Consider the following 92382-nt stretch of genomic DNA (forward strand, 5'->3'; position numbering starts at 1 on the left):
TTGTTCTGTCCCCTGGTGGGGGGTTTCTCCCCTTGTGTGGGGGGGGGGGGGGTTTTCCCTTCTCTGGCAGGAGAGGGGGCCCCCCCCCCCCCCCCACAACACCACCGGGTCAGAGCCAGCCGTTGTCCTGCGCGATGCGTACGGCCTCGGCGCGCGTGCGGGCCCCGGTCTTGCCGATGGCCGCGGACAGGTAGTTGCGCACCGTGCCCTCGGACAGGAACGCCTCCGCGGCCACCTGCGCGACGGTGCCCCCGTCGGCCGCGAGCGCCAGCACGTGCCGCTCGCGCTCGGTGAGCGGGCTCGCGCCGACGGTCAGGGACGCGACGGCGAGCTCCGGGTCGACGGCGCGCAGGCCGGCGTGCACGCGCCGCACGGCGTCGGCGAGCTGCTCGGCGGGGGTGTCCTTGACGACGAACCCGCTCGCGCCGGCGTCCAGCGCGCGACGCAGGTAGCCGGGGCGGCCGAACGTCGTCACGACCAGCGAGCGGCACGCCGGCAGCTCCCGGTGCAGCGCCGCGGCGGCGGCGATGCCGTCGAGGCCGGGCATCTCGACGTCGAGCAGGGCGACGTCGGCGGCCTGCGCGCGGGCGGCGTCGAGCACCTCGTCGCCGCGCCCCACCTGCGCGACGACCTCGAGGTCGGGCTCGAGGTCGAGGAGAGCGGCGAGCGCGCCGCGCACGAGCGCCTGGTCGTCGGCGAGCAGCAGTCGGATCACGGGTCGATCCTGGCACCCGCCGGCGCGACGTCCTCGCGCGCGGTCACGGCGAGGCGGAAGCCGCCGAGCGGGCTCGGACCCGTCTCGAGGACGGCGCCGGCGTGCCGGGCGCGCGCGGCGAGGCCGGTGAGCCCGTGCCCGCCGCCCTCCTTGGCCCGCGTCCCGGGGTGACCACGCCCGTCGTCCTCCACGACGAGGGTGCCGGCGGTGACGGTCACGACCACCCGGGTGGCGCCGGAGTGCCGCAGCACGTTGGTGGTGCCCTCGCGCAGCACCCACGCGAAGAGCTCGCGCCGCTCGGCGGGGACGGCGTCGACCGCGCCGGGGAGCTCGGCGGCGACCCCTGCGGCGTCGAGGGCCGAGCGGGCGGCGGCGAGCTCGCCCGCGAGGGTGACGCGGCGGGCGCCCGCGACGGTGCCGCGCACGTCGGCGAGCGCCCCGCGCGCGAGGTCCTGGATGTCGGCGACCTCGGCGGCGGCCCGCGCCGTCGGCGAGGACGCGGCGTCGTCGGACCCGGCCGCGGCGAGGAGCTTGGCCGCCAGCTCGGCCTTGACGGAGATGACGGTGAGCGAGTGGCCGAGGACGTCGTGCATGTCGCGGGCGATGCGCTCGCGCTCGCGGGCGACGGCGAGGTCCGCCACCTGCTGCTGCGCCTCGCGCAGCCGCCGGTTGCGGTCGATGACCTGCGTGAACCCGTACACCGCGGCGCTGGCCAGCACCGCGCCCACGACGTTGCCGTCCTCGGTCGTCCAGCCCGGCAGGACACGCGGGAGCACGACCATCACGACGATGCTCCCCGCGACCACCGCGAGCGCGGCCGGCCCGCGCAGGATGTAGATCGCCGTCACGCACACGAAGACCAGCCCCACCAGCCCGTGCTGCTGCGCGGCCAGGCAGGACAGGCCGACGCACACGGCCTGGGCGACCAGCAGGACGGACGCCGTGCGAGGGCTCAGCCCGGCCCTGACGGCCCCGCCGTCGGTCCTCGAGAGGAGCACCGTGCGACGGAAGCGGAGAAAGGTGGCGACGAAGACGGCCGCCACGCCCAGCACCCCGACGACGCCGACGACGCGGAGCAGCGGCGTGGGCGCGTCGAGGGACGCCTGCAGCGGCTCGAGCAGGAAGACGATCCAGATGACGGCCAGGAGCGGACCGAGCCGCGGGATCCCGCCGAACGGGCCGCGGAGGTCGGGGTCGACGGGCACCCCGCCGGAGGGCTCGCCCTGCGGGGCGGCGGGGGACGTCGAGGTCACGTCCCCCACCGTGCCACGGCCGGTCGGCGCCGGCGGGGAGCCGATGCTCACACCCGCGCCGTGTCCTTGCGGAACCGCCAGGCCGCGCCGACGAAGAAGATCGCGGCCCAGGCCACGACGTTGAGGACGGCGGCGACGCCCAGGTCGCCGCCGAGCGGCGCGTGCACGAGCTCGGCGAGGCCGTAGGTCGGGAAGAACTGCGCGACGTCCGCCCACCAGCCGTCGCCCAGCGGTACGAACAGGCCGCCGCCGAAGGACAGGAGCGCGAGCACCGGGCCGAGGATCTGCATGACGTTCTCGGCCGGCAGCAGGTACCCCATGAACAGGCCGAACGCCGCGAAGACGAGCGAGCCCACCCAGGCGAGCAGGGCGCACAGGATCCAGGCGCCCACGGGCATCTGCGCCCCGGCGACGCCGGCCACCACGAGGGTGATGAGGACGGACCCGGCCCCGAGCGCCATCGCGGCGGCGAGCTTGACCGCCACGTAGGCCGCGGGCCGCAGCGGAGTCAGGCGCAGCTGCCGGGTCCAGCCCTGCGCGCGCTCGACGGACACGCTCGCGCCGCCGCCGGTGGCGGTGACCATCGCCCCGTAGAGCGCCATCGAGACGGCGATCCACGCGGTGACGTTGCCGTTGCCGGCGCTCTGGCTTTGGTAGTCGCCCTGCAGCCCGAAGATGAGGAAGAAGACGGGCGGAATCACGACGGAGAAGATGAGGGTGCGCCGGTTGCGCAGCGCGCGGCGCAGCTCGACGACGAGGTAGGTGCGCACCGCGGTGGTGGTGCGGATGCGCGGCCGCGCGACGAGGGCCGTGGTGCCGGGTGCGGTGCCCGGTGTCGAGATGGTGGCGCTCATCGGGTGGCTCCGTCCGTGCTGGGTGCGCTGCTGGTGGCTGCGGTGGCGGTGAGGGCGACGAACGCGTCCTCGAGGTTCTCGGAGGCGACCTCCAGGTCGCGCGCGGCGGTCTGCGTGAGCAGGAACCGGGCGACGACGTCGGAGTCGGGCGTGCGCACGACGAGCCGCGCGCCGCGGTGGTCGATGGCGTCCACGGCGGGCATCCCCCGCAGCCGGGCGGCCACGGCGGCGCGGTCGCCGTCGTCGTCGATCCGCGCGCTCACGGTGCGGCCGGACGCGAGGCTCTTCACCTCGGCGGTGGAGCCGTCGGCGACGACCCGCCCCTGGCTGACCAGCACGACGCGGTCGGCGTACGTGTCGGCCTCCTCCAGGTAGTGGGTGGCGAACACGACGGTGCGTCCGGCGGCGGCGTCGGCGCGGATGGCGGCCCAGAACTCGCGGCGGCCCTCCACGTCCATGCCGGTGGTGGGCTCGTCAAGCAGGAGCAGGTCGGGCTCGCTGACCAGCGCCATCGCGAACCGGAGGCGCTGCTGCTGGCCGCCGGAGCACTTGCCCACCATGCGGTCGGCGAGGTCGGCGATGCCGGCGCGCTCCAGGTACGGCACGGGCGATCCGGTCTGGCCGAACAGCGCGGCGGTGAGGGCGACGGTCTCCCCCACCGTGATGTCGCGCAGCAGGCCGCCGGTCTGCATGACGGCGGCGACGCGACCGGCGGAGATCGCGGCGGCCGGGTCGGCGCCGAACACCTGCACGCTGCCGGAGGTGGGTGAGCTCAGCCCGAGCACCATGTCGATCGTGCTGGTCTTGCCGGCGCCGTTGGGGCCGAGGAAGGCCACCACCTCGCCGGGGGCGATCTCCAGGTCGATGCCGTCGACCGCGCGGACGGGGCCGGCGGGCGACGGGAACTCCTTGCGCAGCCCGCGCAGGCTCAGGGCCGGCGGTGCGGGCGATGTCGTGGTGCTCGTCGAGGTCATGCCTCGATCCTCGCCGCGCGGCGCCCTGACCTGCAGGGCCGCCTGTCACGACGTGGCCATGACATCTGTCATGCCGGATGTTGTGAGCGGGCGTCTGGTCCTGTTCGGCGCCGAACCAGGGCAAAACGCCCGCTCACAACATCAACCGAAGTTCACGCCCTGCGCCAGCGGCAGCTCGGTGGAGTAGTTCACGGTGTTGGTGACGCGCCGCATGTACTGCTTCCACGAGTCGGACCCGGACTCCCGCCCGCCGCCGGTGGACTTCTCGCCGCCGAACGCGCCGCCGATCTCCGCGCCGGAGGTGCCGATGTTGACGTTGACGATGCCGCAGTCGGAGCCGACCTCGGACAGGAAGGTCTCCGCCTCGCGCACGTCGAGCGTGAAGATCGCGCTGCTCAGCCCCTGCGGGACGTCGTTGTGCAGCGCGATGGCCTCCTCGAGCGTCTCGTAGGTGAGCACGTAGAGGATCGGCGCGAACGTCTCGCGCCGCACCACGTCCGCCTGCTCCGGCATCCGCACCAGCGCCGGCGAGACGTACGCCGCGCCGGGGGCACCGTCCACGTCCACGGCCTCGCCGCCGACGACGACCGTGCCGCCGTCCGCCCGCGCCTCCTCCAGCGCGGCGAGCATCCGATCGCGGGCGCCGGCGTCGGTGAGCGGCCCGACCAGCGTGCCGTCGGCGCGCGGGTCGCCGACCGGGAGCCCGGCGTAGACGGACTCGAGGCGGCCGACGAGGTCGTCGACCACGGACGAGTGCACGATGAGGCGGCGCAGCGAGGTGCAGCGCTGCCCGGCGGTGCCCGCCGCGGCGAACACGATGCCGCGCACCGCGAGGTCGAGGTCGGCCGACGGGGCGACGACGGCCGCGTTGTTGCCGCCCAGCTCCAGCAGGTACCGGCCGCCGCGCCCGGCGACGACGGGCGCCACCTGCTGGCCCATGCGCTCCGAGCCGGTGGCGGACAGGAGCGCGACGCGCCGGTCGGCGACCAGCGCCTCCCCCGCCTCGCGGGCGCCGAGCACCACCTGGCTCACGGCCTCCGGGAACCCGGCCTCGGCGAGGGCCCGCCGCAGGAGGGCGTTCGAGGCGAGCGCGCTGAGCGGCGTCTTCTCGCTCGGCTTCCACACCACGGTGTCGCCGCAGACCAGCGCGACCGCCGTGTTCCACGACCACACCGCGACGGGGAAGTTGAAGGCGCTCACGACGCCGACGACGCCGAGCGGGTGCCACTGCTCCATGAGGCGGTGACCGGGACGCTCGGAAGGCATCGTGCGCCCACCGAGGGACCGCGACAGACCGACGGCGTAGTCGCAGACGTCGATCATCTCCTGCACCTCGCCGAGCGCCTCGGAGGTGATCTTGCCCGCCTCGATCGTCACGAGCTCGGCCAGGTCGGCCTTGTGCTCGGTGAGCAGCTCGCCGAGGCGGCGCACGACGGCGCCGCGCACCGGGCCGGGCACCGAGCGCCAGGTGCGGAACGCCTCCGCGGCGGCGGTGACGGCCGCGTCGACCTCGGCGGCGCCCCCCTCCGGGAGGGTCAGCAACGCCTCGCCGGTCAGCGGGGAGACGACGGGCAGCCCGCCGTCCGAGGTCGCCGGGACGTCGGCCCCGATCCGGCCGAGCGCGGCGAGCGCGGCGTCGCGCAGCTCGGCGGTCAGCGTGCCGGTGGTCGGGGTTCCGTCGGTCTGGGTGGTCATGCCTGGGCTCCCTGTGGGGTGGAGGGGTTCTCGAGGTGGTGGGGGTCGACGCCGAGGCGAGACGCCGCGCGGTCGCGCGACGCCGCCACCTGCGCGGCGTACAGGTCGAAGGGGTCGAACAGCTCGCGCCCGACGGCGCCGGCCATCCAGTCGGCGTCCCGGTCCTCGCCGGCCTGGCCCGCGTCCTTGGAGCCCTCCTCCGTGAGGTTGGACTGGAAGATGCCGGCGGCCGAGCGGGGCAGGAAGTCCTCGTACACGATCGGCTCGCGGGTGACCGCGCCCGGCCCCGCGGCGGCGTCGGACAGCTCGTAGGTGAAGTACCCCAGCCCCTGGGCGATCAGCCCGGCCTCGGTGTCCGGGAACGTCTCGCGCCACACCTCGGGCGTCGCGCCCTGCACGATGGCGGCGTCGTAGCGCGCGCGACCGTGGGGCGTCAGCGCGATGCCGCGCGCCTCGACCTCGCCGAACCGCACCCGCAGCGAGTCCTGCACGACGCTGCCGTCCGGCGTGCGGAACGTGCGCGGCTCCGCGAGGGCCCGGAACGACGTCTGCCGCAGCAGCACGTCGGGACCCTCCCACAGCGGCGGGCCCTGGATGGCGTCGATCATCGTGATGCCGCGCGCCTCCATGCGGGCGTACAGGTCGTCGATGTCGAGCACGCGGGGCGTGAGGTGGTTGATGTGCGTGGACGCGACGCCGCCGATGTCGGCGGCCACCGCGGAGACGGCCTCCAGCTCGCGGTACCAGGCCTGGTCGACGGGCTCGCGGGACAGCTCGAACGCCTCCGTGGCCAACCGCAGGAACTGCGCGGCGTCGTCGGCGGCCAGGCCGCCGTCGGCCTCGGCGAGGTCCGCGAGCGCCAGTAGCTCGGGCCCGAACAGCGTGCGACGCCCGAGGAAGCGCTCGAGCCGCTGCTGCAGGTCCGCGCCGAAGAACCGCCGGTCGCCGGGCACCAGCATCGACGTGAAGACGCGGAACGGGTTGCGCGCCAGCTCCTCGCGGTCCACCGGCCGGAACGCCGTGGAGATCACGGGCACGGACGACGACGAGGCGTCGCGCAGGTCGTAGAAACCCACCGGGTGCATGCCCATCGCGCCGAAGATCCGCGCGACCTGCTGGATCTCCGCGGGCGTGCCCACCCGGATGGCGCCGTGCCGCTCGGCCGTGACGCGGTCGATGGACCCCAGCCGCTCGGCATCGGCGCCGCGGGCGGCCGCGACGTCGGCGTTGACGTCGTGGGACACCTCGAGCAGCGTCGTGTAGGCGGGCACCTCGCGGCCGTACATGTCCGACAGCGAGCGCGCGAACGCCGCCCGCAGCTGCCACGGTTCCTGGAAACCCTCGAGCGTCACGGTCAGAACCCTCCTCAGATGATGTTCGCCTCGGAGCGCGACCGCCGCGCTCCGAACCGTCCGGCGTCGAACGCGGACACGTCGACGCCCCGCGCCGCGGGCGTCCCCGCGCGCCCCAGGTACAGGTCGGTGACGGCCTCGCCCACGGCGGGCGCCTGCAGGAAGCCGTGGCCGGAGAACCCGCACGCGTACAGCACCCGGGCTCCCCCGCCCCCGGGCGCCTCGCCGATGAGGGCGTCGTGGTCGGGCGTCAGCTCGTACAGGCCGGCCCAGCCGCCGGTCAGCGGCGCGTCCGCGAGCGCCGGCGTGGACCGGGCGACCAGCTCCCGCAGCCACGGCTCCCACGCCGGGTCGTAGGAGGTGTCGAAGCCGACGGGCGTGCCGGGCTCCGAGGCGCCGAGCAGCAGGGTGCCGCGCGCGTCGGCGTTGTGCAGGTAGTAGGTGGTGCCGAAGTCGATGGTGAACGGGAGCGCCGGCGGCGCCGGCTCGAGCGGCGCGGTGAACGCGATCTGGCGGCGCACCGGCTCCACGGGCAGGTCGACGTCCACGAGGGCGCCCACCGCCCGCGACCAGGCACCCGCGCACACGACGACGGCGGACGCGACCACGGAGCCGCGCGGCGTGACGACGCGGGCGCGGCCCCCGGGCACGGGCTCGACGGCGGTCACCGGAGCGCCGGTGACCACGCTCGCGCCGTGCCGTCGCGCCCCGTCCGCGTAGCCGGCGACGACGGCCGCCGGGTGCGCCCACCCGTCGCGGGGCGCGTAGGCCGCGCCGGCGTACGCGGTCGCGGAGAGGTACGGGTTGAGGCGGCGGGCCTCGGCGACGGTGAGCAGGCGGCTGTCGACGCCGTGCTCGCGCTGCATCGCGACCGACCGGTCGAAGAGCGCGACGTCGTCGTCGGTGGGCAGCGCGAAGAGGTACCCGGTCTGCCGCAGCCCGATGTCACCGCCGGGCCGACGCCGGAAGTCCTCGAACAGCTCGAGGCTGCGCCGCCCGAGCTCCACGTTGGCGGGGTCGGAGAACTGGGCCCGCACCCCGCCCTTCGGCTTGCCGGAGCTGCCGCCGCCGAGCTCGCCGGACTCCAGCAGCACGACGTCGACTCCGGCCTCGGCCAGGTGGAACGCCACGGACGCCCCCATGACCCCGCCGCCGACCACGACGACGTCCGCCGACCCGGGCGGTCCGGGCGGCCCGTCCGCCCCCGGCATGCTGTGCGCCACCCGACCTCCCTCGCTCGGCGACCCGGTCTCATCGTGCCGACCGGGAGCGGTCAGCACCATCGAAGGTTCATGACACCGACCGTTCAGGCGCGCTATACGGTGTGCGGGCCCGAGAGGGCGCACGATGGAGACGGAGGTGACGACGTGGACACGTCGACCCACGACCTGCCCTGGCCCGCGCTGCGGGCCCTGCGGGCGCTGGCCGAGCACGGCACGATGACGGCCGCCGCGGCGGCCCTCGGGTACACGACGGGCGCCGTCTCCCAGCAGCTCGCCGTCCTCGCGCGGCACCTGGGCACGGAGGTGGTGCGCCCGCACGGCCGCGGGGTCGTCCTCACCGACGCGGGCGCCGTGCTGGCCGCGCGCGCCGAGGACCTGCTGGTGGCGCAGCGCGACGCCGCCGACGCCGCCCGCGCCGCGACCCGCGACACCGTGGGCACCGTCCGCGTGGGGGCGTTCGCCACCGTGGCCGCCAGCATGCTGCCCCGCCTGGTCGCGGGGCTCGCCGCCACGCACCCGCGGGTCACCCTCGAGGGGTTCGAGCTCACGGTGGACGACGTGGCCGCCGCGGTGCGGCGCGGCGACGTGGACCTCGGCCTCGGTCTGGACTACCCGGTCGCCCCGATCCCCCGCGTGCCCGGCACGACGCTGCGCCCGCTGCGCACCGAGCGGTTCGCCCTCGTCTCCGCGCCGACGTCGGACCTGCCGGACCGGCTCGCGCTCGCCGAGCTGGCGGACGTCCCGTGGATCCTGCCGCCGCGGGCCACGCACTACGGCGCCGCGGTGCGGCACGCATGCCGGGCCGCGGGGTTCGAGCCGCGCGCGGCGCACGAGGTGAACGACACCTCCACGACGCTCGCGCTCGTCGCGCAGGGCCTGGGCGTGGCGCTCGCGACGCCGATGATGCGCACCCTGCGCACCTGGGGCGACCTGCACACCAGCACGCTGCGCGACCTCGTCGAGCGCGAGGTGGTGCTGCTGGAGCCCGGCGGCGCGCCCCGCCGGCCCGCGGTCGACGCCCTCACGCGGGTGATCGAGGCGGTGGTGCACGGCAGCCTCACGGGCGACGACGCCGAGCCGCACGCCGGGTGGTGACGACGGCGCCGCCGACCGACCGGTGGCCGGGGCATCAGGGACGTTCGAGACAACGTGCGTGTATCGGGAGGTCGTGGCACGTTCGGTCCGCGCGTCGTCGCACGGACGGCGCGCGGAGACTGGAGGTGCCTATGCCCGCGTGGCTCGTCCTCATCATCATCGGTGTCGTCCTGGTGATCCTCGGCGTCGCGACGAACATCGGCCAGTTCCTCATCTGGATCGGCGTCATCGTGCTGGTCGTGAGCCTGGTTCTCGGTCTGCTGCGCAGGAACCGCACCTGACCGCACCACAGGGGGCAGACGACGGTGCCCGGGTCCGCAGCCGCGGACCCGGGCACCGTCGTGCGGGGCGGGTCAGAACGCCGCGAGGTGCTCCGCGAGGTAGGCGGTGACCTTGGCGAGCGCGACGCGCTCCTGCGCCATCGTGTCGCGGTGCCGGATGGTGACCGCGTCGTCGTCCAGGGTGTCGAAGTCGACCGTGACGCAGAACGGCGTGCCGATCTCGTCCTGGCGGCGGTAGCGGCGGCCGATGGCGCCGGCGTCGTCGAAGTCGACGTTCCAGTTCTGCCGGAGCTCGGCGGCGAGGTCGCGCGCCTTGGGCGACAGGGCCTCGTTGCGGGACAGCGGCAGGACGGCGGCCTTGACCGGCGCGAGGCGCGGGTCCAGGCGCAGCACGGTGCGCTTGTCGACGCCGCCCTTGGTGTTGGGCGCCTCGTCCTCGGCGTACGCCTCGACGAGGAACGCCATGAGCGAGCGCGTCAGGCCCGCGGCCGGCTCGATGACGTACGGCAGCCAGCGCTCGTTGGTGGACTGGTCGAAGAACGACAGGTCCTTGCCGGAGTGCTCCGAGTGCGTCTTGAGGTCGAAGTCGGTGCGGTTCGCGATGCCCTCGAGCTCGCCCCACTCGCCGCCCGTGAAGCCGAAGCGGTACTCGATGTCCACCGTGCGGGTGGAGTAGTGCGAGAGCTTTTCCGCCGGGTGCTCGTACAGGCGCAGGTTCTCCGGGTCGATGCCGAGGTCCGTGTACCAGGCCATGCGGGTGTCGATCCAGTACTGGTGCCACTCGGCGTCCGTGCCCGGCGCGACGAAGAACTCCATCTCCATCTGCTCGAACTCGCGGGTGCGGAAGATGAAGTTGCCCGGCGTGATTTCGTTGCGGAACGACTTGCCGATCTGCGCGATGCCGAACGGCGGCTTCTTGCGCGACGCCGCGGCCACGTTCGAGAAGTTCACGAAGATGCCCTGCGCCGTCTCCGGGCGCAGGTAGTGCACGCCGGACTCGTCCTCGACCGGGCCGAGGTACGTCTTGAGCATCATGTTGAAGTCGCGGGGCTCGGTCCACTGACCGCGGGTGCCGCAGTTCGGGCAGGCGATCTCGGCGAGGCCACCCTCGGGCGCGCGGCCCTTCTTCTCCTCGAACTCCTCGATCATGTGGTCCTCGCGGAACCGCTTGTGGCACGAGAGGCACTCGGTCAGCGGGTCGTTGAACGCGCCGAGGTGGCCCGACGCCTTCCAGACGGGGGTGGGCAGGATGACCGCGGAGTCGAGGCCCACGACGTCGTCGCGGCGCGTCATCGCGCGCCACCACTGCTGCTTGATGTTCTCCTTCAGCTCCACGCCGAGGGGCCCGTAGTCCCACGCGGAGCGCGTACCGCCGTAGATCTCGCCGGACTGGAACACGAAACCTCGCCGCTTGGCGAGGGAGACGACGGCGTCGAGCTTGGCGGACGGGGAGGCTGCTGCCACGGGTCACTCCTGGGTGTCGGGCCGCCACGTGGCTCGTGGGGCCGGTGCGGGGAACACCGCAGCCTCGGCACGTCGGGGCCCGACGTCGACCGGCTGCGGTGGCCCCCAGCCTACCGGGGCGCGCAGCACGGCAGGGGACCACGCCGCACGAGTTGACAACGGTTCTCAACTTCCTGAGAATCGTTCTCATGCTTCGCCGACGCGCGGCCCTCGCCGCCCTGCCCGCCCTCGCGCTGCCCGCCGTCCTGGCCGCGTGCGCCCCGACCGACGGCGGCGGGTCCGACGGCACGCTCGAGGTCCTCGCGTCCTACTACCCGCTGCAGTACGTGGCCGAGCAGGTGGGCGGCGACCTCGTGTCGGTCTCCAACCTCACGCCGCCCGCCGCCGAGCCGCACGACCTGGAGCTCTCGCCGGCGCAGGTGCGCGAGATCGGCACCGCGGACCTCGTCGTCTACTCCTCGGGCTTCCAGACCGCCGTCGACGAGGCCGTCGACACGCAGAGCCCGGAGCACGTCGTGGACACCAGCGACGTCGTGACGCTCGAGGCGCACCCGGGCACGCCGGAGGACGTCGTGGCGGCCGAGGACGAGGCCGACGGCGACGGGCACGACCACGGCGACGAGGCCGCCGTCGACCCGCACTTCTGGCTCGACCCGACGCGCCTGGTCGACGTGGGCCACGCCGTCGCGGCCCAGCTGGGCGACGTCGACCCGGAGCACGCCGCCGTGTACGCCGAGAACGCCGACACGCTGGCGAAGTCCCTCACGGACCTCGACGGCCAGTTCTCCGCGGGGCTGAAGGAGTGCGCCACGCGCACGCTCGTCACCTCGCACGCCGCGTTCGGCTACCTCGCCGAGCGCTACGACCTGGAGCAGATCGGCATCGTCGGCCTCGACCCGGAGGCCGAGCCGTCCCCCGCGCGCCTGCGCGAGGTCGGTGACATCGTCGAGGAGAACGACGTCGACACGATCTTCACCGAGACGCTGACCAGCCCCAAGGTCGCCGACACGCTCGCCAAGGACATCGGCGTCCAGACGGCCGTGCTCGACCCGCTGGAGGGCCTGTCCAAGGACGCGGCCGCGTCCGGGGCGGACTACGTCTCGGTCATGCAGGACAACCTGGCCGCGCTCACCGAAGGGCTCCAGTGCTCATGACGACGCCCGCCACCGACACCCCGCCCACGGCCGCCACGCCGCCCGACGGCGCCGCGCCCCCCGTCGAAGCCCGCGACGTGCACGTGCGCCTCGGCGCCAGCCCGGTGCTGCGCGGGGTGGACCTCACGGTCCGGCGCGGCGAGGTCGTCGCCCTGCTCGGCGCCAACGGCTCCGGCAAGTCCACCCTGGTCCGCACGCTGGTGGGCGTCCTGCCCGCCACCGCGGGCACCGTGCGGCTGTTCGGCCACGAGCTCGGCGACGACGTGCCCTGGTCGCGGGTGGGCTACGTGCCCCAGCGGGTCAGCGCCGCCGCGGGCGTCCCGTCCACGGCGGCGGAGGTGGTCGCCTCCGGCCTGCTGCACGGCCGCCGCCTGCGCCTGCCCCGCGGCTGGCGCGCCCAGGTCCGCGAGGCCCTCGACCTGGTCGGCCTCGCCGACCGCGCCCGGTACGCCACGCACCAGCTCTCCGGCGGGCAGCAGCAGCGCGTGCTCATCGCCCGCGCCCTGGTGCGCAGGCCCGAGCTGCTGGTGCTGGACGAGCCCGTCGCCGGCGTCGACCGCCCCAGCCAGGAGGCGTTCGCCGCGACGATGACGCGGCTCGTCGACGACGGCATGACCGTGCTGGTCGTGCTGCACGAGCTCGGCGAGCTCGCGCCGCTGGTGCAGCGCGCCGTCGTGCTGCGGCACGGGCGTGTGGTGCACGACGGCGCCCCGCCGACGCCCCGCGCGGGGCACGGCGGCGAGGCGCACGAGCACGTGCACCCGCACGCCCACCCGACCGCGCTGCCGCGCACCGACGAGGTGCGGCTGGCCGAGGGGCCCTTCGAGGCCCGACCCGAGAGCACCGAGGACGAGGTGGCACCGTGAGCGGCCTGTGGGAGATGGTCACCGACCCGTTCATGCAGCGTGCGCTCGTCGCGGCGCTGCTCGTGGGCCTCAGCGCGCCCGTCGTCGGCACCTACCTGGTGCAGCGCCGCCTCGCCCTGCTGGGCGACGGCATCGGGCACGTCGCCCTCACCGGCGTCGCGCTCGGCTGGCTGGTCGGCGCGGCCATGGGCCTCGTGCCCGACGACGTGCTCGCCGTGCCGGGCGCGGTGGTCGCCGCCGTCGCCGGCTCCGTGCTCATCGAGGTGGTGCGCCGCCGCGGCCGCACGTCCGGGGACCTGGCGCTCGCCATCCTCTTCTACGGCGGCATCGCCGGCGGCGTGCTGCTCATCGGCCTGGCGGGCGGCTCGTCCGGCAGCCTCATGGCGTACCTGTTCGGCTCGATCTCGTCGGTCACGCTGTCCGACGTGTGGGTCACGGTGGTGCTGTGCGGGCTGATCCTGCTGGTCGGCCTCGGGCTGCGGGCCGCGCTGTTCTCCGTGAGCCACGACGAGGAGTTCGCCATCTCCTCCGGCCTGCCCGTGTGGGCGCTGAACATGGCCGTGGCCGTACTCGCCGCGCTCACGGTGACCGTCGCGATGCGGGTGGTCGGGCTCCTACTGGTCTCCGCGCTCATGATCGTGCCGGTCGCGATCGGGCAGATCGTCACGCGGTCGTTCCGGCGCACCATGCTGGTCGCGTCGATCATCGGCGTGGCCGTCTGCGTCACCGGCCTGTCCGTCACCTACTGGTACAACGTGTCGCCCGGCGCCCTCATCGTGGTGCTCGCGATCGCCGTCTACGCCGTCGTCGCGCTGCTGCACCCCGTGCTGGCCCGCCGCCTCCCGCCCGTCGACCCGCACCCCGACATCCCCGACGACGTCACGGTCGTCCCGTCCGCGGCCTCGGCCGCCGGCCGGACGGCCACCCAGGAGGAGTGCACCCCGTGAACGCCACCACCTCCCGCCCCGCCGCGAGCACGGCGCCCCGGATGACGCGGCAGCGCGCCGCCGTCGCCGACGCGCTCGGCGAGACCGACGAGTTCCGCAGCGCGCAGCAGCTCCACGAGCTGCTGCACGCCCGAGGCGACGCCGTCGGCCTCGCCACCGTGTACCGCACGCTGCAGGCCATGGTCGACGGCGGCGACGTCGACGTGCTGCGCGCCGAGGACGGCGAGAGCCTGTACCGCCGCTGCGAGCGCCGCGAGCACCACCACCACCTGGTCTGCCGGGCGTGCGGACGGGCGGTCGAGATCGACGGACCCACCGTCGAGGCCTGGGCGGCGTCGGTCGGCGCCGCCCACGGGTTCGCGGACATCGACCACACCGTGGAGCTGTGGGGCACCTGCGCCGAGTGCCGCGCGGGACAGGACCCCGCGACCGCCGGGACCGGCCGGGAGAATTAGGGCAGGCATACCTCAGTCGGGCACAATGAGGCCGTGCACCTGACCACTCCTACGCTCACCACCCTGGCGCCAGACGACGCCGCCGCCACGGGCGTCTTCACGATCGCCGGGGTGCCGTTCTGGGTGGTGTACGTCGCGGCGTTCGCGATCGTCCTCGTGCGCGCGCAGGCCACGTACTGGGCCGGCCGCGGCGTGGCCCGCGGCACCTCCCGCGGCCGTTTCGCCGAGATGCTCGCCCGGCCGGGCGCGGTCGCGGTCGTGGACCGGGTGCACCGGTGGGGCCCGCCCGCGGTCACGCTCTCGTTCTTCACGGTGGGGGTGCAGACCCTGGTCAACCTCGCCGCGGGCTACCTGCGCATGCCGTTCGGCCGCTACCTCGTGGCGCTGCTCGCCGGCTGCGCCGTCTGGGCCGGCATCTGGACGACGGTCGGCACCGCCGCCGTGAACGGCGCGATCGCCGTCGGGCTGCACCACCCCGTGACCCTCGCCCTCATCGGGGCGGCCGCGGTGGCGCTCGTCGCCTGGGTCGCCAGCCGCGTGGCCCGCCGCGTGCGCGCTATGCCGGACGCCGTGCCGGACACCGTGCCCGGCACCCTGTCCGACGCCCTGTCCGACACCCTGCCCGACGCCGACCGGGAGGCCCGGTGAGCGCGCCCGCCGCCGTCGCGACCCCCGCGAGCCCGGCCGCCGCCCTCGTCGCGCGACGCACGCGCGGGCGCCTGCTCGTCGTCGCGCTCTCCCTGCTGGTGCTGCTCGCCATCGTCGCGGCGAGCCTGGCGCTCGGCGTCCGCGACATCGACCTCGCCACCGTGTGGCAGGCGCTCACCCACCCGGTCGCGGGCAACGTCGACCATGACGTCGTGCGCGACCAGCGCGTGCCCCGCACCCTCATCGGCCTCGCGGCAGGCGCCGCGCTGGGCGTGGCCGGCACGCTCATCCAGGGCGTCACGCGCAACCCGATCGCCGACCCGGGCCTGCTGGGCCTCAACGCGGGCGCCTCGCTCGCCGTCGTCGTCGCGGTCTCGCTGCTCGGCGTGACGGCGCCGCTCGGCTTCGTGTGGTTCGCGTTCGCCGGCGCCGCGCTCGCCGCGCTCCTGGTCTTCTCGATCGGCGCCGGGCAGCCCGTGAAGCTGGCGCTGGTCGGCGCCACCGTGACGGCGCTCATCACGCCGATGATCACCCTGGTCCTGCTGCGCGACCCCGCCGCGTTCAACACCTACCGGTTCTGGGCGGTCGGCTCGCTCACCGGGCGCGGCATGGAGACCCTCGACAAGCTCTGGCCGTTCGTCGCGATCGGCGTCGTCCTCGCGGGCGCGCTCGCGCACCGCCTCACCATGCTGGTGCTGGGCGACGACGTCGCCCGGGCGCTCGGGCAGCGCGTCGGCCTCACGCGCGGCCTCACCGCCGCCGCGGTCGTGCTGCTCGCCGGCAGCGCGACCGCGCTCGCCGGACCCATCGCGCTGGTCGGCCTCGCCGTGGCGCACGCCGCGCGCCGCCTCGTGGGCACCGACTACCGCTGGATCGTGCCGCTCACCGCGCTTCTCGGCGCCGTGATGCTGCTGGGCGCCGACGTCATCGGACGGCTTGTGCTGCCCCACTCCGAGCTCGAGGCCGGCGTGGTCGCCGCCGCGCTCGGCGCCCCCGTGCTCATCGCCGTCGCGCGCGGCAAGTCCGTGGCGGGGGTCTGACGTGGCCGGCACCGTCCTGGACCCCTCGCCCACCCCGGTCGTCGCGCTGCGCGCCCGCCGCCGGCGCCGCCTCGTGGTCGTGCTCGCCACCCTGGCGGCGCTGCTCGTCGCCGTCGCCACGCTGGCGCTCACGCTCGGCGAGGCGTCCCTGTCCCCCGGTCGCGCCCTCGCGGCGCTGTTCGGCGCCGGCACCGACGCGGACGTGTTCGTCGTGCACCGGCTGCGGCTGCCCCGCCTCGAGACCGCGGTCCTCGCGGGCGCGGCGTTCGGCCTCGCGGGCGCGCTCTTCCAGACCACCCTGCGCAACCCGCTGGCCAGCCCCGACATCCTCGGCATCGCCAGCGGGGCGAGCCTCGGCGCCGTGTGGGCGCTGCTCGTCGCGGGGCTCACGGGCCTGGCGGTCTCCGGGGCCGCCTTCGCGGGGGCACTGCTCGTCGCGCTGGCGATCTGGCTGTTCGCGTGGCGCCGGGGGCTGCACTCCATCCGCTTCGTGCTGGTGGGCGTCGGGTTCGCCTACCTGTGCTCCTCCCTGCTCGCGTGGCTGCTGGCGAGCGCCGACGTCCGCGAGGCGCAGTCCGCGCTGCTGTGGACCGTGGGCAGCGTCGCCGACGTCCGCGGCGCCGAGCTGCTCACCCTCGCGGTGGCCGTCGTGGTGCTCGGCGCGGGGGTGGCGCTCGCGTCGCGCTGGCAGGCGCCGCTCGCCCTCGGCGACGACCACGCCCGCGCCCTCGGCGTCCGGGTCGACACCGCCCGGGTCCTCACGCTGCTGCTGGCCGTGGGCCTCGTCGCCACCGCCACGTCCTTCGTCGGGCCGCTCGCGTTCGTCGCGCTCGTCGCCCCCGCCATCGCGCGCCGGCTGGTGGACGACGGCGGCGCCGCGCTCACGGCGTCCGTCCTCACCGGCGCTCTGCTCGTGCTCGCGGCGGACGTTGTGGGCCAGCACCTGCTCTTCGGCATCCAGGCGCCCACCGGCATCGTCACCGGCCTCATCGGCGCCCCGTACCTGCTGTGGCTGCTGGCCACCGACGGAAGGAAGTCCCTCGCATGACCGACGTCACCCTGCGCGCGCACGGCGTCAGCCTGGGCTACGACGGGCGGCGCGTGATCGAGGGGCTCGACCTCGAGCTCCCCGCCGGCAGCGTCACGGCGATCGTCGGGCCCAACGCCTGCGGCAAGTCGACGCTGCTGCGCGGCCTGGCGCGCCTGCACCCGCTCGACGCCGGGCACGTCACGCTCGGCGACGAGGACGTGGCCGCGCTGTCCCGCAAGGAGCTCGCGCGGCGGGTGGGTGTGCTCCCCCAGGCCTCGATCGCCCCCGACGGCGTGCGGGTGGCAGAGCTGGTGGCGCGCGGCCGCTACCCGCACCAGGGCTGGTTCGGGCGGCACAGCTCGACGGACGACGCGGCGGTGCTCCGCGCGCTGGACGCCACCGGCGTCGCCGACCTCGCCGACCGCCCCGTGGCGGAGCTCTCCGGCGGGCAGCGCCAGCGCGTGTGGATCGCGATGGTGCTGGCGCAGGAGACCGACATCGTGCTGCTCGACGAGCCCACCACGTACCTCGACGTCGCCCACCAGGTGGACCTGCTCGACCTGCTGTCCGAGCTGAACCGCACCCGCGGCACCACCGTCGTCATGGTGCTGCACGAGCTGAACCTCGCCGCCCGGTACGCCGACCACCTCGTGGTGATGAGCGCCGGGCAGGTCGTCGCGGAGGGCCGGCCCGGGGACGTCCTCACCGAGGAGTCGGTCCTCGCCGCGTTCGGGCTGCGCTCCCGCGTGGTGCCCGACCCGGTGTCGGGCACGCCACTCGTCGTACCCCTCGGCCGCACGCACAGCGGAGCGAGTATGTAGGTTAGGCTTTCCTCACCTACCGTCCCTCTCGCGCCGCACCGGCGCGAGCACACCGAGGAGAACCCGTGCGTCTTCGCCGTCCTCTCGTCGCCACCGCCGCGCTCGCGGCGACCGTCGCCCTGACCCTCGCCGGCTGCGCCTCCGGCGACTCCCCCGAGGGCGACGGCTCCGCCGCCCCGAGCGGGTCGGCGTCCGGCGCCACCGACGAGTTCCCGATCACCGTCGAGCACGCCTTCGGCAAGACCGTGATCGACGAGGCGCCCGAGCGCGTCGCCACCTGGGGCTGGGGCTCCACCGAGGCCGCGATCTCCGTCGGCGTGTACCCCGTGGCCGTGGCCGAGCAGGTCTGGACCGTCGGTGAGGACGCGCTGCTCCCCTGGGTCGAGGACGCCTACGACGAGGCCGGCGTCGCCAAGCCCACCATCCTCGACGACCCCGAGGCCGGCGCCTCCGTGCCCTACGAGGAGTTCGTCGAGGCGAAGCCCGACCTCATCGTGGCGCCGTACTCCGGCCTCACCAAGGAGCAGTACGACGTCCTGTCGGACATCGCCCCCGTCGTGGCCTTCCCGGACACGGCCTGGACCACGCCGTGGGACGACACGATCCGCATCACCGCGCAGTCGCTGGGCCGCTCCGCCGCCGGCGACAAGGTGCTCGCCGACATCGACGACTTCGTCGCCGACAAGGCCGCCGAGCACCCCGAGTTCGCCGGCAAGACCTTCGCGGCCGTCGTCGACTCGCCCACCGAGGGCAAGGTGTACGTGTACCCGCAGGCCGACCCGCGCGCCGGCTTCCTCGAGGGCCTCGGTGTGAAGGTCGCCCCGTCGGTGGCCGAGCTCGACACGTCGAACGGCGGGTTCTTCTACGCCCTGTCGTACGAGGAGCTCGACAAGCTGACGTCCGACTTCGTCGTCGACTACGCCTACACGCCCGAGGACGCGAAGGCGTTCCTCACCAAGAAGGAGCTGCAGGCGATCCCGGCCGTCAAGGCGGGCAAGGTCGCGCAGATCGTCGGCACCGCGCCCGTGTCGTCGGTCTCTCCGCCCACCGCGCTGTCCGTGTACTGGGAGGAGGGCTTCCCTGCCCTCGTCGACTCCATGGCGAAGGTGCTCGGCGACTGACGCCGCCGCCCGGACGTACCGAGACCCCCGTCCGCTCCTCGGAGCGGACGGGGGTCTCGGCGTTCCCGACCGACGGGCTCAGTCGGCGTCGGGAGTGTCCACCGCGCCGCCGTAGCGCCGGTCGCGGCGGGCGAACTCCTCGACCGCGCGCCACAGGTGCCGGCGGTCGACGTCGGGCCAGGGCTCGGGCAGGAAGACCATCTCCGCGTACGCGGCCTGCCAGATCATGAAGTTGGACGTGCGCTGCTCCCCCGACGAGCGCAGGAACAGGTCGACGTCGGGCAGGTCTGGCTCGTCGAGGTACCTCTGGATCGTCTTCTCCGAGACGCGCGCGGGGTTGAGCTTCCCGGCGGCGGCGTCGCGCGCGATGGCGGCCGCGGCGTCGGCGATCTCCGCCCGGCCGCCGTAGTTGACGCACATGGTCAGGGTGCAGCGGTCGTTCTCCTTGGTCATCTCCTCGGCGACCTGCAGCTCCTTGATCACCGACCCCCACAGCTTCGGCCGGCGGCCCGCCCAACGGATGCGCACGCCCCACGACGACATCTCGTCGCGGCGCCGGCGGATGACGTCGCGGTTGAAGTTCATGAGGAACTTCACCTCGTCCGGCGACCGCTTCCAGTTCTCCGTGCTGAACGCGTACGCCGACACGTGCTTGACGCCGATCTGCACGGCGCCCGCCACGACGTCGAGCAGCGACTTCTCGCCCTGCTTGTGCCCCTCCACCCGCGGCAGCCCGCGCGCGTTGGCCCAGCGGCCGTTGCCGTCCATGACGATCGCCACGTGGTTCGGCACGAACTGCGCCGGGATGCTCGGCGGCGTCGCCCCCGAGGGGTGCGGGTAGGGCTCGGCGTACCGAGCGTCGGGGGTGCGGGGCATCAGGCCTCTCTCTCGATCATGCGCAGGGAACGCAGCGTGCGCTCCAGGTAGTACTGGGAGTAGGCCGCGACCAGCCCGGACGCCTCGGTGCGGTGGCGCGCGTCGGAGGCGTCCGCCGTCTCCCAGTCGCCGCCGAGCAGCGCGCCCAGCAGCGCGAACGTCTCCGGGGCGGGCGCCGTCGAGCCGGGCGGGCGGCAGCGCGAGCAGACCGCCCCGCCCTGCCCCACGGAGAACGCGTGGTGCGGGCCGGGTTCGCCGCAGCGGGCGCAGTCGGTGAACGACGGCGCCCAGCCGGCGACGGCGAGCCCGCGCAGCAGGTACGAGTCGAGCACCAGGCCCGGGGCGTGCGCGCGCTCCGACAGGGCCCGCAGCGCCCCGGCGAGGAGCCAGTACTGCTGCACCGCGGGCTCGTGCTCGGCGGCAACCAGGCGGTCGGCCGCCTCGAGCATCGCCGCGCCGGACGTGTACAGGGCGTAGTCCTCGCAGATGGCGCGGGCGTACGGGCCCACGGTCTCCACCTGCGTCACGGTGTCGAGGTTCCGGCCGGTGTGCAGCTGCACGTCCACGACCATGAACGGCTCCAGCCGGGCTCCGAAGCGCGACGACGTGCGCCGCACCCCCCGCCCCACCCCGCGCACCTTGCCGTGCTCGCGGGTCAGGAACGTCACGATGCGGTCCGCCTCGCCCAGCTTGTGGGTGCGCAGCACGATCGCGTCGTCTCGGTACAGGGGCACGGCCCTATTGTCCCAGCCCCCACCCACGAAAGCTGTCAGGGCCAGGGGGAGGTATACCCCGCCCTGGCCCTGACAACTCGCAGGACCGGTCAGCCGCGGGCGGCGCGGTTCACGGCGGAGACGACCGCCTTGAGCGACGCGGTGGTGATCGACGGATCGATGCCGACGCCCCACAGCACGTCGTCGCCCACCTGGCACTCGACGTAGGCCGCGGCAGTGGCGTCGCCGCCCTCGGACAGCGCGTGCTCGGCGTAGTCCAGCACGCGCACGTCCACGCCGACCTTCGAGATCGCGTCGACGAACGCCGCGAGCGGGCCGTTGCCGGTGCCCTCGAGGGTCACGGCCTGCCCGTGGTCGACAACGTCGACGGCCAGCGCGGTGGCGCCACCCTCGGCCGACGTGGTCCGCGTCTCGCGCAGGCGCAGGCGGCCCCACGGCTCCAGGCCCCGCGCGTCGTGCTCCTCGACGGGCAGGTACTCGTCGCTGAACATGCGCCAGATGTCGGAGCCCGTGACCTCGCTGCCCTCGGCGTCGGTGTAGTGCTGCACGACGCCGGAGAACTCGATCTGCAGGCGACGGGGCAGGTCCAGCGAGTGCTCGGTGGACAGCAGGTAGGCGATGCCGCCCTTGCCGGACTGCGAGTTCACCCGGATCACGGCCTCGTACGACCGGCCCACGTCCTTCGGGTCGATCGGCAGGTACGGGACGCCCCACGTGAGGTCGTCCACGGCCTTGCCCTCGTCCACGGCGCGGGCCGCCATGTGCTCGAAGCCCTTCTTGATCGCGTCCTGGTGCGAGCCGGAGAACGCGGTGAAGACCAGGTCGCCCACGTACGGGTGCCGCTCGTGCACCGGGATCTGGTTGCAGTGCTCCACGGTGCGGCGAATGCCGTCCATGTCGGAGAAGTCGATCTGCGGGTCGATGCCCTGGCCGAACAGGTTCATGCCCAGGGTCACCAGGTCGACGTTGCCGGTGCGCTCGCCGTTGCCGAACAGGCAGCCCTCGATGCGGTCGGCGCCGGCCTGGTAACCCAGCTCGGCGGCCGCGACGGCGGTGCCGCGGTCGTTGTGCGGGTGCAGCGACAGCACGACGTGCTCGCGGAATGCCAGGTTCCGGTTCATCCACTCGATCGAGTCGGCGTAGACGTTCGGGGTGGCCATCTCCACCGTGGCCGGCAGGTTGATGATCACGGGCCGCTCGGCGGTGGGCTCCAGCACCTCCAGCACCTCGTTGCAGATGCGGGCGGCGAACTCGAGCTCCGTGCCGGTGTACGACTCGGGCGAGTACTCGTAGTAGACCGTCGTCTCGGGGATGGTCTCCTCGAGCTTGCGACACAGGCGCGCGCCCTGCAGGGCGATGTCGACGATGCCGTCCATGTCGCTGCGGAAGACGACCTCGCGCTGCAGGATCGACGTCGAGTTGTAGATGTGCACGATCGCCTGCTTGGCACCGCGGATCGCGTCGTAGGTGCGCTCGATGAGGTGGTCGCGGCACTGGGTGAGCACCTGGATGACCACGTCGTCCGGGATGCGGCCCGTGTCGATGAGCTGGCGGACGAAGTCGAAGTCCGTCTGCGATGCGGACGGGAAGCCGACCTCGATCTCCTTGTAGCCCATCTGCACGAGCAGGTCGAACATGCGCAGCTTGCGCTCGGCGTCCATCGGCTCGATGAGGGCCTGGTTGCCGTCGCGCAGGTCGACGGCGCACCAGCGCGGGGCCTTGGTGATGCGCTGGTCGGGCCACGTGCGGTCCGGCAGGTCGACGCGGATCTGCTCGTGGAAGGGGACGTAGCGCGTGTACGGCATCCCGGAGGGGCGCTGCGGGTTGGCGCCGGCGATGCCGTCGGGGTGGTGGGTCATGGTGTCGCGTCCTTCGGTGGGGGCTCGGTGACCGTGGTCCCGGGTTCGGGACCGGCGGTCGTGACCAGTCGGCCGGCACGCCACAACCTCCGCGACGGGGGGTCCGGCCTTAGAGGGCCCCGCCGCGGCACCGAAGGAGGAGGCTCACCGTGCGATGCACGCTGCCACGGTACACCTTCGACACGGCCCGTCAGCGCCGTGACCGCAGAGCGGCGTCGACGGCCGGGTCGCCCAGCGCGCCGAGCCAGTCGAGCAGCGCCGGGTACGTCGACGGGTTCGCCGCGACGTACGACCGCAGGTACGGCGCCTCCGCCGCGATCCGCGCCAGGTCGGCGAGCGGCGTGGCCGGGTCCATCGCCTGGGCGGCGCTCCAGCCGGGCGCCGCCGGCGCCTTGGCCGCGGGCGCCTGCACGGGCGGCAGCACCTGGGTGGAGTCCGGCGCCTGCTGGGCGCGCACCGGCTCCATCTGCTGGGTCGCGTCGATCGGGCGGCCGGCAGGCGCGGGCCGGGTCGCGGCGGTCGGGGCCGAGGCCGGGCGCGCCGTCGGCGCCACGGAGGAGTTTGCGGAGGAGGGTGCGGAGGAGGGCGCGGAGGAGGGCGCTGACGCCGGCCTGGCCGCGTCCGGGGCGGCGGTCGACGGCGCGACGACCGCGACCGGCACGGCCTCGTCGAGGGTGCGCTCCGGGGCGGCGGGCTCACCGACCGCGCCCGAGGCTCCAGGGGCCTCCGAGGCCCGGGGTGCCTCCGGCGCCGAGGCGACCAGCTCGCGGACCGACGGCGGCACCAGCAGGACGGCCAGGGCCACGCCGGGCAGCCCGAACGCGACCAGCAGCTCCTCCACGTTGGACTGCGTGCCCAGCCCGGCGCGCGCGACGACGATGACCAGGCCCAGCACGACGAGGACGCAGGCGGCGCCGACGGCGGTGACGTGGCCGGAGCGCGGGTCGCGGGCCAGGGAGCGCCGCGCGGCGAACGCCACGGCGACCATGAGCACCCCGACGACGAGGCGCAGCACGAGAGCCACGGCGACGCCGTCGTCGATGATCCGGACCAGCGCCACCAGCGCCACGAACGCCGCGACGAGCGCCACCAGGCCGAGGGCCCGCTCGGCCACGGCGACCCAGCGCCGCGCGCGCACGTCGTCGGGCTCGTCGGCGGTGCGCGCGCCGTCGTCGACGATGCGTCGCGCGGTGACGGCGGCGACCACGGGCAGCAGGAGCAGGCCGAGGCGCTGCTCGTGCACGCTCTCGAACCACGGGCGCAGGTTGCCGCCGGAGAACAGGACGAGCTCGAGGGCCACCGCGCCGCCCAGGGCGAGCAGCACGTAGCCGGCGGACAGGTCGCCCGAGCGCAGGTAGGTGCCGACCGTGAACCACAGGACGCCGAGCACCACGAGGGCGTTGAGGGTGCCGACGACGGTCGTGGTCCAGGCGGCTCCCTGCAGGAGCGAGGCGACCGGCGTGGCGAGGGTGCCGAGCGCGACCACCCCGGCGACCACGGCCGGCAGGTGCACCCAGCGGCTCGCCGCCGCGAGCGCGGCGCCGGCCAGGCCGACGGCGAGGCCGGCCCCGACCCCGCCCGCGGCGTCGGCGGGCGCCGTCGCGTCCAGCACGAGGTACACGAGGGCGACGACCGCGTACGGGACGCAGGCGATCGCGACGGTGCGGCGCGCGGTCAGGACGTCCCAGCCGGCGGGCCCGATGCCGCCGCGGCGCAGGTACGGGGCGGCGACCGCGAGGAGCGCCAGCACCGTGACGAGCACGATCTCGAGGCGGTCGCTGCCGCGGTGCGCGTGGTCCCACGGGAGCGGCAGCGCGACGAGCAGCGCGAACGCCGCCACGACGTCGCGCACGAGCTCACGGACCGGCACCCCGCCGAACGGCGAGCGCTCCTGCTCGGGTGCGGCGTCGGTGGTTCCGGGATCGGTCATGCGGGCGTCTCCATGGTGCTCCGGGGGCGGGCGGCGGCGGGGGCACGCCTCAGTCCCGTTTCTACCCGACTCAGCGCCCCGGCGTCGTGTCCCGCGCGGGCGGGTTGGTCACACCGCCCGCGCCGCGACCCGTGCCGGCTCAGATGCCGAGCTGGTAGACACCCCAGTACGCCAGGGTGCACAGCAGGACGAGCGAACCGGCCAGGGTGCACCAGAAGGTCACGACCGCGGGCCAGCCCTGCGCGACGGCCACGTCCGCGCCGCCTCGGCGGGCGGCGCGGGCGTCGGACACCCGCCGGATCACGAGCGCCCCGGCCACCGCCGTCGCGACGCCGAGCAGGCGCACGACGATCCACCCGCCCTGCACGACGAGGCCGTCGCGCTCGTAGTCCAGGGCCAGCCGTGCGACGGAGACGAGATAGAACACGAGCGCCGCCATCGTCGCGACGGCGCCCAGACCGAGCCCCAGCAGGGACGAGCGCAGCCCGCGGGCGAGCCGCGGCGCCGTCGTCGTCGAGCGTCGCAGCACGACGCGCCGCACGAGCGCGTGCACCGCCCAGACCAGCGGCCCGAGGACCAGCAGCCCGATGCCCGCGATCACGGTGCCCACGACGATGTCGCCGTTGCCCCACCAGAACGGCTGCGGCACCGCGGAGGCGAGGTAGAGCTGGTTCGGGGTGTCGCCGGCGACGCGCGGCGGGGCGCTGGCCGTGCCCGGCATCCCCTGGATCCACGTGGCCACGTCCCGCGCGAAGTCGGGGTGCAGGTGGAACTCGCCGTCCACGGGCACGTTGATGCCGTGGTTCGCGCCCTGGTAGTACCGGACGGTCACCGGGGCGTCGTCGCCGTTCACGGAGGTGTCGGCGATGACCTGCCGGGCGCCCTGCTCGATCGGCATCGACGGGTCCGCCGTGCCGTAGACCACGAGCACGGGCGCGGTCTGCTTCTCGAGCCACGGGCGCACGTCGAAGTCGGCGTACTCGAACCCGCCGCCGGGCAGCTGCATGCCCACCGCCCGCGGGATGGCGCGGAACACCTGCTGGGGCACGCCGGTGTTGCGCAGGTAGCTGTCGACGGCGAAGGCGGCCTGCTGGCGCGGCGGCACGACGGGGGCGGACACCAGGACGGTGAACGCGATCTCCGGGTCCTTCGCCTGCATGACCGGCACGATCCACGTGCCCTCGGACTCGCCGTAGACCCCCACCTGGTCCGGGTCCACCCCGTCGACCGTGCGCAGGAGCTGGACCGAGCGCTCGTAGTCGCCCGCCATCGCGACGTAGTCCCGGTCGCGGGTGGTGTAGGTGTCGAGGCGCTTGTCGGGCACCAGGGTGACGACGCCCGCGCTCGCGAGGGCCGTGGCCGACTCGATGAAGGCGACCGTGGACTTGCCCGTGCCGGCGCCGTGCACGTAGACGACGCCGGGCCGGTCGTCCAGGGGCGCGCCGTCCTCGCCGAGGGGCTGGCGGAGCAGGCCCTGCACGACGACGCCGTCGAGCGGGATCGTGACGGTGGTCTCGCGGACCTCGAACTCCCCCACCTCGCCGATGTCGGCGGCCGGGTCCACGCCGCCGATCGACGTGTCGGACGTCGCGGGGACGAGATGGTCGGTCACGGGCACCGGGTCCCACTGCGGGCCGGCCACCGCCCCGGTCAGTGCCAGGCCCACCAGGATCGCCGCCGTCGTCGCAATAGTCCGGAACACCACGTGGCGATGCTACTCGGCGCCCACGGCGCGGACGGCCCGGAAATCCCCCGCGGCCTCGGAGGACGTCCCCCGTACCCCGGTCAGAACCCCAGGCGCTGGAGCTGCTTGGGGTCGCGCTGCCAGTCCTTGGCGACCTTGACGTGCAGATCGAGGTACACCCGCGTGCCGAGCAGCTTCTCGATCCCCTTGCGGGCGGTGGTGCCCACCTCGCGCAGGCGAGACCCGCCCTTCCCGATGACGATCGCCTTCTGGCTCTCCCGCTCCACGAACAGGTTCACCCGCACGTCGAGCAGCGGCGGGCGACCCTTCGCGGGGTCGCCGGTGCCCTCCCGCTCGAGGATCTCCTCGACCACCACGGCCAGGGAGTGCGGCAGCTCGTCGCGGACGCCCTCCAGGGCGGCCTCGCGCACCAGCTCGGCGACCATGACCTGCTCGGGCTCGTCGGTCAGCTCGCCGCCGGGGTACAGCTCCGGCCCCTCGGGCAGGTGCGCGACCAGGACGTCGGTGAGCTCGTCCACCTGGTAGCCGTCGCGCGCCGAGACGGGCACGATGGCGGACCAGTCGCGGTCGATCGAGCGCGCGAGCTCGTCGACGGCCAGGAGGTGCTCCATCAACCGGCCGCGGTCGACCAGGTCGGACTTGGTCACGACGGCGACGACGGGCACCGCGCGCCGGCCCTCCATGAGCGGCGCGAGCTGGGTCGCGATGTACCGGTCGCCGGGGCCGATCTTCTGGTCGGCGGGCAGGCAGAACGCGATGACGTCGACCTCGCCGAGCGTGTCCTGCACCAGCGTGTTGAGCCGCTCGCCGAGCAGCGTGCGCGGGCGGTGCAGCCCGGGGGTGTCCACCAGGACGAGCTGGGCGTCGTCGCGGTGCACGATGCCGCGGATGGTGTGCCGCGTGGTCTGCGGCCGCGCCGACATGATCGCGACCTTCTCCCCCACCAGGGCGTTGGTGAGCGTCGACTTGCCGACGTTCGGCCGCCCCACGAGGCAGGCGAAGCCGGAGCGGTGCGGGGCGTCGCCGGGGCGCGCGGGTTCGGTGGTCATGCGTGGGCTTCCTTCTGGTCTGGCGGTGCGAACCTGTCGCCCGCTGCTGTGTCGTCGTCCGTGGGTGCCGCGCGCTCCACGCGCAGCGTGGCGAGCTGCTTGCGCCGGCCCTCGACGCGGTCGGCCACGAGGTGCAGGCCGCCGACGTCGGCCGTCGCGCCGGTGAGCGGCACCTTGCCGAGCGCCTTGGCGAGCAGGCCGCCGGCGGTGTCCACGTCGTCGTCGTCGAGCCGCAGGTCGAACAGCTCCCCGAGCTCGTCGACGGGCATCCGGGCGGAGACGAGGAACGTGCCGTCCCCCAGGTCCTCCGGCTCGACGACGGGCGCGGTGTCGTGCTCGTCGGTCAGCTCGCCGACCAGCTCCTCGATGACGTCCTCGACGGTGACGAGGCCGGCGATGCCACCGTACTCGTCCACGACGAGGGCGATGTGGGAGCGGGAGGCCTGCATCTCGCGCAGCAGCTCGTCCGCGGGCTTCGACTCGGGCACGAACACGGCGTCGCGAGCGACGTCGACCACGGGCCGGGAGCCCGCGCCGGGCTCGTTCTCCAGCACCCGCGCGACGTCCTTGAGGTAGGCGACGCCGACGAGGTCGTCGACCTCCTCGCCGACGACGGGCACGCGCGAGTACCCGGAGCGCAGGAAGAGCCGCATGGCCTTGCGCAGCGGCGTCGCCGCCGTCACCGTCACCATGTCGGTGCGGGGCACCATCACCTCGCGGGTCAGGGTGCCGCCGAGCTCGACGACCGAGCGGATGAGCTCGCGCTCGGCGTCCTCGATCGCGTCGTTGTCGCGCACGCGCTCGGCCACCTCGCGCAGCGCGTCCTCGCCCGGGTCGTGCTCGCCGTCGCGCTCCGCGGCGCGGCCCGCGGCCCGCTCGCTGGTGCGGTCGGTGAGCCAGGCCGCGCCGCGGTGCACCGCGGACAGCGGGCCCGCCAGGGCCAGGAGCACCGGGAGCGGGCGGCGCAGGCCGAGGGCGCGCGGGCTCAGGCGCACGAAGACGACGCCCGCCGCGAGGCCCACGACCGCGGCGACCAGCAGCACCTGCCACCAGGTGTCGAACCAGTCCGCGATCATCAGGGTGGCCGCGGCGAGGGCGACGGTCTCGGCGAAGACGCGCACGAGCGCGAACGCCGCCACGGACGCCGGCGGGTCCACGACCAGCCCCTGCACGGCCCGCAGCCGCGCGAGCCGGGTGCGGCGCGCGGTCGTCGTGAGCTCCTCGGACGTCTCCGCGTCGATCACGGCGTCCGCCACCGAGGTGCGCGTGATCCGCAGCACGGCGGCCTCGCCCGCGGACAGCATCCCCGCGAGGGCGAGCGCGACCAGCGCCACCAGGGCCAGCAGCAGCTCGGGTCCGTCCATCAGCGGGTCCCCCGGTCCATCACCCGGTCCGTCACCGACCGGCGAGGAACGTGAGCAGGAGGCGTCGCTGCAGCGCGAACATCTCCTTCTCCTCCTCCGGCTCGGCGTGGTCGTAGCCGAGCAGGTGCAGGATGCCGTGCGTGGTCAGGAGCAGCAGCTCCTCCGCCGTCGAGTGGCCCGCGACCTTCGCCTGCTGGGCCGCCACCTCCGGGCAGAGCACGACGTCGCCGAGCGTGCCGGGCGGCGTCTCCTCGTCCTCGCGGCCGGGGCGCAGCTCGTCCATCGGGAACGACAGCACGTCCGTGGGCCCTGGCTCGTCCATCCACTGCACGTGCAGCTCCGTCATGACCGTCGTGTCGACGAACATGATCGACAGCTCGCTGCGCGGGTGCACGTGCAGCGCGTCCAGCACGAACCGTCCCAGCGCCGCGAACTCGGCCTCGTCGACCTCGACGCCCGACTCGTTGGCTACCTCGATGCTCATGGGCGCTCGCCCCGTCCACTCGCTGCGACCTCGATGCTCATGACCTGCGTGCCCCTCGTTCGTGCGGGCCGCGGCCCTGTCGTGCTTGTCGTCCCTGGTCCGGTCGCGCCGTCGCGACGTCCCACCGCGCGTACGCGTCGATGATGTCGCTGACCAGCTTGTGCCGCACCACGTCCGCCGAGGTCAGCCGGCAGAACTCGACGTCGTCGACGCCGGTGAGGATGTCCTCGACGACCCGCAGGCCCGACGTCGTGCCGCCGGGCAGGTCGACCTGCGTGGCGTCGCCGGTGATGACCATCGTCGAGCCGAAGCCGAGGCGGGTGAGGAACATCTTCATCTGCTCGGCGGAGGTGTTCTGCGCCTCGTCAAGAATGATAAAAGAATCGTTCAAGCTTCTTCCGCGCATATAGGCGAGGGGCGCCACCTCGATCGTGCCGGCCTCGATGAGCCGCGGGATCGCGTCGGGATCCATCATGTCGTGCAGCGCGTCGTACAGGGGCCGCAGGTACGGGTCGATCTTGTCGCTCAGGGAGCCGGGCAGGAAGCCGAGCTTCTCCCCCGCCTCGACCGCCGGTCGGGTGAGGACGATGCGGTTCACGCGCTTGGCCTGCAGCGCCTGCACGGCCTTGGCCATCGCGAGGTAGGTCTTGCCGGTGCCCGCCGGGCCGATGCCGAACGTGATCGTGTTCGCGTCGATCGCCTCGACGTAGTGCTTCTGGCCCACCGTCTTGGGGCGGATGGTGCGGCCGCGGCTCGACAGGATGTTGAACGTGAGCACCTCGGCCGGTCGCTGCGCGGAGGCCGCCGTGAGCATCTGGACCGAGCGCGCCACGACCTCGGGGGTCAGCGGGGTGCCCGACTCGACCACCTCGACGAGCTCGTCCAGCAGGCGGGAGACGAGGGCGACCTCGCCGGCGGGGCCGCTCACCACGATCTCGTTGCCGCGCGCGTGCACGTCGACGCCGGGGAACCCGTCCTCGACGGCCCGCAGCACGGAGTCCCTGCTGCCGAGCAGGGCCACCATCGGTACGTGCGTGGGCACCACGATGCGGTGCTCGGTGGACCGTTCGGCGTGCGCGGCCGACGCGCCGGGGGTGCCGGAGGCGGCGTGGGGTGTCGATGTCATGGGGCCGGCTGCGCCGGGGCCCTCCTTCGCGAGACGAGTTCGTGGGCGACACGAGTCTATCGAGCGGGCGCCCGCCCCGGCACGCGGTTTACCTCAGGCGGGGGTCCAGCCGAGCTTCGCGCCGGCCAGCACGTGGCCGTGCACGTGGAAGACGCTCTGCCCGGCGCGGGGGCCGGAGTTGAAGATGAAGCGGTACTGGCCGTCGGCGAGGTCGCCGGCCACGCGGTCGGCCAGCCCGACCACCTCGGCCAGCAGGGCCGGGTCCGCGGCGGCGAGCGTCGCGACGTCGCCGTGGTGCTCCTTCGGCACCACCAGCACGTGCACCGGGGCCTTCGGGTCGATGTCGCGGAACGCGATCACGCAGTCCGAGGTGGCGACCACGTCCGCGGGCAGGTCGCCGGCGACGATCTTGCAGAACAGGCAGTCGGTGGTGGCGCTCGTCATGCCCCGGACGTTACCGCGCCGGGCCGCCTCCCCGCCCGGTCAGGCCCAGCGCCCGAGCCGCTCGCTGAGCAGCGCGACGGCGACCGGACCGGCCGTGGACGTGCGCAGCACGTGCGGGCCGAGCCGCGCGGTCACGGCACCCGCCTCCTCGAGCGCGGCCACCTCCGCGTCGGAGATACCACCCTCCGGCCCGACGACGACGAGCAGGGCCGGCGGGGCCGACGGGTCCGACGACGGCACGGGCAGCGCAACCCCCGCGAGCGGCGTCGTCGCGTCCTCGTGCAGCACGACGGCGCCGCCGCCGGCCGCGACGACCTCGCGGACGCGGGCGGCGAGCTGGCGCGTGGTGACCGGCTCCGCCACGGGCGGCAGGCACGCGCGGCGCGCCTGCTTCACGGCCGAGCGCACGGTGGCGACCCACTTGGCGTGCGACTTCGCGGCCCGCTGCCCGCGCCACACGACGACGGACCGGTCGGCCTGCCACGGCACCACGGCGTCGACCCCGACCTCGACGGCGGCCTCCACGGCCAGCTCGTCCCGGTCGCCCTTGGCGAGCGCCTGCACCAGCGTGAGCATGACGGCGGGCGCGGGCTCCGCGACCACCTCGTCGACGCGCAGTCGCACCTCGCCGCCCTCGACGGCGTCGACCACGCAGCGCAGCCGCGTGCCCGCGCCGTCGACGACGTCCATCCGCTCCCCCGGACCCCGGCGCTGCACGACGCCCGCGTGCCGCCCCTCCGCGCCGTCGAGCACGTAGACGTCGCCCGCGGACAGCGCGCCGAGCGCGCCGCCGTCGGCGAGGAAGACGGGGGCGCTCACGTCAGCGGCCGCTCAGCTTGTCCCGCAGCCGCGAGAAGACGCCCGGGTGCGCCGCGGTCAGCCGCGGCTCGGGGCGCTCCTCGCCGCGCAGCGCGGCCAGCGAGCGCAGCAGCTCCGTCTGCTCCTCGTCCAGGCCGGAGGGCACCTGGACCTCGACGTGCACGTTGAGGTCGCCGCGCCCGCCCGCGTGCAGGTGGCCGACGCCGAGGCCCTTGAGCGTCACGACCTGCCCCGGCTGGGTGCCCGGGCGCAGGTCGATCTCCTGCTGGCCGTCGAGGGTCTCCAGGTCGAGGACGGTGCCGAGCGCGGCCGCCGTCATCGGCACCTGCAGGGTGCAGTGCAGGTCGTCGCCGCGGCGCACGAACGTGTCGTGCGGCTTCTCGCGGATCTCGACGTACAGGTCGCCGGCGGGGCCGCCGCCGGGGCCGACCTCGCCCTGCGAGGTCAGCTTGATGCGCGTGCCCGTGTCGACGCCGGCCGGCACGTTGACCGTGAGGGTGCGGCGCGAGCGCACGCGCCCCTCGCCGGAGCAGTCGGCGCACGGCTCGGGGATCACGGTGCCGAAGCCCTGGCAGGCGGCGCAGGGCGCGGTCGTCATGACCTGGCCGAGGAAGGAGCGCGCCACGCGCTGCACGTTGCCGCGGCCCTGGCAGACGTCGCAGGTCTTGAGGTCGGTGCCGGGGCGGCAGCCGTTGCCGCCGCAGGTGCCGCACACGACCGCGGTGTCCACCTGCAGCTCGCGCTTGGCGCCGAACGCGGCCTCGGCGAGGTCGATGTCCATGCGCACGAGGGCGTCCTGGCCGCGGCGGGCGCGGGGCACGGGCCCGGCGGGCTGGCCGCCGCCGCCGAAGAACGTCTCGAAGATGTCCTGGAAGCCGAACCCGTTGCCGAAGCCGGCGCCCGCGCCACCCGACGGCGAGCTCGGGTCCACGCCCATGTCGTACTGCTGGCGCTTGTCCGGGTTGGACAGCACCTCGTAGGCGCGGGCGACGTCCTTGAAGCGATCCTCGCCGGCCTCGCCGGCGACGTCGGGGTGCAGCTCGCGGGCGAGCTTGCGGTACGCCTTCTTGATCTGCTCGGCCGAGGCGTCGCGGGGGACGCCCAGGATCTCGTAGTAGTCGGTCACAGGTCTCTCTTCGGTGACGTGTCGGTGACGTGCACGGTCAGGTCGTGTGGGTCAGGGTTCGCCGGGGGCCGTCAGCTGGGCAGCACCCGGGACAGGTAGCGGGCGACGGCGCGCACCGAGGCGATCGTGCCCGGGTAGTCCATCCGGGTGGGGCCGATGGACCCCAGGATGGCCACCGTGTCGCCGTCGCTGCCGTAGCCGGAGGCGACGACGGAGGTCTCGGTGAGGCCGTCGAGGCGGTTCTCGTGGCCGATGCGGATGCCGACCCCGGGGCCGGACCCCGGGGCGGGCTCGGTGGCCAGCTCGGTGAGGAGCCCGAGCAGCACCACCTGCTCCTCGAGGGCCTCGAGCACCGGGCTGAGGCCCTGCTCGAAGCGCATCTCGGCGCGGGCGAGGTTGGCGGTGCCGGCGAGGACGATGCGGTCCTCGCGCTGCGCGCCGAGCGTGTCGACCACCAGGTCCGCGATCCCGCGGGCCAGCGGGGCCAGCTCGGCGTCCAGCCCTGCCACCACGCGCGCGAACGCCTCCGGCAGGTCCGTGAGGCGCCGCCCCGCGGCGGCCGCGTTGAGGCGGCCGCGCAGCTCGCCGAGCGTGCCCTCGTCGAGGGCCCCCGGGTCGGGAGCCGGCCCGGCGGGCGAGTCCACCGCGACGACGGCGGGCTCGGCCCCCGGCCCCGCGCCGACGTCGAGGAAGCGCTGCTCCACGCGGCCGGTGTCCGTGATCACGACGACCAGCAGGCGCGCGCCCCCGACGGGGACGAGCTCCAGGTGCCGCAGCCCGGACACGCGCAGGGACGGGTACTGGACCACGGCGACCTGCCCCGTGAGCTGGGCGATGAGGCGCCCGGCGCGGCCGAGCACGTCGTCCATGTCGATCGCCTCGGACAGGAACGTCTCGATGGCCCGCCGCTGGGGGCTGGTCAGGGGGCGCACCTCCGCGAGGCGGTCGACGAAGAGCCGGTACCCCTTGTCGGTGGGGATGCGGCCGGCCGAGGTGTGCGGCTGGGCGATGTACCCGGCCTCCTCGAGCGCGGCCATGTCGTTGCGGATGGTGGCGGGCGAGACGCCGAGGCCGTGCCGCTCCGTGAGCACGCGCGACCCCACCGGCTCGCGCGTGTGGACGTAGTCCTCCACGATCGCGCGCAGCACGGCCAGCCGACGTTCCTCGCTCACGGTCCTCCCTCGCCTCGCGCACGCTTAGCACTCTCGTATCCCGAGTGCCATCCTACGCGGGGTCACGACAGGTCCGCGGGCGACCCGCCCGGCACGCCCCGGCCGCCGTCTGAGGTACCTACGGCGGCGTCTGAGGTACCCCCCGCCGCGAAGATGCGGCACCTGACCGATCCGCCGCCGTACCTCAGGAGCCGAGGGTGGAACCACCGGCAGCCACCGGGGCTTCGGGCGAAGGAGATCCGTGATGAACGAGTTCCTGTACTACGACGAGTTCCGTCTCCGCGAGGCGGAGGCCGAGCAGACGCTCCTGCGGGACGTCGAGCGTCGGGAGGCCCTGACGGGCGGCGACCGCCGCGGCCGCGGCCGTGTGGCCGCCCGCCGCCGGGCCGACCGCCGCGTGTGGGGCCTCCTGACGGCGGGCACGAGCCGGTCCTGGACGCTGTGACCGCGGCCGTGGCACCCGGCGAGGAGCACGTCTCGCCGGTCGGTGCGACCCCGGCGGACAGCGCGCCGGCCTGGCACGATGACGAGGTGCCCGCCACCTCGACCGGGTCGGCCCTCGGGCCGCACCCCACCACTGGATCCCGACCGCCCATGATCGGTCGCGAGGCCGAGCTCGCCGCCCTCCGCGACGCGTTCGCCGCAGCCCTCGACGGTTCCGGCGGCACGGTCGTGGTGGGCGGCGAGGCGGGTATCGGCAAGACCCGGCTCGTGGCCGAGTTCCTGACCGGGCTCGCCGGGCTCCCCGACGCCGCGGGCGGCGCCCTCGTGCTGCGCGGGCAGTGCGCCGACTCCGGCTCCGGCCCCCTCCCCTACGCTGCGCTCACCGGCGTCCTCGCCGACGTGGTCGACGCGCTCGGGCCCGAGGCCACCCTGGACGCGGCGGGCCCCGCCGCCGACGCCCTCGGCACGCTCGCCCCCGCGCTCGTCGAGGTGCGGCGCGACGTCGACCACGGCCGCCTGCCCGAGGTGCTCGCCGACCTCGTCTCGACCGTGTCCGCGACGCGGCCGGTCGTCCTCGTGCTCGAGGACCTGCACTGGTCCGACGACGTGACCCGGACCGTCGTCGCCCGGCTGGCCCGGACCGCCCCGCGCTCGACCCTTCTCGTCGTCGCCACCTACCGCAGCGACGACGTCGGACGACGCCACCCGCTGCGCACCACGCTCGCCGAGCTGGAACGCTCCCGCCTGGCCGCCCGCGTCGAGCTGGCCCGCCTGGACGCCGCCGACGCCGCGCGCCTGGTCACGACCCTCGTCACGACGCGCGGCCCCGGCCGCGAGCTGCCCGGCCCGGTGCTCGGCGAGCTCGCGGAGCGCTCCGAGGGCGTCCCGTTCTACGCGGAGGAGCTCGCGGCGTTCGCGGGCGAGGCGATGCCGACGTCCCTGCGCGACCTGCTGCTGCTGCGCTACTCCGCCCTGAGCGACGGCGCCCGGACCTTCTGCCGCACGGTGGCGGCGGCCGGCCAGCACGCCCCCCACGCCCTGCTCACCGCGATGCTCGGCGAGGACGGGCTCGACGCCGCCGAGCCCGCCGCGCGCGAGGCCGTCGAGGCGCACGTGCTCGTGCCCGACGGCGACGGCTACCGGTTCCGCCACGCCCTCATGCAGGAGGCGGTCGACCACGAGCTGCTCCCCGGGGAGGCGCGCCGCCTGCACGCCGCGTGCGCCCGCGCGCTCGAGGAGGGCGGCCGCACGCTCGCGGACGCCGCGGCCGCCGCCGACCACTGGTGGCGGGCCCGCGTGCCCGACCGCGCGCTGGCCGCCGCGGTCCAGGTCGTCGCGACGGCGGAGCCGGACGGCGCCACGTCGACGGCCGTCGCGGCGGGCGAGCGCGCCCTGGAGCTGTGGGACCTGGTCCCGGACGCGGACGGCGTGGCGGGGCAGCACCGCGCGTCGCTGCTGCGCCACGTCGCCGCCGCGCTCCAGGACGCCGCGCAGGTGGACCGGGCGGCCGGCCTCGCGCGGGAGTCCGTCGCGGAGTGGCCGGCCGACGACCCGGCCGGGCGGGCGCAGGCCCTCTCCACGCTCGCGCACGTCCTCGGCAAGACGGCCGACCCCGCCTCCGACAGCCTGCTCGACGAGGCGCTGGCCCTGCTGCCCGCGGACGACCACGCGGGCCGGGCCCCCCTGCTCCGGCTCAAGGCCCGCAACGCGATGATGGACGCGCGCGACGCCGCGGCGGTCGCGGCCGCCGACGAGGCGCTCGCCGCCGCACGTGCGGTCGGGGACACGCGGAACGCCTCCCTCGCGCTCAACATGCGGGCCATGGGCCGGATCAACGGCGGGGACCTGGGCGGGCTCGAGGACCTCGACCTGTCGGGCGTGGTCGCGGGCGACGACTGGCGGGCCCAGTGCCACTACTACACGAACGCCGCGGACATCCGCCTCAAGCTGGGCCGGTACGCCGAGGCGGAGGCCCTGGCCGACGCCGGCGCGCGGCTGGCGCGCACACTCGGCGCGGGGTGGGCCACCCGCGCCATGCTCGAGGGGAACGTGGCCGAGGCGTGGATCGAGCTGGGCCGGTGGTCGGACGCCGCGGACTGGTACGAGCGGTCGGTACCGCTCATCGACGTCAGCGACTACTCCGTCTACCTGGGCGAGCGGTGGACGTGGCTGACGATGTGGCGAGGCGACGTCGAGGCGGCGCAGGCCCGCGCCCGCGCGCACCGCGCGACCTGGCTGCGCTTCGGCCGGATGGAGGAGCAGATCCGGGCACGGGTCGCCGGGACGCTGGCGGAGCTCGCCCTCCTGCGCGACGACCTCGACGACGCGCTCGACCTCGTCTCCGTCGCGCTCGACGAGGGCTCGCTGTCCGCCTACTACCGCCTGTCCGTCCTGGCGGTGGCCGCCCGCGTGCTCGAGCGTGCGCGCGCCGCCGGCCGCCCGGTGGACGCCGCCCCGTACCGGGCCGCGCTCGCGACCTGCGCGTCGTGGCCGACGTACCCCGCGTGGGCGGCCGTGTTCGCCGCCGAGCTGGGCGACGGGTCCTGGGAGGCCGTCCTGGCCGCCGACGGGTCCGCCGTCCTGCGGCCCTACGCCCTGTTCCGCGACGGCGAGTCCCTGCTCGCCACGGGCGACCGCCAGGCCGCCCGGGCGCGCCTCGAGGCCGCGGTCGAGGCGGCCGAGGGCATCGGGTGCGGGCTCGTCGCCGACCAGGCGCGGGCGCTCCTCGACGAGGCAGGCCTGGCCCGCGGGGCCCGGCGTGACGGAGCCCGCGACGGGGCGGGCGCAGGGCGGTCGCTCACCGACCGCGAGCGACAGGTGCTGGAGCTCGTCGCCGACGGGCTGACGAACGGGCAGATCGCCGAGCGCCTGTTCATCAGCCGCAAGACGGCGTCGGTCCACGTGTCCGCCATCCTGCGCAAGCTCGGGGTGGCCAGCCGTACCGAGGCGGCCGTCGTCGCGCGCTCGGAGACCGCCTGAGCCCTCCGGACGACCGCTCCGACGTCGCCCGACGCACCTGTACACATGCCCAGAGCAGTCGTGTACGGACCGCCGAGGTGCCCCCTCTCTAGCCGTGTCACCGCACCCGGCTGGGAGGCCATCATGGATCCGCACGTGTACGACATGCTCTTCGAGCGCCGGCAGGAGGAGCTGGAGCGCGAGGTCGCGCTGCGCCGTCTGGCGCACGAGCTCCGCGCGTCGCGGCGGGCGCTCCGGGACGATGCCGTCGCACCCGCCCCGCGGAGGTCCCGGCGTCGCGCCGCGGCTGCCGTGCTGCACCTGCCCCGACACGCCTGAACCGCACCCGCACGTCCTCGCACCACCCCGCGCGCGCCGCCCGTCCCGACCGGGCGGCGCGTGCCGCGTGTCGGGACCGCCCGCGGCGTGGCCCCGACCGTAGGCTCGCCGCCGTGCACGACCGCTACGGCTCCGACGTCCTGTCCTCCGCCGGCTCCCGCGCCCCGGGCGCGCCGGACGGCTCCGCCCACCACCGCCGACGGCCCGTCTCGCGGCCCCGGGCGGCGGAGCACGGCCTCGTCGTCGAGGAGGTCACCTCGGGCTGGGTGGGCGCCGTCGTGCGCGTCGAGAAGTCGGGCGGGATGCACCTCGTGGTGCTCGAGGACCGGCGCGGCCGCACCCGGTCGTTCCCCCTCGGGCCCGGGTTCTGGGTGGACGGGCAGCCCGTCGAGCTCACCGCGCCCGTGACCCGGCGCGCCCCGGAACGACCGACGCGCACGGCGTCGGGCTCAGTGGCCGTGCACGACCAGCGGGCGCGCGTCGCACGCGGCAGCCGCATCTGGGTGGAGGGCAAGCACGACGCCGAGCTGGTCGAGAAGGTGTGGGGCGACGACCTGCGTGTCGAGGGCGTGGTGGTCGAGATGCTCGACGGCGTCGACAACCTCGCCGACGCCCTCGACGAGTTCGCCCCGACCGCCGAGCGCCGCGTCGGGGTGCTGGTGGACCACCTGGTGCCCGGCTCGAAGGAGCGCCGTCTGGCCGACGACGCGTTGCGCCGGGTGCCGCGCGGGACCGTGCTGGTGCTCGGCCACCCGTACGTCGACGTGTGGCAGGCGGTGAAGGCCGAGCGCCTGGGCCTGGCGTCGTGGCCGAGGATCGAGCGCGGCACGGAGTGGAAGCGCGGGATCCTGCGCGAGCTGGGCTGGCCGGCGGCGTCGACCGAGGACGTGGGCCGCGCCTGGCAGCGGATCCTCGGGACCGTGCGCGACTACCGCGACCTCGACCCGGCCCTGCTGGGCCGGGTCGAGGAGCTGATCGACTTCGTCACGGCGTGAGGCGCGACGTCAGGAGACGCCGTCCCGCTTCGCGTACGCGTTGACCTTCTCCGAGACCGAGATCACGGCGACGAAGAACTCGAGCGTGATGCGCGCGAGCGCCAGGTACACCAGCGCGATGATCCACGCGAAGACGAGGTAGAGGATCCCCGCCCAGATGGACTGCGAGAACGTCGCGACGAGGCCCGAGAGCCAGCCGAGCGCGACGAGCACCGTGACGACGATGTAGATCACCCTCACCACGCTGGGCGTGATGTAGCGGCTGAACGAGTAGTCGAACAGGGCGCCGAAGAACCCGCCGCCGTCCCCGCCCGGCAGGTGCGGGCCCGCGGCCACGGACCGGTCCGGCGGGTACTCCGTGCCGGGGTACAGGCCCGGGTCCGGCATCTGCCCCTCGTACGGCTGCTGCGCCGGCGTGTACGGCCGGTCCCCGTAGGGCGGCTGCCCGCCGTACGGCCCGCCGCCCGGTCACCCGCCGCACGGGTACGGGCCGCTGCCGTTGTCGCCGTCGGACGAGCGCACGTGGGCGTTGGTCGCCCACCTCGGACCGCCGGTGCTGTCCCTGCTGAGCTTCGGGTTCCTCGGGTTCCTCACGCCGCTGCTGGTCTGGCTGTTCCTGCGCGACCGCAGCCGGTACGTGGGCGACCAGGCGAAGGAGTCGCTGAACTTCCAGATCACGCTGCTGATCGGCTACGCGATCTCCGTGATCCTCTTCGTCATCATCGTCGGGTTCCTGCTCTGGGCCGCGGTGTGGGTGCTGTCCATCGTCTTCGGGATCCTCGCGGCCGTCGCCGTCAACCGGCACGAGGCGTACCGCTACCCCCTGAACATCCGCATCATCTCCTGACCCACCCGGGAGCGCTGTGAGCGGGCGTTGGGCCCTGTCTCGGTCCCGAGACAGGGCCCAACGCCCGCTCACAGCACGTCAGGGGGTGAGCTCGCGGACCACGGAGTCGGCGAGCAGGCGGCCCTGGCGCGTGAGCACGACGCGGCCGCGCACCGCGGCGACGCCGTCGAGCAGGCCGCGCGCCACGAGCCCCGCCACCGCCGCGCGGCGCGAGGGGTCCAGGGCGTCGACGTCGAGGCCCTCGCGCACCCGCACGCCGAGCAGCACGCGCTCGAGCTGCGCCTCGGCGGGCGTGAGCAGCTCCCGGCCGGCGCCCGGCGAGGAGCCCTCCTCGAGCAGCGCCGCGTAGCGCCGGGGGTGCTTGACGTTCCACCAGCGCACGCCGGCGTGCGCGCCGTCGCCCGCGCCGGGACCGCCCGCCCCCGCGACGTAGGAGTGCGCGCCGGGCCCGACGCCCCACCAGTCGTCGCCGCGCCAGTACGCCCGGTTGTGCCGGCAGGCGTGCTCGGGCCCGCGAGCCCAGTTGCTCACCTCGTACCAGCCGAGGCCGGCGGCGGTGAGGAGGTCGTCGGCGAGCTCGTACTTCGCTGCCTGGTCGTCCTCGTCGGGCAGAGCCAGCGCGCCGCGACGCACCTGGGCGTGCATCTTGGTGCCCGGCTCGACGACGAGGGCGTACGCCGACACGTGGTCGACGCCGGTGTCCAGCACGGCCTCCAGGGACGCCCGCCAGTCGTCGAGGGACTCCCCCGGCGTCCCGTAGATGAGGTCGAGGGAGACGTCGAGGCCGGCGTCGCGCGCCCAGGCCACGGCGTCGGGCACACGCCGCGGGTCGTGGGTGCGCTCCAGCGTGGCCAGCACGTGCGGCACCGCGGACTGCATCCCGAACGAGACCCGGGTGAACCCGGCGTCGGCGAGCACGCGCAGCGACTCGGGCGTCACCGAGTCCGGGTTGGCCTCGGTGGTCACCTCCGCGTCGTCGGCCAGCCCCCACGCGTCGTCGACGCCGCGCAGCACCCGCGCCAGGTCGGCGGCGGGCAGCATCGTGGGCGTGCCGCCGCCGAAGAACACGGTGGCCACGGGGCGGCCGCCCAGGCCCGCGTCGTCGAGCACCCGGGCGGCCAGCTCGACCTCGCGCAGCGCCGTCGTCGCGTACGCCGCCTGGTTCGCGCCGCCCCCCAGCTCCGACGCCGTGTAGGTGTTGAAGTCGCAGTACCCGCAGCGCACCGAGCAGAACGGCACGTGCACGTACACGCCGAACGGTCGGGCCGCCGCGCTCCCCTCGGCCGGCCGCACCCAGCCCGGCAGCGCGCCGTCCGCCGGGACGGGGACCCCGTCAGGCAGCGCGGGCACTACTTCTTCTTGTCCTTGGCGTCCTTGCCGCCACCGCCGTCGGAGGAGAGCGCGGCGATGAAGGCGTCCTTCGGGACCTCGACGGACCCGATGTTCTTCATGCGCTTCTTGCCCTCCTTCTGCTTCTCCAGCAGCTTGCGCTTGCGGCTGATGTCGCCGCCGTAGCACTTGGCGAGGACGTCCTTGCGCATCGCGCGCACCGTCTCGCGGGCGATCACGCGCGCGCCGACGGCGGCCTGGATCGGCACCTCGAACTGCTGGCGCGGGATGATCTCCTTGAGCTTCGCCGTCATCATGACGCCGTAGTCGTACGCCTTGTCCTTGTGCACGATGGCGCTGAACGCGTCCACCTGCTCGCCCTGCAGCAGGATGTCGACCTTGACGAGGTCGGCCGACTGGTCGCCCGAGGGCTCGTAGTCCAGCGACGCGTAGCCGCGGGTGCGGGACTTGAGGTGGTCGAAGAAGTCGAACACGATCTCCGCGAGCGGCAGCGTGAAGCGCAGCTCGACGCGGTCCTCCGACAGGTAGTCCATGCCGAGCATCTGGCCGCGGCGGTCGTTGCACAGCCCCATGACGGTGCCCACGAACTCGCTCGGCGCGAGGATGGTCGCGCGCACGACGGGCTCGCGGACCTCCTTGATCTTGCCGCCGGGGAACTCCGACGGGTTCGTGACCTTCACCTCGGTGCCGTCGTCGAGCGTGACGTCGTAGACCACGTTCGGCGCCGTGGAGATGAGGTCGAGGTCGAACTCGCGCTCGAGCCGCTCGCGCACGATCTCCAGGTGCAGCAGCCCCAGGAAGCCCACGCGGAAGCCGAAGCCCAGCGCCACCGACGTCTCCGGCTCGTAGTTGAGCGCGGCGTCGTTGAGCTTGAGCTTGTCGAGGGCGTCGCGCAGCGCCGGGTAGTCCGTGCCGTCCACCGGGTACAGGCCGGAGAACACCATCGGCTTCGGGTCGCTGTAGCCACCGAGCGCCTCGTCGGCCGGCTTGGCCATGTTGGTGACCGTGTCGCCGACCTTCGACTGGCGCACGTCCTTCACGCCCGTGATGAGGTAGCCGACCTCGCCGACACCGAGCCCCTTGGTGGGGATGGCCTCGGGCGAGATGACGCCGATCTCGAGCAGCTCGTGCGTGGCGCGCGTCGACATCATCGCGATGCGCTCGCGCGGGTTGAGGTTGCCGTCCACGACCCGCACGTAGGTGACGACGCCGCGGTAGGTGTCGTAGACCGAGTCGAAGATCATGGCGCGGGCCGGGGCGTCGGGGTCGCCGACCGGGGCCGGGATCCGCTCGACGATGCGGTCGAGCAGCGCCTCGACGCCGGCGCCGGTCTTGCCGGAGACCTTGAGCACGTCCTCGGGGTCCCCGCCGACGAGGTTCGCGAGTTCCTCGGCGTACTTCTCCGGCTGCGCGGCGGGCAGGTCGATCTTGTTGAGGACCGGGATGATCTCGAGGTCGTTCTCCATCGCCAGGTACAGGTTGGCGAGCGTCTGCGCCTCGATGCCCTGCGCCGCGTCGACCAGCAGGACGGCGCCCTCGCAGGCCGCGAGCGAGCGGGAGACCTCGTACGTGAAGTCGACGTGCCCGGGGGTGTCGATCATGTTGAGCGCGTGGGCCTGCTCGCCCAGCTGCCACGGCATGCGCACGGCCTGCGACTTGATGGTGATGCCGCGCTCGCGCTCGATGTCCATCCGGTCGAGGTACTGCGCCCGCATGGCCCGCGGCTCGACCACGCCGGTGAGCTGCAGCATGCGGTCGGCGAGCGTCGACTTGCCGTGGTCGATGTGCGCGATGATGCAGAAGTTGCGGATGAGCTCCGGCGCAGTGGCGTTCGGCTCGATGCGCGCGCTGAGCGCGGGTCCGGGGATGGGCAACGCGATCTCGCTCCGTCAGGGTCGCTGGGTGGGTGCCGTCGGTGGTGGCGAGGCCCGGCCATTGTCCCATGCCCGCCGCCGCCCGGACCTCCCGCGACGCTCGCCGCCCCGCTAGCCTCGGCGCCATGCGTGAGACCGCCGCTCCGACCCCCCGCCCCGAGGTCGACCCACGCACCGGACGGCGCACGGACGGCGGGCCCGAGCCCGACCGCCTCGCGCTCCTCGGCGGGCTGCAGAGCGAGTTCGCCGCGGCCGTGGTCGCCGTCGATCCGGACGCCCTCGTCCCGGCGTGCGGCGACTGGCGGGCGCGCGAGCTCGTCGTGCACCTTGCCGGCGTCCACCACTGGGCGGCCGGGATGGCCGTGGGCGACCCGTCCCGCTCGGAGGACCTGACCGCGCCGGACCTCGCGGGACCCGACGGAGGCGCCGCCGCGCTCGCCGCCCTGTACCGCCACCACGCGGCCGCGCTGCTCGCCGCGCTCGAGGACGCCGGGCCGGACGGCGCGGCGCTGACGCTCGTCGGGGACGGCCCGGCGTCGTTCTGGTGGCGACGGCAGGGCCACGAGACCCTCGTGCACCTGCACGACCTGCACGCCGCGCGCGCCGGCTCCGGGCCGGCCGCCCTGGGCGCGGTCGACGTCGAGCCCGGCGTGTGGGGCGACGCCGTGGACGAGGTCGTGACGATGGTCCAGCCCCGGCAGGTACGCCTGGGGCGGATGACCCCGCTCGCCGACGCCCTGCGCCTGGAGGCGAGCGACCTCGGCTGGTCGTGGACGGTGGGTGCGGGTTCTGCGGGTGCAGCACCCGACGCCGTCGTCCGCGCGCCGGCGCGCGGGCTCGCCCTGCTGCTGTGGGGGCGCCTGACCCTCGCGGAGGCGGGCGCCGTCGTCGAGGGCGATGCGGCCGCCGCGCGTCGCGTGCTGGACGCGCCGCTCGTCCCCTGACCTCGCGCCCGTCCAGGGGCGCGCGACCGATGAGTCCGCTGGGACCGCCCGGTCCACCCGCCATGACCCACGACACGACCGGCGACACGACCGCCGCGCCCACGTCCACACCCACGCCCGTGTCCACGACCACCGCCACGACGGCGGTCGGCGACGTCATCACCGGCGACGTGCGCGGCACCGGCCCCGCGGTGGTGTTCGTCGCCGGCGTCGGGCCGTTCCGCGCCGTCGACCCCGTCACCACCCGGACGGCGGAGCTCCTCGCCGACGCCGGCGTCGCGACCGTCGTCTTCGACCGCCTCGGCCGCGGCGACTCCCCCGCCTCCGGCCGCCTCGACCTGGACCGCGAGCTGGCCGCCGTCGCCGCGGCGATCGACCTCGCGGGCGGGCCGGCGGTGCTGTGCGGGCACTCGTCGGGCTGCGCGATCTCGCTGCGCGCGGTGGACCGGGGCCTGCCCGTGACCGGGCTGGCGCTGTGGGAAGCGCCCCTGGAGCTCGGCGCCGAGGAGACCCGCGCCTGGGCGGCGGAGATCGAGCGCCGCATGGACGCCGGCGACCTCGAGGGCGCCACCGAGCACTTCATGAGGGACATGCCTCCGGAGTGGCTGGCCGGGGCGAAGGCGTCGGCGGGCTGGCCCGCGATCGCAGCGTCCGTCGTTTCGCAGCGCGCCGACGCGCAGGCCCTCACCTGGGCCGCCCGTGCCCTCGCCGACGGCGGGCTGGCCCGGGTCGAGGTGCCGCTGCTCGCCCTCACGGGCGTCGACACGTTCCCCGGGATGCCCGAGGCGGCCGCCCGGCTGGCGGACGCCGTCCCGGACGGCACGGCCGAGACCCTGGCAGGCGCCGAGCACTCGTGGGACCCGGAGGCGATGGCGGCCCGCCTGGCGCGGTTCGTGCTCCGCTGAGGCGCCCGTAGGCTGTCGGCCGTGGCGAACCGATGGCTGACCCTGCTGGTGGACGTGCTGCGGTCGGCGACGCGACCGTCGTCGCGCGGCACCTCCCGCCCGACCACCACGACCCGGCCCCGCGGGCGGTCGTCGTCGCCCGGACGGACCCCGGCGGGGACCGGCGCCGGCTACCCCGGCGACTACACGGGCACCGTGAAGCCCGTGTACTCGCCGCGGCTCGACGGTGCACCGGACCCGGGCGAGGTCGTGTGGACCTGGGTGCCGTTCGAGGAGGACTCGGACAAGAGGGACCCGCGTGGCAAGGACCGCCCCGTCCTCCTGATCGGTCGGGACGGTCCCTGGCTCCTGGCGCTCCAGCTCACGAGCAAGGACCACGACCGGGATGCGGCGCAGGAGGCCCACTGGGGCCGCCTCTGGATGGACATCGGCACGGGAGCGTGGGACTCGCAGGGTCGGCCGAGCGAGGTCCGGCTCAACCGGATCATCCGCGTCGACCCCGCGAAGGTCCGCCGCGAGGGCGCGGTGCTCGACCGGAGGACGTTCGACGCCGTGGTCGCCGCGATGCACCAGGCGCGGCGCTGACCTGCGCACCAGCCCCGGACCGGTGCCCGGACCGGGCGCTGTTGCGGTGCGGTACGCCACAGCCGGCGGCGGTTCTGTGGGCGAGGGCGCCTCTGCTATCGTTGATGTTTGCGTGTCCGCCCAGGTCGGCGGGCACCGCCGCAGTTCCTCTCCACGGGTTCCCCACCCCAGTCCCGGAGCTGTGGCCGCCCTCTACGACCTATCCGCTCGCCGGCAGGCGAACACACCAGGAAGTCCACACGTGGCAAACATCAAGTCCCAGATCAAGCGCATCAAGACGAACGAGAAGGCGCGCCTGCGCAACAAGGCCGTCAAGTCTGAGCTGAAGACGTACGTGCGCAAGGTGCGCGAGGCCGTCGCCGCCGGCGACAAGGAGGCCGCGACCACCGCGCTGACCGCTGCGTCGCGCAAGCTCGACAAGGCTGTCTCGAAGGGCGTCATCCACGCCAACCAGGCCGCGAACCGCAAGTCGGCCATCGCGAAGTCGGTCGAGGCTCTCTGAGTCGTCGCGCTCCGTCCGCCTGACGGCGGGCAGGCAAGACTTCGAAGGGCGTCGCACCTCAGGGTGCGGCGCCCTTCGCGCGTCCCCGGGGCCACACCGCACCTCGTTCAAGCTCGGCGACGTCGTCCGAGATCTGCCGAGGTAGTCCGAACCTTGCCGAGGTAGTCCGAACCTTGTCGAGGTAGTCCGAACCTTGTCGAGGTAGTCGACTACCTCGGCGGGATCCGGACTACCTCGCGGGCTCGGCCACGACGACCGACGTCAACCACGGCGGGACCGGGCGATGGTCAGCACGGCCTTCTCGACGGCGTAGACGGGGTCGCGCCCGCCGCCCTTGACGTCGGCGTCCGCCTGCGCGACGGCGCCGATGGCGATGGCGAGCCCCTCGGGCGTCCAGCGCGACAGGTCGCGCTGCGCGTTGCGCACCTGCCAGTCCTGCAGACCGAGCTCGCGCGCGGTGACGGCGCCGCCGCGGATCGCCGCAACGCGGGCCAGCGTGCGCAGCCGCAGGGCGAGGGCGGCGACGATCGGGACCGGGTCCGCGCCGGTGGCCAGGGCGTGCCGCAGGAGCGCGACGGCCCCCCCGGCGTCGCCCGCGACCGCGGCGTCCGCCACCTTGAAGCCCGTGGCCTCGACGCGCCCGCCGTAGTACCGGTCCACGACGGCCTCGCTGATCGTGCCCGCCGTGTCCGCCACGAGCTGGGAGCAGGCGGACGCGAGCTCCCGCAGGTCCGTGCTGAGGGCGTCGACGAGCGCGCGGACGGCCGCGGCGTCGGCCCGGCGGCGCGCCGCCCGGAACTCGGCCGTGACGAACTGGACCTTGTCGGCGTCCTTCGTGATCGGGTCGCACTCGAGCACCGGGGCCCCGCTGGCGACGATCGCGTCGAGCATCTTCTTGCCGCGCTGCCCGCCGCCGTGCACGACCACGACCACCGTCTCCGGGTCGGGGGCCGCGACGTACGCGACGACGTCCGCCACCAGGTCCTCGGTGGCCGCCTCCGCGCCCCGCACGACGACCACGCTGGGCTCGCCGAAGAGCGACGGGCTGGCCGCGACCGCGAGCTGGCCGGCCGCGTACGCGCCGCCCTCGAGCTCGGCCTTCTCGGTGGCCGCGTCGCGCTCGCGTGCCAGGCCGACGATGCCGTCCACCGCGCGCTCGGCGAGCAGACCCTCCGGGCCGCGCACCAGCAGCACGGGCGCCAGCGTCGGGTCGTCCCAGGGGCGGCTGTTCGCCGCCGCGGACCGGCTGCCTCGGCGGGGGGAACGGGACTGGCGGGAGGCGGGGGCGGCGGGCACGCCCCCAGCCTGCCACGAACGACCGACGCGCCCGGCCTCCCGCACAGCCCCGCACTCCCCGCCCGCACGCCTCCCCGTACAGACCGCCCGCGCTCCCTACCCGCAGGCCAGGCCGATCTCCTCGCCCTGCGGCACCAGGGCGGCGGTGCCGCACTCGTCGGTGCGGACGAGGGCGGACCCGACCGACGCGTACAGCTCCAGCGCGTCGTCGGTGGGGTGCCCGTAGGTGTTGCCCGCGCCCACGCTGACCAGCGTCACCCGCGGAGACAGGTGCCGGGCCAGGGCCGCCGACTGGGACCGTGAGCCGTGGTGGGCCATCTTGACGACGTCCACGTCCGCCGCCCGCCCGAACGCCACGAGGTCGGCGGCCAGGGCGTCCTGTCCGGGCCCCTCCAGGTCACCGAGGGCGACCAGGTCCAGCCCGCCCGACGTCCACAGCTCGAGCGCGACGCTCCCCTCGTTCGCTCCGCCGGCCTCGTCGCCCGACCCACCAGAGCCGCCGTCCGACCCGCCACCAGCCCCGTCCCCACCGCCCGCGTCGCCCGCGGCGGCGAGCACCTGCCACGCGACCGAGCCCGCCGTCCCGGAGTCGCCCCGCGCGGCGTCGCGCACGGGCACGCCCGCCTCTGCGAGCTGCGCCCGCACCGCCGCGGCCTGCGCGGCGGGGTCGTCGAGCGGCGAGACCAGCGCGGACGTCACCGTCCGGCCCCGCAGGACGGGGGCCAGCCCGCCCACGTGGTCGGCGTGGAAGTGGGTCAGCACGAGCAGGTCGATCCGCGTGACGCCGAGCCGGTCCAGGCAGGTCCCCGCGTCGCTCGAGTCCGGACCCACGTCGACGACCACCGCCGATGCCGGCCCGGTGCGCACCACGAGCGAGTCCCCCTGCCCGACGTCGCACGCGGTGACCTGCCAGTCCGGCGGCGCCCGGTGCCCCGCCGCCACGAGCCGCGGGACCGCGAGCACCAACGCGGCGACGAGGGCGGCCCCCGCCAGGCCGGCGAGGCCGGCGACGGCCGCGGTCCGTCGGCGGCCGTGCCGCGCGGCCGCCCGCCGGACTCGCCGTCGCACCTGCCGGACCGCGCGGGGCCCGGCATCGCGCCACTCCCGTCGCCAGCCCTCCCCCGGCGGGCGGCGGAGCACGAGGAGCAGCCCGGCGGCCGTCAGGAGCGCGAGGGCAGCGGCGCCCAGGAGCCCGCCGGACCACGGCAGCCGGGCGCCGGGCACCGCCGCGAACGCCTGGGCGACAGCCGCGATCCACGCCGTCGCGCCGCCCGCGAGCCATGCCACGGGGAACGCCAGCCCCGGAGCCCGCGGCGCGAGCAGCGTGGCCACGAGCCCGAGCACGGTGGCGGGCACCAGCGCGGGCGTCGCCAGCAGGTTGGCCGGCACCGACATGAGGGGCACGTGCGGGTCGAGGAGGAGCAGGACGGGCCCGCATGCCGCCTGCGCCGCCCAGGGCACCGCGAGCGCGAACGCCAGGGGGCGGCCCGTCCACGGCGCGAGCCGCCGCGCCAGCGGCGCGGCCAGCAGCACGAGCCCGGCGGTGGCCGCGCACGACAGGACGAACCCGTAGGACCGGGACAGCCACGGGTCCACGACGAGCAGCGCCGTCGCCGCGGCCGCCAGCGCAGGTGCGCCCGACGACGGTCGTCCGAGCGCGAGCCCGAGCAACGCCGCCGCGCACGTCCACGCCGCCCGCAGCACGCTGGGCTCCGGCCGCACGAGCAGCACGAACGCGGTGGCCGCGAGCACCACCAGGGCCACCCGCACGCCACGCGGCGCCCGCACCAGCGCGCACAGTGCGGTCAACGTCGCGACGACGACCGCGAAGTGCCCGCCCGAGACGGCCGTGATGTGGGTGAGGCTCGTGGCGCGCATCGCCTGGTCGACGTCGTCCGGCAGGCGGCTCGTGTCGCCGACCGCGACGCCGGGCACCAGGCCGCGCGCCTGGGGGGACAGTGGCGCTGTGACGTCGAGCAGCGATGCCCGCAGCGTGTGGGTCGCGCGGAGCACGGCGGACGGCGGCGCGCGCTCGGCGACAGGCCTGGCGGCGGTGAGCCGAGCCAACGGCCCGTCGCCGCCGGCCACCGGGCGCAGCACCCCCGTCACCACCACAGTGGACCCGAATCGCGGGGCAGGGCCGTCCGCGGTGACCTCCACGAGCCCCGCGGCGCTGGACGCCGTGCCCCGGCCGGCCGCCTCGTGGACGGAGACCACCCACCGATACCCGGTGCCGAACACCGCGGGCCGGGCCTCGGACGCGACCCGGCCGACCAGCTCGGTGCGAGCGCCCTGCGCGGCCAGCTCGCGCAACGGGGCCTGGCGGGCCGTCTGCGCGTGGGTGCCGAGCCCCACGGCGGCGATGCACACCAGCACCAGGACGGCCTGCGCTCCGCCCCACCGGCCGACACCCGTCCTGGCCCGCCCCGCTGTCCTCCATCCGGCCTCCCTCCGTTCGGCCCCGGCCCCCGCGCCGGGCGGGGCGGGCACGCCGGCCGGCGCTGCAGCGGCCACAGCGGCACGCACCATGGCAAGCACCGCGACGAGGCTCGCCGCGAGTACGGCAGCGAGCACGACCCCGCGCGCCCACCCCGTGGCGGGGCCCGTGAGCGCCCAGGCCGCCGCCCAGGTGGCCAGGGCGGCGGGAACCAGGCGCAGGTCCACCCGCCGGGCCGGCGCACCCGCACGGGGGACCTCGGCCCCGCCGGCCGGCACGACGTCCCCCTCCCGCATCTCGCCCCCCACCTGAGCGCCGTCCCCGCCCGCGGCGACCTCCCCCGCGCCGGCCGCGACGACGCCGCCCGCGCGGATCACACCGCCCGGCGCGGGGCCGCCGACGGGCACCACCGGTCGGACCACGGTCACAGCCGGACCAGGTCGCGGACCTGCCCCAGCACCGACGGGCCGATGCCCGACACCTCGTCCAGCTCGTCGACGCTCGTGAACGGTCCGTGCTGGTCGCGCCACTGGATGATCCGCCCGGCGAGCGCGGGCCCGATGCCGGGAAGCTCCTCGAGCTCCGCGGCACCGGTGGAGTTGAGCGGCACGAGCCCGCCGGCGGCCGCACCCGTGCCGGCGCCGGTGTCCGCCCCCGTGCCGTCGTCGGCGCCACCCACCGCGGGCCCCTCGCCCGGGCGAGGCACCCGGATCTGCTCGCCGTCGACGACCGCGCGGGCGAGGTTGAGCGCGGCGGTGTCCGCACGCTTCGTGGTCCCTCCGGCGGCGGCCACCGCGTCCGCCACGCGGGCCCCGACCGGCACGGTCACGAGGCCGGGCTCGCGCACCTCGCCCACGACGTGCACGACGACCGTCCCCGGGGCCGCCCCGTCGCCCGCGACGCCGTCGGCTCCCGGCGCCGGCGCACTCGACCCTGCGGGGCCTGCGGACGACGGCGGGCTCGAGGCCGGGGCAGAACCCGCCGGTCCCTCTGCTGCCACCCCGGAGGCCGTCGGGTCGTCGGCCCCCACGAGGGTGATCACGTCGTCCGGGCGCAGCGTCGCCACCACCGCGACGACGACGGCGACGAGGAGCACCGCCACCGACGCCACCACGGCGGCACGCAGGCCCAGGGACCAACGTCTCCGGCTGCGGCCAGGCCCGGCGCGGTCGGAGTCGTCGGCATGGTCGGCACGGTCGGCAAGGTCGGCATCGTCGAGCTGCACGTGTCCGTGCGCGGCGGCGTACGCGGCGGCCACGTGCCGCGCCGACCGGCGGGCGCGCAGCCGCGTGGCAAGCTCGTCGTCCTCGTCGGGCCCGGACGGTGGCGGGACGTCCCGACCCGGCACGGGGTCCCCGTCGACGGCGTCCCGCCCCTCACCGGCGCCGGCCGCGGCCGCCCCTCGGACCGCGTGCCAGGCGGCCAGCCGCGCCGCCGCCTCGTCCAGGGCCGACGGCTCCCCGCCGAGAGCTTCGCGGCGCAGGCCCTCGTCGGGCACGTCGCCGCCGGAGAGGTCGCCGTCGGGCAGATCACCATCGCTGTCGTGCGGGCCGAGGGGCGCGGCGCCGGTGCCCGCGGGGTGGTACGGAAGAGTCGAGGTCACGCGGTGACGCTAGGTCCGCGCCGCTTCCCGTCGACCGGTCGGCAGCACACCTGTGGACGACGCCGAGCTGGGGGCAGGCTCCTCAGCCCGCGAGGCCGCCGCCGTGACCTGAAAGCTCGGTGACGACGACGGCGAGCGCCCCGGGTCCGGCGTGCGCGCCGAGCACCGCGCTCACGGGTGTGACGACCGGCTCCGCGCCGCAGCCGTCCCGGAGCCGCGCGGCGAGCTCGGCGGCCCGGTCCGGCACGCCCAGGTGGTGCACGGCGACGCCGGGCTCCTCGCACGTCTCCGCGCGGCGCAGCGCCAGCTCGACCAGCCGGTCCGTCGCGGCCCGGCGCGTCCGCACCCGCTGGGCCATCTCCAGGCGCCCGTCGCGGACGGCGAGGATGGGCCGCACCCCGAGCGCCGTGCCGAGCGCCGCCGCGGGCGCGGACAGGCGGCCTCCGCGGCGCAGGTGGTCGAGGGAGTCGACGAGGAAGATCGTGGTGCTCGACGCCGCCACCTGGCGCGCCCGGGCAGCGACGGTCGCGGCGTCGTGGCCGGCGGCGGCGCACCGCGCGGCCTCCCGGGCGGCGAACCCGAGCGCCATCGCCACCGTGCGGGAGTCGATCGCCTGCACCGGGATCATGCTGCGCTGCCCGGCGCTCGCCGCCACCCGGACCGTGCCGGACAGGTCCCCCGACAGGTGCACCCCCACCACGGCCCGCGCGCCGTCGGCGGCCAGGTCCCGGTACACGGCGGCGAACTCCGCCGGCGCCGGCTGCGACGTGCTCAGGCGCTCGCCCGCGGCGATCCGTGCGGCGACCTCCTCGGGCGTGATGTCGACGCCCTCGCGCCACGACTCCTCCCCCGCCACCACCCGGAGCGGGACGACGACGGGAGTGTCGGCGCCGACCACGCCCGCGGGCAGGCAGGCGGTCGAGTCGGTGACGACGCGGACGGCGGGCGGGTCGGTGAGCATCGGCGGGGAGTCTACCGACGCCGCCCGGGCGCGCCGGGGAGCACCCGGACGCCCGGGGGCGACGGAGGGTCAGTCCCGGTCGTGCGCGTCGTGCGCGTCGTGCGCGTCGTGCGCGTCGTCGTCGTGGCCCGGCTCCTCTGCCGCGCCCGGCACGCCGGAGATCTCGTTCGGCACGACGTCCAGCGTGGTGGACTTCCACACCGAGCGGGTCTCGACGTCGACGGCGTGCACGGACCGCGTGGCGGGGTCGGTCACGTAGACCGAGCCGTCGAGGGCGAGCACGGCGGGCCGCGGCTCCTGCCACTCGGCGGGCTCCTCCCAGGCGTCGATGACCGGGATGGACGCCTCCAGCTCGCCGCTGTCCGGGTCGATGACGTGCAGCGCGCCGTCCGTGCCGAGCACCAGCGCCTCGCCCTCGTCGCCGCGCGCGAGCGAGCGGAACGTGTAGCTGGCGGGCAGGTCGACCAGCGACAGCGCCGCCGTGCGCGTGTCGACCAGGGACACCCGCGTGGGCCGCTCGAGCTCCGCGTCCGGGTCCACCTTGTAGTCGCCGAGCACGACCGGGGAGGCCGCGGAACCGGCCTGATTGCCGATGCGGCCGTAGGCGTCGGGGGCGTCGACCTTGGTCAGCTCGCCGCCCGCCCAGACGAGGACGCCGTCCTCGCAGCCGAGCACGACGGCCTCGTCGGCCGCGACCGCCTCCCCGTGGACGCCCGGGCACGCGTCGCTCGCCGCCACCTCGTGGTCGTCGGCGTCCAGCACCCGCACGCCGGAGCGCGACTCCTCGGTGCCCTCCGTGACGACCAGCGTGTCGTCGGCGAGCGCCACGGCCACGCCGTGGTGGGCGGACGGCGTGGTGAGCTCGCGCACCGGCGCCTCCCCCTCGGCGACGTGCGCGGCGTCCAGCACGGTCACCTGGCCGGTCCCGTCGTCGAACAGGGCCGTGCGGCCGTCGTGCACGACGACGTGCCCCGGCTCCTGGGCGCCGTAGATGACGTCGGTGAGGCGCGGCTCGGCGCGCCAGTAGTGGTGGTGGTCGCCGTGCGCCTCGCCCCAGGCGCCGAGGTCGAGGGCGCGGAATCCGCCGGTGGTCGAGGCGAGCAGATGACGCCCGTCACCGGCGGGGTTGAGCCGGGTGAAGCCGTCGAGCGGCAGGTCGGCGACCTGCTCCAGCGTCTGCGCGTCGAGGACGACGACTCCGCCCTCGTACGTGAGCGCGAGGCGCGGCGTGGGCGCGGGTGCCTCGGTCGCGGACGCCTGCGCCGGCGTCGTCTCCGGGGATCCGGCGGGGTCGGCGGCCGGGTCGGCGGAGGCGCAGCCGGCGAGCACCGCAGGGACGGACAGGGCGAGCCCGAGCGCCGGCAGGCGGCGGGCACGCAGGCGGTGACGGGTAGGCGAAGGCATAGGTGTCTCCAGGGTCGGGCGGTCGAGGACGCAACTGAGAACGCTTCTCAAGTGCGCGATCAGTGAAGCAGATGTGAGAATCGTTCTCAACTCCCGGACGCCCTCGCGCTCGACGCACCCGCCTCGGCGCCCTGCCCGGAGAGGCCCGCTCGTCGCGCAGGCCGCCCCGCCGCGCGCTAGCGTGCGGCGCATGGCCGAGGGGACACCGCGCACCGACGACGCCGGGCTCGCCGCGCTGCGGGCAGCCGCGGCCCAGGCCGCGGCGGAGGCAGCCGAGGCCAGGGCCGCCGCCGCGCAGGCTGCCCTCGAGGCGGCGGAGGCCGCGAGCCGGACGACGGCGCCGGCACCCGCCGCGGAGCCCACGCCCACCGCCGCGACCACGCGCGCAGCCACACCTTCGCCGGCCACGGCCACACCGGCGACGCCCGACAGCGAGGCCGCGGCACCGGCGTCGTACGCGGACGAGGTGCGCGCCGGCTACGCGTCCGACGGCCCCACCCTGCCGCTGGGCGCTCTCCTCTCTGGCCCGCTCGGCGGCGACCCCACCCCCGACCCCACGGTCCAGGTGGGTTTCCCCCTCGCGACGCTCAACCGGCACGGCCTGGTCGCGGGCGCGACGGGCACCGGCAAGACGAAGACGCTGCAGGGCATGGCCGAGGGCCTGTCGGCCCAGGGCGTCCCGGTGTTCCTCGCCGACGTCAAGGGCGACCTGTCGGGCCTGGCCGTCGCCGGCCCGGACGACCCGAAGGTCGCGGCGCGGGCCGCGAGCGTCGGGCAGGAGTGGTCCCCGACGTCGTACCCGGTCGAGTTCTACTCGCTCGGCGGCCTGGGCACGGGCGTCCCGATCCGCACGACCGTCACCGACTTCGGGCCGCTGCTGCTGAGCAAGGTGCTCGGGCTCAACGCCACGCAGTCCTCCAGCCTCGAGCTGATCTTCCACTGGGCCGACGCGCAGCAGCTGGCGCTGCTCGACCTCAAGGACCTGCAGTCGACGATCGCGTACCTCACCTCCGACGAGGGCAAGGCGCAGCTCAAGGGCATCGGCGGCGTGTCCGCGGCGACGGCGGGCGTCATCCTGCGCGAGATCGTGGGGCTGCAGGCGCAGGGCGGCGACGTGTTCTTCGGCGAGCCCGCGTTCGAGACGTCCGACCTGCTGCGCACCGCCCCGGACGGGCGCGGGCTGATCTCCGCGCTCGAGCTGCCGGGGGTGCAGGACCGACCCGCGCTGTTCTCCACGTTCCTCATGTGGCTGCTGGCCGAGCTGTTCCAGGAGCTCCCGGAGGTGGGCGACCCCGACAAGCCCCGGCTCGTGTTCTTCTTCGACGAGGCGCACCTGCTGTTCACGGGGGCGTCGAAGGAGTTCCTGCAGCAGGTGGTCCAGACGGTGCGCCTGATCCGCAGCAAGGGCGTGGGCGTCTTCTTCGTGACCCAGTCCCCCAAGGACGTGCCCGCCGACGTGCTGGCCCAGCTCGGCAACCGCGTGCAGCACGCGCTGCGCGCCTTCACCCCCGACGACGCCACGGCGCTGCGGGCGGCCGCGCGCACCTTTCCGACGTCGCCCTACGACCTCGAGCGCCTGCTGCAGTCGCTGGGCACGGGCGAGGCCGTCGTCACCCTGCTGGACGAGAAGGGCGCGCCGACCCCCGTCGCGTGGACGCGGGTGCGTGCCCCGCAGGCCTCGATGGACCCCGCGCCGCAGCAGGTGCTGGACGCGGCGGTCGCCGCGTCGCCCGGGCAGGCGCGCTACGGCGCCGCCGTCGACCGGGAGTCCGCCTACGAACTGCTCCAGGCGCGCGCCGCGCAGGACGCCGCCACCCGGGAGGCGGCCGAGCGCGCCGCCGAGCTGGAGAAGGAGGCGGCGCAGGCGCGCAAGCAGGCGGACGCCGACGCCCGCAGGGCGCAGAAGACCTCGCGGCCGTCCGGCTCGACGTCGCGCAGCGGCTCGCGGAACCCGATGGACGCCATCCTCACGACCGTCGGCACCACGCTGGCGCGCGAGATCACCCGCAGCGTCTTCGGCACGCGCCGCCGGCGCTGAGACGACCCCGGGCCCCGACCCCCGTCAGCCGGCCGTGAGCGGCGCCGCGTGCCAGATGCGGTCGAGGTAGTCGCGCATCGAGCGGTCGGAGGAGAAGAAGCCCGAGCGTGCCACGTTGAGCACGGCCGACCGGCTCCACGCGTCCGGGTCGGCGTACGCGCGCTCCACCCGCTCCTGGGCGTCGAGGTACGCCTGGTAGTCCGCGAGCACCATGAACCGGTCCTCGCTGAGCAGGTTGGACACGATCGGCTCGAAGACGGACGCGTCGCCCCCGGAGAACGTGCCGCGCGCGACCAGGTCCAGCGCGCGGCGCAGCGACGGGTTCTCCTCGTAGTACGTCGAGGGCCGGTACCCCGCCTCGGCGATGGCGCTCGCCTCGGGCTCCGTGAGCCCGAAGAGGAAGAAGTTGTCGTCGCCCACGAGCTGGCGGATCTCGACGTTCGCGCCGTCGTCCGTGCCGATGGTCAGCGCGCCGTTGAGCGCGAACTTCATGTTGCCGGTGCCGGACGCCTCCTTGCCGGCCAGCGAGATCTGCTCGGACAGGTCGGCGGCCGGGATCAGCGTCTCCGCGACGGTCACGTTGTAGTTGGCGGGGAACGCGACGCGCAGCACGCGCGAGATGTCCGGGTGGGCGTTGACGACGGCGCCGACGTGGTTGATCAGCGCGATGATCTCCTTCGCCATCACGTAGCCCGGCGCCGCCTTCGCGCCGAAGACGACGGTGCGGGGCGTGACGTCGCCGATCTCCAGCTCGCCGGAGGTCATGCGGTCGTACAGCGTCACGACGTGCAGCAGCTTGAGGAGCTGGCGCTTGTACTCGTGCAGGCGCTTGACCATGACGTCGAGCATCGTGGCCGGGTCGATGGCGATGCCGTCCCGGGCGGCCAGCAGCGACACCAGGCGGTCCTTGTTCGCGGCCTTGACCTCGCGGAACCGGCGACGGAACTCGGCGTCGTCGGCGAGCGGCTCGAGCTCGCGCAGCCGGTCGAGGTCGGTGACCCACCCGTCGCCGATCGCCTCGGTGATCAGGCCCGACAGCCCCGGGTTGGCGAGCTTGACGAAGCGTCGCGGCGTGACGCCGTTGGTGACGTTCGTGAACTTCTCCGGCCAGAAGGCGGCGAAGTCGGCGAGCACCTTGTCGCGCAGCAGCTGCGAGTGCAGCTCGGCCACGCCGTTGACCTTCGAGCCGCCCACGGTCGCGAGGTAGGCCATCCGGACCGACCGCTCGGGGTGCTCCGCGATGATCGACATGCGCCGCACCAGCAGCTCGTCCCCGCACGAGCGCTCGCGCACCTGCGCCAGGAACTCGTCGTTGATGCGGTAGATGATCTCCAGGTGGCGCGGCAGGAGGCGCCCGACCAGCTCGACCGGCCAGACCTCCAGCGCCTCCGGCAGCAGCGTGTGGCACGTGTACGCGAAGCAGCGCTGGGTGACCTGCCACGCGTCGTCCCACTCGAAGCCGCGCTCGTCCACGAGGATGCGCATGAGTTCGGGGATCGCGATGACCGGGTGGGTGTCGTTGAGCTGGAAGACGATGCGGTCGGGCAGGTCGTGCAGGTCGAACCCCGGCGTCAGCAGCTGGTCCAGGAAGTCGCGGATCGAGCACGCCACGAAGAAGTACTGCTGCTGGAGCCGCAGCTCCTTGCCCTGCGGGGTGGAGTCCTCCGGATAGAGCACCTTGGAGATGTTCTCCGCGAACGTCTGCGCCCTGACGGCCTCGGCGTAGTCGCCGTAGTTGAAGATCTTGAGGTCGAAGGCGTGGGTGGCCCGCGCGCTCCACAGCCGCAGCGTGTTGACCCGGCCGTTGCGGTAGCCCGGCACCATGTAGTTGTACGGGACGCCGAGCACCTGCCAGCCGGGCACCCAGCGCGAGCGCTCGCGGCCGTCGTCGTCCGTGTACTTCTCCGTGTGCCCGCCGAACCCGACGGTCACCTCGTGCTCGGGGTGCGCGAACTCCCACGGCGCCCCGTTGTCCAGCCAGGTGTCCGGCTCCTCGACCTGCCGGCCCGCCTCGAACCTCTGCCGGAAGATGCCGTACTCGTACCGGATGCCGTACCCGATCGCCGGCACGCTCATCGTCGCCAGCGAGTCGACGAAGCAGGCCGCGAGCCGCCCCAGCCCGCCGTTGCCCAGCCCGGGCTCGACCTCGACGGCCCGCAGCTCGCCGAGGTCGATCCCGAGGCTGGCCAGCGCCTCGGCCGCGACCTCCTCGAGGCCCGTCGCGATGAGCGCGTTGTCGAGCTGGCGGCCCAGCAGGTACTCCGCCGACAGGTACGCCACCGCCTTGGCCTGCGTGCGGTACTGGCTCACGGTCGTCTGCATCCACCGGGACATGAGGTAGGTCCGCACGGTGCGCGCGAGCGCGAGGTACCGGTCGTTGGCCGTGGCCCGCTCCAGGATCGTGCCCTGGGTGAAGTTGAGCTCGTGCAGGTACTCGCGCACGAAACCCTCGACGGTCGGCTCCGGGCTGGTGATCAGAGGCGTGGTCTCGGTCTCGGTCACGTCCCGACACTACACACGGGCCGCGGCCGCCGTCCCTGCGTGCGCGACGGCCGGGGCGGCGAGGGTCGTCGCCCGGTGCTCGCGCGCGCCCCTGGTCCGGAACAGGGCGGCGGCGAGGAGCGCGCCGACCACGAAGATTCCCGCGGACCACGTGAAGGCGACGTCGTAGCTGTGCACCGCGGCCTGCGCGGCGACGGCCGGCGTCGCGGGCAGGTGGCCCGTGACCCAGGACGTCGCGGCGGTCGCGGCGAGCGTGTTGAGCACGGCCGTCCCGATCGCGCCGCCCACCTGCTGGGAGGTGGAGACCATCGCCGACGCGACGCCCGCGTACGGCCCCTGCACGCCGACGGTCGCCGTCTGGATCGACGGCGGCATCACGCTACCGAAGCCGATCCCGAGGAGCACGAGCGCGGGCAGGACGCCGGTGGCGTAGGTGCTGTCGACGTCGAGCCGCGAGAGCCACAGCATCGCCACGGCGCAGATCGCCAGCCCGACCGGGACCAGGACCTTCGCGCCGAGGCGCGGCAGCGTGACGTTGTTGGACACCTGCGCCGTGGCGACGAGGGCGAGCACCATCGGCAGGAACGCCACGCCCGTGCGCATCGGGTCGTAGCCCATCGTCGCCTGTAGGTAGTAGGTGAGGAACAGGGAGACGCCGAACATGCCGACGCCGGCCACGAAGATCGCGACGTACGAGCCCGCGCGGTCACGGTCGCGCACGATCGACAGCGGCAGGAGCGGCTGCGCGGCGCGGGCCTGCCACCGGACGAAGGCCACGAGCAGGACGACGGACGCCACGAGCGGGCCCCAGGTCCACGGCGAGCCCCACCCCTGGGGCTCCGCCTGCGAGAAGCCGTACACCAGGAGGAACAGCCCGCCCGAGCCCAGCGCGACGCCGGGCACGTCGAGCCGGTGCCGGCGACGCTGCTCGCCGCGGGGCAGCAGCACGAGCCCGGCGACCACGGCGACCGCCGCGAACACGAGGTTGACGTAGAGGTTCCAGCGCCAGTCGAAGTTCTGCGTGAGGAACCCTCCGAGGAGGAGGCCGACAGCGCCGCCCACCCCGGCGATCGCGCCGAAGACGCCGAACGCGCGGCCGCGCTCGGACGGCTCGGTGAAGGTGGTGGTCAGCACCGAGAGCGCCGACGGTGCGAGCACCGCGGCGAAGACGCCCTGCAGCGCGCGGGCCGCCACGAGCATCTCGAAGCTCTGCGCCGCGCCGCCGAGGGCGGACGCCAGGGCGAAGCCGACGAGGCCGACGAGGAACGTGCGGCGGCGGCCGAGCAGGTCGGACATGCGGCCGCCGAGCAGCAGGAGGCTGCCGAAGGCGAGCGCGTAGGCGGTGACGACCCACTGGCGGTCGTTGTCGCTGAAGCCCAGCTCGGCCTGGGCCGACGGGAGGGCGATGTTCACGATGGTCGCGTCGAGCACGACCATGAGCTGGGCGATGGCGACGGTCGCCAGGACCAGCCAGCGGCGGAGGTCCGAGGCGCGCGACGGCGCCGGAGGTGTGGTCATGGAGGATGCTCCCGAGGAGAGGAGGAGGGCAACGCGCCCCGGGACGTGCCGGGCGCGGGTACCATCGACCGTATGCGGTACTCGTCGGTTTCGAAACCCATGAGTACCGGAATTAACGTCGTGTTCACCGACGGCGAACACGGCCGCCGGGGTGACATGCTCGTCCCACCCTCGGACGCACGGACGGAAGGACCATCATGAAGGCCGCCGACGACGTCGTCGACGACGCACCCGCCTCCCCCGCCGCGCGCGGCGGGCGTCCCCGCGACGCCTCCCGCGACGTCGCGATCCTCGACGCCGCCCGCGAGCTCCTCGCCGAGGTCGGGTACGGCGGCATGACGATGGACGCCGTCGCCGGGCGTGCCGGTGCCAGCAAGGCCACGCTGTACCGCCGCTGGACCACGAAGTCGGACCTCGCCGTCGAGGCGATCACCTGCGGCCTGGGCCACGACCTCGACCCCGCCGACATCCCCGACACCGGCTCGCTCGAGGGCGACCTGCTGGCGTTGGAGAAGCTCCGGCGCGCGCGCAAGACGGCGGGTACCGACCGTCTCATCCCCGGCCTGATGGCGGAGGTCCGCTCCGACCCCGAGCTCGCGCGCCAGTTCCACACGAGCTTCGTGCGGCCGAAGGTCCAGCAGATGCGCACGGTCCTCGAGCGTGCCCGCGACCGCGGCGAGGTGCCGGCCGACCGCGACCTCGACCTCGTGAGCGCGGTGGTGCCGGCGCTCATCTCCTACCGCAAGGTGGTCGAGGGCGCCGAGCTGACCCCCGCGTACGTGGAGCGCCTCCTGCGCGAGGTCCTCATCCCCCTGGCGACGGCCCCCTCGACCCGCTGACCTCCGCGCCGGCGGGGCCTACTCCCCCACGAGCGTCACGAGCCGCGACCGACCGGTCGCGTCCTTGATCGCCTGCAGCACGACGTCGGCGTGCGGCTCCAGCGCGCTCACCTTGTCGAGCGGGGCGCCGACGACGAGCTGGAAGCCGAGCCCGCGCCAGGCGCCGACGGCGCGGCCGGCGAACCGGGCGTCGGCCTTGATGAACGCCTCGTCCAGGAAGACCGGCGCGTACCGGGGCCGCTCCGCGCCGGCGTCGCCGAGCTGGTAGCGCAGCGCCGCCCCGACGATGAACGCGACCAGCTCCTGCGACTCGCCGCCGGACTTGCCGGCGATGTGGTCGTACACGCTCACGTGGTTGCCCTCGAGGTCCACGCACTCGGCGCTGACGCGCACGTGGTCGCGCACGTCCACCAAGCGGCGCCGCTCGGGGCTGTCCGGGCGGATGCGGTCGATGAGCCTGGTCATGCGGGCATAGCGGCGTTCGTGCTCGGCGAGCGGCACGTCCCCGGCCGGGGTGGTCGCCAGCTCGCGCAGCTGGCGCCGGAAGGACGCGACGTCGCCCGCCTCGACGGGCGTGGCCGTGATCCGCAGTCGGTGCTCGTCGTCCCGGAACGGCAGCGTGGCGAGGATGGCGTTGACGGGCTCCATGCGGTCGCGGATCTCCGCCACCGCCTGCGCGATCCCGTTGTTGAGCCGGGTGAGCTGGTCGCCGGACATCTGGCGCAGGTGCGCCGACCAGCGGTCGCGCAGCCGGTAGAGCTGCTGGTACTCCAGCTCCTCGAAGATGCGCAGGAAGTCCGCGTAGGCGGCGTCCGGGTCGGCGGTGCGGTTCGGGTCCGGCCACGTGTCGTCGAACCGCTCGAACAGCGCCTGCAGGGCGGCGCGGGCGGCCCGCTCGGTCTCGCGCGCCGTCTCCCGCTCGTGGTGCAGCTCGCGCACGACGGCGGCCACCGCGGTGGTGAGGTCGGCGAGCCCGCCGCCCGGACCCCCGGCGACGCCCGACCAGCCGACCTGCGTCATGAGGTCGGTGAGCCGCCGTTCCTGCTCCGCCGTGAGCTCGACCCCGTCGGCGTCGGCGCGCTCGACGGCGTCCGCCACCTGGTCCACCTGGTCGCTGATCTGCTCCCACGCCGACCCCAGCTCGGTGACGCGGTGCTGGGCCTCCGCACGCTCGCGGTGCAGCTCGGCGACCCGCGCCCGCAGAGCCTCCTCGTCGGCCTTGAGCGCGCGCAGCACGTCGGAGCCCGCGACGAGCGCCTCGAGCCGGTCGCGCCGCTCGGCGAGGCGCTCCTCGGCGCCCCGCACGTCGACGTCGTCCCAGTCGGCGCGCAGGGCCTGGCTGTGTGCGACGAAGTGGTCGGCCTCGCCCTTCTGCCGCAGCCGGGCGCCCGCGAGGGACTCGGCGGCCTGCCGCAGCTCGGCGTGCGCCGCGCCGATCTGCTCGGCGAGCTGCTCGAGGCGCCGGTGGTTGCTGAAGCCCAGCACGGACGACCGGCCCTGGCCGCCGTGCGCGCCGCGCCGTCCCTCGGACGTCTGCCCGGAGCGTGTGAGCGCCAGGTCGTGGCGGTGCAGCTCGGCCGGGTCGTCCACGCAGACGTACGCGAACCGCTCGGCGAGCCGGCCGGCGAGCCAGCCGCCGAACGGCCCCGCCTTGACCTCGAGACGGCCGGGCAGCAGGGTGCGGTCGGCCTCCTCGTGCAACGGCATGCCCGTGGGCACGCCCTCGAAGCGGACCCGGACCGGCGAGCGCACGGCGTCGATCGCGGCGCGGAAGGCGTCGAGCCGGTCGTCGTCGACCAGGATCGTCACGGCGAAGCCCCCGAGGGCGAGGCCGATCGCGTCGCGCCACGGCTCGTACTCGCCCCGGACCTCGAGGAGCTCGCCGACGAACGGCACGTCCTCGGCGCGCATCCCGGCGGCGCGGGCCAGGGCCTCGCGCGCCTCGTGCAGCTCGCGGGGCACGTTGCCGCGACGCGCCTTGAGGGAGGCCTCCTCGCGTTCGAGGTCGGCCAGCGCCCGCATCGCGTCCTTCTCGCGCGCGGACGCCTCGACCACGGCCTCCGACAGCGCGTCGGTGTGCTCGTCGCGGGCCTCGAGGTAACGGCGGGCGTCGGCGTGCAGCGCGTCCAGCTCGCGGCGCGTGCCCACCTCCCGCTCCAGCGGCGCCAGGTGGCCCTCGAGCTCCGCGCGGGCACGACGCACCTCGGCGAGCCGCTGCTCGGCCGTGCGCACGTCGCGCTCCGCCGCCTCGATGGCGTCGCCGCCGTTGCGGCGCTGGTCCGCGCGCACCTGCTCCAGCTCGGCGTCGGCAGCGCCCAGGCGCTCGTCGGCGACGGCGACCCGCTCGGCCGCCGCCTTGTGCTGGGCGCGGTTCTCCGCCTCGGCCGCCCGCAGCAGGTCGAGCTGGGTGCGGTCGCGCCAGGCGGTGAAGGGCGTGACCTCGCCGCCAGGGCCGCCGTCGGGGCCGAGCGCCTCGACCAGGCGCGCCGCGGCGGCGGCCTCGTCGATCGCGGCACGGTGCCCGAGCATGGGCCGCAGCACGTCCACCTGGCGCTGCGCCGTGGTCATCTCGGCGCGCACCTCGCTGAGCTCGTCGAAGTGCTCGACGGCGCGCTCGGCCACGCGGATGGTCTCCGGCTCCTCGAGCACCATGGCCTTGTAGAGCGAGTCGACCGTGGTGATCTGCTGGCCCGCCTGGATGCGGCCCAGCAGCTGCATCGCCTTCTCGCCGTCGCCGGCGGCGCCGATGCCGAGCGCGGCGTGCAGGCGGGTGGCGAACGCCTTGTCGGTGTCGAACGTGGCCAGGCCCAGCGCCGTCAGCCCGGGCTTGGCGAACCGCTGCGCGACCAGCGGCTCCAGCGCACGCAGGCTGAAGTCGGCGTCGACCACGGCGCGCACCGCGACCGTCTCGTCGGTGCGCTGCGCCCCGCGGGGCACGTACCAGGCGCGCAGCGCCGTGAACCGCTCCCCCGACTGCGAGGACCAGGTCATCGCGATCGCCGACCAGGTGTCGGACGTCTCTCCGCGCAGCACGCGGTCCTTGGCGCGCGCCGAGCCGGCGGAGCGCTCCTCGTCCAGCTTGCCGCGGGCGTACGAGACGACGTTGCGCTGCTCCAGCCCGCGCGCCCGGCCGCTGGTCGCCGTGTTCGACGCTCCGTTGAACGGCGTCGTGTGGCTCATCATCAGCGCGATGTACGCGTCGAGCAGCGTCGACTTCCCGGACCCGGACGCGCCCGTGAGCAGCGTCGTCGTGCCCGCGAACCGCACCTCGTGGTACCCGTGGTAGCCGCCCCAGCTGACCAGCTGCATGGAGCGGGCCGTCCACTGCCGCCCGTCCGACGCCGTCGGGATCAGCCCGAACAGCGACTGCTGCATGCGCGGTGCCGCGGTCTGCTCCGCGGGGTCGCTGGTGATCGTCACGCGCGGAACTCCTCGTCCTCGTCGACCTCGTCGGGCTCGTCGTCCTCCGGCTCCTCGGGCGGCACGACGGCGGCGCCCCGCAGCCACGAGGTCAGCTCCCGCAGCCGCTCCACCGGGAGCAGGATCTCCACGACGGGCTGCACCCGGTAGCGACCCTCGGCGACCTCGTCGAGCACGTGCTCGCGCACGAGCGTCGCGACGGCGTTGTCGATCTCGCGGCGCCGCGCGGCCAGGTTGGTCTCGTCCGCGGCGAGGAAGCCGAGCGCGTAGTCGACCAGCTCCTCCGCGTCGACGTGCGCGGCCCGCTCCCCGGCGCCCTGCTCCTGGCGGAACCGGTTGCGCGCGAACAGCATGAGCAGCGTCTCGACCCGCTTGTACGGCTCGTCCTTGAGCAGCACGGGGATGCTGAGGCCCGCCTCGCGCACCTGCCGCTTGTAGGCGATCTCGTAGTCGCGGTCCACGACGAGCTCCACGAAGAGGTCGTGGCAGCGCGACGCGAGCACGTTCTGGTGCGCGAGCAGCGCCTTCCACTCCGCCGGGTGCGCGGCCGCGGACAGATAGCGGCGCTGCAGCACCAGCGCCAGCGCGCGGCGCGCCTCGTACGGCAGCACGCCCGTGTCGCCGGCGAACAGCGCCGCGTCGTCGTCCGCCATCGCCAGGGCCTCGACGAACGGCGCCGCCCCCGGCGCCGCCTCGGTCGCCGTCGCGCCGGTGTCCGTCGCGGTGGTCGTCTCGGTCACGCGTCCTCCTCGTCGTGGGTGCCCGGCACCTCGATCTGCACCAGCGGCACCACCAGCTCGCGGGTGGTGCCGTCGGCGCGCACGGTCGTGACACGGCGCAGGCGGGCGGCGGGCACGTCGCCGTCCACGAGCGCGTCGTCGAGCGCCCCCGGCGCGGCGAGCTCCAGATAGCCCAGCAGCTCGACCGGGCGGCGCAGCTCGGCGGGCGCCGCCGCGAACACCTCGTCGGCGGTCGCGCTCCCCCGCTCTCGCAGGACGCGCGCGGCGTGCGCGGTGGTCTCCTCGTAGCGGGGCCCGCCCATGCCCCGCAGGCCGCCCAGGACCTCCCCGGGCTCTCCGCCCGCGTCGTGGCCGGGGTCGTCGAGGTCGGCCAGGGCGTCCGGGAGGGTCTCGGGGCGCAGGTCGTGCAGCTGGGCGCGGAACCGCCCGAGGCGCGCGCGCTCCAGCCAGCGCAGCGGCTCGACGCGAGCGGCGCGGCCGGACTCGGGGAACCACTCCGCCATCGCGGCGGTCGCCTCCCGCAGGGCGGCGTCGAGCTCGCGGTCGCGCAGCGGGTTGTGCACGGTGAGCTGCTGCGTGATGGTGCGCGACGCGCGCGCCTGGGCGTCGAGGACGCCGTCGACGGAGGCGAGGAGCTGGGAGTACAGCGCACGCACCGCCTCGCGCCGGTCGGCGGGCAGGTCCGCCGCGAACGGGTGCGCGAGCACGGCCCGGACCCGCTCGTCCACCTGACCCAGCAGCTGCGGGTCGCGCAGCAGCTCCATCGCCCCGGAGAACGCGCGCCCCTCGGGCGTGCGCTCCATGAGCGAGTCGGACGCCTCGAGGTAGGCGCCCAGCACCTCGCCCGTGGGCCGCTCGTCCTGGCGCAGGCCCGTGACGATGCTGCGCTGGAGCTCCGCGATCGACTCGGCGACGCGGGCGAAGTCGGCCGGCAGCTCGCGCACGAGGGCGGCGACGTTGTCGAACTGCTCGACCAGCCGCTCGGCGGGCGCCTGCACGACCTCGCCGCCCGCCTCGAGCCGCGCGAGCTCGGCCTCCGCCGCGGCGATCTCGTCGCGGGCGCGGGCCACCTGCTCGCGCAGCGCGCGCTGCTGGGAGGCACGGTCGGGGCGGGCGTCGCGCGCGAGCCCGTCCAGGGCGACGAGCAGCGTGCGGATGCGCGACTCGCTCACCAGGGCGCGCGCCCCCTGGGTGCGGTCGACGAACGCCAGCGCCTCGGCCGCGTGCGAGCTCACCTGGTACTGCTCGACGCCGTCGTCGTCGAGCGCGCGGACGAGCCACCGGCCGGCGACCCAGCGCGAGCAGAGGGCCCGGGCGGCGTCGTCGGGCACGTCGTGGCCGACCGCGCGGGCCTCGGCGAGCAGGTCCTCGACCTCCACGTGCATCTGCTCGGTGGGCACCGTGGCGCGCCCCGGAGTGAAGATCAGGGAGAGGAGGGCGACGACCAGCGGCCCCTCCTTGCGGTGCAGCAGGGCGAGCGCGGGCGTGCCGAAGGCGCCCTGGCTGCGGGCCAGGGCGCCCTCGAGGCGAGAGCCCTCCTGCCGGGACCTCGCGGGTGGCGTCGACAAGCTCAGACGACGATGTTGACGAGCTTCGGCGCGCGCACGATCACCTTGCGCACGGGGGCACCGTCGATCGCGCGGACCACGTTCGGCTCGGCGAGGGCCGCGGCCTCCAGGTCGGCGTCCGAGATGGACGGCGGCACCTCGAGGCGGCCGCGCACCTTGCCCTTGACCTGCACGACGCAGGTCACGGTGTCCTCGACCAGGTACTGCTCGTCGGCGGCGGGGAAGGGCCGGCGGGCCAGCGACCCGTCGTGCCCGAGCCGGGACCACAGCTCCTCCGCGATGTGCGGGGCGATGGGCGCGACCATCAGCACCAGGGGCTCGACGGCGGCGCGCGGCACGCGGTCCAGCGACGTCAGGTGGTTGTTGTACGTGATGAGCTTGGCGATCGCCGTGTTGGGCCGCATGTGCTCCATCTCGACGCGGACGTCCGCGATCGCCCGGTGCATCGCCCGCAGGGTGGCGGTGTCCGGCTCGTCGTCGGTGACGACGACGGCGCCCGTCTCCTCGTCCACGACGTTGCGCCACAGCCGCTGCAGGAAGCGCTGCGAGCCGACGACGGCGCGCGTCTCCCACGGTCGCGACAGGTCCAGGGGACCCATCGACATCTCGTACACGCGGAACGTGTCGGCGCCGTACTGCTCGTACATCTCGTCCGGCGTGACGACGTTCTTCAGGGACTTGCCCATCTTCCCGTACTCACGGTTGACGGTCTCGCCCCGGTACGTGAAGCCGGTCTGCTCGTCGCCCTCGACCTCGCCGGCGGGCACGTAGAAGCCGCGGGAGTCGGTGTACGCGTACGCCTGGATGTACCCCTGGTTGAACAGCTTGCCGAACGGCTCCACCGAGGAGACGTAGCCCAGGTCCAGCAGCACCTTGTGCCAGAAGCGCGCGTACAGCAGGTGCAGCACGGCGTGCTCGACGCCGCCGACGTAGAGGTCGACGCCGCCGGCAGGGCCGGAGGTCGCGTTGTGGCGCGGGCCCATCCAGTACGACTCCAGCGCGGGGTCGACGACGGCGGTGCCCTCCGACGGCCCGTCGGTGGAGTCCGTCGGGTCCAGGTAGCGCAGGTAGTACCAGCACGACCCGGCCCAGTTGGGCATGGTGTTGGTGTCGCGGCGGTAGGTCTTCGGCCCGTCGCCCAGGTCCAGGGTGACGTGCACCCACTCCTCGTTGCGACCCAGCGGCGCCTCGGGGTTCGAGTCGGCGTCCTGCGGGTCGAAGGTGCGCGGCGCGAAGTCCGGCACCTCGGGCAGGTCGACGGGCAGCAGGTGGGACGGGATCGCGACCGGGCGGTCCTGGTCGTCCCACAGGATGGGGAACGGCTCGCCCCAGTAGCGCTGACGGCTGAACAGCCAGTCGCGCAGGCGGTACGTGGTGGTGCCCTCGCCGGCGCCGCGGGCCTGCAGCCACGCGACGACCCGCTCCTTGGCCTCGGCCACGCCCAGCCCGTCCAGGCTGATCTCGTCGTTGGCGGAGTTCACGGTCACGCCGTCGCCCGTGTACGCGCCCGCGAAGTCGTCCGGCAGGCCGCCGGCGGGCTCCACGGTGCGGATCACGGGCAGCTCGAACGCCTCGGCGAAGTCGAAGTCGCGCTGGTCGCCGCCCGGCACCGCCATGATCGCGCCGGTGCCGTAGCCCATCAGCACGTAGTCGGCGGTGAACACCGGCACGGTGGCGCCGTTGACGGGGTTCACGGCCAGGTGCCCGGTGAAGACGCCGGTCTTCTTGCCGGCGTCGGCCTGCCGCTCGACGGCGGTCTTCGACGCCGCCTCGCGGCGGTACGCGGCCACGGCCTCGACCGGGGTGGCGTGCCCGCCGGTCCAGACGCTGCGCGTGCCGTCGGGCCAGGCCGCGGGCACCTCGTCGAGCAGCGGGTGCTCGGGCGCCACGACCATGAACGTCGCGCCGAACAGCGTGTCCGGGCGGGTGGTGAAGACCTCGACCTGCGCGCCCGCGCCGGCCGCGTCGTGGTCGGCGGTGCCGACGACGTCGAACCGGACGTTCGCGCCCGTGGAGCGGCCGATCCAGTTGCGCTGCATCGACTTGACCTTCTCGGGCCAGTCGATCAGCTCCAGGTCGTCGGTCAGGCGGTCGGCGTACGCCGTGATCCGCATCTTCCACTGGCGCAGCTCGCGCTGGAAGACGGGGAAGTTGCCGCGCTCGGAGCGGCCGTCGGCCGTGACCTCCTCGTTGGCCAGCACCGTGCCCAGGCCCGGGCACCAGTTCACGACGGACTCGTCGACGTACGCCAGGCGCTGGGCGTCCACGACGTCCCGGCGCTCCAGGTCGCTCAGGTCGGACCAGGCGCGGCCGTCGGGCAGTGCGCGGGCACCCGAGGCGTACTCCGCCTCCAGCTCGGCGATGCGCCGGGCGCGGCCCTTGCCGCCGTCCGCTGCGGCGTCGTACCAGGAGTCGAAGATCTGCAGGAAGATCCACTGCGTCCAGCGGACGTACTCGGGGTCGATCGTGGCGAACGTGCGGCGCTCGTCGTGCGCGACGCCCAGGCGCCGCATCTGGCGCTTCATGGTGACAATGTTCTGCTCGGTGGTGATGCGCGGGTGCTGGCCGGTCTGCACCGCGTACTGCTCGGCGGGCAGCCCGAACGCGTCGTAGCCCAGCGCGTGCAGCACGTTGTCGCCGCTCATCATGCGGAACCGGCCCACGACGTCCGTCGCGATGAAGCCCAGCGGGTGCCCGACGTGCAGCCCCGCCCCCGACGGGTACGGGAACATGTCCATGATGAAGAACGGCCTGCCCGAGCCGTGCTCGCCGTCGCCGTCCGTGAGCGCGCCGGCCGGGTTGGCCGCCCAGAAGGTGCCGCGCTCCTCCCACAGGTCCTGCCAGCGCTCCTCGATCTGCTGGGCGAGGGCGGGCGTGTAGCGGTGGGTGGGCTCGGTCGGAGCCTCGGATCGGGCGGGTGCGGTGTCGGGCGTGCTCACCCGGCGAGTCTACCGGCCGGGACTGTCGCCCCCGGCCGGTTTTTCACACCCCGAACGACTCGAACAGCGGGCCGCCGACAGCGAGCAGGAGCCAGCCCACGGCGACGACGTAGCCGATGATCAGCACGAGGCCCCGGTTGCGCACGACGGCGCGGCGCAGGCCGTCGCCCACGGGCAGGTGGCGCTCCTGCACCGCGTGCACCACCTGGAACCACAGCAGCGGCCAGAGGATGGTCCACACCACCATGCAGGCGGGGCACAGGCGGACCAGCGCGTAGAAGCTCGTCCACATGAGGAAGAAGATCAGCAGCTGCGCCACCGCGGTCACGGCGAGCAGCGACAGGTGGTACCACCGCGGCAGCCGTGCGCCCGCGAGGAGGACGACGCCGGTCGTGACCACCACGGGGAACGCGGCGACGCCGAGGTAGGGGTTGGGGAAGCCGAGCAGCGTGCCCTGCCAGGACATCATCGCGACGCCGCAGTCGAGGAAGACGTTGAAGCTGCAGCTCGTGACCCGGTTCGGGTCCAGCAGCTTGAGGTACTCCTCGATGGCGAGCCACGACGCGGCGCCGAAGCCGATCGCGCCCAGCACCGTCAGCAGCACCCCGTAGGTGCGGGCCGTCAGGCCGCGGGGGCCCGCCGCGGGCGCGGCCTCGGCCACGTCGTCGGGGGCGTCGTCGGGGAGGTCGTCCTGGGTCGCGTCGCGCACGCTCGGGCTCACGGGCGCGACCGTACCGCACGTTCCTGGGGGCCGCGCGCGGCGCCCGCGGCCCGCCCCTCGGGCAGGTCAGCCCGCGTGCGCGACCCGCTGCCGGCCGAAGGCGAGCACCATCGCCAGGCCGACGATCGTGAGCGCGAGGCCCACCCACGCGGGCGCGAGGTACCCGTACCCGGCGGCGATGACGAGACCGCCGAAGAAGGCGCCGCTCGCGTTGCCGATGTTGAGGGCGGAGTGGCACAGCGCGGCGCCGAGCGACTGGGCCCGCGGCGAGAGGTCCATGAGTCGCGTCTGCATCGCCAGGCCCAGCACCTGGGACGCGACGGCGAGCAGGAACAGCCCGACGACGGCGGGCACCGGCGACGTGGCCGTGAGGGCGAAGAGGACGAGCGACAGGGCGGTCGCGACGAACCCCCCGACCACCGTGCGGAGCACGTTGCGATCCACGAGGCGCCCGCCGAGCAGCGTGCCCACCGTCATGCCGACGCCGAACACCGCGAGCACCCACGGGACCGCGCTCTCGGACATGCCGGCCACGCGCGTGACGGTGGGCGCCACGTACGTGTAGACCGCGAACAGCCCGCCGAAGCCGATCGCGCCGGCGGCGAACGAGATCCACAGCGGCCCGTTGCGCAGCGTCGCGAGCTCCTGGCGCACGCTGGAGTCGACCGGGCCCCGCTCCGGGACGAAGCGCCAGATGCCGAGCAGGGTCACGGCCCCGAGCACGCCGATGACGACGAACGCGGCCCGCCACCCCAGGCTCTGGCCGACCGCGGTGGACAAGGGCACGCCCACGACGTTCGCGACCGTCAGGCCCGTCATCATCATGGACACCGCGTGTCCGCGGCGGCCCGGCCCGGCCACGGCCGCCCCGACGGCCGCGCCGACGCCGAAGAACGCGCCGTGCGGCAGCCCGGCGAGGAAGCGCCCCGCGACCAACCACTCGATCGACGGCGCGGCGGCCGACAGCACGTTCGCCACGGTGTAGAACCCCATGAGGCACAGCAGCAGCCGCTTGCGGGACATCCGCGCGGCCGCCACCGTCAGCAGCGGCGCCCCGACCACGACGCCGACCGCGTACGCGGTGATGGCATGGCCGACCACGGGGTCGCTGACGCCCAGGCTCGCGCCGATCTGGGGCAGCAGCCCCATGGTGGCGAACTCGGTGGTGCCGATGGTGAATCCGCCGACGGCGAGCGCGAACAGCGCCGCCCCGACGTGCTCCGGGCGGGGCGCGCGGGTGGTCGCCCCCCGGGGAACGGTCGTCTGGGTCACGGTGCTCTCGCTCTCGACGCGCGGTTACCGAGCCACGCGCAGCTCGGCATGCGCGGCCCGAAACGATTCGACGACGCGGCACGGAGGAGCCGTGCGCACGTCGTCGGGGAACCGGGTCAGCCTACGCGGGCACCACCCAGATGCGCGAGGCCGCCAGCAGGCCGAGGTCCACGGCCCTCTCGCGGCCGTCCGCCTCCCACGCCACGCCCACGGTCCCGGCGAACTCCCGTCGGGACGTCAGCCGCACCGGGAGGTCCAGGTCGATGCCCAGGTCCGCCAGGTAACGCAGGGCCTCCGGGTCGGCGTCCGAGATCCGCGCGACCACTCCCCCGGCGCCCGCCTCGAGGTCGACCAGCGGCACCGCCGCCGGCCGCACCACGCGGCCGTCGGCGAACGGGATCGGGTCGCCGTGCGGGTCCCGCTCCGGGTGCCCCAGGCGCGCCGAGATCCGCTCGACCAGCCGCTCGGACACCGCGTGCTCCAGCACCTCGGCCTCGTCGTGCACCTCGTCCCAGCCGTACCCGAGGTCGCGCACCAGCCACGTCTCCAGCAGGCGGTGGCGCCGCACCATGACCAGCGCGTAGCGGCGGCCCAGCTCCGTCAGCCACACGCCGCCGTACGGCTCGTGGCCCAGCAGGCCCTGCGTCGTGAGGCGGCGCACCGTCTCCGACACCGTCGACGGGCCCACGCCCAGCCGGTCCGCCAGCAGCCCGGTGGTCACCTTCTCGTCGGACCACTCCTGGGCCGACCACACCGCCTTGAGGTAGTCCTGGGCGACGGGGGTCAGCTCGTCAGGGTCGACGGCAGGGTCGACGGCGGGGTCTTCGGCACGGGCGGGCAGGGCAGGTTCGGGCACGTCCCGAGCCTATCCGGCGCGTTCGGACGCCGTCCGACGTCGGCTCACCCGACGAGCCTGCGGCGGACCTCCTCGAGCTGCGCCGGGGCGACGCCAGACCCCGTGAGGTACGCGGCGACCCCGCCGTAGCGGTCCTCCAGGTGGGCCACCGTGTTCAGCATCGTGCCGGGGTCGCACCCCTCGGTCCGCGCGTACTCGTCGGCGACCCGCTCGGGCGCCACCCCGGCGACGCTCAGCAGGAGCGCCACGAGGACCCCGGTGCGGTCCCGCCCGGCCTGGCAGTGCACGACGACCGTCCCCGGCGGTGCCTCCACGACGGCCCGGAAGGCGGCACCGATCCGCCGGCGATGCCCGTCCAGCATCGGCGCGTAGGTGTCCGGAGGGGGCACGTAGGCCAGCACCTCGGCGACCATCGGGACGTTTTGGTAGACGGACTCACCGACGAACGGGCTCGGCTGCTCCCCGCACTCGGTCCGTCCCCTCAGGTCGACGACGCGGCCCACCCCGCCACGGCGGACTGCGGCCACCGTGGTCGCCGTCAGGCGTTCGTGGCTGCCGGACCGGAACAGCGCGCCCTCGCGGACGCGACGCCCGTCGGCCGTGGGAAGACCGCCGAGATCACGCGCGTTGCGGCAGCCGGACCAGTCGACGATCACGACGGCAGCGCGTCGTCCGACGGGGGCACGATCGCGGGCACCGGCTCGCGCTCGCCGACCGTGGCGTCGCCGTCGGGCGTGACGCTCACCACCTGCACGTCCACCATGCGGCGCGACTCTGGGTCGAAGCGCAGCACGGTCATCTGCGCGGTGCCGTGCAACGGCCCGACGGTGGGCTGGTTCGGCGCGGCGCCGGCGGTGGAGCCGTTGACGTACCGGATGCCCTGGCCCACCTGCTCGGGCCCGGACCGCTTGTGCGTGTGCCCGGACACCTGGAACGGCACGCAGCCGGTGTCGAGGGCGTCGAGCCCCACGGCCGGCGTGTGGACCAGCAGCAGGTCCACGTCGCCGTCGTCGCAGGCGGTGGCGGCGAGGTCGGCCGCCTGCTCCTCCGGGGTGCGCTCGCGCGCCACGCTGGTGCCGCCGCCGACGCGGGTCTCGAGGGCGTCCCGGTCCCCGAGGATGCGCATGCCCTTGACCTCGACGACGTTGCCGTCGAGCACCGTCTGGCCGCGCGCGGCCTCCTGGGCGGAGGTGAGCTGCGAGTCGTGGTTGCCGTCCGCCACGACCATCGGGACGCCACGGGGCGGCGCCGTCGCGAACGAGTCGACGCAGACCTTCTCCACGGACGTGCCGTTCGTGGTGGTGTCGCCGGCGTTGAGGACGACGTCGACGCCCGCGCGCTCCGCGGTGGTGCGGATCAGCGGCGTCATGCCCATGTTGCAGTGCAGGTCGGACACGACGAGCAGGGTCACGAGGTCCTCGTCCGGCGTCGACGGCGTGGACGGCGTGGACGGCGTGGACGGCGTGGACGTCCCCGAGGGCGGGGACGCCGAGGGCGAGCCGGAGGCGTCCGCCGGGTCGGGGTGGGTGGCGTCCCACGCGTCCCACGCGGCGACGAGGTCGTCGTTCGCGGCGGCGTAGAACTCCTCGTTCTGGCGGTAGAGGTTCACGAGCTGCCCGCCGTAGGTGTCCACCACCCCGGCGAGCCGGCCGGTGATCGTGGCGCCCTCGAGCGCGGTGCCCGCGAACACGGGCGACGCGGGGCGGCCCTGGGTGTCCGGCCGCGCCACTCCCCCGGACACCACCGTCACGACGACGAGGCTCGTCACGGCCACGCCCGCGGTGATCTCCCAGGTGCGCGGGGCGAGGCGGGCGGACAGCTCGCGGCGCCGGGCGGCGCCGAGCAGCAGCTGCAGGCCGACGCCGGCGGCGACGACGACGTTCGCGGCGACGAGGGTGCGCCACCCGGCGTCCCAGAGCAGGGCCCGCGCGACCGTGCTCACCGTCTCCTGGGGGCTGGAGAAGAACTGCAGATAGTTCTGCAGGTCGCCGGAGAGCATGTCGAGCGTGCCCGCCTGGTCGACGGCGGACAGGTCCGCCGGGATCTCCTTGACCACGACGTCGAGCCCCAGCCCGAGAGGCAGCGGCGAGTCGATCTCGAGCGTGCCCAGGGGACCGAGGTCGGCCACGACCAGGCCGTCGGTGTCGACCGCGTACACGGCCTCGTGCGGGCCGAGGCTCAGCTCGGCCTGCGCCGTCGTGACGCCGAAGACGAGGCAGGCCAGCGCGGCCGCCACCGAGACGAGGGTCCACCGCACCCACCGCGGCGGCGTGCGCCGGGCAGGGCCTGCCGGGCCGGACGGGCCGGACGGGCCGGACGGGCCGGACGGGCCGGACGGGCCGGACGAGGCGGTAGGGCGGGCGGGGGCGTCAGGGTCGGGCGTCTCGTCGTGCTGGTCGCTCATCGCGTCCCACCTTCGCGGAACACCGGCGACGGCGCCACCCTGCTCGCAGGGTGACGCCGTCGTGCCCGCAGGTCAGGACCGCTCGTCGCGCAGCGTGGTCAGGGCGATCCCCGCCGCGACGAGGACCGCGACGAAGCCGATCACGGACGTGACGACCACGCCGCTGCCGAACGCCGCGTGGGCGGAGTCGAGCAGGGCCTGCGCCTGCCCGGCGGGCAGGTCGGCCGCGACGCTCGTGGCACCGCCGAGGGTCTCGGCCGCCGCCGCGGCGTCGGCCGCGGGCAAGCCCGCCGGCACCACGACGTGGGAGTGGTACGACCCGGTGAGGATCCCGCCGAGGACGGCGGTGCCCAGCACGGCGCCGACCTCGTACGCCGTCTCGGAGATGGCCGAGGCCGCGCCCGCCTTCGCCGCGGGCACGGTCGAGACGATGAGGTCGTTCGACACGGTCTCGGCCGAGCCGACGCCGATCGCGAGGACGACGAACGCGAGACCGAGCCAGACCGACTCGCCGCGCCCGGCGACGAGCGCCGTGACCAGGTAGCCCACGGCCGACATCGCGAGGCCGGCGGCGACCACGTGCGACGGGCGCACCCGGCGCACGACCTTCACCACGGCGAGGCCCGCGACGACCATCGCGACGGTGCCCGGCAGCAGCACCATGCCCGCCTGCACCGGCGACAGGCCGATGACGAGCTGCAGGTCCTGCGAGACGAAGAACAGGAAGCCGACCAGCGAGAACACCGACAGCAGGTTGACCAGCACGCTGCCGGTGAACGCCGGGACGGCGAACAGCCGCACGTCGAGCATGGGGTCCGGGCGCCGCAGCTGGCGGCGCACGAACAGCACGCCCATGAGCAGGCCGACGGCGATCGCCGCGAGGCCCAGCGAGGGCAGCCCGCCCTTGGCGAGGGTCTTGATGCCGAACACGACCGGGGTCATGGCGGCCATCACGAGGACGATCGAGACCGGGTCGAGGCGACCTGGGGCGGGGTCGCGCGACTCGGGCACGAAGATCGGCGCGAGCACGAGCAGCAGCGCCAGCACGGGCACCGCGAGGAGGAACACGGAGCCCCACCAGAAATGCTCGAGCAGCAGGCCGCCGACGATCGGGCCCACGGCCGAGCCCGCGGCGAAGCCGGCGGCCCAGATCGCGATGGCGAGGCGGCGCTCGTCGCGGTCGGTGAAGACGTTGCGCAGCAGCGACAGCGTGGACGGCATGAGCATCGCGCCGAAGAAGCCGAGGCCGGCGCGGGCGGCGATCAGCGCGCCCGCGGTGGGCGCGAACGCCGCGACCGCGGACACGGCGGCGAAGCCGACGGCCCCGATGAGGAGCAGCCGGCGGCGGCCGACGCGGTCCGCGACCGACCCCATCGGCACGAGCAGGCCGGCGAGGACGAGGGGGTACACGTCGACGATCCACAGCAGCTGCGTGCCGCCGGGGGCCAGGGCCTCCGAGATCTGCGGGAGGGCGAAGCTGAGGACCGTGTTGTCGATCGAGACGAGGAGCACCGGCAGCATCAGCACGGCGAGGGCCGCCCAGCGTCGCCCGGCGGTCTGCAGACCGTGGGGGCGCGCGGGGAGGGTGGGGCGTCGCGCGGCGGAAGGGGCGCGGTGCGTCGTCACCTGGGTGGAGACCATGAGGTGCCTTTCACACACTGCGGGACGGCCGGGGCGACATGGTGATGCCGAACTTCCGTACCGTCCAGCCGGTACAGTAACACCCCGCCACTAGGCTGTCGACATGCCGCCTCCCCCCGCCGCCCGAGCCAAGGTCCTGCGCGCGTTCGCCGAGCTCCTCGTCGAGTCCGGGGAGCGGTCCGCGACCCTCGAGGCCGTCGCCGAGCGGGCCGGCGTCTCCAAGGGCGGCCTGCTCTACCACTTCCCCTCCAAGGACGCGCTCGTCGACGGCCTCCTCGACCACCTGGGCGTCCTCACGGCCGCCGACGTCGAGGCCATGCGCACCGCGCCCGAGGGCGCCTCGGACTACCTGCTGCGCACCTCGACCGTCATCGGCGGCGAGTTCGAGGTCGTCTACCTCGCGGCCTCGCGCGTGGCGCAGGGCGCCTCGCCCCGCGCCCGCGCCGTCCTCGACGACGCCCAGGCCGCCTGGACGGCGGCCGTCCGCGACGAGCTCGGCGACCCCGTGCTCGCCCAGGCCGTCTCCCTCATGGGCGAGGGCCTGTACGCCCTGGCGTCGGTCGGCGCGAGCGGCCCCACCGACCAGGAGATCGACGACCTGCTGACTCTCGTGCGCGAGGTCGCCGCCGCGCGCGGCGCGGACGACAGGACCTGAGCCGGGCTCAGCCCGTCTTCCGCTCCGCCGTCTTCGCCGCCGGCTTCTTCGCCGGGCTCTTCTTCGCCGGGGCCTTCGTCGCGGCGGCCCGCTTCGCCGCCGGCTTCTTCGCCGGGGCCTTCTTCGCGGGAGCCTTCTTCGCCGGCGCCTCGTCCTTCGACGCCTTCCCGCCCTTCGTGCCGGAGACGCTCCGGCGCAGGGCCTCCATGAGGTCGATGACGTCGGCGTCCTCCTTCTCCGGCTGCTCGCCGAAGGTCTCGGAGGTGTCGAGCGCCTCGCCCTGCTCGATCTTGGCGTCGATGAGCTGGCGCAGCTGCACCTGGTACTCGTCCTCGTAGTCCTCCGGAGCGAAGTCGGCCTCGTAGCTCTGCACGAGCTGGCCCGACATCGCCAGCTCCTTGTCCGAGACGGTCACGGACCCGTCGAGCGACGGGAACGCCGCCTCACGCACCTCGTCGGCCCACAGCAGCGTCTGGATCACCAGCACCTCGTCGCGCACCCGCATCGCGGCGAGCCGGGTGCGCTGGCGCAGCGCGAACTTCACGATGGCGGTGCGGTCCGTCTCCTCGAGCGTGCGGCGCAGCAGCACGTACGCCTTCGGGCTCTTCGAGTCCGGCTCGAGGTAGTAGGTGCGGTCCAGCATGATCGGGTCGATCTGGTCGCTCGGGACGAACTCGACCACCTCGATCTCGCGGTTCGCCTCCGCCGGCAGCGCCCCGAGATCCTGCTTGGTGAGCACCACCGTGCGCTCGCCGTCGTCGTAGGCGCGGTCGATGTGCTGGTAGGCCACCTCCTCGCCGTCCAGCTCGCACACGCGCCGGTAGCGGATGCGCCCGCCGTCCGCGTCGTGCACCTGGTGCAGCGGCACGTCGTGGTCCTCGGTCGCGCTGTACAGCTTGACCGGCACGTTGACCAGGCCGAAGGTCACCGCACCCTTCCAGATCGCCCTCATGTGACCATCGTCACGCGAGCGGGCGGACCGCGCCAGGGCGCGCCGTCGCAGGCCCGCGGGTGCCGGGGGGCGCGCCTCCGTCGACACGCTCGAGCGCCGCGACGACGACGCCGACCGACGTCAGCCGACCAGGCCGAGCACCCCCACGACGCCGACCAGCACGGCGAGCAGCATCGAGACGCCCACCAGCACGGCGTGCACGGTGAAGAAGCGGGTGGGGCGGCCGGCGTCGTCGCGGGCCCGCGGGTCCTTGGTCACCCGCCGCCAGAACGAGGGCCACACCAGGAGGTTCCACACGGCGGCGACGAGCAGGACGAGCGACCAGACGACGGGGAGATCCACCCGACGAGTATCCGGCATCGCGGCGGGTGAAACTGCCGCGTCCCGGACCCCGGCAGGGGAGTTCCCCGATTCAGCGTCCGCCGCCGAGGGATGTGCTGATCGCCATGTGCCGATGTCCCAGGCACCACACCTCGGGAGGACGTCATGGACGGCGAGAACAGCAGGGTGGAGCAGCTCGAGAGGCACGTCGGCGAGCTCAGGCGCGACCTGGACCGCACGCAGCAGCGCGGACGACGCCAGCACTGGCTCGTGCTGGGCGCCGTCGTCGCCCTGGCGACCACGGCGAACGTCGCACCGGCCCTCGCCGACGGCTCCGACGGCGGGACCGGCGGCGGGACCGGCGGCGGGACCGGCGGCCAGGCCTCGACGAGGATCGCGCCCTCCGTGGCGGCCGGCTCCATCACGACGTCGAAGATCCGCAACGGCGCCGTGACCACGCCCAAGCTGCACGACGGCGCGGTGATCAGCCGCAAGGTCGCGAACGGCTCGCTCACCGGGGCGGACGTCAAGAACGGGTCCCTCACCGGGACCGACGTCAGGAACGGCAGCATCGGGGCGAGCGACCTCGCCGGCTCGGTGATCCGACCGAAGGCCGTCGGGCGCGTCAGCGAGCAAGGTGCCGAGCTCCTGGTGCGACCGTCGACGATCGAGGTGGAGCACCCGGCGACCGGGTTCTACTGCCTCGACATCCCCGGCGTGGACGCAGCCACCTCGCTCATCACGGTCAACACGCGCGCCGGCGAGTACAACAACCTCTGGCGCCCTGGCGGCGCCTACTGCGCGCCGGACGAGTTCGAGGTCATCACCTACGTCAGCGCGAGCTACATCAACGCGGAGTTCACCTTCGTCGTCTACTGACGAACACCAGCCCCGGCGGGACGGGCCTCCGGACCGGTCAGAGCCCGACGGCGTCGAGCTTCGCGCTGAGCTCGGCGTCGGTGGGCTCGACGAAGAACTCGCCGTCGGGGAACACCACGACGGGGATGTTCTTGCGGCCGCTGATCGCCTCGGCGTCGTCGGCCCGCGTGGGGTCCGCGACGAGGTCGACGTTCACGTACTCCACGCCGCGGGTGTCGAGCACGCGCTTGGCGCGGCGGCAGTCGCCGCACCACTGCGCCCCGTACATCGTGAGGGTCGCGGGGCGGCGCAGGTCGTCGGTCGTGGTGGTGTCCGTCATGGCGCACACGATACCCCCACGGGGTTAGTGCTCGGGTGTCAGTGCACCGAGAATCCGCCGTCGACGTGGATCGACTGCCCCGTCACGTACGCGGACGCGCCGCTCGCGAGGAAGACGGCCGCACCGGCGAAGTCCTCGGCCAGGCCGTTGCGCCCCACCATCGTGCGTGCCGCGAGCGCCTCGACCCGCGCCGGGTCGGACTGCAGCCGCGCGTTCAGGGGCGTGAGGACGAATCCGGGCACGAGCGTGTTCGCGGTGACGCCGCGGCTCGACCACGCCTCGGCCTGCGAGCGCGCCAGTGACTCCAGCCCGCCCTTCGACACCCCGTAGACGCCCGACTGCACGAACGCGCGGTGCGCCTGCTGCGACGAGACATGGATCAGTCGGCCGAAGCCGCGCTCCGCCATGGCGGGCCCGAAGCGCTGCCCCAGCAGGTGGGGCGCCTCGAGGTTGACGGCCATGGTCGCGTCCCAGGTGGCGTCGTCCGTCTCGCCCAGCGGCGGGCGCAGGTTGATGCCCGCGGAGCTGACCACGACGTCCGGCTCGCCGAAGACGGCGGCCGCCTCCTCGGCCGCGGCGCGCACGCCGGCGCGGGTGCCCAGGTCGGCGCTCACGCGGTCGGCGGTGCAGCCGTCGGCGCGCAGCTCGGCGACCGTGTCGTCCAGCTCCGGCTCCCTGCGGGCCACGACCACGACCTGCGCACCCGCCCGCGCCAGCGCCCCCGCGATCGCCCGGCCGATGCCGGAGCTGCCGCCGGTCACCAGGGCGACCCGGCCGTCGAGGGAGAACAGGGAGGCGAGGTAGGAGTCCGGCACGCGGGCCACTCTGCCATCCCTGGTCGCGGGTCGGCGCACGCCGTGCCTCAGCCCTCCGCCGCGGCCGACGTCCACAGGAGCCACGCGAGCTCGACCCGGTTGCGCACGCCCGCACGGTCGATCGCCGCGCTCACGTAGGCCTTGACCGTGGACTCCGCCAGGTGCAGCCGTAGCGCGATCTCCGCGTTGGTGGCGCCCTCCGCGAGCGCCGTGACGACGTCACGTTCGCGCGGGGTCAGGGCGGCGAGCCGTCGTGCGGCGTCCTCGCCGGCCTGGCGCCTCGCCCGGCCACGCCGGAGCTCGGCGGCAGCCATGTGCGCGACGCCGGGCGAGAGGTAGGTCTCCCCGTCGGACCGTCCGTGGACGGCACGCAGCAGGTCGTGGGGGTCGCCCGACTTGAGGAGGAACCCGTCCACGCCCAGCTCGATGGCGTCACGGACGTACTCGGACTCCCCGAAGCTGGTCAGGATCAGCACCCGCGGGCCGTCCCGTCGGGCCCGGAGCCGGCGGAGGGTGGCGATGCCGTCCAGGACCGGCATGCGCACGTCCAGGACGACGACCTCCGCGGCCCAGCGGTCGAGCAGCGCCAGCGCCCCTCGGCCGTCGCCCGCCTCGCCGACGACGGAGACGCTCGCGTCGCTGGCCAGGATCTCGCGCAGGGTCTGCCGGACCCGGGGGTCGTCGTCGACGATCGCGACCCGGACGGCGCGGGCCCCGGCAGCAGCGGCGGTCACAGGAGTCAGAGGGGTCACAGGAGCGGCATCTCGCTCAGGTCGGTCACGCGCACGACGGCCCCACCGGCCGTGCACACCTCGAGCGTGGCCATCGCGAGGGGCACGTTGCCGTCGGTGTACTGCCGGCAGTCCCACCCGGGCCCGGGTCCCGGCGCGCGGGCGAGCCTGACCGGGGCCTCCCGTACGGGAAGGCGGTCCGCCGCCTCGGCGGCGGGCATGCCGACCCGGAGGGCGGCCGCGTCCACCGGTTCGACGGTGGCGTCGTGCGACGCCCACGCCCAGTAGCCGACCCCGCCCAGCAGCACCAGGACCGCGGGAAGCACGAGCGGACCGACCAGCGCCGCGAAGGGCCGGCGTGCGCCGGCACCGGCGCGGACGGCCTCGGGAGCGGCTGCGGGCTCCGGCTCGAGCGTGGCGCGCATCGGCAACCGCGCCTCGACGCGGTGCCCGTCCCCGTGCGTGGACACCTGCCAGGCTCCGCCGATCGCCTCGACCCGGCGGCGCAGGGACTCGAGGCCACGACCCTCTCGCTCGTCGCGGGCGGGCGAGGGACCGCCGGAGCCGTGCGTCCGGACCTCGAGGGTCACCGTGTCGCCCGCGCCCCGGACCGCGACGGTCACCGCATCGCCGGGTGCGTGCCTCGCGGCGTTCGTCAGGGCTTCGCGCACCACCCGGTGCGCGGTGACGCGCGTCGACACCGAGGCCCGGGCGAGCGCGTCCGGGTCGCCGTCGAGGTGCACGTCCGCGCCCGCGCGGCGGAACCGCTCGACCACCGCGGCGACGTCGGCCTCGGCCGGGTCGGCCCAGGGCGTGCGGTGCAGCGTGGCCACCGTCTCGTGCAGCATCACGACCGCGCGCTCGGCGTCGCTGCGCACCTGGCCGGCGAGCAGCGACTCGTCCCCGGTGGTGCGGAGCTGCAGCAGGGCGGCGCGCATCCCGATCACGCTCAGCTCGTGGCCGACGAGGTCGTGCACCTCGTCGGCGAGCTGCCGCCGTTCGGCGACGCGCCGCGCCGTCTCCTGCTCGCGCCGGTAGCGGTCGCGGAGGTCGCGGTAGCGGACCACGACGTACAGGCCCGTCCCGCCCACCAGCAGGGCGAGCTCGCCGAACGCGAGCAGGATCCAGCTCCGGGACTGCCAGGCCAAGGCGCCCACGACCACCTGGGCCGCGACCAGGAGCACCGGCCACCAGCGTGCTGCACCCGAGCGAGCCATGGGGACGAGGTTAGGCGTCACGCCGCTCGACGCTCACCACGGCCGCGCCGACGCTCGCGACGACCCAGGCGAGAAGCACCAGCAGGGCCGCCCACCGGGCGTACGGGTCACCGGTGCCGGAGACGAGCGCACCGCCCGCCACCCCCGGGAACACCTTGCCCGTCGCCACGGGGGCCGCCAGGGTGAGGACCAGCAGCACGAAGGCCGCGCTCAGCGCGGCCACCCCGCTCCGCGTGAGGAACCCGAGGGCCACGGCCACCATCGCCGCGCACGCGAACACGCCCGCCGTCACGACAGCCGCCTCCGCCGCCGGGACCGTGGCCCGTGGCGCGTCGCCCAGGGCGAGCCCCGTCGCCGCGAGGCACAGCGGGCCGGTCAGCAGGCCGGTGAGCCCGCCGAGGAGCCCCGCGACGGCGGCCTTGGTGAGCACCACCACCCACCGGCGTGGGTGGGACAGGAACGTGGTGGCGATCTGACCGCTGGCGTACTCGGGCGTCACGAGCTGGAGGGCCGCCAGCACGACGACCATCTGCGCGAACGCGGCGGACGACGCCAGGACCTCCGCGACGGGCACCAGGGTGCCGGCGGGGATCTCCCCGGTCTGCATCGCGCGGACCTGGTCGTTCGCCAGGGTGAACGACGTCGCCACGGCGAGCAGCACCGCCCCCGCGAGGCAGGCGGCCGGCGCGCGCACCGACCACGCCTTCCCCCATTCCGAGCGGACCAGGGCGACCACGCCCGACGACGTGGCGCCCACCTCGACGGTGGCGTTCCCCCCGGACATCAGCAGGCCTCCACGCTGGCGACCTGCTGACCCCGGTCGCCGACCAGCGTCAGGTACCCCGCCTCGAGGTCCGACGTCTCCCGCGCCAGGTGCAGCACCGTGAGCTCGGCGCCGCGGGCCGCGAGCCCCACCTCCCGTTCGGTCGCGCCGGTGACCCTCCACGCCTCGTCGTCGCCCTGGTCGTCGACGGGCCGGATCGTGGCGTCGGGCAGCAGCGCCCGCAGCCGGTCGCCGGCGCCGTGCTCCGCCGTCCGCAGGACCACCTCGTCGCGAGCCCGGCCCGCGAGCTCGGCCACCGTCGTGTCGGCGAGCAGCCGCCCGCCGCCGAGCACGACGACCCGGTCCGCCACCAGCTGGACCTCGCTCATCAGGTGGCTGGAGATCAGCACGGTGCGTCCCTGGTCGGCGAGCAGCCGCAACAGCTCCCGGATCCACCGGACGCCGTCGGTGTCCAACCCGTTGACGGGCTCGTCCAGGACGAGGGCCGCCGGATCGCCCAGCAGCGCCCCGGCGAGACCCAGGCGCTGCCCCATGCCCAGGGAGAAGCCGCCCGCAGCGCGGTGCGCGACGTCGGCGAGCCCGGTCAGCTCCAGCACCTCGTCGACCCGCGCCCGTGGGATGCCGTGGGTCTGCGCCACGCTCGTCAGGTGGGCCCGTGCCGACCGCCGACGGTGCACCGGGCGGCCGCCCAGGTGGGTGCCGAGCACCCGCAGCGGCCACCTGAGGTCCCGGTAGCGGTGACCGGCCACGGTCGCGGACCCTCCAGAGGGACGGTCGAGGCCTACCAGCAGCCGCATGAGCGTCGACTTGCCCGCCCCGTTGGGCCCGAGCAGCCCCGTCACCGTCCCCTCCTCCGCGCCGAACGAGACGTGGTCCAGGGCCGTCACCGGCCCATAGCGTTTGCTGATCTCTGCGAACTGAAGCATGGGCACCACGATGACGAGCCCGCCCGGGCGCCCGGTACCGCCGAAAGTACGGAGCTCCGGTCGGCCCCGGTCGTGGGGCCGCTCGTGCGCCCCTGGTGTCGTCTACGGTCGGACCGTGGACGACACCAGGGCCGGCGACGAGGTCGGCGAGATCACCGGGGTCCAGGTCAACCTCTTCTGCTCCGACGTCGAGCGGTGCGCGCTCTTCTTCGAGGCGCTCGGGATGCGGCGGGCCTTCCGGTACCCGCCCACGGGCACGCCGTCGAAGGTCGAGGTCGAGGGCGCGGGGGTCCGTGTCGGCTTCGACGCCCTCGACGTCGCGAACGAGATCGCCGACCTGGGCGTCGTGGCCCCGCAGTCGCGGTCCGAGGAGGTCGCCGTGTGGGTGACGGACGTCGACGCGCTGCACTCCCGTGCCGTCGCCGCCGGCGGGCGCTCGCTGCGGGCGCCGATGGACGGCCCGGACGGCCGGCTCCGGTATGCGTGGGTGCTCGATCCCGAGGGTCACCAGGTCAGGCTGCTGCAGGAGCGGTAGACGCCGACGCCCCCGGCGCCGATAGCCTCGGGCGATGGCAGACGACGAGGTCCGTGTGGTGTGGCGCAAGTTCGACGGGGGCCTGCACTGGCGCCACCCGATGACACGACTGGGCGAGGACGAGTTCGGCGTGTGGCTGGGGGCCACGGCCGGCACGGTCTACCGCCGGGGCGAGCCGGGTCAGGAGACCGCGGTCCTGGCGGTCGAGGACGACCGGGTGCTGCTCGTCCCCCGCGACGCCTGGTGGACCGCCGAGTTCCAGGCGGACCCCGCGCACCTGGACGCGTACTGCGACGTCGCGACGCCGGCGACGTGGACGCACCACGCCGCGTCGCCGGACGAGGTGACCATGGTCGACCTGGACCTCGACGTGTGCCGCGTCCGCGGCGACATGTCCGTCTTCGTCGACGACGAGGACGAGTTCGCGGAGCACCAGGTGCGGTACGGCTACCCGGCCGACGTGATCGAGAAGGCGGAGGCGGCCGCCGCGTGGCTGGCCGTGGCCCTGCGCGACGGCGTCGAGCCGTTCGGCAGCCACTACCGCACGTGGCTCGACCGGCTCGACCAGGTCGACCGGCCCACCACGGCCGCCGAGACCGGGGACCTGCGGCCCGCGTGACGTCCAGGGCTCACCAGGCGCCAGGGCGAGGCCGCCGCTACTGTCGCTGACGTCGACATCGCGACACTCCGAGAGGCGGCAGTCATGGCAGACGGGCAGACGTTGGCGCAGGCCAGCGGCAGGACGTACCCCCACCCGCAGTGGGTGGAGACCACCTCCCGGCTGGCCTACGTGTGGGCGTACCCGATGGTCAACATGGCCGCTCGGCGTGACCGCCTCAGCGCCGCCCCCGAACCCGGCCGGCTGGGGGGCGTGCTGCCCGCGTCGCCGACGGGTCAGGTCGCCATGCTGAACGACTACATCGACCCGGGGCAGACGTTCATCGCGTGCCCGAACCAGGACGTCGTGTACGGGCTCGGGTACTTCTCCCTCGACGAGCAGCCCGTCGTCGTGCAGGTACCGGACTTCGGCGGGCGCTTCTTCGTGTACGCGTTCTACGACGCCCGCACGGACCAGTTCGGCCAGGTCGGCTCGATGTACGGCAGCGCGCCGGGCCACTACCTCCTGGTCGGGCCCTCCTGGGACGGGTCGGTGCCGGACGGGATCGTCGAGGTGATCCGCTGCCCCACCACCCTCGCGAACGCCATCCCGCGGATCTTCATGGACGACACCGCCGAGGACCGTGCCGCGCTCCAGCCCCTGGTCGACCAGGTGACGGTCTACCCGCTGTCCGAGTTCACGGGCGGGTGGCGCACCAAGGACTGGTCCGACGTCCCGACCTTCCCCGCCGGCGCGGGCAACGGCGGCGAGGAGACCAAGTGGGTCCGGCCGGAGACGTTCTTCGACGAGCTGCCGAAGGTGCTGAGCACCATCCCGCCCCTGCCGGGCGAGGAGGCCCTGTACGGACAGTTCACCGCCCTGCTGGAGGCGCGCGGCCGGTACGAGGACGTGCGCGCGGCCTCCGACGCCGCGGTCCGGGACGCGGACGACACCCTCATCAAGGGGTTCATGCGCTGGGAGTACAACGGAACCCCCGAGGCGCACGGCTGGAACCGTTCGCAGCACAACTCGCAGTGGGGCCTCGACTACTACAACCGCGCCGCGACCGCCCGGTCGAACATGTTCGAGAACCGCCCCCCGGAGACCCAGTACTTCTACACGGACACCGACTCCGACGGCGGCGACCTGCACGGCGCCCAGCCCTACGTGGTCACGTTCGCCGCCGGGCAGCTGCCGCCCGTGGACGGATTCTGGTCGCTCACGCTGTACAACGCCGCGCACTTTTTCTTCCCCAACGACCTGCGCCGATATTCCCTCGGCACCAAGAACAAGAGCCTGGTGCACGGCGACGACGGCTCGCTCACCCTGTACGTGGGCGCCGCCAGCCCCGGCGGGGACCACGAGGCGAACTGGCTGCCGGCGCCCGACGGGCCGTTCTCGCTCTACCTCCGCGCCTACGGCGGTCAGGAGCCGGTGCGCGACGGCTCGTGGACCCCGCCGGCGATCCGTCGAGCCTGAGGTTCGCCGCAGCACCACGCCCGAGGCGCGCACACCGGGACCTCGCGCGACGATGGCGCCATGGCACGCGTGTCGTCGAGCAAGCCCCAGACGGTCACCGTCGAGGGTCGCCGCCTGCAACTGACGAACCTGGAGAAGGTGTACTACCCCGCCACGGGGACGACGAAGGGCGAGGTGCTGGCGTACCTGGCGCAGGTGGCACCGGCGCTGCTGCGGCACGCGGCGTACCGGCCGGCGACGCGCAAGCGGTGGCCGGACGGCGTCGCGGGGCAGATGTTCTTCCAGAAGAACCTGGACGCGTCGACGCCGTCGTGGGTGCCGCGCCACGCCATCCGGCACCGCACGTCGACCAACGACTACGTGCTGGTCAACGACCTGGCCACGCTCACCTGGCTGGGGCAGACGGCGACGCTGGAGATCCATGTGCCGCAGTGGCGGTTCGGGCGCACGGGAGCGCCGATGCCCCCGGACCGGCTGGTGCTCGACCTCGACCCGGGGCCCGGCGCGGGCCTGGCCGAGTGCGCGGAGGTGGCGCGCCTGGCGCGCGACATCCTGCGCGGCATGGACCTCGACCCGCTGCCGGTGACCAGCGGCTCCAAGGGCATCCACCTGTACGCCGCCCTGACCGGCCAGGACGACTCGCTGACCACGGACGCGGTGTCCGCCGTCGCGCACGAGCTGGCGCGCCACCTGGAGTCGGAGCACCCCGACCTCGTGGTCAGCGACATGAAGAAGTCGCTGCGCGCGGGCAAGGTGCTCGTGGACTGGTCGCAGAACAACGGGGCCAAGACGACGATCGCGCCGTACTCGCTGCGCGGCCGCGACGAGCCCACGGTCGCCGCTCCGCGCACCTGGGACGAGCTCGACGACCCGGGCCTGCGCCAGCTGTCGTTCACGGAGGTGCTGGAGCGGCTGGAGCGCGACGGCGACCTCCTGGAACCACTGGCCGCCGGGCACCTCGCCCAGCTCGAGCCCACGGCGGAGCGCATGGCGACGTTCGAGCGCACCCCGGCCGAGAGGCTCGAGACCTACCGCGCCAAGCGCGACCCGGACAGGACCCCGGAGCCGTTCGGGCCCGAGGCGCCGGGCGAGCGCGAGGGCGCCCCGACGTTCGTCATCCAGGAGCACCACGCGCGCCGCCTGCACTGGGACTTCCGCCTCGAGCACGAGGGCGTGCTGGTGAGCTGGGCGCTGCCCAAGGGTGAGCCCACCGACCCGGCGCAGAACCACCTCGCGGTCCAGACGGAGGACCACCCCCTGGAGTACGGGTCGTTCGAGGGCACCATCCCCGCGGGCGAGTACGGCGGCGGCGAGGTGACGATCTGGGACGCCGGCACATACGACCTGGAGAAGTGGCGCGAGGGCGAGGTGATCGCCACCCTGCACAGCGACCGTCGCGGCTCGCGGCGCCTCGCCCTCATCCGCACCGGGGGGCGCGGCGGCGACGACCAGAACTCCTGGCTGATCCACCGCACCAAGGCCCAGCCGGGCGACGAGGAGGGCGGCGAGGATAACGAGGAGACCGCCCCCGCGCCGCGGGCCGGGCGGAGCGAGCGGGCCGAGAGGGGCGCGCCGGCGGAGCACGACGCGCCGGCCGAGGCGCCGCGCCCGATGCTCGCGACGACGGCGCCGCCGGGCGAGCTGGCCCGGCTCGACCCGGACGACTGGGCGTTCGAGGTGAAGTGGGACGGCTTCCGCGCGGTCGTGGAGGTGCTCCCCGGCCCGGACGACGAAGGACGCTCGGTGCGGCTGACGTCGCGCTCGGGACAGGACCTCACGGTGACGTTCCCCGAGCTGCGGGCGGTCGCCGACATGGTCTCCGACGACGACCTGCCCCTGGTGCTGGACGGCGAGATCGTCGCCCTCGACGCGGACGGGCGCCCGTCGTTCCGCCGCCTGCAGCAGCGCGCCAACCTCACCCGGCCGCGCGACGTCGAGAAGGCGCGCCGCGCGGTCGGCGTCGACCTGGTCCTGTTCGACGTCCTCGTCGTCGGCGGGCGCGCGATGACCGACCGGCCGTACGCCGAGCGGCGCGCGGAGCTGGCGCGCGTCGTGACGCCGCGCCGCCCGGTGCACATGCCGGACGCCCTCGACGGCACGCTCGACGAGGCGCTGGAGACCAGCCGCCTCATGCGGCTCGAGGGCGTGGTCGCCAAGCGGCGCCGGTCGCCGTACACGCCGGGCCGCCGCTCGCGCGACTGGCTCAAGATCAAGCACGCCCGCACCCAGGAGGTGGTCGTGGTCGGCTGGCGCCCCCTGCACGCGGGCACCGGCCGCGAGGACGCGCGCGTGGCAGGGTCGCTGCTGCTGGCGGTGCCGGGCGACGACGGCGTGCTCCGCTACGTGGGCAAGGTCGGCACCGGCTTCAAGGAGGCCGACCGGAGGGAGGTCGTGCGGCGCCTGCGGGCCGTGGACGACGCGCCGCTCGACGGCGTGCCCCGCGCCGAGGCGGTGCACGCGCGCTGGGCGGCACCCGAGCGGGTGGCCGAGGTGACCTACGGCGACTGGACGAGCGACCCGGCGGACCTGGGCGCGGCGGGCGACAGGGCTGGCGACGGGGCCGGCGACGGGACCGACCACGAAGGCCCGCGGCTGCGGCACTCCGTGTGGCGCGGGTGGCGCGACGACAAGCGGCCCGCGGACGTGCGCGTCGAGGGCTGAGCCCGGCGGCGACGCCTCAGCGCACCGTCTGCCCGCGCAGCGCGTGCGCGACGGCGGCCGCCCGCGACTCGACGCCGAGCTTGGCGTACACGTGGGCGAGGTGCGTCTTGACGGTCGCCTCGGAGATGAACAGCCGCCGCCCGAGCTCCCGGTTGCTCAGCCCCTGGGCCAGGAGCGTGAGCAGCTCCGCCTCGCGCGGCGTGAGCGCGCTGCCGGGGTTCTGGGCCTGCTGCAGCAGGCGGGACGCGACGGGCGGGGACAGCACGCTGCGCCCGACGACGGCGCCGCGCACGGCCGCGAAGATCTCGGCGGGCGGGGCGTCCTTGAGCACGTAGCCGATGGCGCCGGCGTCGACGACGCGCACCACGTCCGCGTCGGTGTCGTAGGCGCTGAACACGAGCACGGGCACGTCCGGGTGGGCGGCGCGGATGCGACGGGTGGCGGCCACGCCGTCCTCGGCCGCGCCGAGCTCGAGGTCCATGACGACGACCGCGGGGCTCAGCCGGCCGACGGCGTCGAGCGCCTCATCGGCGGTGCCGGCCTCCCCGACCACGCTGATGTCGGGCTGCGAGTCGAGCAGGGCGCGCAGCCCGGCGCGGACCACGTGGTGGTCGTCGACGAGCAGCACGGTGATCGGGTCGCTCATGCGTCCTCCTGGCTCGTCGGACCGGTCCGGGGGCCCGCCGACGTCGTGCGCGGCGCGGGAAGCTGCACCCCGACGACGGTGCCGTCGCCGGGCGCGCTCTCCACGGTGATCGTGCCACCGAGCTGCTCCACCCGCTGGCGCATGGCCCGCAGGCCGAACCCGCCCTGCCGTCCCGATCCCGCGGCGGCCGCGCGCGAGGCCACGGCGTCGACGTCGAAGCCGCACCCGTCGTCGAACACGTCCAGCGCGACGGCGTCGGGCAGGTAGGTGAGGGTCAGCCCGAGCCGTGCCGGGCCCGCGTGCCGGTGCACGTTCGCCACGGCGCTCTGGGCGATGCGCGCGAGCGCGTGCGCCACCTCCGGCCCGACGGGCACGGGCTCACCCACCACGGTGAGCTCGGCGTCGGGCACGTGGCGCCGCGCGGCCGTGCGGATGGCGGCCTCGACGTCCGCGGGCGCGACCCCGCCGGTCGCCGGGGACGGGTCGACGAGGTCGTGCACGAGGTCGCGCGTCTGGCCGAGGGAGGCCCGCACGGCGACGGCGGCCTGCCGCGCGTCGTCGCGGGCGGCGTCGGGGTCGACGTCCCAGCGCTGGTCGGCGGCCTCCAGCCTCAGCACCGCGGAGGACAGCGACTGCGCCACCGTGTCGTGGATCTCGCGCGCCACGCGCTCCCGCTCCGCGAGCACCGCGACCTCCCGCTGCAGCCGCACGCGCTCGCCCGCCTGCCGCACGATGGCGTCGTAGGCGAGGCTCAGCAGCACCGCCACGACGAGCGGCGCGACGGCCGCGGCCCAGTCGCTGCGGCCCGACAGGTCGAAGAGCGCGACGCCGGTGACGACCGCGACACCCCCGACCAGCACGTGCGCGGCGGGCACCCGCACCAGGCTGCGGCACACGAAGAACAGCGGGATCGCCGACCAGGCAAAGCTCGGCGCGACGAGCACCAGCGCGGCCCAGGCCACCAGCAGCACGCCCAGCACGGCGTCGACGACGAGGCGCCACGCGGCCGGCCGCCGCGCGAGCACTACCAGCGCCGCGTACGCGGCGGCCACCGCCAGGAGGAGCGCGACCACCAGCCACCAGCGGCCGTCCAGGCCGTGGTTGGTGAGGTAGCGCGCCGCCGACGTCGCGACGAGCGCGGCGAAGGCGAGGTGCACCCCGCGGGTGAGTGATCCGGGCACGGTCAGCCACGCTAGCCCGGCGGCGGCGGTCCGCACCTCATCCGTTCGGACGACCCCGCGCGCCCCGGAGGCCCGATGCGCCACGGACACGACCGCCGCGAGGGTGGCCGCATGACCTCAGGCGCGACGCTCCGTGGCCGCGCTGCGGCTGGTGCCCAGGTGCTCGGCCGCCAGCCGGGCCGCGGCCTCCTCGTCTCCGGCGCGGACGGCGTCCAGGAGGGCGCGGTGCTCGTCGGCCATGGCCGCGAGGTCGGTGTGCTGACCGAGCAGCCAGCGCACGCGGCTGGCCGTCACCACGTGCAGCTCGGCGAGGACCGGGTTGCCCGCGGCGTCCACGACCCGCTCGTGGAAGTCGGCCGCCGCCCGCCGCGCGGCGGGCGCGTCGCCGGCCCGTGCGGCCGCGTCCTCGCGCTCCCACGCCTCGGCGAGCGCGGCGAGCTGCGCCTCGGTGCGGCGCCGCGCGGCGAGCCGGAACTGCAGCGGCTCGGTCGCCTCCCGCACCTCCTGCAGCTGGGCGACGTCGACGTCCGTGAACTCTCGCACGACGGCCCACGTCCGCGGCCGCGGGGTCACGAGCCCCTCGGACACGAGGGTGCGGAGCGCGTCGCGCACCGGGATGCGGCTCACGCCCAGTTCGGCGGCCAGGTCGCGCTCGACGAGCCGGCTGCCCGGCTCCCGCGTGCCGTCGACGATCTGCTCGCGGACGGCCCGCGCCACCCGGACGGACTCGGGCTCGAAGACCGCGGCGTGCTCGGAGGACATGCGCTCATCCTGCCAGCCCGCCCCGGAGGCAAATGGCATACCATTCCGTGGCGACCCTGCCGCCCCGCCGAGGAGGAACCCCGATGACCAGCTCCCCCACCACCGTCTCCGTGCTGCGCGACGTGCGGCCCTGGGGCGGCGAGCGCTCCGACCTGCACGTGGCGGACGGCGTGATCACCGCCGTCGCGCCGCACGACGCGGCGGCGCCCGCCGCAGGCGCCGCCGGCTCCGACGGGGTGGTCGACGGGGGCGGGCTGCTCGCGCTGCCCGGCCTGGTCAACGCGCACGCACACGTCGACAAGTCGTGGTGGGGCAAGCCGTGGGTGAGCTACGGCGGCGAGGGCGGCACGCAGGGCCGCATCGCGCACGAGCGGGCGCACCGCGACGAGCTCGGCATCCCCGGCGTGGACGTCACGCTGGCCGTGCTGCGCGAGTCCGTGCGCACGGGCACGACGGCGGTGCGCACGCACGTCGACGTCGACCTCGGCGTCGGGCTGCGCGGCATCGAGGTGGTGCGGGAGGCCGTCGCCGCGCTGGGCGGCGCGGTGCACGCGGAGATCGTGGCCTTCCCGCAGGACGGCGTGCTGCGCCGCCCGGGCGTCCTGGAGCTGCTGGACGAGGCGGCCGCCGCGGGCGCCGAGCACATCGGCGGCCTGGACCCCGCGTCGATCGACCGCGACCCGGTGGGCCAGCTCGACGGCCTGTTCGCGATCGCCGAGAAGCGCGGCGTCGGCATCGACGTCCACCTGCACGACGGCGGCGACCTCGGCGCGTTCCAGATCGAGCTGATGATCGACCGCACCCTGCGGGCGGGCCTGCAGGGCAGGGTCAACGTGGCGCACGGCTTCGCCGTCGGCCAGCTCGCCGGGTCGCGCCAGGCGGACCTGATCGCCGCGATGGGCGAGGCGGGCATCACCATGACCACGGTCGCGCCGATCGGCGCCGCGCCCCTGCCGCTGCTGGCGCTGCGCGCCGCGGGCGTGCCGGTGGGTCTCGGCACCGACGGCATCCGCGACCTGTGGTCCCCGTACGGCACCGGCGACCTGCTGGCCCTCACCACGCAGCTCGCCCGCCTGTCGGGGCTGCGCTACGACGAGGACCTCGTCACCGCCGCGCGCGTCGCCTCGGCCGACGCGGCGCGGTTCGTGGGCCGCGAGGTGCACGACCTCGTCGTGGGCGCGCCCGCCGACGTCGTGCTCGTCGACGCCGAGAACGTGCCGGACGCCGTCGTCCGCGCGCCGCGGCGCGCCCTCGTCCGCGGGGGGGGACGGGGGGTGGTCCGCGGCAGAGAAGCTGTGGTTTTGCGTCCCGCGACCGTTTACCTCCGGAGGGCATCGTCCCGC

General features: G+C 74.8%; 81 protein-coding genes. 29 read left to right on the forward strand and 52 right to left on the reverse strand.

Going from position 1 to position 92382, the window contains the following annotated elements; translation table 11 throughout:
- Positions 1-109: 109 nt before the first annotated feature.
- From ACWF41_RS17590 to ACWF41_RS17620, 7 genes are all read right to left on the reverse strand, one after another.
- Complete coding sequence (locus tag ACWF41_RS17590; protein WP_380325256.1) at positions 110-715, reverse strand: response regulator transcription factor; 606 nt, start codon at positions 713-715, stop codon at positions 110-112.
- Complete coding sequence (locus ACWF41_RS17595) at positions 712-1968, reverse strand: sensor histidine kinase (protein ID WP_380325253.1); 1257 nt, start codon at positions 1966-1968, stop codon at positions 712-714. The genes ACWF41_RS17590 and ACWF41_RS17595 overlap by 4 nt, the downstream gene beginning before the upstream one ends.
- Positions 1969-2015: 47 nt before the next feature.
- Entirely contained in the window at positions 2016-2822 is an 807-nt protein-coding gene (locus ACWF41_RS17600) for an ABC transporter permease (protein WP_380325250.1), read from the reverse strand.
- The gene (locus ACWF41_RS17605; RefSeq protein WP_380325247.1) at positions 2819-3796 is read right to left on the reverse strand and encodes an ABC transporter ATP-binding protein; all 978 of its coding nucleotides are present in this window, start codon (positions 3794-3796) and stop codon (positions 2819-2821) included. The genes ACWF41_RS17600 and ACWF41_RS17605 overlap by 4 nt, the downstream gene beginning before the upstream one ends.
- 141 nt (positions 3797-3937) lie before the next feature.
- A complete protein-coding gene (amaB, locus tag ACWF41_RS17610) occupies positions 3938-5491 on the reverse strand; it encodes an L-piperidine-6-carboxylate dehydrogenase (RefSeq protein WP_380325244.1) in 1554 nt (517 codons plus the stop codon).
- Positions 5488-6843: a 2-oxoadipate dioxygenase/decarboxylase gene (gene hglS / locus ACWF41_RS17615; protein ID WP_380325241.1), complete on the reverse strand. Its 1356-nt coding sequence runs from the start codon at positions 6841-6843 to the stop codon at positions 5488-5490. Before hglS ends, amaB begins: the two co-directional genes overlap by 4 nt.
- A 14-nt stretch (positions 6844-6857) precedes the next feature.
- Complete coding sequence (locus tag ACWF41_RS17620) at positions 6858-8066, reverse strand: NAD(P)/FAD-dependent oxidoreductase (RefSeq protein WP_380325238.1); 1209 nt, start codon at positions 8064-8066, stop codon at positions 6858-6860.
- Between the two features lie 144 nt (positions 8067-8210).
- Between ACWF41_RS17620 and ACWF41_RS17625 the strand changes: the two genes are divergently transcribed.
- Both ACWF41_RS17625 and ACWF41_RS17630 read left to right on the forward strand, forming a co-directional pair.
- Positions 8211-9161, forward strand: coding sequence for a LysR family transcriptional regulator (locus ACWF41_RS17625; protein ID WP_380325235.1), 951 nt, complete (start codon positions 8211-8213; stop codon positions 9159-9161).
- Between the two features lie 131 nt (positions 9162-9292).
- Positions 9293-9442 carry a hypothetical protein gene (locus tag ACWF41_RS17630; RefSeq protein WP_380325232.1) on the forward strand — a complete coding sequence of 50 codons (150 nt, stop codon included), beginning with the start codon at positions 9293-9295 and terminating at the stop codon, positions 9440-9442.
- A 72-nt stretch (positions 9443-9514) separates the two neighbouring features.
- On the opposite strand, the gene ACWF41_RS17635 is transcribed toward ACWF41_RS17630, so the two are convergent.
- A complete protein-coding gene (locus ACWF41_RS17635; protein WP_380325172.1) occupies positions 9515-10906 on the reverse strand; it encodes a glycine--tRNA ligase in 1392 nt (463 codons plus the stop codon).
- Between the two features lie 188 nt (positions 10907-11094).
- Between ACWF41_RS17635 and ACWF41_RS17640 the strand changes: the two genes are divergently transcribed.
- The 9 genes from ACWF41_RS17640 (at position 11095) to ACWF41_RS17680 (ending at position 18988) form a co-directional block, all read left to right on the forward strand.
- Entirely contained in the window at positions 11095-12060 is a 966-nt protein-coding gene (locus tag ACWF41_RS17640) for a metal ABC transporter solute-binding protein, Zn/Mn family (protein WP_380325175.1), read from the forward strand.
- Positions 12057-12926 (forward strand): metal ABC transporter ATP-binding protein, encoded by an 870-nt coding sequence (locus ACWF41_RS17645; protein WP_380325178.1) that lies wholly within the window; start codon positions 12057-12059, stop codon positions 12924-12926. The genes ACWF41_RS17640 and ACWF41_RS17645 overlap by 4 nt, the downstream gene beginning before the upstream one ends.
- Before the next feature lie 14 nt (positions 12927-12940).
- Entirely contained in the window at positions 12941-13873 is a 933-nt protein-coding gene (locus ACWF41_RS17650; protein WP_380325196.1) for a metal ABC transporter permease, read from the forward strand.
- Positions 13874-13914: 41 nt separating this feature from the next.
- A complete protein-coding gene (locus ACWF41_RS17655) occupies positions 13915-14328 on the forward strand; it encodes a Fur family transcriptional regulator (RefSeq protein WP_380325199.1) in 414 nt (137 codons plus the stop codon).
- A 33-nt stretch (positions 14329-14361) separates the two neighbouring features.
- Positions 14362-14976 (forward strand): DedA family protein, encoded by a 615-nt coding sequence (locus ACWF41_RS17660; protein WP_380325181.1) that lies wholly within the window; start codon positions 14362-14364, stop codon positions 14974-14976.
- Complete coding sequence (locus tag ACWF41_RS17665) at positions 14973-16016, forward strand: FecCD family ABC transporter permease (protein ID WP_380325184.1); 1044 nt, start codon at positions 14973-14975, stop codon at positions 16014-16016. Before ACWF41_RS17660 ends, ACWF41_RS17665 begins: the two co-directional genes overlap by 4 nt.
- Position 16017: 1 nt before the next feature.
- A complete protein-coding gene (locus tag ACWF41_RS17670) occupies positions 16018-17064 on the forward strand; it encodes a FecCD family ABC transporter permease (RefSeq protein WP_380325187.1) in 1047 nt (348 codons plus the stop codon).
- On the forward strand, positions 17061-17867 hold the full coding sequence (locus tag ACWF41_RS17675) for an ABC transporter ATP-binding protein (protein WP_380325190.1): 807 nt from the start codon (positions 17061-17063) through the stop codon (positions 17865-17867). The genes ACWF41_RS17670 and ACWF41_RS17675 overlap by 4 nt, the downstream gene beginning before the upstream one ends.
- A 65-nt stretch (positions 17868-17932) precedes the next feature.
- Positions 17933-18988, forward strand: coding sequence for an iron-siderophore ABC transporter substrate-binding protein (locus ACWF41_RS17680; protein ID WP_380325193.1), 1056 nt, complete (start codon positions 17933-17935; stop codon positions 18986-18988).
- A 78-nt stretch (positions 18989-19066) separates the two neighbouring features.
- Here ACWF41_RS17680 and ACWF41_RS17685 read toward each other — a convergent pair whose 3' ends face one another.
- From ACWF41_RS17685 to hrcA, 13 genes are all read right to left on the reverse strand, one after another.
- A complete protein-coding gene (locus ACWF41_RS17685) occupies positions 19067-19864 on the reverse strand; it encodes an isoprenyl transferase (RefSeq protein WP_380321723.1) in 798 nt (265 codons plus the stop codon).
- Positions 19864-20598 (reverse strand): DNA repair protein RecO, encoded by a 735-nt coding sequence (gene recO / locus ACWF41_RS17690; protein WP_380321720.1) that lies wholly within the window; start codon positions 20596-20598, stop codon positions 19864-19866. Before recO ends, ACWF41_RS17685 begins: the two co-directional genes overlap by 1 nt.
- An 89-nt stretch (positions 20599-20687) precedes the next feature.
- Positions 20688-22457 carry a 2-isopropylmalate synthase gene (gene leuA / locus ACWF41_RS17695; protein ID WP_380321717.1) on the reverse strand — a complete coding sequence of 590 codons (1770 nt, stop codon included), beginning with the start codon at positions 22455-22457 and terminating at the stop codon, positions 20688-20690.
- Positions 22458-22647: 190 nt separating this feature from the next.
- The gene (locus tag ACWF41_RS17700) at positions 22648-24387 is read right to left on the reverse strand and encodes a DUF7937 domain-containing protein (protein WP_380321714.1); all 1740 of its coding nucleotides are present in this window, start codon (positions 24385-24387) and stop codon (positions 22648-22650) included.
- Positions 24388-24526: 139 nt separating this feature from the next.
- On the reverse strand, positions 24527-26092 hold the full coding sequence (locus ACWF41_RS17705; RefSeq protein ID WP_380321711.1) for an alpha/beta hydrolase family protein: 1566 nt from the start codon (positions 26090-26092) through the stop codon (positions 24527-24529).
- An 80-nt stretch (positions 26093-26172) separates the two neighbouring features.
- Positions 26173-27141, reverse strand: coding sequence for a GTPase Era (gene era, locus ACWF41_RS17710; RefSeq protein ID WP_380321708.1), 969 nt, complete (start codon positions 27139-27141; stop codon positions 26173-26175).
- On the reverse strand, positions 27138-28505 hold the full coding sequence (locus ACWF41_RS17715) for a hemolysin family protein (RefSeq protein ID WP_380321705.1): 1368 nt from the start codon (positions 28503-28505) through the stop codon (positions 27138-27140). Before ACWF41_RS17715 ends, era begins: the two co-directional genes overlap by 4 nt.
- Positions 28506-28536: 31 nt before the next feature.
- Entirely contained in the window at positions 28537-28989 is a 453-nt protein-coding gene (gene ybeY / locus ACWF41_RS17720) for an rRNA maturation RNase YbeY (protein WP_380321702.1), read from the reverse strand.
- Positions 28990-29026: 37 nt separating this feature from the next.
- Entirely contained in the window at positions 29027-30115 is a 1089-nt protein-coding gene (locus ACWF41_RS17725; RefSeq protein ID WP_380321699.1) for a PhoH family protein, read from the reverse strand.
- 93 nt (positions 30116-30208) lie between these two features.
- Positions 30209-30559, reverse strand: coding sequence for an HIT domain-containing protein (locus ACWF41_RS17730; RefSeq protein WP_380321696.1), 351 nt, complete (start codon positions 30557-30559; stop codon positions 30209-30211).
- A 39-nt stretch (positions 30560-30598) separates the two neighbouring features.
- The gene (locus ACWF41_RS17735) at positions 30599-31378 is read right to left on the reverse strand and encodes a 16S rRNA (uracil(1498)-N(3))-methyltransferase (RefSeq protein ID WP_380321693.1); all 780 of its coding nucleotides are present in this window, start codon (positions 31376-31378) and stop codon (positions 30599-30601) included.
- Position 31379: 1 nt separating this feature from the next.
- Positions 31380-32504, reverse strand: coding sequence for a molecular chaperone DnaJ (dnaJ, locus tag ACWF41_RS17740; protein WP_380321690.1), 1125 nt, complete (start codon positions 32502-32504; stop codon positions 31380-31382).
- Between the two features lie 71 nt (positions 32505-32575).
- Positions 32576-33676 carry a heat-inducible transcriptional repressor HrcA gene (hrcA, locus tag ACWF41_RS17745; protein WP_380321687.1) on the reverse strand — a complete coding sequence of 367 codons (1101 nt, stop codon included), beginning with the start codon at positions 33674-33676 and terminating at the stop codon, positions 32576-32578.
- 244 nt (positions 33677-33920) lie between these two features.
- Here hrcA and ACWF41_RS17750 point away from each other — a divergent pair, with 244 nt between their 5' ends.
- The 4 genes from ACWF41_RS17750 to ACWF41_RS17765 all read left to right on the forward strand — a co-directional run bounded on the left by ACWF41_RS17750 (position 33921) and on the right by ACWF41_RS17765 (position 38412).
- The gene (locus ACWF41_RS17750) at positions 33921-34121 is read left to right on the forward strand and encodes a hypothetical protein (RefSeq protein ID WP_380321684.1); all 201 of its coding nucleotides are present in this window, start codon (positions 33921-33923) and stop codon (positions 34119-34121) included.
- 86 nt (positions 34122-34207) lie between these two features.
- Entirely contained in the window at positions 34208-37099 is a 2892-nt protein-coding gene (locus ACWF41_RS17755; RefSeq protein ID WP_380321681.1) for an ATP-binding protein, read from the forward strand.
- Between the two features lie 123 nt (positions 37100-37222).
- Positions 37223-37417, forward strand: a complete 195-nt coding sequence (locus ACWF41_RS17760) for a hypothetical protein (RefSeq protein ID WP_380321678.1) — start codon at positions 37223-37225, stop codon at positions 37415-37417.
- Between the two features lie 113 nt (positions 37418-37530).
- On the forward strand, positions 37531-38412 hold the full coding sequence (locus tag ACWF41_RS17765) for a DUF3097 domain-containing protein (RefSeq protein ID WP_380321675.1): 882 nt from the start codon (positions 37531-37533) through the stop codon (positions 38410-38412).
- 9 nt (positions 38413-38421) lie between these two features.
- Here ACWF41_RS17765 and ACWF41_RS17770 read toward each other — a convergent pair whose 3' ends face one another.
- Positions 38422-38799 (reverse strand): DUF4282 domain-containing protein, encoded by a 378-nt coding sequence (locus tag ACWF41_RS17770; RefSeq protein ID WP_452182963.1) that lies wholly within the window; start codon positions 38797-38799, stop codon positions 38422-38424.
- Between the two features lie 112 nt (positions 38800-38911).
- Between ACWF41_RS17770 and ACWF41_RS17775 the strand changes: the two genes are divergently transcribed.
- Entirely contained in the window at positions 38912-39259 is a 348-nt protein-coding gene (locus tag ACWF41_RS17775) for a DUF4870 domain-containing protein (RefSeq protein WP_452182965.1), read from the forward strand.
- 78 nt (positions 39260-39337) lie between these two features.
- Here the strand turns inward: ACWF41_RS17775 and hemW are convergent, their stop codons facing one another.
- Together hemW and lepA are read right to left on the reverse strand one after the other, a co-directional pair.
- Entirely contained in the window at positions 39338-40609 is a 1272-nt protein-coding gene (hemW, locus tag ACWF41_RS17780; RefSeq protein WP_380316006.1) for a radical SAM family heme chaperone HemW, read from the reverse strand.
- Positions 40609-42483 carry a translation elongation factor 4 gene (lepA, locus tag ACWF41_RS17785; protein WP_380316002.1) on the reverse strand — a complete coding sequence of 625 codons (1875 nt, stop codon included), beginning with the start codon at positions 42481-42483 and terminating at the stop codon, positions 40609-40611. The genes hemW and lepA overlap by 1 nt, the downstream gene beginning before the upstream one ends.
- A 125-nt stretch (positions 42484-42608) precedes the next feature.
- Between lepA and ACWF41_RS17790 the strand changes: the two genes are divergently transcribed.
- The 4 genes from ACWF41_RS17790 (at position 42609) to rpsT (ending at position 45419) form a co-directional block, all read left to right on the forward strand.
- Complete coding sequence (locus ACWF41_RS17790; protein WP_380315999.1) at positions 42609-43427, forward strand: maleylpyruvate isomerase family mycothiol-dependent enzyme; 819 nt, start codon at positions 42609-42611, stop codon at positions 43425-43427.
- Positions 43428-43489: 62 nt separating this feature from the next.
- Positions 43490-44332, forward strand: a complete 843-nt coding sequence (locus ACWF41_RS17795) for an alpha/beta fold hydrolase (protein WP_380315996.1) — start codon at positions 43490-43492, stop codon at positions 44330-44332.
- Between the two features lie 21 nt (positions 44333-44353).
- Positions 44354-44917 (forward strand): type II toxin-antitoxin system PemK/MazF family toxin, encoded by a 564-nt coding sequence (locus ACWF41_RS17800; RefSeq protein WP_380315993.1) that lies wholly within the window; start codon positions 44354-44356, stop codon positions 44915-44917.
- A gap of 241 nt (positions 44918-45158) precedes the next feature.
- Positions 45159-45419: a 30S ribosomal protein S20 gene (rpsT, locus tag ACWF41_RS17805; protein WP_380315990.1), complete on the forward strand. Its 261-nt coding sequence runs from the start codon at positions 45159-45161 to the stop codon at positions 45417-45419.
- A 261-nt stretch (positions 45420-45680) separates the two neighbouring features.
- Here rpsT and holA read toward each other — a convergent pair whose 3' ends face one another.
- The 5 genes from holA to aztD form a co-directional block, all read right to left on the reverse strand.
- Complete coding sequence (holA, locus tag ACWF41_RS17810; protein ID WP_380315987.1) at positions 45681-46715, reverse strand: DNA polymerase III subunit delta; 1035 nt, start codon at positions 46713-46715, stop codon at positions 45681-45683.
- A 96-nt stretch (positions 46716-46811) separates the two neighbouring features.
- A complete protein-coding gene (locus tag ACWF41_RS17815) occupies positions 46812-49580 on the reverse strand; it encodes a ComEC/Rec2 family competence protein (protein WP_380315984.1) in 2769 nt (922 codons plus the stop codon).
- Positions 49577-50755 carry a ComEA family DNA-binding protein gene (locus ACWF41_RS17820; protein WP_380315981.1) on the reverse strand — a complete coding sequence of 393 codons (1179 nt, stop codon included), beginning with the start codon at positions 50753-50755 and terminating at the stop codon, positions 49577-49579. Before ACWF41_RS17820 ends, ACWF41_RS17815 begins: the two co-directional genes overlap by 4 nt.
- Before the next feature lie 82 nt (positions 50756-50837).
- A complete protein-coding gene (locus ACWF41_RS17825; RefSeq protein WP_380315978.1) occupies positions 50838-51716 on the reverse strand; it encodes a DegV family protein in 879 nt (292 codons plus the stop codon).
- A 69-nt stretch (positions 51717-51785) separates the two neighbouring features.
- On the reverse strand, positions 51786-53120 hold the full coding sequence (aztD, locus tag ACWF41_RS17830) for a zinc metallochaperone AztD (RefSeq protein WP_380315975.1): 1335 nt from the start codon (positions 53118-53120) through the stop codon (positions 51786-51788).
- Positions 53121-53310: 190 nt separating this feature from the next.
- On the opposite strand from aztD, the gene ACWF41_RS17835 reads away from it, so the two are divergent.
- Complete coding sequence (locus tag ACWF41_RS17835) at positions 53311-55158, forward strand: helicase HerA-like domain-containing protein (RefSeq protein WP_380315972.1); 1848 nt, start codon at positions 53311-53313, stop codon at positions 55156-55158.
- 24 nt (positions 55159-55182) lie between these two features.
- Here the strand turns inward: ACWF41_RS17835 and ACWF41_RS17840 are convergent, their stop codons facing one another.
- Both ACWF41_RS17840 and ACWF41_RS17845 read right to left on the reverse strand, forming a co-directional pair.
- Positions 55183-57660 carry a glycogen/starch/alpha-glucan phosphorylase gene (locus ACWF41_RS17840; RefSeq protein WP_380315969.1) on the reverse strand — a complete coding sequence of 826 codons (2478 nt, stop codon included), beginning with the start codon at positions 57658-57660 and terminating at the stop codon, positions 55183-55185.
- 9 nt (positions 57661-57669) lie between these two features.
- On the reverse strand, positions 57670-59178 hold the full coding sequence (locus ACWF41_RS17845) for an MFS transporter (RefSeq protein WP_380315966.1): 1509 nt from the start codon (positions 59176-59178) through the stop codon (positions 57670-57672).
- A 197-nt stretch (positions 59179-59375) separates the two neighbouring features.
- On the opposite strand from ACWF41_RS17845, the gene ACWF41_RS17850 reads away from it, so the two are divergent.
- Positions 59376-60017, forward strand: a complete 642-nt coding sequence (locus tag ACWF41_RS17850) for a TetR/AcrR family transcriptional regulator (protein WP_380315963.1) — start codon at positions 59376-59378, stop codon at positions 60015-60017.
- Between the two features lie 18 nt (positions 60018-60035).
- Here ACWF41_RS17850 and ACWF41_RS17855 read toward each other — a convergent pair whose 3' ends face one another.
- The 10 genes from ACWF41_RS17855 to ACWF41_RS17900 form a co-directional block, all read right to left on the reverse strand.
- Positions 60036-63437, reverse strand: coding sequence for an ATP-binding protein (locus tag ACWF41_RS17855; protein ID WP_380315960.1), 3402 nt, complete (start codon positions 63435-63437; stop codon positions 60036-60038).
- On the reverse strand, positions 63434-64177 hold the full coding sequence (locus ACWF41_RS17860; protein ID WP_380315957.1) for a DUF4194 domain-containing protein: 744 nt from the start codon (positions 64175-64177) through the stop codon (positions 63434-63436). Before ACWF41_RS17860 ends, ACWF41_RS17855 begins: the two co-directional genes overlap by 4 nt.
- Positions 64174-65745, reverse strand: a complete 1572-nt coding sequence (locus ACWF41_RS17865) for a DUF3375 family protein (RefSeq protein WP_380315954.1) — start codon at positions 65743-65745, stop codon at positions 64174-64176. The genes ACWF41_RS17860 and ACWF41_RS17865 overlap by 4 nt, the downstream gene beginning before the upstream one ends.
- A gap of 2 nt (positions 65746-65747) precedes the next feature.
- Entirely contained in the window at positions 65748-68684 is a 2937-nt protein-coding gene (gene leuS / locus ACWF41_RS17870; protein WP_380315951.1) for a leucine--tRNA ligase, read from the reverse strand.
- 43 nt (positions 68685-68727) lie between these two features.
- Positions 68728-69405, reverse strand: coding sequence for a vitamin K epoxide reductase family protein (locus ACWF41_RS17875; RefSeq protein ID WP_380315948.1), 678 nt, complete (start codon positions 69403-69405; stop codon positions 68728-68730).
- A gap of 66 nt (positions 69406-69471) precedes the next feature.
- Positions 69472-70677, reverse strand: coding sequence for an MFS transporter (locus tag ACWF41_RS17880; protein ID WP_380315945.1), 1206 nt, complete (start codon positions 70675-70677; stop codon positions 69472-69474).
- Between the two features lie 121 nt (positions 70678-70798).
- Positions 70799-71518 carry a metal-dependent transcriptional regulator gene (locus tag ACWF41_RS17885; RefSeq protein WP_380316009.1) on the reverse strand — a complete coding sequence of 240 codons (720 nt, stop codon included), beginning with the start codon at positions 71516-71518 and terminating at the stop codon, positions 70799-70801.
- Positions 71519-71577: 59 nt separating this feature from the next.
- A complete protein-coding gene (locus ACWF41_RS17890) occupies positions 71578-72189 on the reverse strand; it encodes a tyrosine-protein phosphatase (protein WP_380315942.1) in 612 nt (203 codons plus the stop codon).
- Positions 72186-73937 (reverse strand): metallophosphoesterase family protein, encoded by a 1752-nt coding sequence (locus ACWF41_RS17895; RefSeq protein ID WP_380315939.1) that lies wholly within the window; start codon positions 73935-73937, stop codon positions 72186-72188. Before ACWF41_RS17895 ends, ACWF41_RS17890 begins: the two co-directional genes overlap by 4 nt.
- A gap of 72 nt (positions 73938-74009) precedes the next feature.
- Complete coding sequence (locus ACWF41_RS17900; RefSeq protein WP_380315936.1) at positions 74010-75578, reverse strand: MFS transporter; 1569 nt, start codon at positions 75576-75578, stop codon at positions 74010-74012.
- A gap of 103 nt (positions 75579-75681) precedes the next feature.
- Between ACWF41_RS17900 and ACWF41_RS17905 the strand changes: the two genes are divergently transcribed.
- Positions 75682-76233: a TetR/AcrR family transcriptional regulator gene (locus ACWF41_RS17905; protein WP_380315933.1), complete on the forward strand. Its 552-nt coding sequence runs from the start codon at positions 75682-75684 to the stop codon at positions 76231-76233.
- A gap of 7 nt (positions 76234-76240) precedes the next feature.
- Here ACWF41_RS17905 and ku read toward each other — a convergent pair whose 3' ends face one another.
- The gene (gene ku, locus ACWF41_RS17910; protein WP_380315930.1) at positions 76241-77185 is read right to left on the reverse strand and encodes a non-homologous end joining protein Ku; all 945 of its coding nucleotides are present in this window, start codon (positions 77183-77185) and stop codon (positions 76241-76243) included.
- A gap of 120 nt (positions 77186-77305) precedes the next feature.
- Entirely contained in the window at positions 77306-77527 is a 222-nt protein-coding gene (locus ACWF41_RS17915; RefSeq protein ID WP_380315927.1) for an SCO4848 family membrane protein, read from the reverse strand.
- Positions 77528-77671: 144 nt separating this feature from the next.
- Between ACWF41_RS17915 and ACWF41_RS17920 the strand changes: the two genes are divergently transcribed.
- Positions 77672-78385: a hypothetical protein gene (locus ACWF41_RS17920; protein ID WP_380315924.1), complete on the forward strand. Its 714-nt coding sequence runs from the start codon at positions 77672-77674 to the stop codon at positions 78383-78385.
- 37 nt (positions 78386-78422) lie between these two features.
- On the opposite strand, the gene ACWF41_RS17925 is transcribed toward ACWF41_RS17920, so the two are convergent.
- The 6 genes from ACWF41_RS17925 to ACWF41_RS17950 are packed head-to-tail and all read right to left on the reverse strand — an operon-like array spanning position 78423 to position 83177.
- The gene (locus ACWF41_RS17925; protein ID WP_380315921.1) at positions 78423-78704 is read right to left on the reverse strand and encodes a glutaredoxin family protein; all 282 of its coding nucleotides are present in this window, start codon (positions 78702-78704) and stop codon (positions 78423-78425) included.
- Between the two features lie 38 nt (positions 78705-78742).
- Positions 78743-79519, reverse strand: coding sequence for an SDR family NAD(P)-dependent oxidoreductase (locus tag ACWF41_RS17930; RefSeq protein WP_380315918.1), 777 nt, complete (start codon positions 79517-79519; stop codon positions 78743-78745).
- A gap of 47 nt (positions 79520-79566) precedes the next feature.
- Entirely contained in the window at positions 79567-80253 is a 687-nt protein-coding gene (locus tag ACWF41_RS17935) for a response regulator (protein ID WP_380315915.1), read from the reverse strand.
- 14 nt (positions 80254-80267) lie between these two features.
- Positions 80268-81467, reverse strand: a complete 1200-nt coding sequence (locus ACWF41_RS17940; protein WP_380315911.1) for a sensor histidine kinase — start codon at positions 81465-81467, stop codon at positions 80268-80270.
- Between the two features lie 10 nt (positions 81468-81477).
- Positions 81478-82251, reverse strand: coding sequence for a hypothetical protein (locus tag ACWF41_RS17945; protein ID WP_380315908.1), 774 nt, complete (start codon positions 82249-82251; stop codon positions 81478-81480).
- Entirely contained in the window at positions 82251-83177 is a 927-nt protein-coding gene (locus tag ACWF41_RS17950) for an ABC transporter ATP-binding protein (RefSeq protein WP_380315905.1), read from the reverse strand. The genes ACWF41_RS17945 and ACWF41_RS17950 overlap by 1 nt, the downstream gene beginning before the upstream one ends.
- A gap of 115 nt (positions 83178-83292) precedes the next feature.
- On the opposite strand from ACWF41_RS17950, the gene ACWF41_RS17955 reads away from it, so the two are divergent.
- From ACWF41_RS17955 to ACWF41_RS17970, 4 genes are all read left to right on the forward strand, one after another.
- Positions 83293-83712: a VOC family protein gene (locus ACWF41_RS17955; protein WP_380315902.1), complete on the forward strand. Its 420-nt coding sequence runs from the start codon at positions 83293-83295 to the stop codon at positions 83710-83712.
- Positions 83713-83746: 34 nt separating this feature from the next.
- Positions 83747-84331 carry a DUF402 domain-containing protein gene (locus ACWF41_RS17960; protein WP_380315899.1) on the forward strand — a complete coding sequence of 195 codons (585 nt, stop codon included), beginning with the start codon at positions 83747-83749 and terminating at the stop codon, positions 84329-84331.
- Between the two features lie 84 nt (positions 84332-84415).
- On the forward strand, positions 84416-85789 hold the full coding sequence (locus ACWF41_RS17965; protein ID WP_380315896.1) for a DUF1254 domain-containing protein: 1374 nt from the start codon (positions 84416-84418) through the stop codon (positions 85787-85789).
- Positions 85790-85849: 60 nt separating this feature from the next.
- A complete protein-coding gene (locus tag ACWF41_RS17970; protein ID WP_380315893.1) occupies positions 85850-88450 on the forward strand; it encodes an ATP-dependent DNA ligase in 2601 nt (866 codons plus the stop codon).
- A 16-nt stretch (positions 88451-88466) separates the two neighbouring features.
- Here ACWF41_RS17970 and ACWF41_RS17975 read toward each other — a convergent pair whose 3' ends face one another.
- From ACWF41_RS17975 to ACWF41_RS17985, 3 genes are all read right to left on the reverse strand, one after another.
- The gene (locus ACWF41_RS17975) at positions 88467-89096 is read right to left on the reverse strand and encodes a response regulator (RefSeq protein WP_380315890.1); all 630 of its coding nucleotides are present in this window, start codon (positions 89094-89096) and stop codon (positions 88467-88469) included.
- Positions 89093-90277 (reverse strand): sensor histidine kinase, encoded by a 1185-nt coding sequence (locus ACWF41_RS17980; RefSeq protein ID WP_380315887.1) that lies wholly within the window; start codon positions 90275-90277, stop codon positions 89093-89095. The genes ACWF41_RS17975 and ACWF41_RS17980 overlap by 4 nt, the downstream gene beginning before the upstream one ends.
- A gap of 117 nt (positions 90278-90394) precedes the next feature.
- Positions 90395-91039 carry a GntR family transcriptional regulator gene (locus ACWF41_RS17985; RefSeq protein WP_380315884.1) on the reverse strand — a complete coding sequence of 215 codons (645 nt, stop codon included), beginning with the start codon at positions 91037-91039 and terminating at the stop codon, positions 90395-90397.
- Positions 91040-91122: 83 nt separating this feature from the next.
- Between ACWF41_RS17985 and ACWF41_RS17990 the strand changes: the two genes are divergently transcribed.
- Positions 91123-92382 (forward strand): amidohydrolase family protein (locus ACWF41_RS17990; protein ID WP_452182978.1); only part of this gene is annotated, 1260 nt, incomplete at its 3' end.

The sequence above is a fragment of the Isoptericola sp. NPDC055063 genome, assembly GCF_053608125.1.

Coding starts and splice junctions, on each gene's coding strand:
- ACWF41_RS17600 (WP_380325250.1), bottom strand. CDS start 2,822: ATGAGCGCCACCATCTCGACACCGGGCACCGCACCCGGCACCACGGCC.
- ACWF41_RS17605 (WP_380325247.1), bottom strand. CDS start 3,796: ATGACCTCGACGAGCACCACGACATCGCCCGCACCGCCGGCCCTGAGC.
- amaB (WP_380325244.1), bottom strand. CDS start 5,491: ATGACCACCCAGACCGACGGAACCCCGACCACCGGCACGCTGACCGCC.
- ACWF41_RS17630 (WP_380325232.1), top strand. CDS start 9,293: ATGCCCGCGTGGCTCGTCCTCATCATCATCGGTGTCGTCCTGGTGATC.
- ACWF41_RS17640 (WP_380325175.1), top strand. CDS start 11,095: ATGCTTCGCCGACGCGCGGCCCTCGCCGCCCTGCCCGCCCTCGCGCTG.
- ACWF41_RS17645 (WP_380325178.1), top strand. CDS start 12,057: ATGACGACGCCCGCCACCGACACCCCGCCCACGGCCGCCACGCCGCCC.
- ACWF41_RS17650 (WP_380325196.1), top strand. CDS start 12,941: ATGGTCACCGACCCGTTCATGCAGCGTGCGCTCGTCGCGGCGCTGCTC.
- ACWF41_RS17655 (WP_380325199.1), top strand. CDS start 13,915: ATGACGCGGCAGCGCGCCGCCGTCGCCGACGCGCTCGGCGAGACCGAC.
- ACWF41_RS17675 (WP_380325190.1), top strand. CDS start 17,061: ATGACCGACGTCACCCTGCGCGCGCACGGCGTCAGCCTGGGCTACGAC.
- ACWF41_RS17685 (WP_380321723.1), bottom strand. CDS start 19,864: ATGCCCCGCACCCCCGACGCTCGGTACGCCGAGCCCTACCCGCACCCC.
- leuA (WP_380321717.1), bottom strand. CDS start 22,457: ATGACCCACCACCCCGACGGCATCGCCGGCGCCAACCCGCAGCGCCCC.
- ACWF41_RS17700 (WP_380321714.1), bottom strand. CDS start 24,387: ATGACCGATCCCGGAACCACCGACGCCGCACCCGAGCAGGAGCGCTCG.
- era (WP_380321708.1), bottom strand. CDS start 27,141: ATGACCACCGAACCCGCGCGCCCCGGCGACGCCCCGCACCGCTCCGGC.
- ACWF41_RS17715 (WP_380321705.1), bottom strand. CDS start 28,505: ATGGACGGACCCGAGCTGCTGCTGGCCCTGGTGGCGCTGGTCGCGCTC.
- ybeY (WP_380321702.1), bottom strand. CDS start 28,989: ATGAGCATCGAGGTAGCCAACGAGTCGGGCGTCGAGGTCGACGAGGCC.
- ACWF41_RS17725 (WP_380321699.1), bottom strand. CDS start 30,115: ATGACATCGACACCCCACGCCGCCTCCGGCACCCCCGGCGCGTCGGCC.
- ACWF41_RS17730 (WP_380321696.1), bottom strand. CDS start 30,559: ATGACGAGCGCCACCACCGACTGCCTGTTCTGCAAGATCGTCGCCGGC.
- ACWF41_RS17750 (WP_380321684.1), top strand. CDS start 33,921: ATGAACGAGTTCCTGTACTACGACGAGTTCCGTCTCCGCGAGGCGGAG.
- ACWF41_RS17760 (WP_380321678.1), top strand. CDS start 37,223: ATGGATCCGCACGTGTACGACATGCTCTTCGAGCGCCGGCAGGAGGAG.
- ACWF41_RS17770 (WP_452182963.1), bottom strand. CDS start 38,799: ATGCCGGACCCGGGCCTGTACCCCGGCACGGAGTACCCGCCGGACCGG.
- ACWF41_RS17790 (WP_380315999.1), top strand. CDS start 42,609: ATGCGTGAGACCGCCGCTCCGACCCCCCGCCCCGAGGTCGACCCACGC.
- ACWF41_RS17795 (WP_380315996.1), top strand. CDS start 43,490: ATGACCCACGACACGACCGGCGACACGACCGCCGCGCCCACGTCCACA.
- ACWF41_RS17825 (WP_380315978.1), bottom strand. CDS start 51,716: ATGCTCACCGACCCGCCCGCCGTCCGCGTCGTCACCGACTCGACCGCC.
- aztD (WP_380315975.1), bottom strand. CDS start 53,120: ATGCCTTCGCCTACCCGTCACCGCCTGCGTGCCCGCCGCCTGCCGGCG.
- ACWF41_RS17835 (WP_380315972.1), top strand. CDS start 53,311: ATGGCCGAGGGGACACCGCGCACCGACGACGCCGGGCTCGCCGCGCTG.
- ACWF41_RS17845 (WP_380315966.1), bottom strand. CDS start 59,178: ATGACCACACCTCCGGCGCCGTCGCGCGCCTCGGACCTCCGCCGCTGG.
- ACWF41_RS17850 (WP_380315963.1), top strand. CDS start 59,376: ATGAAGGCCGCCGACGACGTCGTCGACGACGCACCCGCCTCCCCCGCC.
- ACWF41_RS17895 (WP_380315939.1), bottom strand. CDS start 73,937: ATGAGCGACCAGCACGACGAGACGCCCGACCCTGACGCCCCCGCCCGC.
- ACWF41_RS17900 (WP_380315936.1), bottom strand. CDS start 75,578: ATGGTCTCCACCCAGGTGACGACGCACCGCGCCCCTTCCGCCGCGCGA.
- ACWF41_RS17905 (WP_380315933.1), top strand. CDS start 75,682: ATGCCGCCTCCCCCCGCCGCCCGAGCCAAGGTCCTGCGCGCGTTCGCC.
- ku (WP_380315930.1), bottom strand. CDS start 77,185: ATGAGGGCGATCTGGAAGGGTGCGGTGACCTTCGGCCTGGTCAACGTG.
- ACWF41_RS17920 (WP_380315924.1), top strand. CDS start 77,672: ATGGACGGCGAGAACAGCAGGGTGGAGCAGCTCGAGAGGCACGTCGGC.
- ACWF41_RS17925 (WP_380315921.1), bottom strand. CDS start 78,704: ATGACGGACACCACCACGACCGACGACCTGCGCCGCCCCGCGACCCTC.
- ACWF41_RS17940 (WP_380315911.1), bottom strand. CDS start 81,467: ATGGCTCGCTCGGGTGCAGCACGCTGGTGGCCGGTGCTCCTGGTCGCG.
- ACWF41_RS17945 (WP_380315908.1), bottom strand. CDS start 82,251: ATGTCCGGGGGGAACGCCACCGTCGAGGTGGGCGCCACGTCGTCGGGC.
- ACWF41_RS17950 (WP_380315905.1), bottom strand. CDS start 83,177: ATGCTTCAGTTCGCAGAGATCAGCAAACGCTATGGGCCGGTGACGGCC.
- ACWF41_RS17960 (WP_380315899.1), top strand. CDS start 83,747: ATGGCAGACGACGAGGTCCGTGTGGTGTGGCGCAAGTTCGACGGGGGC.
- ACWF41_RS17965 (WP_380315896.1), top strand. CDS start 84,416: ATGGCAGACGGGCAGACGTTGGCGCAGGCCAGCGGCAGGACGTACCCC.
- ACWF41_RS17970 (WP_380315893.1), top strand. CDS start 85,850: ATGGCACGCGTGTCGTCGAGCAAGCCCCAGACGGTCACCGTCGAGGGT.
- ACWF41_RS17975 (WP_380315890.1), bottom strand. CDS start 89,096: ATGAGCGACCCGATCACCGTGCTGCTCGTCGACGACCACCACGTGGTC.
- ACWF41_RS17985 (WP_380315884.1), bottom strand. CDS start 91,039: ATGTCCTCCGAGCACGCCGCGGTCTTCGAGCCCGAGTCCGTCCGGGTG.